The organism is Streptomyces sp. S186, assembly GCF_051603415.1.
Lineage (GTDB): Bacteria > Actinomycetota > Actinomycetes > Streptomycetales > Streptomycetaceae > Streptomyces.
In genome coordinates this window covers 7,249,902-7,363,312 of the sequence record NZ_CP193932.1, presented here as the reverse complement: position 1 = coordinate 7,363,312, position 113,411 = coordinate 7,249,902, and the positions used below count along the sequence as shown (strand labels likewise).

Annotated in this window: 101 protein-coding genes and 2 pseudogenes (2 of these 103 cut by a window edge); 54 read left to right on the top strand and 49 right to left on the bottom strand. The window is 72.3% G+C overall.

Going from position 1 to position 113,411, the window contains the following annotated elements:
* Positions 1–963: the 3' portion of an amidase gene (locus tag ACRAS8_RS31850; RefSeq protein ID WP_438489443.1), read on the top strand. 741 nt of this gene lie to the left of the window's left edge; only the last 963 of its 1,704 coding nucleotides appear in the window; its start codon lies off the left edge, out of view; its stop codon occupies positions 961–963.
* Positions 964–1,009: 46 nt separating this feature from the next.
* Here ACRAS8_RS31850 and ACRAS8_RS31845 read toward each other — a convergent pair whose 3' ends face one another.
* Positions 1,010–1,552: a GNAT family N-acetyltransferase gene (locus ACRAS8_RS31845; protein ID WP_438489442.1), complete on the bottom strand. Its 543-nt coding sequence runs from the start codon at positions 1,550–1,552 to the stop codon at positions 1,010–1,012.
* A gap of 116 nt (positions 1,553–1,668) precedes the next feature.
* Between ACRAS8_RS31845 and ACRAS8_RS31840 the strand changes: the two genes are divergently transcribed.
* Entirely contained in the window at positions 1,669–2,289 is a 621-nt protein-coding gene (locus tag ACRAS8_RS31840; RefSeq protein WP_438489441.1) for a TetR/AcrR family transcriptional regulator, read from the top strand.
* A 25-nt stretch (positions 2,290–2,314) separates the two neighbouring features.
* Positions 2,315–3,091, top strand: a complete 777-nt coding sequence (locus ACRAS8_RS31835; RefSeq protein ID WP_438489440.1) for a methyltransferase domain-containing protein — start codon at positions 2,315–2,317, stop codon at positions 3,089–3,091.
* 109 nt (positions 3,092–3,200) lie between these two features.
* On the opposite strand, the gene ACRAS8_RS31830 is transcribed toward ACRAS8_RS31835, so the two are convergent.
* The 3 genes from ACRAS8_RS31830 to ACRAS8_RS31820 form a co-directional block, all read right to left on the bottom strand.
* Positions 3,201–3,677 (bottom strand): (2Fe-2S)-binding protein, encoded by a 477-nt coding sequence (locus ACRAS8_RS31830; protein WP_438489439.1) that lies wholly within the window; start codon positions 3,675–3,677, stop codon positions 3,201–3,203.
* Positions 3,678–3,739: 62 nt separating this feature from the next.
* On the bottom strand, positions 3,740–6,127 hold the full coding sequence (locus ACRAS8_RS31825; protein ID WP_438490659.1) for a molybdopterin cofactor-binding domain-containing protein: 2,388 nt from the start codon (positions 6,125–6,127) through the stop codon (positions 3,740–3,742).
* 100 nt (positions 6,128–6,227) lie between these two features.
* The gene (locus tag ACRAS8_RS31820) at positions 6,228–6,719 is read right to left on the bottom strand and encodes a TetR/AcrR family transcriptional regulator (protein WP_438489438.1); all 492 of its coding nucleotides are present in this window, start codon (positions 6,717–6,719) and stop codon (positions 6,228–6,230) included.
* A gap of 84 nt (positions 6,720–6,803) precedes the next feature.
* Here ACRAS8_RS31820 and ACRAS8_RS31815 point away from each other — a divergent pair, with 84 nt between their 5' ends.
* The gene (locus ACRAS8_RS31815) at positions 6,804–7,877 is read left to right on the top strand and encodes an FAD-dependent monooxygenase (protein WP_438489437.1); all 1,074 of its coding nucleotides are present in this window, start codon (positions 6,804–6,806) and stop codon (positions 7,875–7,877) included.
* A gap of 76 nt (positions 7,878–7,953) precedes the next feature.
* The gene (locus ACRAS8_RS31810) at positions 7,954–9,441 is read left to right on the top strand and encodes a S53 family peptidase (RefSeq protein ID WP_438489436.1); all 1,488 of its coding nucleotides are present in this window, start codon (positions 7,954–7,956) and stop codon (positions 9,439–9,441) included.
* A 34-nt stretch (positions 9,442–9,475) separates the two neighbouring features.
* Here ACRAS8_RS31810 and ACRAS8_RS31805 read toward each other — a convergent pair whose 3' ends face one another.
* The gene (locus ACRAS8_RS31805) at positions 9,476–11,875 is read right to left on the bottom strand and encodes a helix-turn-helix domain-containing protein (RefSeq protein WP_438489435.1); all 2,400 of its coding nucleotides are present in this window, start codon (positions 11,873–11,875) and stop codon (positions 9,476–9,478) included.
* A gap of 159 nt (positions 11,876–12,034) precedes the next feature.
* Between ACRAS8_RS31805 and ACRAS8_RS31800 the strand changes: the two genes are divergently transcribed.
* From ACRAS8_RS31800 to ACRAS8_RS31780, 5 genes are all read left to right on the top strand, one after another.
* Positions 12,035–13,096 carry a BTAD domain-containing putative transcriptional regulator gene (locus ACRAS8_RS31800; RefSeq protein ID WP_438489434.1) on the top strand — a complete coding sequence of 354 codons (1,062 nt, stop codon included), beginning with the start codon at positions 12,035–12,037 and terminating at the stop codon, positions 13,094–13,096.
* A gap of 420 nt (positions 13,097–13,516) precedes the next feature.
* Positions 13,517–13,717: a hypothetical protein gene (locus tag ACRAS8_RS31795; protein ID WP_438489433.1), complete on the top strand. Its 201-nt coding sequence runs from the start codon at positions 13,517–13,519 to the stop codon at positions 13,715–13,717.
* A 151-nt stretch (positions 13,718–13,868) separates the two neighbouring features.
* On the top strand, positions 13,869–14,627 hold the full coding sequence (locus ACRAS8_RS31790; RefSeq protein ID WP_438489432.1) for a PE-PPE domain-containing protein: 759 nt from the start codon (positions 13,869–13,871) through the stop codon (positions 14,625–14,627).
* Positions 14,628–14,900: 273 nt separating this feature from the next.
* On the top strand, positions 14,901–15,296 hold the full coding sequence (locus ACRAS8_RS31785) for a hypothetical protein (protein ID WP_438489431.1): 396 nt from the start codon (positions 14,901–14,903) through the stop codon (positions 15,294–15,296).
* A 40-nt stretch (positions 15,297–15,336) separates the two neighbouring features.
* The gene (locus tag ACRAS8_RS31780; protein WP_438489430.1) at positions 15,337–15,981 is read left to right on the top strand and encodes a hypothetical protein; all 645 of its coding nucleotides are present in this window, start codon (positions 15,337–15,339) and stop codon (positions 15,979–15,981) included.
* A 26-nt stretch (positions 15,982–16,007) separates the two neighbouring features.
* Here the strand turns inward: ACRAS8_RS31780 and ACRAS8_RS31775 are convergent, their stop codons facing one another.
* The 4 genes from ACRAS8_RS31775 to ACRAS8_RS31760 form a co-directional block, all read right to left on the bottom strand.
* Positions 16,008–17,150 carry a caspase, EACC1-associated type gene (locus ACRAS8_RS31775; protein WP_438489429.1) on the bottom strand — a complete coding sequence of 381 codons (1,143 nt, stop codon included), beginning with the start codon at positions 17,148–17,150 and terminating at the stop codon, positions 16,008–16,010.
* Positions 17,140–17,520 (bottom strand): effector-associated constant component EACC1, encoded by a 381-nt coding sequence (locus tag ACRAS8_RS31770; protein ID WP_438489428.1) that lies wholly within the window; start codon positions 17,518–17,520, stop codon positions 17,140–17,142. Before ACRAS8_RS31770 ends, ACRAS8_RS31775 begins: the two co-directional genes overlap by 11 nt.
* A 61-nt stretch (positions 17,521–17,581) precedes the next feature.
* Positions 17,582–18,787, bottom strand: coding sequence for a hypothetical protein (locus ACRAS8_RS31765; protein ID WP_438489427.1), 1,206 nt, complete (start codon positions 18,785–18,787; stop codon positions 17,582–17,584).
* Positions 18,784–19,716, bottom strand: a complete 933-nt coding sequence (locus tag ACRAS8_RS31760) for a hypothetical protein (RefSeq protein WP_438489426.1) — start codon at positions 19,714–19,716, stop codon at positions 18,784–18,786. The genes ACRAS8_RS31765 and ACRAS8_RS31760 overlap by 4 nt, the downstream gene beginning before the upstream one ends.
* A gap of 265 nt (positions 19,717–19,981) precedes the next feature.
* On the opposite strand from ACRAS8_RS31760, the gene ACRAS8_RS31755 reads away from it, so the two are divergent.
* Positions 19,982–20,620 (top strand): PepSY domain-containing protein, encoded by a 639-nt coding sequence (locus ACRAS8_RS31755; RefSeq protein WP_438489425.1) that lies wholly within the window; start codon positions 19,982–19,984, stop codon positions 20,618–20,620.
* Between the two features lie 58 nt (positions 20,621–20,678).
* On the opposite strand, the gene ACRAS8_RS31750 is transcribed toward ACRAS8_RS31755, so the two are convergent.
* The 4 genes from ACRAS8_RS31750 to ACRAS8_RS31735 all read right to left on the bottom strand — a co-directional run bounded on the left by ACRAS8_RS31750 (position 20,679) and on the right by ACRAS8_RS31735 (position 24,183).
* Complete coding sequence (locus tag ACRAS8_RS31750; protein WP_438489424.1) at positions 20,679–21,584, bottom strand: SAM-dependent methyltransferase; 906 nt, start codon at positions 21,582–21,584, stop codon at positions 20,679–20,681.
* Between the two features lie 129 nt (positions 21,585–21,713).
* Positions 21,714–22,070, bottom strand: coding sequence for a darcynin family protein (locus ACRAS8_RS31745; RefSeq protein ID WP_438489423.1), 357 nt, complete (start codon positions 22,068–22,070; stop codon positions 21,714–21,716).
* A 34-nt stretch (positions 22,071–22,104) separates the two neighbouring features.
* Positions 22,105–23,157, bottom strand: a complete 1,053-nt coding sequence (locus tag ACRAS8_RS31740; RefSeq protein WP_438489422.1) for a bile acid:sodium symporter family protein — start codon at positions 23,155–23,157, stop codon at positions 22,105–22,107.
* A gap of 156 nt (positions 23,158–23,313) precedes the next feature.
* Positions 23,314–24,183, bottom strand: coding sequence for an isocitrate lyase/PEP mutase family protein (locus ACRAS8_RS31735; protein WP_438489421.1), 870 nt, complete (start codon positions 24,181–24,183; stop codon positions 23,314–23,316).
* Between the two features lie 365 nt (positions 24,184–24,548).
* On the opposite strand from ACRAS8_RS31735, the gene ACRAS8_RS31730 reads away from it, so the two are divergent.
* Entirely contained in the window at positions 24,549–25,772 is a 1,224-nt protein-coding gene (locus ACRAS8_RS31730) for a sensor histidine kinase (RefSeq protein ID WP_438489420.1), read from the top strand.
* Positions 25,773–25,851: 79 nt separating this feature from the next.
* Here ACRAS8_RS31730 and ACRAS8_RS31725 read toward each other — a convergent pair whose 3' ends face one another.
* Positions 25,852–26,517 carry a response regulator gene (locus ACRAS8_RS31725; RefSeq protein ID WP_438489419.1) on the bottom strand — a complete coding sequence of 222 codons (666 nt, stop codon included), beginning with the start codon at positions 26,515–26,517 and terminating at the stop codon, positions 25,852–25,854.
* 108 nt (positions 26,518–26,625) lie between these two features.
* Here ACRAS8_RS31725 and ACRAS8_RS31720 point away from each other — a divergent pair, with 108 nt between their 5' ends.
* Entirely contained in the window at positions 26,626–27,435 is an 810-nt protein-coding gene (locus ACRAS8_RS31720; RefSeq protein ID WP_438489418.1) for an aminotransferase class IV family protein, read from the top strand.
* Positions 27,436–27,495: 60 nt separating this feature from the next.
* Here the strand turns inward: ACRAS8_RS31720 and ACRAS8_RS31715 are convergent, their stop codons facing one another.
* Both ACRAS8_RS31715 and ACRAS8_RS31710 read right to left on the bottom strand, forming a co-directional pair.
* On the bottom strand, positions 27,496–28,251 hold the full coding sequence (locus tag ACRAS8_RS31715; RefSeq protein ID WP_438489417.1) for a Pr6Pr family membrane protein: 756 nt from the start codon (positions 28,249–28,251) through the stop codon (positions 27,496–27,498).
* Between the two features lie 131 nt (positions 28,252–28,382).
* Entirely contained in the window at positions 28,383–28,877 is a 495-nt protein-coding gene (locus ACRAS8_RS31710; protein ID WP_438489416.1) for a MarR family winged helix-turn-helix transcriptional regulator, read from the bottom strand.
* 112 nt (positions 28,878–28,989) lie between these two features.
* Between ACRAS8_RS31710 and ACRAS8_RS31705 the strand changes: the two genes are divergently transcribed.
* Positions 28,990–29,727 (top strand): dienelactone hydrolase family protein, encoded by a 738-nt coding sequence (locus ACRAS8_RS31705; protein WP_438490658.1) that lies wholly within the window; start codon positions 28,990–28,992, stop codon positions 29,725–29,727.
* A gap of 13 nt (positions 29,728–29,740) precedes the next feature.
* On the opposite strand, the gene ACRAS8_RS31700 is transcribed toward ACRAS8_RS31705, so the two are convergent.
* A complete protein-coding gene (locus ACRAS8_RS31700; RefSeq protein ID WP_438489415.1) occupies positions 29,741–35,566 on the bottom strand; it encodes a TIR domain-containing protein in 5,826 nt (1,941 codons plus the stop codon).
* A gap of 104 nt (positions 35,567–35,670) precedes the next feature.
* Between ACRAS8_RS31700 and ACRAS8_RS31695 the strand changes: the two genes are divergently transcribed.
* A complete protein-coding gene (locus tag ACRAS8_RS31695) occupies positions 35,671–36,858 on the top strand; it encodes an SLC13 family permease (RefSeq protein ID WP_438489414.1) in 1,188 nt (395 codons plus the stop codon).
* Positions 36,859–36,872: 14 nt separating this feature from the next.
* Here the strand turns inward: ACRAS8_RS31695 and ACRAS8_RS31690 are convergent, their stop codons facing one another.
* The 3 genes from ACRAS8_RS31690 to ACRAS8_RS31680 are packed head-to-tail and all read right to left on the bottom strand — an operon-like array spanning position 36,873 to position 39,325.
* Positions 36,873–37,715: an inositol monophosphatase family protein gene (locus tag ACRAS8_RS31690; RefSeq protein WP_438489413.1), complete on the bottom strand. Its 843-nt coding sequence runs from the start codon at positions 37,713–37,715 to the stop codon at positions 36,873–36,875.
* Positions 37,696–38,355: a hypothetical protein gene (locus ACRAS8_RS31685; protein WP_438489412.1), complete on the bottom strand. Its 660-nt coding sequence runs from the start codon at positions 38,353–38,355 to the stop codon at positions 37,696–37,698. Before ACRAS8_RS31685 ends, ACRAS8_RS31690 begins: the two co-directional genes overlap by 20 nt.
* A gap of 19 nt (positions 38,356–38,374) precedes the next feature.
* Positions 38,375–39,325, bottom strand: a complete 951-nt coding sequence (locus ACRAS8_RS31680) for a hypothetical protein (RefSeq protein WP_438489411.1) — start codon at positions 39,323–39,325, stop codon at positions 38,375–38,377.
* A gap of 413 nt (positions 39,326–39,738) precedes the next feature.
* Here ACRAS8_RS31680 and ACRAS8_RS31675 point away from each other — a divergent pair, with 413 nt between their 5' ends.
* Together ACRAS8_RS31675 and ACRAS8_RS31670 are read left to right on the top strand one after the other, a co-directional pair.
* On the top strand, positions 39,739–41,262 hold the full coding sequence (locus ACRAS8_RS31675) for a glycosyl hydrolase family 18 protein (RefSeq protein ID WP_438489410.1): 1,524 nt from the start codon (positions 39,739–39,741) through the stop codon (positions 41,260–41,262).
* A gap of 123 nt (positions 41,263–41,385) precedes the next feature.
* Positions 41,386–44,079, top strand: a complete 2,694-nt coding sequence (locus ACRAS8_RS31670) for a SpoIIE family protein phosphatase (RefSeq protein WP_438489409.1) — start codon at positions 41,386–41,388, stop codon at positions 44,077–44,079.
* A 22-nt stretch (positions 44,080–44,101) separates the two neighbouring features.
* Here the strand turns inward: ACRAS8_RS31670 and ACRAS8_RS31665 are convergent, their stop codons facing one another.
* Positions 44,102–45,232, bottom strand: a complete 1,131-nt coding sequence (locus tag ACRAS8_RS31665) for a baeRF2 domain-containing protein (protein ID WP_438489408.1) — start codon at positions 45,230–45,232, stop codon at positions 44,102–44,104.
* Positions 45,233–45,596: 364 nt separating this feature from the next.
* Between ACRAS8_RS31665 and ACRAS8_RS31660 the strand changes: the two genes are divergently transcribed.
* Both ACRAS8_RS31660 and ACRAS8_RS31655 read left to right on the top strand, forming a co-directional pair.
* Complete coding sequence (locus tag ACRAS8_RS31660) at positions 45,597–47,237, top strand: amidohydrolase (RefSeq protein WP_438489407.1); 1,641 nt, start codon at positions 45,597–45,599, stop codon at positions 47,235–47,237.
* A 354-nt stretch (positions 47,238–47,591) separates the two neighbouring features.
* Entirely contained in the window at positions 47,592–48,206 is a 615-nt protein-coding gene (locus ACRAS8_RS31655; RefSeq protein ID WP_438489406.1) for a GOLPH3/VPS74 family protein, read from the top strand.
* Positions 48,207–48,306: 100 nt separating this feature from the next.
* Here the strand turns inward: ACRAS8_RS31655 and ACRAS8_RS31650 are convergent, their stop codons facing one another.
* A complete protein-coding gene (locus tag ACRAS8_RS31650; protein ID WP_438489405.1) occupies positions 48,307–48,915 on the bottom strand; it encodes a hypothetical protein in 609 nt (202 codons plus the stop codon).
* A gap of 242 nt (positions 48,916–49,157) precedes the next feature.
* On the opposite strand from ACRAS8_RS31650, the gene ACRAS8_RS31645 reads away from it, so the two are divergent.
* Together ACRAS8_RS31645 and ACRAS8_RS31640 are read left to right on the top strand one after the other, a co-directional pair.
* Positions 49,158–49,421 (top strand): SDR family NAD(P)-dependent oxidoreductase, encoded by a 264-nt coding sequence (locus ACRAS8_RS31645; RefSeq protein WP_438489404.1) that lies wholly within the window; start codon positions 49,158–49,160, stop codon positions 49,419–49,421.
* Positions 49,376–49,774, top strand: coding sequence for an SDR family NAD(P)-dependent oxidoreductase (locus ACRAS8_RS31640; RefSeq protein ID WP_438489403.1), 399 nt, complete (start codon positions 49,376–49,378; stop codon positions 49,772–49,774). The genes ACRAS8_RS31645 and ACRAS8_RS31640 overlap by 46 nt, the downstream gene beginning before the upstream one ends.
* Before the next feature lie 54 nt (positions 49,775–49,828).
* Here the strand turns inward: ACRAS8_RS31640 and ACRAS8_RS31635 are convergent, their stop codons facing one another.
* Together ACRAS8_RS31635 and ACRAS8_RS31630 are read right to left on the bottom strand one after the other, a co-directional pair.
* On the bottom strand, positions 49,829–50,743 hold the full coding sequence (locus ACRAS8_RS31635) for an ATP-grasp domain-containing protein (RefSeq protein ID WP_438489402.1): 915 nt from the start codon (positions 50,741–50,743) through the stop codon (positions 49,829–49,831).
* A gap of 579 nt (positions 50,744–51,322) precedes the next feature.
* Positions 51,323–51,802, bottom strand: a complete 480-nt coding sequence (locus ACRAS8_RS31630) for a DUF3574 domain-containing protein (protein WP_438489401.1) — start codon at positions 51,800–51,802, stop codon at positions 51,323–51,325.
* Between the two features lie 221 nt (positions 51,803–52,023).
* On the opposite strand from ACRAS8_RS31630, the gene ACRAS8_RS31625 reads away from it, so the two are divergent.
* Together ACRAS8_RS31625 and ACRAS8_RS31620 are read left to right on the top strand one after the other, a co-directional pair.
* A complete protein-coding gene (locus ACRAS8_RS31625) occupies positions 52,024–52,272 on the top strand; it encodes a hypothetical protein (RefSeq protein ID WP_438489400.1) in 249 nt (82 codons plus the stop codon).
* A gap of 77 nt (positions 52,273–52,349) precedes the next feature.
* Positions 52,350–53,213, top strand: coding sequence for an LLM class flavin-dependent oxidoreductase (locus tag ACRAS8_RS31620; protein WP_438489399.1), 864 nt, complete (start codon positions 52,350–52,352; stop codon positions 53,211–53,213).
* Positions 53,214–53,339: 126 nt separating this feature from the next.
* Here ACRAS8_RS31620 and ACRAS8_RS31615 read toward each other — a convergent pair whose 3' ends face one another.
* On the bottom strand, positions 53,340–53,729 hold the full coding sequence (locus ACRAS8_RS31615; RefSeq protein WP_438489398.1) for a VOC family protein: 390 nt from the start codon (positions 53,727–53,729) through the stop codon (positions 53,340–53,342).
* A 303-nt stretch (positions 53,730–54,032) separates the two neighbouring features.
* Between ACRAS8_RS31615 and ACRAS8_RS31610 the strand changes: the two genes are divergently transcribed.
* A complete protein-coding gene (locus tag ACRAS8_RS31610; RefSeq protein ID WP_438489397.1) occupies positions 54,033–54,920 on the top strand; it encodes a LysR family transcriptional regulator in 888 nt (295 codons plus the stop codon).
* A gap of 52 nt (positions 54,921–54,972) precedes the next feature.
* Here the strand turns inward: ACRAS8_RS31610 and ACRAS8_RS31605 are convergent, their stop codons facing one another.
* Positions 54,973–55,371 (bottom strand): GNAT family N-acetyltransferase, encoded by a 399-nt coding sequence (locus tag ACRAS8_RS31605; RefSeq protein WP_438489396.1) that lies wholly within the window; start codon positions 55,369–55,371, stop codon positions 54,973–54,975.
* 746 nt (positions 55,372–56,117) lie between these two features.
* Positions 56,118–56,472 (bottom strand): annotated as a pseudogene (locus ACRAS8_RS31600) (hypothetical protein); the annotation flags it as partial.
* A 255-nt stretch (positions 56,473–56,727) separates the two neighbouring features.
* Here ACRAS8_RS31600 and ACRAS8_RS31595 point away from each other — a divergent pair.
* Complete coding sequence (locus ACRAS8_RS31595; RefSeq protein ID WP_438489395.1) at positions 56,728–56,877, top strand: hypothetical protein; 150 nt, start codon at positions 56,728–56,730, stop codon at positions 56,875–56,877.
* A gap of 106 nt (positions 56,878–56,983) precedes the next feature.
* Here the strand turns inward: ACRAS8_RS31595 and ACRAS8_RS31590 are convergent, their stop codons facing one another.
* Together ACRAS8_RS31590 and ACRAS8_RS31585 are read right to left on the bottom strand one after the other, a co-directional pair.
* Positions 56,984–57,805 (bottom strand): SGNH/GDSL hydrolase family protein, encoded by an 822-nt coding sequence (locus ACRAS8_RS31590; protein ID WP_438489394.1) that lies wholly within the window; start codon positions 57,803–57,805, stop codon positions 56,984–56,986.
* Entirely contained in the window at positions 57,792–58,361 is a 570-nt protein-coding gene (locus tag ACRAS8_RS31585; RefSeq protein ID WP_438489393.1) for a PadR family transcriptional regulator, read from the bottom strand. The genes ACRAS8_RS31590 and ACRAS8_RS31585 overlap by 14 nt, the downstream gene beginning before the upstream one ends.
* Before the next feature lie 162 nt (positions 58,362–58,523).
* Here ACRAS8_RS31585 and ACRAS8_RS31580 point away from each other — a divergent pair, with 162 nt between their 5' ends.
* Complete coding sequence (locus tag ACRAS8_RS31580) at positions 58,524–58,955, top strand: nuclear transport factor 2 family protein (RefSeq protein WP_438489392.1); 432 nt, start codon at positions 58,524–58,526, stop codon at positions 58,953–58,955.
* A 186-nt stretch (positions 58,956–59,141) separates the two neighbouring features.
* Here the strand turns inward: ACRAS8_RS31580 and ACRAS8_RS31575 are convergent, their stop codons facing one another.
* Positions 59,142–59,873, bottom strand: a complete 732-nt coding sequence (locus ACRAS8_RS31575) for a glycosyltransferase family 2 protein (protein ID WP_438489391.1) — start codon at positions 59,871–59,873, stop codon at positions 59,142–59,144.
* A 372-nt stretch (positions 59,874–60,245) separates the two neighbouring features.
* On the opposite strand from ACRAS8_RS31575, the gene ACRAS8_RS31570 reads away from it, so the two are divergent.
* Positions 60,246–61,085, top strand: coding sequence for a hypothetical protein (locus ACRAS8_RS31570; protein ID WP_438489390.1), 840 nt, complete (start codon positions 60,246–60,248; stop codon positions 61,083–61,085).
* A 32-nt stretch (positions 61,086–61,117) separates the two neighbouring features.
* On the opposite strand, the gene ACRAS8_RS31565 is transcribed toward ACRAS8_RS31570, so the two are convergent.
* Positions 61,118–62,578 carry a M64 family metallopeptidase gene (locus tag ACRAS8_RS31565; RefSeq protein WP_438489389.1) on the bottom strand — a complete coding sequence of 487 codons (1,461 nt, stop codon included), beginning with the start codon at positions 62,576–62,578 and terminating at the stop codon, positions 61,118–61,120.
* Positions 62,579–62,930: 352 nt separating this feature from the next.
* Here ACRAS8_RS31565 and ACRAS8_RS31560 point away from each other — a divergent pair, with 352 nt between their 5' ends.
* Positions 62,931–63,614 (top strand): amidohydrolase family protein, encoded by a 684-nt coding sequence (locus ACRAS8_RS31560; RefSeq protein WP_438489388.1) that lies wholly within the window; start codon positions 62,931–62,933, stop codon positions 63,612–63,614.
* Positions 63,615–63,666: 52 nt separating this feature from the next.
* Here ACRAS8_RS31560 and ACRAS8_RS31555 read toward each other — a convergent pair whose 3' ends face one another.
* Entirely contained in the window at positions 63,667–65,070 is a 1,404-nt protein-coding gene (locus ACRAS8_RS31555; protein ID WP_438489387.1) for a cytochrome P450, read from the bottom strand.
* 188 nt (positions 65,071–65,258) lie between these two features.
* Here ACRAS8_RS31555 and ACRAS8_RS31550 point away from each other — a divergent pair, with 188 nt between their 5' ends.
* Positions 65,259–65,726: a hypothetical protein gene (locus tag ACRAS8_RS31550; RefSeq protein WP_438489386.1), complete on the top strand. Its 468-nt coding sequence runs from the start codon at positions 65,259–65,261 to the stop codon at positions 65,724–65,726.
* A gap of 65 nt (positions 65,727–65,791) precedes the next feature.
* Here the strand turns inward: ACRAS8_RS31550 and ACRAS8_RS31545 are convergent, their stop codons facing one another.
* Entirely contained in the window at positions 65,792–65,962 is a 171-nt protein-coding gene (locus ACRAS8_RS31545; RefSeq protein WP_438489385.1) for a hypothetical protein, read from the bottom strand.
* A gap of 659 nt (positions 65,963–66,621) precedes the next feature.
* Between ACRAS8_RS31545 and ACRAS8_RS31540 the strand changes: the two genes are divergently transcribed.
* The 3 genes from ACRAS8_RS31540 (at position 66,622) to ACRAS8_RS31530 (ending at position 70,136) form a co-directional block, all read left to right on the top strand.
* Complete coding sequence (locus ACRAS8_RS31540) at positions 66,622–69,204, top strand: ATP-dependent Clp protease ATP-binding subunit (protein WP_438489384.1); 2,583 nt, start codon at positions 66,622–66,624, stop codon at positions 69,202–69,204.
* Between the two features lie 72 nt (positions 69,205–69,276).
* Positions 69,277–69,753: a DUF6328 family protein gene (locus tag ACRAS8_RS31535; protein WP_438490657.1), complete on the top strand. Its 477-nt coding sequence runs from the start codon at positions 69,277–69,279 to the stop codon at positions 69,751–69,753.
* Between the two features lie 143 nt (positions 69,754–69,896).
* Positions 69,897–70,136: a hypothetical protein gene (locus tag ACRAS8_RS31530; RefSeq protein WP_438489383.1), complete on the top strand. Its 240-nt coding sequence runs from the start codon at positions 69,897–69,899 to the stop codon at positions 70,134–70,136.
* A gap of 60 nt (positions 70,137–70,196) precedes the next feature.
* Here the strand turns inward: ACRAS8_RS31530 and ACRAS8_RS31525 are convergent, their stop codons facing one another.
* Positions 70,197–71,189: a hypothetical protein gene (locus ACRAS8_RS31525; RefSeq protein WP_438489382.1), complete on the bottom strand. Its 993-nt coding sequence runs from the start codon at positions 71,187–71,189 to the stop codon at positions 70,197–70,199.
* Between the two features lie 330 nt (positions 71,190–71,519).
* Positions 71,520–72,317, bottom strand: a complete 798-nt coding sequence (locus ACRAS8_RS31520) for a VOC family protein (RefSeq protein ID WP_438489381.1) — start codon at positions 72,315–72,317, stop codon at positions 71,520–71,522.
* 242 nt (positions 72,318–72,559) lie between these two features.
* Between ACRAS8_RS31520 and ACRAS8_RS31515 the strand changes: the two genes are divergently transcribed.
* From ACRAS8_RS31515 to ACRAS8_RS31485, 7 genes are all read left to right on the top strand, one after another.
* On the top strand, positions 72,560–72,748 hold the full coding sequence (locus tag ACRAS8_RS31515; RefSeq protein ID WP_438489380.1) for a DUF6381 family protein: 189 nt from the start codon (positions 72,560–72,562) through the stop codon (positions 72,746–72,748).
* A gap of 113 nt (positions 72,749–72,861) precedes the next feature.
* On the top strand, positions 72,862–73,833 hold the full coding sequence (locus tag ACRAS8_RS31510; protein ID WP_438489379.1) for a hypothetical protein: 972 nt from the start codon (positions 72,862–72,864) through the stop codon (positions 73,831–73,833).
* Positions 73,834–73,966: 133 nt separating this feature from the next.
* A complete protein-coding gene (locus ACRAS8_RS31505; RefSeq protein WP_438489378.1) occupies positions 73,967–75,079 on the top strand; it encodes an AAA family ATPase in 1,113 nt (370 codons plus the stop codon).
* Entirely contained in the window at positions 75,060–78,305 is a 3,246-nt protein-coding gene (locus ACRAS8_RS31500) for an ATP-binding protein (protein ID WP_438489377.1), read from the top strand. The genes ACRAS8_RS31505 and ACRAS8_RS31500 overlap by 20 nt, the downstream gene beginning before the upstream one ends.
* Positions 78,302–79,450: a trypsin-like peptidase domain-containing protein gene (locus ACRAS8_RS31495; protein WP_438489376.1), complete on the top strand. Its 1,149-nt coding sequence runs from the start codon at positions 78,302–78,304 to the stop codon at positions 79,448–79,450. Before ACRAS8_RS31500 ends, ACRAS8_RS31495 begins: the two co-directional genes overlap by 4 nt.
* Positions 79,451–79,500: 50 nt before the next feature.
* Entirely contained in the window at positions 79,501–80,571 is a 1,071-nt protein-coding gene (locus tag ACRAS8_RS31490; protein WP_438489375.1) for a trypsin-like serine peptidase, read from the top strand.
* Positions 80,568–81,578 carry a hypothetical protein gene (locus ACRAS8_RS31485; protein WP_438489374.1) on the top strand — a complete coding sequence of 337 codons (1,011 nt, stop codon included), beginning with the start codon at positions 80,568–80,570 and terminating at the stop codon, positions 81,576–81,578. The genes ACRAS8_RS31490 and ACRAS8_RS31485 overlap by 4 nt, the downstream gene beginning before the upstream one ends.
* Before the next feature lie 45 nt (positions 81,579–81,623).
* Here ACRAS8_RS31485 and ACRAS8_RS31480 read toward each other — a convergent pair whose 3' ends face one another.
* From ACRAS8_RS31480 to ACRAS8_RS31470, 3 genes are read right to left on the bottom strand one after another with little or no spacing between them, the layout of a single operon-like run.
* Entirely contained in the window at positions 81,624–82,655 is a 1,032-nt protein-coding gene (locus ACRAS8_RS31480; RefSeq protein WP_438489373.1) for an ABC transporter substrate-binding protein, read from the bottom strand.
* 58 nt (positions 82,656–82,713) lie between these two features.
* Positions 82,714–83,586 carry an ABC transporter permease gene (locus ACRAS8_RS31475; RefSeq protein WP_438489372.1) on the bottom strand — a complete coding sequence of 291 codons (873 nt, stop codon included), beginning with the start codon at positions 83,584–83,586 and terminating at the stop codon, positions 82,714–82,716.
* Positions 83,576–84,391 carry an ABC transporter ATP-binding protein gene (locus ACRAS8_RS31470; RefSeq protein ID WP_438489371.1) on the bottom strand — a complete coding sequence of 272 codons (816 nt, stop codon included), beginning with the start codon at positions 84,389–84,391 and terminating at the stop codon, positions 83,576–83,578. The genes ACRAS8_RS31475 and ACRAS8_RS31470 overlap by 11 nt, the downstream gene beginning before the upstream one ends.
* A gap of 228 nt (positions 84,392–84,619) precedes the next feature.
* On the opposite strand from ACRAS8_RS31470, the gene ACRAS8_RS31465 reads away from it, so the two are divergent.
* From ACRAS8_RS31465 to ACRAS8_RS31455, 3 genes are all read left to right on the top strand, one after another.
* Entirely contained in the window at positions 84,620–86,281 is a 1,662-nt protein-coding gene (locus tag ACRAS8_RS31465; protein ID WP_438489370.1) for an ATP-binding protein, read from the top strand.
* A gap of 55 nt (positions 86,282–86,336) precedes the next feature.
* Positions 86,337–87,029 (top strand): response regulator, encoded by a 693-nt coding sequence (locus tag ACRAS8_RS31460; RefSeq protein ID WP_438489369.1) that lies wholly within the window; start codon positions 86,337–86,339, stop codon positions 87,027–87,029.
* 114 nt (positions 87,030–87,143) lie between these two features.
* Positions 87,144–87,518, top strand: a complete 375-nt coding sequence (locus ACRAS8_RS31455) for a toxin Doc (RefSeq protein ID WP_438489368.1) — start codon at positions 87,144–87,146, stop codon at positions 87,516–87,518.
* Between the two features lie 7 nt (positions 87,519–87,525).
* Here ACRAS8_RS31455 and ACRAS8_RS31450 read toward each other — a convergent pair whose 3' ends face one another.
* Entirely contained in the window at positions 87,526–88,413 is an 888-nt protein-coding gene (locus ACRAS8_RS31450; RefSeq protein WP_438489367.1) for a LysR family transcriptional regulator, read from the bottom strand.
* A 174-nt stretch (positions 88,414–88,587) separates the two neighbouring features.
* Between ACRAS8_RS31450 and ACRAS8_RS31445 the strand changes: the two genes are divergently transcribed.
* The 4 genes from ACRAS8_RS31445 to ACRAS8_RS31430 all read left to right on the top strand — a co-directional run bounded on the left by ACRAS8_RS31445 (position 88,588) and on the right by ACRAS8_RS31430 (position 92,521).
* Positions 88,588–89,391 (top strand): alpha/beta fold hydrolase, encoded by an 804-nt coding sequence (locus tag ACRAS8_RS31445; RefSeq protein WP_438489366.1) that lies wholly within the window; start codon positions 88,588–88,590, stop codon positions 89,389–89,391.
* A gap of 33 nt (positions 89,392–89,424) precedes the next feature.
* Entirely contained in the window at positions 89,425–90,276 is an 852-nt protein-coding gene (locus tag ACRAS8_RS31440; protein WP_438489365.1) for an alpha/beta fold hydrolase, read from the top strand.
* 148 nt (positions 90,277–90,424) lie between these two features.
* Positions 90,425–91,816, top strand: coding sequence for a pyridoxal phosphate-dependent decarboxylase family protein (locus ACRAS8_RS31435; RefSeq protein ID WP_438489364.1), 1,392 nt, complete (start codon positions 90,425–90,427; stop codon positions 91,814–91,816).
* Between the two features lie 75 nt (positions 91,817–91,891).
* Positions 91,892–92,521: a GNAT family N-acetyltransferase gene (locus ACRAS8_RS31430; RefSeq protein WP_438490656.1), complete on the top strand. Its 630-nt coding sequence runs from the start codon at positions 91,892–91,894 to the stop codon at positions 92,519–92,521.
* Between the two features lie 70 nt (positions 92,522–92,591).
* Here ACRAS8_RS31430 and ACRAS8_RS31425 read toward each other — a convergent pair whose 3' ends face one another.
* Together ACRAS8_RS31425 and ACRAS8_RS31420 are read right to left on the bottom strand one after the other, a co-directional pair.
* On the bottom strand, positions 92,592–94,262 hold the full coding sequence (locus ACRAS8_RS31425) for an adenosine deaminase family protein (protein WP_438489363.1): 1,671 nt from the start codon (positions 94,260–94,262) through the stop codon (positions 92,592–92,594).
* Positions 94,263–94,372: 110 nt separating this feature from the next.
* Positions 94,373–95,827, bottom strand: a complete 1,455-nt coding sequence (locus ACRAS8_RS31420; protein WP_438489362.1) for a glyceraldehyde-3-phosphate dehydrogenase — start codon at positions 95,825–95,827, stop codon at positions 94,373–94,375.
* A 247-nt stretch (positions 95,828–96,074) separates the two neighbouring features.
* On the opposite strand from ACRAS8_RS31420, the gene ACRAS8_RS31415 reads away from it, so the two are divergent.
* The 4 genes from ACRAS8_RS31415 (at position 96,075) to ACRAS8_RS31400 (ending at position 100,323) form a co-directional block, all read left to right on the top strand.
* Positions 96,075–96,896 (top strand): FadR/GntR family transcriptional regulator, encoded by an 822-nt coding sequence (locus ACRAS8_RS31415; protein ID WP_438489361.1) that lies wholly within the window; start codon positions 96,075–96,077, stop codon positions 96,894–96,896.
* A complete protein-coding gene (locus ACRAS8_RS31410; RefSeq protein WP_438489360.1) occupies positions 96,893–97,924 on the top strand; it encodes an asparaginase in 1,032 nt (343 codons plus the stop codon). The genes ACRAS8_RS31415 and ACRAS8_RS31410 overlap by 4 nt, the downstream gene beginning before the upstream one ends.
* A 57-nt stretch (positions 97,925–97,981) precedes the next feature.
* The gene (gene aspA, locus ACRAS8_RS31405; RefSeq protein WP_438489359.1) at positions 97,982–99,406 is read left to right on the top strand and encodes an aspartate ammonia-lyase; all 1,425 of its coding nucleotides are present in this window, start codon (positions 97,982–97,984) and stop codon (positions 99,404–99,406) included.
* Positions 99,407–99,528: 122 nt separating this feature from the next.
* Entirely contained in the window at positions 99,529–100,323 is a 795-nt protein-coding gene (locus ACRAS8_RS31400) for a carbon-nitrogen hydrolase family protein (protein ID WP_438489358.1), read from the top strand.
* A 53-nt stretch (positions 100,324–100,376) separates the two neighbouring features.
* Here ACRAS8_RS31400 and ACRAS8_RS31395 read toward each other — a convergent pair whose 3' ends face one another.
* The 6 genes from ACRAS8_RS31395 to ACRAS8_RS31370 form a co-directional block, all read right to left on the bottom strand.
* On the bottom strand, positions 100,377–101,960 hold the full coding sequence (locus tag ACRAS8_RS31395) for an APC family permease (protein ID WP_438489357.1): 1,584 nt from the start codon (positions 101,958–101,960) through the stop codon (positions 100,377–100,379).
* Positions 101,961–102,027: 67 nt separating this feature from the next.
* A complete protein-coding gene (locus ACRAS8_RS31390; RefSeq protein ID WP_438489356.1) occupies positions 102,028–103,188 on the bottom strand; it encodes an aromatic ring-hydroxylating oxygenase subunit alpha in 1,161 nt (386 codons plus the stop codon).
* A gap of 11 nt (positions 103,189–103,199) precedes the next feature.
* Entirely contained in the window at positions 103,200–104,387 is a 1,188-nt protein-coding gene (gene solA, locus ACRAS8_RS31385; RefSeq protein ID WP_438489355.1) for an N-methyl-L-tryptophan oxidase, read from the bottom strand.
* Between the two features lie 42 nt (positions 104,388–104,429).
* Positions 104,430–106,904, bottom strand: a complete 2,475-nt coding sequence (locus ACRAS8_RS31380; protein ID WP_438489354.1) for a GcvT family protein — start codon at positions 106,902–106,904, stop codon at positions 104,430–104,432.
* The gene (locus ACRAS8_RS31375) at positions 106,901–107,986 is read right to left on the bottom strand and encodes an S-(hydroxymethyl)mycothiol dehydrogenase (RefSeq protein WP_438489353.1); all 1,086 of its coding nucleotides are present in this window, start codon (positions 107,984–107,986) and stop codon (positions 106,901–106,903) included. Before ACRAS8_RS31375 ends, ACRAS8_RS31380 begins: the two co-directional genes overlap by 4 nt.
* Before the next feature lie 254 nt (positions 107,987–108,240).
* A complete protein-coding gene (locus tag ACRAS8_RS31370) occupies positions 108,241–108,984 on the bottom strand; it encodes an IclR family transcriptional regulator (protein ID WP_438490655.1) in 744 nt (247 codons plus the stop codon).
* Positions 108,985–109,268: 284 nt separating this feature from the next.
* On the opposite strand from ACRAS8_RS31370, the gene ACRAS8_RS31365 reads away from it, so the two are divergent.
* Both ACRAS8_RS31365 and ACRAS8_RS31360 read left to right on the top strand, forming a co-directional pair.
* Positions 109,269–109,589, top strand: a complete 321-nt coding sequence (locus ACRAS8_RS31365) for a bifunctional 3-phenylpropionate/cinnamic acid dioxygenase ferredoxin subunit (RefSeq protein ID WP_221908039.1) — start codon at positions 109,269–109,271, stop codon at positions 109,587–109,589.
* Positions 109,586–110,767, top strand: coding sequence for an NAD(P)/FAD-dependent oxidoreductase (locus ACRAS8_RS31360; RefSeq protein ID WP_438489352.1), 1,182 nt, complete (start codon positions 109,586–109,588; stop codon positions 110,765–110,767). The genes ACRAS8_RS31365 and ACRAS8_RS31360 overlap by 4 nt, the downstream gene beginning before the upstream one ends.
* 14 nt (positions 110,768–110,781) lie before the next feature.
* Here ACRAS8_RS31360 and ACRAS8_RS31355 read toward each other — a convergent pair whose 3' ends face one another.
* Positions 110,782–111,135, bottom strand: a complete 354-nt coding sequence (locus ACRAS8_RS31355; RefSeq protein WP_438489351.1) for a hypothetical protein — start codon at positions 111,133–111,135, stop codon at positions 110,782–110,784.
* 190 nt (positions 111,136–111,325) lie between these two features.
* Between ACRAS8_RS31355 and ACRAS8_RS31350 the strand changes: the two genes are divergently transcribed.
* Positions 111,326–111,568, top strand: a complete 243-nt coding sequence (locus tag ACRAS8_RS31350) for an adenylyl-sulfate kinase (RefSeq protein ID WP_438489350.1) — start codon at positions 111,326–111,328, stop codon at positions 111,566–111,568.
* Between the two features lie 146 nt (positions 111,569–111,714).
* Positions 111,715–112,086 (top strand): annotated as a pseudogene (locus tag ACRAS8_RS31345) (phosphotransferase); the annotation flags it as partial.
* A 112-nt stretch (positions 112,087–112,198) separates the two neighbouring features.
* Here ACRAS8_RS31345 and ACRAS8_RS31340 read toward each other — a convergent pair.
* Positions 112,199–113,411 carry the 3' portion of an alpha/beta hydrolase family protein gene (locus tag ACRAS8_RS31340; RefSeq protein ID WP_438489349.1) on the bottom strand. It continues 107 nt past the right edge of the window, so only the last 1,213 of its 1,320 coding nucleotides appear in the window; the start codon falls outside the window, past its right edge; it ends in the stop codon at positions 112,199–112,201.

The following is a 113,411-nucleotide window of genomic DNA, read 5'->3' as shown; positions in this document are numbered from 1 at the left end:
TGTGCGGCCGGGATGAACGGGGTGGTGGGCCACAAACCCAGTCTGGGACTGGTCAGTCAGGCCGGGGTGGTCCCGATCTCGGCGCAACAGGACACCGCGGGCCCCATGGCCCGCAATGTGACCGATGCCGCGCTCACCCTGGCGACGCTCCGTGATGACGACGCCACGCGCCCGGGCACGCCCGCCAGCCATCCGGACACACCGACCCGCTCCAGCGGACTACGTGACACAAGCGAACCGCGTGACACAAGCGGACTGCGTGGCAAACGGATCGGCCTGTGGCGGCTGCCCGAACTGGGGCCGGAGGTGGACGCGTTGGTTGCCCGCACCGCGGAGCGGCTACGGAGCGCGGGAGCCACCGTCGTCGAGGTGACGCCCCCGTACCAGAAGCGCATCGCGGAACTGGAAATCCCCACGCTGCTCAGCGAGTTCCACCGGGACATCGATGGCTATCTCACCACCCGCGGCGGACCGCGGAACCTCGCCGGGCTGATCGCGTTCAACCGCACCCACCCGGCAGAACGGAGCTGCTTCGCCGGACAGGAGCTCTTCGAGCAGGCCCTCGCCGCGCCGCCCACCACCGATCCGAAGTACCGTGCGGCACGTGCGGAGTTGACGAACCTGGCCCGCCGTTCACTCGACGAGACCATGGCCACCCATCGACTGGACGCCATCGCCGCACCCACCAACCCCCCTGCCTGGACGACCGACTGCGCACGGGGCGACAACGACATCATCCCGTCCTCGACCCCCGCGGCCGTAGCCGGCTACCCGTCACTGTCGGTACCCGCCGGGTTCGTACACGAGCTGCCCGTGGGCCTGCTCCTGATGGCCGGCAACCGCCAGGACGCCGCACTCCTGTCCCTGGGCGCCGCGGTGGAGCACCGCCTGCACGCCTGGCAGGCACCGCGCTACCTCCCAACGGCGGGCCGCGACGCCTTCCGACGCGACGCCTTGCACTGAACCGGCCGCCACGGACACCGCCGGCGCGCCGCACGGCAGGCGCGCCTCAGTCCGCCCATTCCTCGGCGAGGACGGACCAGACCTCGGTGTCATGCCGGACTCCCCGGTACGGGAACTGCCTGCGCAACACTCCGTCGCGCCGCATGCCGAGCCGGCGGGCCGCCTCGATACTGCGCTTGTTGGCCGGGGTGGTCCGCCATTCCACGCGACTCATCCCGCGCTCGCGGAAGGCCCAGTCGATCAGTGCCCGGCTCGCCCGGTGCACCAGTCCGCGCCCCTCCCCCGCCGATTCCAGCCAGCATCCGATCTCACAGACACCCAGGGCCGCATCGAACTGCGTGAACATCACGCCGCCGACCAGCACGCCCTCCAGCCAGATGCCGTAGATCCGCGGCCCGTCCTTTGCCTGGCCGTCCGCATAACCCTGGAGGACCTGGATCGCGGACTCCAGGTCAGTGGTACGGGTCGCCCACGGAATCCAGGGGTCCACCGTGGGCCGGGCGCGGTCCATGTGGTCGAGGAACTCCTGTGCCTGCCAGGGCTCCAAGGGCCGCAGCTCGGCACGGTCATCAAGCGGCAAGGCGAACACGGGGCCTCCGTCGGTCACTGGGAAAGCGGTCCGCCGACCGTGAGTCCCACCTCGGCGAATGTACTATGCCAACCGTATGGGAAAGAGTTCCCGAGAGGCCCGCAGGAAAGCCGACCATGCCGAAACAGGTGGACCACCGCGAACGTCGCGAGACCATCGCCCGTGCGCTGTGGCGCGTAGTGGAGCAGCGCGGCGTCGGGCACCTCTCGCTGCGCGAGGTCGCACGCGAAGCAGGCATGTCCCACGGGCAGCTTCAGCACTACTTCACCACCCGCGAGGCGATGCTGACGTTCGCGATGGACTTCGCCGCCGAACAGGCCACCCGACGCGTCGAGCACGGCCTGGCGGAACTCGGCGACCCACCGCACCCGCGTGACGTACTCCGCATCATGCTCACGGAGATGCTTCCGCTGCACGCCGACGCCCGCGCGACCAGCCGGATGAGCGCCGCCTTCGTCCTGGAGGCACTGCACGACGAGCACATCCACGCACGGGCGCGCGACGGTCTCGCCCAAGGGCGCGCCGCCGTCGAGCAGTTGATCCGCCAGGCCATCGCCGACGGATACCTCCACCCCGACCGCGATCCGGTGATCGAGACCAATCTGCTGCTCGCCCTCACCGGTTTCACCCCCCTCCTCGAACTCCGGGTGATCGAGCCACAGGACACGCTCACCGCCATCGATCACTACCTGGACAGACTGTTCCCCGACAAGAAAGCCACTCCGGGCACGGCCTGAGGAATCTCCTGCTTGACTGGCCGTCATGACCTCATCCCCCTTCGAGACGACCAGGCCCGACCAGATCGCCTACCTCGACCGCCTCGCCGCGAGCGAGGTCGCCCGCGCCTACAAGCAGCGCATGCTCGACCTGCTCGATGTCCGCGCCGGCCAGACCGTGCTCGACCTCGGCTGCGGACCCGGGACCGACCTCGACACGCTGGCCGAAGCGGCCACCACCACGGGTTCGGTGATCGGTGTCGACCGCGATCCGGCCATGGTCGACGCGGCTCGGGCGCGCACCGCCGACAACCCCGTGGTGGACGTCCGCCTGGGCGACCTCCACGACCTGGCGCTGCCCGACCGGGCCGCCGACCGGGCGCGCACCGACCGGGTGTTGCAGCATGTCGACGATCCCCTTCAGGCGCTCGGCGAGGTCCGACGGGTTCTGCGGCCGGGCGGGCGACTGGTCATGGGCGAGCCGGACTGGGAGACGCTGACCATCGACCACCCGGACCGCGAGCTGACACGCGCCTACACCCGCCACCTCGCCGACGAGGTGGTACGCAATGCGGCCATCGGCAGGCAACTCGCCCGCCTGGCGACCCAGTGCGGTTTCGCGGTGCCAACAGTCGTTCCCGTCACCTCGGTCTTCCGGGACGCTCGCGCCGCCGACCGGATCCTCGGACTGGAACGCACCACCCGGCGCGCCGTCGCCGCCGGATACTTCGACGAGGAGCAGGCCGACCGCTGGTTGGCGCACCTCGCCCACGGCCCCTTCCTCGCCACGGTGACGTGCTACCTCGTCGTGGCCGAGGCATAGCATCCCGAGCCCGCATCCCGTCCGGATACGCGAGCGCTACGCACGCATGCTCTCCGGGCGCCAGGCAACAGTCTCGCCGACGGGGCTGCCGCGTCGCGGACTCACTCGTCTAGAAGTGCCTGGCGCCCTCCATGATGGCCTGGCGGATGCGGTGATAGGTGCCGCAGCGGCAGACGTTGCGGATCTCGTCGAGGTCGGCCTCGGTGATCTCCCTTCCGGCGGCGCGGGCCTGCTTCACCTTGGCGACCGCGGCCATGATCTGGCCGGGCTGGCAGTAGCCGCACTGGGCGACGTCGTACGCCAGCCACGCCTCCTGCATGGGGTGCAGGTCCTTGCCGACGGTGGCCGGCAGCCCCTCGATGGTGGTGACCTCGTCGTCCGGCCGGACGTCCTTGACCGGAACCGAACAGGGGTTGAACGCCCTGCCGTTGAGGTGACTGGTGCATGCCTGGCAGACACCGAGGCCGCAGCCGTACTTCGGCCCGGTGACGCCCAGGACGTCGCGCAGCACCCACAGCAGCCGTACGTCGTCCTCGATGTCCACCGTGACGGACTTGCCGTTGAGGATGAAGGTGTGTTCGGGCACGGTCGCTCCTTGCGCTGCTGATGGCCCTGGCGTTCCTGGTGTGCGCTGCCGGCGGACCGGCTTCAGTGGGCACGGTCCAGGCCGTCGGTCGGCGATTGCGGGATCGGGGGGACGGTCGGCAGTGGCTCGAAGCCGAGCGGGCCGGAGTGGTTGACGGGGAAGGTGGTGGGCATGGTGCCGGTGGCCGCGCCGTAGGCGCAGGCGACCGCTGCGGCGGCGGCGCCGACCGCCAACTCACCCGCGCCGCCCGGCTTCCCGGTGGTCGGCGGCATGACCACGATCGTCAGCTCGGGCGGGGTGTTCCACTGCCGGGTGTAGAAGTAGTTGTCCCAGCTGCCCTCCAGGAACGCGCCGTCCTTGAGGTGCAGGCCCGAGGTGAGCGTGAGGGCGATGCCGTCCATGATGCCGCCCATCATCTGCGCCTCCAGGCCCTTCGGGTTGACGGCCAGGCCGACGTCGACGGCACAGACGACCTTGGTGACGCGGGGTCCCGTACAGGCGTCGGGGATGTGCCGCCCGGTGGTCTCCGGGCGGCAGTCGATTTCGGCGAGGACCGCGACGACGCCGTGGTATTCGGGGTGGACGGCGATGCCCTGGGCCGTGCCGGCCGGCATCTTCCGTCCCCAGTCACCGAGTTCGGCGACCTTGTCCAGGACGGCCCTGGCCCGGTCGTCCTTGATCAGCTGCCGGCGGAAGGCCAGGCGGTCCTTGCCCATCTCGTCCGCCAGCCGGTCGATGACGAGTTCCTGGGCGCACCGGACGTTGGGCGAGTAGATATTGCGCATGCTGCCGGTGTTGAAGCCCTTGTCCACCTCGTTGAGGAGCTGGGTGGTGAGGCCGAGGTCGTAGGGCGTCCGCTGGGTGAGCGTGAAGATCGTCTCGGAGAAGGTGAGGTCTCCCACGGGCAGCTTGGCGGCCGTGGCGGTGATGATCTCCCCCAGGCCGTGCCCGAAGTCGGTGGAGACGGAGGTGTGCCGCTGTTCGTAGGTGAGCACCTTGCCCAGCGCGTACGTCGCCCGTATGCGCGAGGTGGCCATCGGGTGCGTGCGCCCCTGCCGGAACTCGTCGGTGCGGTGCCACATCAGCTTGACCGGCTTGCCCATCGCCTTGGAGACCTCGGCGGCTTCGAGTGCGGCGTCAAAGAACAGCTTGCGGCCGAACGACCCACCGCCCTCGGCGACATGCACCGTGACCGCGCTCTGCGGCAGTCCCAGCCTGGCCGCGATCGCCTGTTGGGCGACGATCGGTGACTTCAGGGCCGCCCAGATCTCGGCCCGGTCGGACCGTACGTCGGCGGCCGCGCAGTTGGGCTCCAGCGCGCTGTTGCTGGCGAAGTGAAAGGTGAAGGAGCCCTCGACGGTCTTGGCCAGGTGACTCAACTTCGGTACGGCGAGCGGGAGTTCGGCCGCCTTCAGCTCGCGCAGGACGGTGTCGTCGGACGCCCGTTCCGCGGTTCCCGGGCCCCAGGTCACTCGAAGGGCGCGCACCGCGTCGATGCACTGTCCGAAGGTCCGGGCGCGTACCGCGACGCCGGTGGAGATGGTCGCGACGTCGGTGACGCCGGGCATCGCCCGCACCGTCGCGATATTCCGCACGGAGCGCACCGTGCCGTTGATCGTGGGCGGCCGGCACACCATGGCCGGCGCGGCACCGGGCACCTGCAGGTCCATGGCGAACTGTTTGCGACCCGTCACGCTCTCCCGCGCGTCGACGCGGTTGCGTGCGGTGCCGATGACCGAGAACGCGGACCGCGGTTTGAGGTCGGTGGCCACGCGTACGGTCTCCAGGCTCGCGGCCTTCCCGGCGAGCGAACCGTAGGTCGCGCTCCGGCCGTTCGGAGCGCTGATCACCCCGGCCTTGGTGCTCAGTGCGGAGACCTCGGCGCCGAGCAGATCGGCGGCGGCCGCCAGGAGCCGCTGCCTGGCTATCGCCGCGGCGACCCGGATCGGCGTGTAGGTGGAGATGGTGGTGTTGGAACCGCCGGTGAGCTGGTTGAACAGCAGCTCCGGGCGCGCGTCCGCGAGGGTGACGTGGACCTTCTCCAGCGGCAGGTCGAGTTCCTCGGCGATCAGCATCGCCGAGGAGGTGGTGATGCCCTGGCCCACCTCGGCACGCGGCAGCGCGAACGAGGCGGTGCCGTCGGCGTGGACGTGGATCGTGATGAGGCCGGCCGTCGGCAGCGCGGCGTCGGTGAGCATGTCGTTGAGGTCGAACAGGTTCGTCAACTCGGGCAGCGAGCCGGCCGCGGCGTGTGCCGGCGTGGATCCTGCTGCCGCTTCGCCGAGTTGGGCCGCCACGGCCAGTGTCGGCGCCGCCAGGACATAGCCGAGGAACCTGCGGCGGTCGATCCCCGCTGCGCCGTTCCCGGTGTCCGAGGCGCCCTGACCCGGCTGGACCGGGTCGGCGGCCTCGCTGTGCTCCCGCGCCAGAGGATCCTGACCACCCATCATCTGTCCTCTCACGGAGCGCAGTTGACCGATCTATCGGATGGTAGCGAACGCCTGCGCACGACAGAACAACGGGGACGCCGGTCCGGCGGCGGCGAGCGGGTCAGGACTCGCCGGTGAGCGTGCGCAGCTCGTGGACCACGTCACGGCCGGACGGTGCGTGCTCCGGGTCGATCAGCCACTGCAGCATCAGTCCGCTCAACAATGCGAGCGGTACCGAGCCGCCCAGTCCCTCGCGGCCCTGGCGCTGCCCCTCGGCGAGATGGGCGCGGACCTCGGGTGACCGCTCGGCCTGCACCGCGGCCTCCAGTTGGGCCACCCACAGCGCCCGGTGGGTGGTGAAGCTGTCGATCAGCGCCTGCCAGCGGTCCGCCGGCTCGTCCCCCGGTGCCTGTGCGCGGAGTTCGTCGTCGAGTTCGTCGACCGCCTGCACCAGTGCCTGGGTGAGCAGCGCGTCCTTGGAGCCGAAGTGGTAGCCGATGGCGGCATGACTGACCCCGGCGGCCTGGGCGATGTCCCGGACGGTGGTGCGGGCCCAGCCGCGTTCGATCAGGCACTGTTTGGCCCCGGCCAGCAGATCCTCTCGGTTTCCCATGCCGCACAGCATAGCGAAGACTTGCCCAATCGGTTCATCCATATGGTTTGACCAAATGGTCAAGAGCGGTCTACGGTCGTTCCCATGACGACGACGAAGGTTCTGATTTCGGGTGCCGGCGTGGCCGGTCCGGCCCTGGCCTACTTCCTGCGGTGCGACGGCTACGAGGTGACCGTGGTCGAGCGCGCACCGGGCCTGCGCGACACCGGGTATGCGGTCGACTTCCGCGGCGCGGCGTTCGACGTGCTGGAGGAGATGGGCATCCTCGGCGAGGTCCGCGGGCACGACACACAGATGCGCGGCACGACCCTGGTCGACGCGACGGGCGCCGAGACCGGGCGGCTCCCGGCCGAGGTGTTCGCCGGCGAACTCGAAGTCCCGAAACGGGAACTGACCCGGATCCTGCACCGGGTGACCGCGGCCGACGTGGAGTATGTCTTCGACGACTCGATCAGTGCGCTCAGCCAGGACGACTCCGGCGTCGCGGTCGAGTTCGAGCGGTCCGAGGCCCGGCGCTTCGACCTCGTCATCGGCGCGGACGGGGTCTATTCGAAGGTCCGCCGGCTCGCCTTCGGCCCGCACGCGGACGCCCTGCGGCACCTGGGCATGTCCGGCGCCGGGTTCACCACGGCCAACCACCTCGGCCTCAACCGCAGCGGAGTGCTGTGCCAGACGGGGAGCACGGCGATCTACGCGTTCAGCGCCGCCGATCCGGACACCCTGACGGTCAGCCTGTCCTTCGCCGGCGCCTCGCCCGAACTGGACCGGCGGGGCCGCGCGGAGCAGGAGCGGGCCGTACGGGAGGCGTTCGCCGGGCGCGGCTGGGAAGCGCCGCGCCTGCTGGCGGCGATGACCGCGGCGGACGACTTCTCCTTCTCCTCCACCTGCCAGATCGAACTCGACGGGTGGTCGCGGGGCCGGGTCGCGCTGCTCGGCGACGCGGGGTACTGCGCCGCGCCCACCAGCGGCATGGGCACCTCCCAGGCACTGATCGGCGCCCGCACCCTGGCCCGGCAGCTGGCCCGGGCAGGCGGCGACCACTCGACCGCGTTCGCCGCCTATGAGGCGGAGCTGCGGCCCTATGTCGCCGAGAACCAGGCAAAGGGCCGGGAGGTCGCGGTGATGTTCGGTGGTGGAGGCATACCGGCGGGTTCGTAGGCGGTGAGTTGTGGCGGCAAGCCTGTACGGACCAGTGCAAGGAGCGCCGCGACCTCGCTGTGGTCATGATCGGAGTGTGATCACCCCGAGCCCGGCGTCCGCGCGCCGTCCCCGCCGTCTGCGCCGTGCCCTCGCCGCGGCATCGGTCGCAGCCCTGGTCGCCACCGTCCCGGGCTGCGCGGGCGGCGCCGCCCCCGGGACGGCCGGTCCGGTGTCCTCGGCAGCGGCGGATGCCGCCTCACCGGCGCCCCCGTCGGCGTCCGGCTCGCCGCGGGCCAGGCTCCGGCCGTTCCGGCATGTCCCGTCGCAGGCCACCTGCCGTCGCACGCTCGGTTTCGCCTGCTACACCCCCGACTTGGTACGCCGGGCGTACGGCGTCGACCGGCTCAACTCCGCCGGACTCACCGGCCGCGGGCGCACCGTGGTGGTCTACGAGGAGGTCGTGCCCGACACGCTCAAGAAGGACCTCGAAACCTTCAGCGCGACCATGCATCTGCCCCCACCGGATCTGACCGTCGACCGGTACGCCCCGGCCGGGGACATCGCGCCGTTCGACGCGCACAACCCGCAGATGGTGGGCGCCGCCATGGAGACCACCCTCGACACCCAGATGGTGCACATGCTGGCGCCGGGCGCGAAGGTGATCGTCACCCAGATCGGCCTGCCCAGGCGGGCCTTCGCCTCCCCGTCCCCCTCCCCCACGTCCAGCACGTCCCGGCCCGTCCCCAGGGCCGAGGCCGACCGGGAGGCCAGGCAGGCGGCGAAGGTCGGTGCGGCGCTGATCCTCGACGGCATCGCGCAGAGCGTCCGCAGACACCGCCCCGACGCGATCTCGATCAGCTTCGGCGTCGAGGAGTACACCGCCGCCGGGAACAGCCAGGCGCCCGTGCGCGACCTGGCCTCATTCAGCGATGCGCTCGCCGGAGTCGTGGCACGTGGCACCACCCTGACGGCCAGTACCGGCGACTCCGGTGCCGCTCCGCCCATCGGGCCGCACGGCGAGCGGGTCAGGTCCGTTTCCTGGCCGGCCTCCGACCCCAGCGTGCTCGCCGTGGGCGGCTCCCGTCTGCATCTGGACGAAAGCGGCCGGCGGACCGGTCCGGACACCGTCTGGCACGACCGGGCCGGTGCCACCGGCGGCGGCCCCTCCCAGACCTTCGCCCGCCCCGGCTACCAGGACGGGGTGGCGGCCGTGGTCGGTGGGCGGCGCGGTACTCCGGACCTCTCCATGGACGGCTCCGCATCCGGCGGGACCCTTGTCTACGAGGGGTTTCTCCCCGCGGGCGCGGGCTGGCTGCCGGTCGGCGGGACCAGCGAGGCGGCCCCCATGTTCGCGGCGCTGGTGGCGCTCGCCAACCAGCAGGCCGGGCGTCGGCTCGGCGGCATCCACCAGCAGTTGTACGGGCTCGCCGCCGATCCCCGTAACGGAATCATCGACATCACCAAGGGGGACAACGGCCCCGACGGGTTCGCGGCGGCGCCGGGCTACGACCTGGCATCCGGACTCGGCACGGTCGACGCCGCCACCTTCGTGCCGAAGCTGGCGGCGAGCGCCGGACGTTGAGGCCGGGGCCTGGCCTCGGGATTTCATCGGGATTTCAGCGCCTTGCGCCAGGGTCGGGGTGTTCGTCGGGCTTGTCGGGGGCATGGGGAGTCGCCGGTTCCCGGTCCGCGGGGCCGGGCCGCTGTGGGCGGTAGGCCGCGGCAAGGTGGTGTTGGAGGCGGGCGTGGCGGAACTGGTAGACGGCGCCGGCCTGGCGGAGGACGCCTCGCTGGTAGGCGTCCTCAAGGAACGCGACGACGGACCAGGGCAGGCGGCCGGTCAGTGGCAGCCAGATGCGGGAGAAGACCGCCCACTGGCCCCAGGACGTCAGGCTGAAGAGGTAGCCGAGGGCGCCGCCGAGCCCGCTGATGACGCCGAGTTTGAGTGCGGCGGTGAGGTTCCAGACAACCGGGCCCAGCAGCACCGACAGGGGGCGCACCAGGAGCATGGATCCGAAGCCGACGAGCAGGCCGAAGGTCGGGGCCCAGATGAGGAACTGGGTGGCGACGGTGCGGCCGTTGGTCCGCAGCAGGCTGACGGGATTGACGGCGGACCGGATGTCGAGGGGGGTTTCGAAGAGCGTCAGCAAACCGAAGGTGGGGCCGGCCGCCAGCGCGAACATCACGCCGTAGATGAGGCCGTCGCCGAGGCTGCCGACCACGACGACCGGGAGGCTGATATGGCGCAGGGCGCCGTTGATCGCCCCGCGGACGATGCCGTAACCGGCGCCGAACACCAGGCCGCAGAGCACCCCGATCATCAGGCGGCGGAGGGGGCGCCGGCCGGTTCTGGCCTCCCGGCCGAATATCTTCATGCGGACGCCGGACGGCTGCACGGCCGCGTCCCTGGCCGCGACCATGAACCAGTACGCGATCCCGAACAGCACCCCGGAGAGGAGCCCCGCCACCAGGCCGTCCACGAGTTGGAAGGCGAAGGAGTCGAAGAGCGTGCCGACGACGCCGTCGACGAGCGCGATGGCCAGGCTGATCACCAACGCCGTCACCAGGGTGCGGGTGGTGCGGCGCATGCCGTAGCCGAGGCGCCACCATTCCAGGTTGGGGGTGTCGAGCCGGTTCAGGTGGTGGGCGAGGTAGCCGAGCCAGTACCGGGCGCGTTCCGGTTCCCAGGTGCGGAGCGGCCCGCTGCGGTGGTCGGGCCGTGGGCGGTAGACGGTGGTGGTGAAGTTGTCGAGGAGGTGGTCCTCCAGTTCCTCGGGGGTGCCGAAGCGCCGGGTGTCCAGCAGCGCGGACGGGTCGTGGTCGGGGGTGTTGCTGTAGACGGCGCGGGCGAGGGTGACCATCAGCGGGGTGGTCAGCACCGCGGCGAGGTTGGCGCCGGCCCGGCTGTCCGGGCGCTCGCGCAGTTCGTTCAGCACGGGGTCCCAGGCGGACGCCGAGCGGTTGCGGCCGCGGGCCTTGCGGGTGGTGCGCGGCAGGTAGTCCGCCAGGTCGTCCAGGGTGAGGTCGGTCAGTTCCACCGCGGCGGCGGAGGTGAGCACATCGGTCTCGGCCACCGCGGCGGCGTACTCGGACGGACGGCTGGTCAGCAGCAGCGGCAGCGTGGTGGCGTTGAGGGCTTCCAGTGCGGGGCGGCGCAGGCCGGCGGCGATCTCGTCGAAGCCGTCCAGCACGGGGAGGATGCGGCCGGTCTCGACGAGTGCGGCGGCCAGGCTCGGCCCGCCGGGGCCCGGGGCGGCAAGACCCGGGTGGTCCCGTGTCAGCTGCGCGGCCAGCCAGTCCCGGAGGGTGATGGCGGTCGGGTCCCATGAGCCGATGCTGAAGATCACCGGTACGGCGTCGGCCCGGCCCCTGGACTTCAGGTGGTCCAGGACGAACCGCACGGTGAGGATCGTCTTCCCTGAGCCCGAGCGGCCCAGCACGACCAGCCGCCCGGACGGGATCTTCCGGTAGACGTCCACGATCGCGTCCAGTTGCCCGCTGAGGTCCAGCGGGTCGTGGGTGCTCCCGGGCGGCATCCGGCGGATGTTGGCCCAGTGGTCGGTCAGTTCCTCGGCGACCGGCCGCCAGCGCACCGGCAGTGGATAGGGGTCGTGGACCTGCCGCTGCTCCTCCTCGCGGCGCCAGCGGGCGGCCACCGTCTGGGCGACCTGTTCGGCGACATCGGCCAGGGTCTCGTGCAGCGGCGAACCCTGTGGGCCCGTGGCGGCCGGTTCGGCGGGGGCGGCCGGCTCGGCGAAGGCGCCCGGTTCTTCCGGAGGGTCGGCGTCCGCGGTCCGGCGGACGGCGGACGCCAGCAGCCGCTCGCGCTCCTCGGGGCGCAGCCCGAGCGCGTCGGCGAGCAGCCGCACCGTGGTCACGCGAGGGTCGGCGCGCTCGCCGGTCTCCAGCCCGCGGATGGTGCGCACGCCCACCCCGGCGCGCTCCGCCAGCGCCTCCTGCGTCATGTTCGCCTCACGCCGCAGTCTTTTCAACAGCGTGCTGAACTCACTGGTCACGGGTCACGGCCTTCCCCCGGCGATGTGTGTTTCCCCAGGTGAGGGACTCTAGCGCGGCTACCGGCCGGATACGGCCGGTCTGCTGGCCTGTCCGTTTCATCGCCCCGGGAGCAGCGTCGACGGCAACCGCCCGATCGACTCATGTCAGGAGAGCCCGCAATGCCGACGACCGCGACCCTCGGTCGACCGACCGTCACCACGCTCACCCTCAAGGAGCGCGAGGTACTCCAGGCGGTGGGCTACGGCCTGACGGACGGCGAGATCGCCTCCGCGCTCGCCCTCCCCGAGAACGCGGTCGACGCACACCTCGCCCGGATCCTCGCCAAACTCGAACTGCGCGACCGGGCCGCCGCCATCGTCCACGCGTTCGACTGCGGGCTGGTCGAGCCCGGCCGGGGCCCCCGCGTGGCGGCCATCCCGAGGCAGCGGACCGCCGCCCGCCGAGCCTGCGAACCGCGAGTGCGGATCTCCGTCCTCGGGCCGCTGCGGGCCTGGCGCGACGGACAGCCGGTGGATCTGGGGCATCTCCGCCAGCAGGCCGTGCTGGCGGCGCTGGCACTGTGCCCGGACCGGACGGTCAGCCAGGAGGAACTCCTCGACGGTGTGTGGGGGATGGAGCCACCGCTCACAAAAGTGGTGCCGGTGTACATCTACCGACTGCGGAAGGTCCTTCAGGTCGAGCCCGGCACGGAGTCGGTGATCCAGCGCGACCGGTGTGGCTACCGGCTGGCCCCCGGCGCGGTCGAGGTGGACGCGGCGCGCATGGAGGAACTGGTCACCGCCGCCGGTGCGGCCGAGCGGGCCGGTGAACTGACCGAGGCGGTCCGCGTCTGCACCCAGGCGCTGGAACTGTTCCGCGGGGAGCTGCTGGCCGGGCTGCCGGGACCGTTCGCGGAACTGGAGCGGCTACGGCTCGCCGAGCGCCGGATCGCCCTCGTACAGCGGAAGCTGGACTGGCAGTTGCGGCTGGGCCGGCATGCCGAGGCGGTCGGCGAGCTGTGGGCGCTGGCCGCGGCGCAGCCGTTGAACGAACCGATCGCCGCGATGCTGATGCGGGCGCTGTACCTCAGCGGACGGCAGGCGGACGCGCTGACCGTGTTCGGCCGCACCCGCCGCCGTCTGGCCGACGAGCTGGGGGTGCTGCCGAGCCGGCTGCTGAGGCGGACGCACGAGATGATCGTGCGCGGATCCGACGCCGGCCTCGCCGGGACCACGCCGTGACCCCACCGGCGCCGCGTACCCGCGGTGAGGAACTGCTGTTGGCCCGGATCTCCGCGGCGGCCGGCCGTGCGCACCTCGGCAGGCGGCTGGCCACTTATCCGGCAGGCGCGTACCGGTCTCGGTCCCTGTCCCGGCCCCGCTCCCAGTCCCGCAGACAGAACGGTCTGTTCCGGGCGACATCGACCGGAAGCGGATCGTGCTGGAGGGCAGACCGGGGCACGGGGACGCGGAGCCCTGGGAGCGCGAGATCCGACGGGCCGTCACACATGCCCAACTCCCGCCGGCCCTGGCCGCGCTCGACAGGGGCGAACGCCCGTCACACATGCCCAACTCCCGCCGGCCCTGGCCGCGCTCGACAGGGGCGAACGCCTCACCTTCGGGGACGTCTGGCTGACCTCGGAGCGGATCGGATCGGGAGAGATGTCCACGCCCTGGTCGCAAGTGCAGCGGATCGAGCGAGTCGAGCGGATGGAGCGGATCGAGCGGGGGGATCCGGAGGAGACTTTCGTGATCACCTTGGATGGAAAGCGGCACAGACTGGGGCCAACCACGTCCAATATGCCGAATCCGTTTGTTTTCCGGGCAATTGTCGAGCGCTTGCGTGCCGAAGGCGGGGGCTGATCGTCCGTGATTTCGCCCGGGGGCGCCCGGGGCTGCCCAGGGCGCCCGGGGGCATCCAGGCATGCGTTTCATCGTCATTCCAACGACCGTCGCTAACCTCATTTCCTCACCCAGCAGTTGTTCCGGAACCAGCTCAAGGAGAAACCGAGCGATGACCCTGCGCACCAGATGGAAGAAGGCGATCGGCGCGGCCGGGGCGGCAATGGCCACCGTGGCCCTCACCGCCGCCACACCCGCCGTCGCCCACGCCGCTCCGGTGCACCACTACTACCTGGAGGTCGGCGGCACGGGCTCGGCAGCGCCCGCGCCCGACTGCACCTCCACCTACGCCTTCGCCAACAAGCACCTCAACGGCGGCATTCCGGTACCGGTCTGCTATCCGGCGAGCGCCGGGCCCTGGCTCAACGGCCACAACGCTCCGGACGTCACCGCGCCGAGCTTCGACGCCAGCGTCCGCGAGGGATACCGCAACCTGCTGGCCGCCGCCGAGGACACCTACCACCGCGACCCCAACGGCCGGTTCACCCTCGTCGGCTACTCGCAGGGCGCGCAGGTGGCCGACCAGGTGCTCCAGACGATCGCCGCCGGCCGTACGGACATACCCCGCTCGAAGGTGAACGGCATGCTCTACGCCGACCCCATGCAGCCGGGCACGGGCGTCTGGGCGCGGGTTCCGAAGGGCTGGAGCGCCCTGGGGTTCACTTCCACGGGCGCCGGCCCGGCGAAGTTCGACGGCGTCCCGGTGCAGCGCTTCTGCATCCGCACCGACCTGGCGTGCGACGCGACCTCGATCCAGTCCGTCCCCGGCTTCCTGCAGCAGCACCCCAAGTACTGGCAGGAAGGCAACGTCATGACGCAGACCATCGGCCACGACGGCGGTGACGGCGTCACCTGGTACGACGCCCGATAAGGCGGCAAACCAACCATGCTGCGGGGCAGTCGGGCAAGGGGCCTCCCTTGGGCCGGCTGCCCCGCAGCCATGCGCTCCGTATCCCCTCTCGAAACCTCCGGACCGGCACGTCATCGGCCTCCGCCCCCGCGCGTCATCGAGGTTTCATCGTCATTTCAGTCCCTCCCACCACAGTGAGCCGTACAGGCGCCGAACCGCGGTCGTGCGCCTGCCAGTCCCCTACGCGTATCCGTGTCCGTGGGTACGCGTCCTCAGTGAGTGAACGGTGTCGCTGTGAACGATCTCTTGCACAAACTGGTCTCCGCCGTCATCACCGGAGCGCTGATCGCCCTGGTGGGATACGTCAGCGTGGCCGTACGCAGGCGGCGGGTCGCCCGTGAGGAGGCCGCGGCGCCGGCCCCGGTCGAGGATCGCACGCAGGCTCTGCTGCGCCAGGCCCAACAGGCGGACGCCGCCCGCGATGTGCTGGCCACCCAGGGCCGGCACGCGGACGCACTGGTACCGGCCAGGGAGGCCGCCGATGCCTGGCGCGCGCTCACCCGGGCCCGGCCGGGGCGGTTCCACGCGGAACGCAGGGCGGCGCTGGACTGCCTGAGCGAACTCCTGGACGCCGCGGGCGAGCAGCAGCAGGCGGCCCAGGTCCGCCAGGAAGCCGCCGGCCTGGCCTGACGAGCCGGCTTGTCCCGACGAAGCGAGGAGACCGCACAACATGCCCGCCGCGACCTGGACCGGCCGCAAAGCCACTCCCGAGGATGCCGCCGCCGACATCTCCGCAGCCCTGGGAGACGAACTCCGGCTGCCCGAACGGCCGTTGGCCGCGACCTTGCCGGCCGAGAGCACCGGCGTTCCGGCCGGCAGCCTGCTCCCACCGCGCGAACGGTTCAGCGGAATGCCGGCGCCGACGCACTGCTTCGTCTACGTCGACGCCCAGGCACCCAGGCCCTTCGAACTCCGTGCCGCGGTGCTGAGCGGACGCTCGGGAATCCGTCGCAGCCTCGGACTGGGGCACCTTCTCTACGCGGTGCCCCTGGCGATCCGACTGGTCCCCTCCCCCGTCGAACTGAGCACGACCAGCGGCTCCACCCCCGCCCTCTTCGAAGGCGACCCCGCGGCTGCGAACCGCCTGAACAGCGACACCCACCTGCTCGAAACGGCCCGTGCGCTGACGCCCGCCACGGCCGGGCCCGACCGGAACCACACCTGGCAGGTGGCCCGACGGCTGACCATCGAACCGCTCCCCCACGGTGCGGTCCTGCTGGTCCAGACCCTGCACCGCCCCACCACCCGTGCCTGGACCCTCGGCGCCACCGGGGTGCTGGACTTCGCCGCCGGGGTGGAGGCGGCGCTCGGGTAGCAGCGCCGGGGCGGCGCAGGCACGTCCTACACCCTGGTCTCGCCGGCCGCGTGGGCGGGGGTTGTGGCGCCGGCCCGCTCCCGCCAGACATCCAGGCTCGCGCGGGCCGCCGCCAGGCCCGGGTCGTCGGACGGGACCGTCGGCTCCCAGTCGGCGACCGTCTCGCGCAGCAGGGCGTATGCCCGCCGCGGCTCGCCGGCCGCGCCGGTCGCCGAGGCGTGGGCGTGGCGGTAGCGCAGGGTGTCGAGGTCCGTCGGACCGAGGTGGGCGACGGCATCGGAGGCGATCGCCGCGAAGAGAGCCGCCGCATGCCGCAGTCTGCGCAGACCGCCGGTGGCTGCCGTTGCCTTGAGCCGTTCGGCGAAGCGGGCACGGGCGAGCAGGCCCTGGCGGGTGACCGCCGTGCCATGGGCACGGTTCCGGAAGAGGGCGACGTCTCCGCTGTCGCCGAAGGCACGCTGCAGGGGCCTGGGAAGGCCGGCCGCGGGGAGGGCGACCTCAAGGTGACGGTAGAGGGTGGTCAGGTCGAGGTGTTCGGGACCGTCCGGCACTCCCTCGGCCAGCAGCCCCAACAGGGTGGCGGTGAAGCCGGTCTGGGGGTAGCCCTCCGGGGTTCGTGCACGCTTCGTACGGCCGGCGGCCGCCAGAATGTGGACATCGGCCGCCTTGGGCGCGTCCAGCGCACGGCCGGCGAAGCAGCAGTCCAGGACCACGACCTTGTGCCGGGCCTGGACGGAATCCAGTGCCTGGAAGACGGTCGCGACCGGCAGCGAGGTGTGTTCCGCGCTGCTCCCGTCGTCCACGGTGCCTGGCAGGGCCAGACACAGCCGGTCGCCCGGGCCCACCACGCCATGGCCGGAGAAGGAGAACAGGAGCAGGTCGAGCCGGTCCCCGCCGGGCGCGGGCAGCAGCCGCAGCACCTCGGCGGGGGTGGGCGGATCGACCCTGGAGTGCACGGTGCTGGGGTCGAAGAGGCCGTACGGACCGGTGAGTTCGGCGGTGAGCGCCATGACACCGGCCGCCGCCTGCGGGAGCTGGGGCAGGGTGCTGGGCACGACCTGGGTGGCGGTGCCGATCAGTACGGCGGCCGATCGCCCCGGGGCGGGGACGATCGGCGGCCAGGGCGGGGGCTGCGCCCGGGAGTGCTGCTCAGGCTGCTCAGTTGCCATCGCCGGGGCCCGGCTCCAGGAAGCGGCGCAGCTGTTCCTCGACCGCGGCGGCGTCCCGCGGGTCGGTCGCCGACAGCTCGATGTGGGTTCCGTCCGGCCGGGTCACCTTCAGGCTGACGCTGCGGTTGCGGAACCGCTGGCCCACCCATACGCCGACCGCGGCGACCAGTGCGTCCAGCACCGGCCCCGCGGCGTTCAGCACCTCGGCCGCGTCCGCGAGGCCGCCCTGCTCACCCGGGGCGGGCGGGACCATCCGCAACCGGGCCGCACCGCTGAGATCCTCGTCGTCGTTGAGCCATCGGGCGAGGGAGCGGGCCAGGTCGTCGGTCTCGTCGGCCGGAGCGTCGAAGGTGAACGTGAGGGGCTGCACAGCGTTTCTCCAAGGGGTGGGAATGCAAGTGGTGGGAATGTGGCGGGAATTCAGGGCGCGTTCAGAAGTTGGGGGCGTAGGGGTCGGGGCCCGGGGCGGCGGGGGCACTGCCCGCGTCCGGGGGTGCGGTGCTCCGCCGGGCGGTGGCGAACAGCGGCGGGCGGCCGGGGATCTCGTAAGGGAAGCGGAAGGCCGCCGCGGCCTGCGGGACGTCGACGAGATCGGCGAGGATCTTCTCCCATTCACCCAGCGGCTGGGGCACCTCCTGACGGTAGGTGGTGTCCAGCCAGGTGCGCTGCATGCCGGTGAGGTTGGTCCAGGCATCCGCCGACTCATGGGGCGCCACCGTCCGGGCCACCGCGGCGCCCGGACTCGCAGTGGGCGGCGCGAGGATGGCGGCGATCTGCTCCGCGAGCGGGAGAACCGCGTCACCGACACCGGCACTGCCACCGACGCCGGCACAGACACCAGCACCAGCACCAGCACCAGCACCAGCCAGTGAGACCCGCAGGCGGTACGCGGGGCCCGAGAGGGCGGCCAGCGCATCGTGGTACAGCGGCGCCGCGCGCAAGGCGAACGGGTCGGGCGGAATGTACTGCGTGAACACCGGGTTGGGCCGGCCGGGCCGGCAGAGCCGACCGTACTCACGGGCCAAGTACCCGAGATAGGCGAGGAGTTCCGGCGGTGGCGCGTAGGGTTCCAGGCAGATCGCGGCCACGGTGGGGGCACCGGCGCGGGCCAGTGCTTCCCACACCGGTTCCCAGCTCACGGCCTCCCCGATCAGCGGGGCGACGGCCACACCCAGCCGGAAATCGATGTCCGGCCGCTGCAGCCACGCCCAGGAGAGCCGTTTGCGGACCTCGGCAAGACGGGACGGTGCCTGGCCGAACGGGACCAGCGCGGTGTGCAGTTCCCCGACGTCCTCGATCGGCTCGGCCCGTACGTGCCGGGGGCAGTCGGCCAGCGCGTCCCGCAGGGCGAGCGCCGCGGCCGACGCCGTCCGGCCGTCGGGGCCGGGCATGCGGCACAGCAGGGTGCAGGCCACGGCGGATCCGGGTGCGGTGGTGTAGCGCAGTTCGAAGGCGCGGCCGTCGGGCTGCCAGTGCCGCGACAGCCAGACCTGTTCGAGGTCGGCCGCCTCGCGGCGGCGCTGGGCCTCGGGCAGCCCGACGTGCGCGCCGTTCTCGTAGATCGCCGGTTCCGGTGCGAGCCGGAGCCCGGCCCAGGCCCAGGCTCCGGCGGGCCCGGCATGGGCCAGGACACTCATACCGTGGGACCGGCCTCGCCACCGGGCCGGGGGTGCTGTCCCAGGGGCTGGGCCTGTTCCTGGTGCTGCTGCGGTGGCACGGCGGGAACGGGCGGGACGGCGGGCGGGGCCGCGGGCGGCGGCGGAGCGACGCCCGGGGACGGGGCGGCCGGGGCGGGCCCGCCGGCCGTCGGCGCCGTGTGTGCCTCGACCGCGACCATCAGCCCCTCACGGCAGGCGAGGTGGACGGCCTCACGCATGGCGCGGGCGCCCTCGCTGCGCAGCATCTGCCGTTCGATGCCGTTGTCGCCCTTGAGGGCCCGGAAGAAGTCGCCGAGGAACTGCGCCATCAGTTCCGTACCGCGGCGCGAACGCCACATCATCCAGCCGAGGTAGAGGCTGCTGCCGTAGTTGAACACCGAGACATAGGCGGTGTACGGGTGGCTCTTGAGCGTGATGCGGGGGCCGAACGGCTGGGGAGCGAGGGGGTAGCCGCGGCTGCCGAGTGTCCGGAGGATCGTCGCGTACACCGTCTCCGCGCGGTCGGGGCGATCGGGCAGCAACACCCGCCACTCGCCGACCGGTTCGGGCAGCCGGGACATGAGCAGGACGAGCAGGAACACCACGAACGAGGCAAGGAACGCGAAGCCGAACCAGCCGGCCCCGCTCGCGTCGCCGCTGCTGCTGGGCTCGTCGCCGTACAGCGAGTACGAGTGACTGGACGACCCCAGGCCGGACATCAGCGAGATGAACCCGATCCAGGTGGGGACCACACCCGCCAGGAACCCGGCGATGGCCGCCCGCAACCACAGGAAGAAGATGGTCTTGCCGGGAACGCTCTCGTTGAGGGCCAGTTCGACGGGCTGGTAGCGCAGGGTCTTGTCCAGATAGGCGGCATTGCCGTCGCCGCCGCGCCACCCCGGCAGCGGCGTCGCGTTTCCAGTGATCATGTCTCCCCTGATGAACAACGCGAATCGAAGCGGACCCGCGACATGCGCCGGGGCCCGCGCCCCTACTCTGGCACAACCTCCCGCGACGTTCCGTCACTTCGCCGACTACCAGGGTCGGTTGAGGCATGGCGGCTTCCCGTCGACGTGGCTTCAGCTCGGCTTCAGGTGCGTTCGGCCACTGTGGTGGCACGGCGTTCGACAGCACCGGCCCGAACGACCGGGTCCGAACAGCCAACAGGTCCGAACAACCAACGCAGGAGAGCACATGAAGCGCCACCTCGTCCTCGCCACCGCCGCCGCGGCCGCTCTGCTGGTGGGCGGTGCGGTCACCGCCGTCGCGGTCAACGGCAGCGGCTCCGGCACCAGCGCACCGGCTACGGCGCAGGGTCCGGGGTCGGGCAACGGCCGTCAGGACATCGAGGACCTCCGGGAGGCCCACGCCGCCCAGGTGACCGCGCCCCAGGCAGCGGCCGCCGCCCTCACGGCCGTCCCCGGCAAGGTGTCCGGCCTGGACCTGGACCAGGACCGCCCCGGCCTGGTCTGGGACGCGGACGTGCTGGGCAACGACGGCAAGTGGCACAAGATCACCCTCGACGCGCACACGGCACGGGTCCTGAACCAGCGCATCGACCGCGGCGGCGACGACGATCACGCCCGGAAGCACGCCGCCCTGGCCGGCGCCCAGACGGACGCCGCCGGTGCCGCCCGTAAGGCCGCCGCCGGGTACGGCACGGTGACCTCCGTCGACCTGGACGGCGACCACCGCATCAAGGCCGTCTGGGAGGTCGAGACCATCACCGAGGACGGCACGGAGCACAAGCTGCTCCTTGACCCGCACACCGGCGCCCTGAGCGTGGCCCCGGCGCGTGACGCACACGACGACCGCGACGGCGGGGACGACTGAGCGGCTGGGCGGCGGCCCGGCTGTTCAACTGCCGTCGCGCCGCCGGCCGCAGGCCGGTTCAGACCATCGTGCGGCGGGCGTGGAAGAGGCCCCAGCGCAGCAGGCCGCGGCGGGTGACGTCGGCCCACAGGGGGAGGTTGGCCAGCAGCTCCTCTACATAGGCCGGGCTGATGACGGTGCGCAGCTCGGCCGCGCGGCGGTGCACCTCCTCGTCGAGGCGCGCGTAGTGGGTGGCGAGGGCACCGGTGCGGTCCTCGAAGCGGGCCTTGAGGCCGAGTTGCGACAGGCTCTCCAGGTAGCCGGACGGTGTCGCCAGGTGCTGGGTGATGAGCCGGGACAGTGCGGGCCGCAGGGCTTCCGGGGGTGCCTGTTCGTCCGCCATGATGTCCGAGAAGACCAGTCCGCCGCCCGGTTTCAGTACCCGCACTGCCTCGGACAGCGCTCCCTTCTTGTCCTCGACGTGACTGAGTACCTCCAGGGACCAGACGACGTCGAAGCGCCCCGCCTCGTAGGGGAGGTCGGCAAGCGAACCGGTGACGACCTCGATCAGGCCGTCCAGGCCCCGCCGGACGTTCGCCGCGCGGTGCCGGTGGTTGTGCTGCTCGCTGAGGTCGAGGGCGACGACCCGGCAGCCGAACCGCTCGGCGAGCGCACGGGCCGAACCGCCGTATCCCGAGCCGAGGTCGAGCACGGTGGCGTCCGGGCCGAGCAGGTCCGCGACCTGGTCCGCGGCGTACCGCACGGTGCGTTGCGAGGCGTCCGCGACCGGCTCCTGCGCGTGGGCGTAGATGCCGATGTGGATGTCCTCGCCGCCCCAGATGGCGTCGTAGAAGCCGTCGACGTCGCCGGTCTCGTAGTAGCGACGGGTGCTCTCCTCGCGCTCCCGCGCGCCGGTGTCGGCCGTGGCGTCGTCGGCTCCGGTGTCATCGGCCCGGGTGTCGTCAGCCCTGGTGTTGTCTGCCATGGCGGGTGGATTCCCCGCGGATCGAAGGTCGATTCGCCCGGGCCCGTTGACATCGGTGACTATCCGCCAGATGGCCGCCACAGGGGGCGGCCATCGTTCCTTGACGCCGGCCTGCTGCCTACTGCCTACTCAGTCACGCTGACCTGTCCGGCGCTCGTAGTCCTCGAAACCGTTCTCGACCGTCGGCAGGACCAACTCCACCTGGAAGTACGGCACGCTCCACAGCGGGCTGTCGCGAAGGCCCTCGAACAGGTCGGACCACGCGGTCAGGTCGTTCGTCGTGGCGACCAGGACATCGGACGGGGACGCGGCCCACGCTTCGGCATCGAACCAGCGGACCCGGACGGCGTCGTGCTTGTCCAACAACGGCTGCACGTGTTCGGCGATGATCTGCCGGCGCTCGGCGCGGCCCAGCGCCAACCACGAGGGCAGCGCCGTGAGGTGGACGAATATCGTGAACTGCGGCTGCGAAGGTGCGTTGCTCATACGCGTCATTATCGACGCACAGCCCCAGTGCCAGTCACGCCACTACGCGTACGGGCACCAGCCGTCCTGGCTCATCGTCGCAGCGGCGGGCGAGGTAGGCGCAGAGCACCAGTTGGAGGGTGTGGTAGAGCATCAGCGGCAGGACCATGATGCCGATCCGGTCCGGGGGGAACAGGACGGTGGCCATGGGCAGCCCGCTGGCCAGGCTCTTGTTGGAACCGCAGAAGACGGCGGTGACCCGGTCGGCGCGGGGCAGGCGGATCAGGCGCGCGGTGCCGTTGGCCACGAACAGGGCCAGGCAGAGCAGTGCCAGGCAGACCGTGGTCAGCAGAAGCAGTCGCGGCGGTGGGACGCGGTGCCAGATGCCTGCGGTCATGCCGTGGCTGAAGGCCGAGTAGACCACGAGCAGGATCGAGCCGCGGTCGCAGAGGGTGGTCAGTGCCCGATGGCGGCTCAGCCAGTCGGCGATCCAGCGGCGCAGTGCCTGTCCGGCGAGGAAGGGCACGAGGAGTTGGACGGCGATGTCGGTGAGTTGAGCCGGGGTGATGGGAAGGCCGCCCGGGCCGGCGGCGGGACCGGTTCCGGTGTGCTGGATGAGGCTGACGGCGAGCAGCGGGGTGAGCACCACGCCGAGGACCGTGGAGAACGACGCCGAACAGATGGCGGCGGCCACGTTGCCGCGGGCCATCGAGGTGAAGGCGATGGCGGACTGGACGGTGGAGGGCAGCACCGTCAAGTAGAGGACACCTGCGGCGAGTTCGGCGCTGAGGACCGACTCGGGCAGCAGCCCGGCCGCCAGTCCGGCTGCCGGGAAGACCAGGAAGGTGAGGGCGAGAACGGGGAGGTGCAGCCGCCAGTGCCGCACGCCGTCCAGGGCCGCTTGGGGGGAGAGCCGGGCCCCGTAGAGGAAGAAGAGCAGGCCGACCGCCAGGCGGGCGGTGAGCGAGACGCCCTCGGCGGCGGCTCCGTCGGTCGGCGCGAGCGCGGCCAGGCCGATGACGCAGAAGAGCGCGACGATGTACCAGTCGACGCGGCGCAGCAGGCCGGGCAGGGCAGGGCGGGTGGTTCCGGGGGAAGGGCGCGGCACGGTTTCCTCCGGGAGGGCGGCGATGCGGGGAGGGGCATGGGGCGGGGGTGGTGTGCGGGGTGGAGCAAGGAACCGCGCCGGACGGCCGGTTGAGATGCCGGATGTGATGGCAGATGTGATGCCGGATGTGCCGGCGCGGTCCCTGTCGCCTGGGCCTCAGACCGTACGCGTAGCGGCTGCCGGAGTACGGTCGTGGTGGCGGCTGAGGTTCTGCTCCAGCAGCGCCAGGCACTCGCTGACGCCGACCGCGCCCGGAACGTGCTCGGGCAGGCGTCCGTCGGCCTGCTTCAGTTGGGCCAGTGCCTGGTCGATGGCGGTCTGGGCGGCGAAGAGGCACGGCGTGCTGTAGATCGCGACGTCGACGCCGAGCTGCTGCAGCTCGGTCAGCGACAGCCGGGGCGACTTGCCGCCCGCGATCTGGTTGAACAGCAGCGGTTTGTCACCGATGACGCGGCGCACCTTGTGGATCCAGTCGACGCTGCGGACGCCGTCGACGAGGACGACATCGGCGTCGGTGGCGGCGAGGGCCTTGGCACGGCGCAGGATCTCCTCTTCCTCGGTGGCGTCGGTGCGGGCGACGACGACCAGGTCACGCCGGGAGCTCAGGACCAGGTCGAGCTTGGCGAGGTACTCCTCCAACGGCAGCACCCGCTTGCCGTCGACGTGGCCGCAGCGCCGCGGCCGCTGCTGGTCCTCCAGGATCACCCCGGAGGCGCCGCCGGCCTCCAGTTGCTGGACGACGTGGCAGGCGGTCTCCGGATCGACGTAGCCGTCGTCGATGTCGACCAGCAGATGCTGCCGGGGGAAGGCCAGTCGGAGGCGCTGGACGAAGGCGACGATGTCGGGCCAGGCGATGAAGCCGATGTCGGGCAGACCGTAGTGGGACGCCGCGAAGCCGAAGCCCGAGATGAACATCCCGTCGTAGTGACGCGCCGCCAGGGACGCGGAGAACATGTCGAAGACGCCGATCAGCGGGGTGGTGCCGGCCGCCTGGATCGCGGCTCTTAATCGGTTGGGGTGGTTCACGGTACCCTCCGATGCGTGGTCGCGTGGACTGTGCGTCGCGGCCGGCCCGTTGCCTGCCAAAGCCGGGGGTCGGTGCGATGCGTCACGGGCCGGATCAGCCGGGGGCACGCCGGAGCAGCGTGCCCCCGGCTTTCTCGTTTCTCGTGCCTGAGCTGGTTTCTCGTGCCTGAACTGGCCCGTGCGGCGGGCGGCTTGTGCGCCCTCCGCGCCAGCAGGTTAGGAAAAGGATTGGTCAATGCACAACCATGAGTTGGCAATGAGCGCTGGTGAGCGTCGCTTTTGAGCCGTCGGCCCGAGCACGGCGGTGGGCATCCTGGTCACGGGCCTGCGGGCGGTTCGCGGCCCGGCGACGGAGGTGGTGGACGGTGGACGTGACGGAACGGAGCGACGGTGGGCCGGCCGGCGAATGGCTTTTCGCCGTCGTCGGACTGCCGCTCGCACTGCTCGGCGGCACCTACGCCCTCGCCGTCCTGTACGCGGGCACGCTGCTCTCGCTCACCGTGTTCGGCCTGCCGTTCGTGGTCGTCGCGCTGCTGGGCGCGCGTGGTGCCGGCGCGCTGCACCGGCGGCTGGTCGGCCGGCTGCTCGGCGAACGCATCGAGGCGCCGGCCAGGCTGCCCCGCCCGGCGGGCCTGGTCGCCCGTGGCCGTGTCGTGCTGGGAGACCCTGTCGCCTGGCGGACGCTGCTCTATCTGGTGCTGCGGTTGCCGCTCGGCGTACTCGGCTTCGTCGCCGCCGTGCTGCTTCCCCTGGGCGGCGGCTGGCTGCTCGGCTTTCCGCTCTGGATCCGCCTGCTGGAACCGGGCCCGCGGCCGGCCGGTTGGCTGGATGCCGCCTCCGTTGTGACGGGCCTGGTTGTCCTGTTCGCAGTGCCTGGCTCGATCCGCGTGCTGACCGCGGCGAACCGAGGGCTCGCCCGGCTGCTGCTCGGCCCGGCCCGTGCCCAACAGCGCGTCCGGCAGCTGGAGACCGCCCGCGCCACCCTGCTCGCGGAGAACACCGACCAGCTCCGCCGCCTGGAACGCGATCTGCACGACGGCACCCAGGCCCGGCTGGTCGCCCTGGCCATCACCCTCTCACTGGCCGACGACGCGCTCGCCCCCGACACCGAGCCGGACACCGGGCGGCTGCGCACCCTGGTGGAGCGCGCCCGCAGCCAGACCGACGACACCATCGCCGAACTGCGGCGACTCACCCGGGGCATTCACCCGGTGGCGCTGGACGGCGGCCTGGGCGAGGCGCTGCCGGGACTCACCGCCACCTCGCCGGTACCGGTCACCGTCCGCCTGGACGTGCCGGAGCGCCCGGACCCCGTGGTCGAACGGGCCCTCTACTTCTGCGCCGCCGAGCTGCTCACCAACGTCGCCAAGCACAGCGGCGCCCGCTCGGCCGAACTCATGGCGAGCGCGACCGAAGACCGCATCCGCCTGACCGTACGGGACGACGGCCACGGCGGCGCGGCCCTCGGCGCCGGCACCGGCCTGACCGGTCTGGCCGAGCGGCTGGCGGCGGTCGACGGCGTCCTGCGGGTGGACAGTCCCCCGGGAGGCCCCACCGTGATCACCGCCGAGCTGCCGACGCGTCTGTGATCGCCCGCGACTGTGATCGCCCGCGCCCGTCTGTGACAGAGCGTCAGCACCCCTGCTCTTCCCCGGCTCTCCCCCGGCCCTACCCGCCGCTCTCCGCCAGATATGCCAGGACGGCCTTCACCCGCCGGTTGTCGGTCTCCGTCGCTCGCAGGTCGAACTTGGTGAAGATGGCGGCGATGTGCTTCTCCACCGCCCGCTCCGACACCACCAGCAGCCCGGCGATGGAGCGGTTGGAGTGGCCCTGGGCCATCAGCTCCAGCACCTCGCGCTCGCGCGGGGTCAGGGTGTCCACCCGGCTGCGCCGTCCCCCACGCATCAGCCGGGTGACCACCTCCGGGTCGAGCGCCGTGCCCCCGTCGGCGACGCGGTGCAGCGCGTCCACGAACTCGGAGGTGCGGGCGACGCGTTCCTTCAGCAGGTACCCGACGCCCCCCGCGCCGTCCGCCAGCAGCCGGGACGCCCAGGCGGTCTCGACGTGCTGGGAGAAGACCAGGATGCCGACCTCGGGTGTCCTCGCCCGGATCTCGACGGCGGCGCGGATGCCTTCGTCGGTGTGGGTGGGCGGCATCCGGATGTCCACCACGGCGACGTCCGGCAGGTGCTCGGCCACCGCCGCGAGCAGCTCGGGCGCCGTACCGGCGGTGGCCACCACCGCACATCCGCGGGCGCCGAGCAGCTCGACCATCCCGTCACGCAGCACGACGGAGTCCTCGGCGAGTACGACGCGCAGGTTCCTGTTGGTCACGACGCCATTATCGGACCGAGGTCCGGGGCCAGGGGCCCGGGGCCAGAGGGGCGGCCCCGGTGGTGTCACCCGCTGACGGCGTCGTCCCTCGACTGGCAGGCTGGCCGTATGGCAGAACGCGAGGGAGAAGTCGGTGGAAGGTTCGACGGGGAAATCAATGGAGAGCCGGTCGGGGTGGCTGAGCTCCGGGCGCTGGCGCTGACCAACTACGGCCACTTCACGACCATGCGGGTCGACGACGGGCGGGTACGCGGTCTGTCCGGGCACCTGAACCGGCTGCGGCGGGACTGCCGGACGCTGTTCGACGCCGACCTCGACGTGGCGCGCGTGCGGGAGCTGGCCCGTCGCGCCGCTCCCGCCACCGGATCGACCGTGGTGCGCGTCACGGTCTTCGACCCGCACCTCGATCTCGGCCACCCGAGCACGGCCAACGACCCACAGGTACTGGTCACCTCACGGCCGGCCGGGGCGCTCCCGGTCCCGCCGCTCAGGGTGCGGTCCGTCCGATACGTCCGCGATGTTCCGAGCGTCAAGAGCGTCGGTCTCTTCGCCGGACTCCATCATCGGCGCCAGGCACAGTTGGGCGGGTTCGACGACGCCCTCTTCGTGGATCACGACGGAGTCGTCTCGGAGGGCGGCACCTGGAATGTCGGCTTCTTCGACGGAGCCCGGGTTGTCTGGCCCGACGCCGACTGTCTGGCCGGGGTGACGAGGGAGCTCCTCAAGGCGGCCGTCGATCACGACACCCGGCCGGTCCGGCTGACCGGCCTGTCACACATGCGGGCCGCCTTCGCCACCAACGCGGCGATCGGCGTCCGCGCCATCACGGCCGTTGACGACTTCGAGCTACCCGCCTCCCACCCGGCCATCGACGCGCTGGAGGAGGCGTACCGGGAGATCGAGGGTGAGGTGTTGTAGCCGGCTGCCAGTGCCGGTGGCGGCCTGACCCGTGTCTTCAGGCCGCCGCTGTCCCGGAGTTCAGGTCCGTCCGCGCAGGCGGGGGCGTATGCGATCGAGGAGGACGAGGGCGAGGGCCAGGCCGTAGAAGGCCAGGGCGAAGACGACGGCGTTGGTGGCGATGCCCGCGTAGCCGTGGAGGTCGACGTCGAGGAAGGGGTACGGGTAGCGGCCCTCGGTGCCGGGGGCGAGCAGGGCGCCGCGGATGAGGGCGAAGGGGAGGTAGAGGAGGGGGTAGCCGAGCCACTGCCAGGCATATCTGAGCGGGTAGGCGCCGGGGGCCGTGAGGACGAGCCAGTCGAGGACGGCGGCGAGGGGGGTCGCGGTGTGGAGGAGCTGACTGGCCGCCGTTTCGAGGGGGGTGCGGTGACTGGTCATGGCGAAGCCACTGGAGTCGTTCGACAGGACGAAGTGGAAGACGAGTCCGGTGATGCAGATGTAGAGCAGTGCCGCGCCGGTGATGCGCGGGGAGAGGGCGGGACGTCCCGTCCAGGCGCGGCCGGCGGACCAGGCGAAGACGACGACCAGCAGGATGTTGGACTGGATCGTGAAGTAGCTGAAGAGCCGGCCCAGGTCGTGGGAGGCGGTGATGTCCAGGGCGATGCCGGTGATCCCGGTCAGGGCCGCGAGTGCGCGGAAGGCCGCCGCGACGGGGCGGCGAGCCTCCGCGACGGAGAGTACGGGGACGGCCGCCGCCTCGGGCAGTCCGGCCCGGGCCGTGGACTCGGTGGCGGCAGCAGGGGCCGCGGAGGTGATGGGGGGTGTTGGATCTGGCATTGGCCCACCTTACGGCCCGGCCCCGCGAGAGCTCCCGGGGACTCCGGGACCGCTACGGCCGCGGGACCAGGAGTTTGGTGAACGTGCCCGGAACGTGGAACGCTGATCCGCCCTCGGGTGCCCCGCGCGGGTCAGGAGGGGCGGGAGTGATGGTCCAGCAGGCGGCCGAGCAGCCGCGCGAGCTGGTCGCGTTCGGCCGGGCTCAGCGGTTCGAGCAGCTCGTCGTGGAGGTCGTCCAGGATCTTGTCGAGGCGGCGCAGGTGACGGCGGCCCCGGGCGGAGATGGTGATGAGGTTGCGGCGCCGGTCGTCGGGGTCCGGCGCCCGCTCCACGAGGTCCCGCTCGGCCAGTTCGTTGAGCACGCCGACCATGTCGCTGCGGTAGATGCCGGTGCGCCGGCTCAGCACGGCCTGGCTGCCCGGTCCGAAGTCCTGCAGTGAGGCGAGTACGGCGTAGTGCCACTTCCGGGCGTCGACCCGGGCCAGTCCCTCGTTGATCAGCCGGTCCGAGCGGGCGGTCAGCTGCGACAGCAGCCGGCTCGTCCGCCGGCGAAGCCGGTCGGGCGTCCTCGGCGCGTCGTCGTCGGGCGCGCCGTCGGGCCGGTCCGCTGCTTCGGCTCTGGTCATGGCGCCCATCCTACCCATTGCGTTAGTCCCACTAACGATGTACGTTCGCTCGCGCCGACACCGTTAGTGCCACTAACGGAAGTCGGGCGAACTCCAGGAAGGAAGATCCGCCATTCCCACCAGGACACTGCAGATTCCCACCCCCGACGGTCAGGCCGACGCGTTCGCCGCCTTCCCCGACCACGGCGCGCGGCACCCCGGGGTGCTGATGTACGCGGACGGCTTCGGCCTCCGGCCCGTGCTGCGGGAGTTGGCCCGCGAACTGGCCGGGCACGGGTACTACGTGCTCGTCCCGCACCTCTTCTACCGGCACGGTCCGGCACCGCTGATCGACCTTCCCGCGCACATCGGGGAAGACGTCCGTCCCGCGGTCATGGCCCGGTTGATGCCCTTGATCGAGGCGCACTCCACCGACCGGGTCCTGCGCGATGCCGACGCCTACCTCAGGTTCCTCACCACCCGGCCCGAGGTCAGCCCCGGACCCGTGGCGGTGACCGGCTACTGCATAGGCGGCCTGTGGGCGGTGCGCACCGCCGCGGCCCACCCCGGCCAGGTGGCCGCCGTCGCCGCGTTCCACGGACCCGTGGCCGCCGACGGGCCCGGCCTCCTCGCCCAGCTCACCGCCCGGGTCCACCTCGCCCACGCCGAGACCGACGTGTCGCCCGAGGCCCTCGGCGAGCTCAACCAGGCCCTGGACGCCGCGGGTGTCGACCACACCTCCGAGATCTACCCCGGCACCGTCCACGGCTTCACCATGTCCGACACCGACGCCTTCAACTCCGCCGGGCTGCGGCGCCACTGGGACCGGCTGCTCGCCCTGCTCGACGGCGCCCTGGCGGCCGGCGGCTGAGGCTTCGGCGGTCTCACAACTCCGCGTCGAGTGGCAGGCGGTGGACGCCGGGGAGGTACTCGTCCAGTTCGCCGGGGGTGAAGCGGGCCATGCCGACGACGTGCCAGAACTCGCCGGCCACCTCGCCGTCGTACTTGTAGCCGCCCTCGGGGGTCAGCGCCGCCCAGCCGCCGGGGACGCCGATGAGGGTGGCGTGCGGGGTGGGCGGACCGTCCGGCGCGGGGACGTTCCACAGGCGGACCGTGCCGTCCTCGCCGCCGCTGGCCAGGAGGGTGCCGTCGGGGCTGAAGGCGAGGGAGAAGATCCGCCCGGTGTGGCCGGCGAGGCGGGCGGTGCGGGTGCCGGTGCGGGTGTCCCAGAGGCAGATGACGCGGTCGTCGCCGGCGGTGGCGAGCAGCGGCAGCCGGGGGTGGGCGACGGCCGCCCAGAGCCGCCCCTGGTGTCCGGCCAGGATGTGCTGGGGGGCGCCGTCGCGCCAGACGATGGCGGTGCCGTCCCAGGAGGCGCTGGCCAGCCAGTCGCCGTTGGCGTCGTCGGAGCCGAAGGCGACGGCGTAGACGCGGTCGCTGTGGCCGTCGAGTTCGGCCGTCAGCCGGCCGCTCTCCTGGTGCCAGAGGCGGACCCGGCCGTCGTCGCAGCCGGTGGCGAGGGCGGTGCCGTCGCAACGGAACGCGATGGACCGCACCCGGCCCCGGTGCTCGGAGAGGGTGGCGACATGGGCGCCGGTGGCGCGCCACCACAGGCGGACCGAGTCGTCGTCGTTGGCGGTGGCGAGCAGCGTGCCGTCGGTGCTGAACGCCTCGGCCCAGGTGTGGTCGGTCTCCACGTCCATCTCGCGGAGGTACTCGCCGGTCACGGCGTTCCAGAGGTAGACGTCGCCGTCGTTGCTGGCGGTGCCGAGGATCGGTCCTGCGGGGCTGAAGACCGCGGAGATCAACCGGTCGCCGCGGCCGGTGAGTTCGGCGGTGCGGCGGCCGGTGCGGGCGTCCCAGAGGCGGACGATTCCGTCGTTGCCGCTGGTGGCCAGGCGGGCGCCGTCGGCGCTGAAGGCGACGGTGTTGACCCGGCGGCCGTGGCCGCGCAGGATGCGCTGGCCCTGGCCGGTGTCGGCGTTCCAGATCTGGGCGCCGCCGTCGTTGCCGACCGTGACGAGCTGGCTGTCGTACGGGCGGAAGCGGCAGGCCCAGGCGGAGCCGCGGTGCTCGACGGGCTGCTGGCGCAGCAGGCTGATGGTGCGGTGGCCGCCGGAGAGGGCGACCCGCCACAGGCGGACGGTGCCGTCGCTGTCGCAGGCGGCGAGGAGCCGTCCGCCGTTGCCGAACATGACTTGGTAGACGGCGCCGGTGCAGCGCTCCAGCGCTCCGGCGGGGGCGCCGACGACCGGGTCCCACAGCCGGACCTGGCCGTCGGTGTCGCCGCTGACGAGGAGGTTGCCCTCGGGGTGGAAGTCGAGGGTGTAGACGCGGCCGGTGTGGCCGGTGAAGGTGTGCAGCAGGCGGCGCTCGGCGAGCTGCCAGACCCGGACCGTGCCGTGGTCGTCGGCGCCCTGGTCGCCGGTGGCCAGCAGGGTGCCGTCCGGGCTGAACCGGGCGCGGTACACGGCGCCTTCGTGGCCGTCGAGGCTGCCGGTGCACTTTCCCGTGCGGGTGTCCCAGATCCGGAGGTTGGCGGCGGCGTCGCCGGTGACGAGGGTGCGTCCGTCGGCGCTGAAGACCGCGGTGTAGACGGGGGCGGTGTGGCCGGGGAGCCGGTGCAGCGGTTCGCCGGTGGCGGCGTCCCAGAGGGTCACCAGGCCGTCGGCGTCACCGGTGGCGACGAGGGTCCCGGCGTCGTCGAGGGAGACCGGCCAGACACCGCCGGGGTGGATGTCCAGGCAGTGCAGCTGGCGTCCGGAGACCGGATCCCACAGGCGGACGGTGCCGTCGGAGCTGCCGGTGGCGAGGATCCGGGAGCGGAACTTCACGGCGTAGACGCGGCCTTCGTGGCCGTGCAGGGTGCGCAGCGCGCGGCCGGTGTCGGCGGCGCAGACCAGCACGCCGCCGTCCTCACTGCCCACGGCGAGGAGTTCGCCCTCGGGGCTGTACGAGAGGGGTTCGGGCAGCCGGCTGGTGCGCATGTCGAAGCCGTACGGGACGCCGACGGCGGCGGGGCGGAAGCCGACCTCGACCGGCATGCCGGGGGCGAGGGCGGCGGTGCGCAGCTCGGGGGCGGCACGGACCTGCGGGTCGGTGAGCGGGTCGATGAGCGCGGCGCGCTGCCAGCGGCTGCGGGTCAGGCGGGCGCCGCGCAGGTCGGTGCGGGTGAGGCGGGTGCCGCGCAGGTCGGCGCCGGTGACGTCGGCGCCGGAGAGGTCGGCGTGGTCGAGGCGGGCGCCGTTGAGGCGGGCGTCGCGCAGCACGGCGCCGGAGAGGTTGGCACCGATGAGGCGGGTGTCGGTGAGGTCGGCGCCGGTGAGGTCGACGCCGGAGAAGTCCCGCCCCGAGAGGTCCTCGCCGGAGAGCCGGGCGCCGCGCAGGTCGGCGCCGGCGGGGACCCGGAGCCGGTCGATGACGCGGACGGCGTTGGCGCGGGCGGCGTCGCTGACGCCGGGACCGGGGGCGTTGAGGACGGTGCGGACCCAGGCGGTGCTCAGGTCGTGGTCGGCGAGGTCGCAGAAGAACTCGACGGCGAGGGCGCTCAGCGGGCGGGCGGCGAGCAGGGTGCTGTCGCCGTCGGCGAGGCGCTCTGCGGCCTCACGGGCGACGAGCCATTCGACGACGGAGCCGTGGATGAACTGGAACAGGCCGTCGTCGGTGCGGACCAGCAGGCTTCCGGCGCCGACGGCCTGGGCGCTCTCCTGGGTGGTGAGGGTGGTGCCGGCGAGCCCCGCGAGGGCGGCGGCGACGGTGTCGGTCAGTTCGTCGAGGTGCAGCGCGGCGCGGCCGGTCTGCCACAGGCGGCGGGCGAGGGCGGTGACGGCGGCCCAGAGGTGGTCGAGGGTGAGGCCGGGGGCGGCTCCGGGGCCGCCCTGGCCGCGGCGTTCCTCGTGGACGAGCCAGGAGGTGAAGACGTCCTCGTAGAGCCGGGCGGGGCTCAGGGCGCGGCCGGCGCCGGCGACGGCGCGCAGCTGGTCGGGGTCGAGGTCGGCGACGAAGCTGAGCAGCCGGGGGTTGGCGCACAGGGCGAGCAGATCGGGGATGTTGCCGAGGAGTTCGAAGCGGCGGTCGGCGGTCTCCTCGTCGCCGTAGCGGTTGACGAGGTAGGCGCGGATCTGCTCGGGGACGAAGCCCTCGACGGCGAGGATGCGGCGCTGCGGGAGCAGGCCGACGCGTTCGCCGAGGGCGGTGAGGATCTGGTCCTGCGACTTGAAGTGCTGGGTGCGGCTGCTGACCACGATCTTGGCGTTGTCGACGGCGGCGTTGAGCAGGACCTGGAGGTGGTCGGCGGCGCGGTCGTAGCTGACGCGGTTGACCAGTTCGTCGAAGCCGTCGAAGAGGAGGACGACGCGGCCCTGGCCGAGCATGTAGCGCAGGGCGCGCAGGTCGATGGTGTCGACGTCGTGGCCGGCGAGGTGGGCGGCGACCAGCCCTTCGAGGCTGTGGGCGCGGTCGAGGGTGTGCAGCGGGATCAGCAGCGGCGTGAGGTGCGGGAGGCGCTCGGGGAGGCGGCGGGCCAGCTCGCGCAGGGCGAAGGTCTTGCCGTGCCCGAAGTCGCCGAGGAGCAGCATGAAGCGGCCGTGGTCGGACTCCAGGAGCTGGAGCATGGCCTCGACGAGGTGGCCGCGCTCGTCGGCGTCGGGGCGTTCGGCGTCGCGGTAGCGCTGCGGGAGGTAGAGGTCGGGGGCGTAGCGGTCGTCGTTGCTCAGCCGGGCGGTCTGGGCGGTGACGTAGCCGCGCAGGTCGAGGAGGCCCTGGAATTCCAGGAAGCTGCGCACGCGGATGCCGCGGCGCCCGGCGCGTTCGCGCAGGGACTGCTCGGGGGGCGGGCCGTCGTGGACCAGTTCGGCCTCGGATCCGGTGTCGGTGGCGTGGGCCTGGGCGAGGAAGCGGTCGAGTTCGGCGTCGGTGGGGGTGCCGGGGTGGACGGCGATGCGCTGCTGGCGGACGACGCCCTCGTCGCTCCAGGTGACCATGATCTGGGCGAGGTCGGCGGGGGCCGCGCGGGGGACGTCGCGCAGGCGGACGCCTTCCTGGCGGGCGCGGCAGACCTCCTTGACGCGTTCGACGAGGGAGTCGGCGGGCTCGTCGACGGCGCGGTTGTCGGCGGGCTGGACGGCGGCAGGCGGGGCTGCGGGCTCGCCGGGCCGTGCGAAGAGCCGTCCGGCGCCCTGCCAGGCGACGGGGATGACGGCGGGTTCGGTGCCGCCGGCGCCGGTCCAGCGGGTGACGCCGTCGGCGGTGACGCGGAGCAGCTCGAACCCGGCGGGGGCGGCCGAACCGTACAGCGGCAGGGTGCCGTTCTGGAGCGGGAGGTGGTCGTGGGACGGCTCGCCGCCGGTGGTGCGGGGGCCGCCGCTGGGGCCGTGCAGGACGAAGTGGAGGCGGGGCGCGGCGAGTCGGGCGAAGGTGTCGACGTCGCGGAGCGTGCCGGGGCCGCCGGCGGCGTCCTGGGGGCGGCGGCGGCCGGTGAGCGGGTGGCGCAGCGCGCCGATGCGCAGCCAGCCCTCCTCCTCGTAGCCGCGCAGTGCCTCGGCGAACCAGGCGGCCTGGTCGCGGCCGAGGAAGCCGTACTGGTCGTCGGGGCGGTGGCTGGCGGCGATGGAGGAGTTGAACCCGGCGACGACGGTGTGGAGTTCGGGAACCGGGAAGAGGGTCCAGGGCTGGTCGCTGTCGAAGACGGTGTCCAGGCCCTCGTAGAGACCGCGGAACAGGCGGGTGTAGTGGCGCCACTTGGGCCAGTACGGCGGCTGGGGCGGGATCTCGTCGGCCTCGCAGGTGTGGAAGTATCCGCGGCAGGCGGCCTGGCTGACGTCTTGGTTTCCGGGGACGACGATGACGCGCTGCGGCGGCAGGTCGAGCTGGGAGCGCAGTCCGGTGAGGAAGCTGAGCGCCTGGTCGCACTCGCGGGGGCTGCCGGAGGCGGTGAGGTCGCCGGTGACGACGAGGAGGTCGGGTGCGGGGGCGCCGGCGTCCTTCAGCTCGACGAGGTCGCCGCGGATCTCCCGGCGCAGCGCTTCCGGCTCGCGGCCGCGACCGAAGTCCGGTCCGGCGAGGTGCAGTACGGTCAGGGCGCCCTGGTCGCGGGCCGCGTCGGGGACCTGCGGGTAGCGGGGCGCGCGGGCGGGGCGGCGGCGGCCGGACCAGCCGGTGCGGCCGAGCGGACGCTGCCGGCCGTCGGCGGTGGCGGGCCCGGGCAGCTCGAAGGAGCCACTGGACGTCAGGGAGCCGGGGTAGCCGGGGCGGCGGCCGGGGCGGGCGTGGCCCTCGACGGCCTGGCCGACGCGGGTGAGCAGCAGGCTGCGGGCGACCTCGGCATCGGCGACGCCGACGAGGTCGACGTAGGTGATGGTGGCGAGGAGGCCCTCGATGGGGATGTCCTCGACGCGGACGGTGAGCAGCTTGCGCTCGGGCTCCTCCGGTTCGGCGCGGAGCGCGGCCTGCCACTCCATCCGGCCGTAGGTGGAGCGGCCGTAGTGGCCGGAGAGGACGGCGATGACGGCGACGGACTCGCTGACGCCGCGGTCCATGAAGTCGATGAAGTTGGTGCCGGCGACGAAGTCCCACGCCTGGATGACGGTACGGTATCCGGCCTCCTCCAGGGTCCAGGCTATCCAGGACGCCCATTGCTCGTCGGCGGGCGAGTAGCTGATGAAGAAGTCCAAGTCACGCGTCCGGCCGAGCAGTTCCCCGTCAGTCACCATGGTCCCATCGTAGGAGTCCGGGGGCCGCGGGTCAGGCGGTTTCCCGCCCTTGGTCCGCCCGCTCTCCCCCGCTCCGTCCGGCCCCGTGTGCGACCCTGTCGGGCGTGCGATTTCTCAAGCGTCTGCATCTCCTGGACTGGCTCGCCGCCGGGCTGTTCGCCTGCGGCCTGGTGTGTGTGGCCACGGGACTGTTGCCGGCCGCGCCCGCCGGGGACGCGATGGCGCGGATCGGCCCGCTGCTGGTCTTCCTGGCGACGGTCATCGTGATGGCCGAACTGACCGGCCGGGCCGAGGTGTTCGACGCGGTGGCGTCCTGGGTGGCGCGGACCGGGCGGGGCAGCTATCCGCGGCTGTTCGGGCTGTGTGTGCTCTTCGCGTCGGTCACCACCATCGCGCTGAACCTGGACACCACGGCGGTGCTGCTGACGCCGGTGATGCTGGCGCTGGCCGGGCGGGTGGGCATCGCGCCGGTGCCGCTGGCGATGACGACGGTCTGGCTCGCCAACACCGCGAGCCTGCTGCTGCCGGTGTCGAACCTGACGAACCTGCTGGCGGCCAACCGCGTGGGGCTCTCCCCCGTCGCGATGGCCGCCACGATGGGCCTGTCCCAACTGGCCGCGATCATCGCGACGATGGCGTGCCTGTGGGGCTTCTACTGGCGGCGCGGACGGCGGGGTTCCGACCGGTACGTCCCGCCGGAGCGGCGGGCGCCGGCCGATCCGGTGCTGTTCCGGGTGTGCGCGCTGGCCTGTGCCGGTTTCCTGCTGGCGATCCTGCTGGCGGACCTGCCGCTGTGGTCGGCGTCGCTGACCACGATGCTGATCGTGGTGGTCGCGTTCGCGGTGCGGCGCCCCGCCGAGCTGCGGCTGTCGCTGGTGCCGTGGCGGCTGCTGGTGCTGGTGCCGGGGATGTTCCTGGTGGTCGAGACGGTGGACGCGCACGGGCTGCACACGCTGCTGACGGCGGCGATCGGGCCGGACGGCGGCCTCGGCGGCATGCTCCGCTCGGCGGGCGTGGGCGCGGGCCTGTCCAACGTCCTCAACAACCTCCCGGTCTACATGGCGGGCGAGGCGGCCGTGCCGGTCGGCAACCACCACCAGTTGCTGGCGCTGCTCATCGGCACCAACGTCGGCCCGCTGGTCACTCCGTGGGCCTCGCTGGCGACGCTTTTGTGGTTCGAGCGCTGCCGGGGCCAGGGCACGGTCATCCCGCTGCGGCGCTTCATGGGGACGGGGTTCGTCCTGGCGGTGACGGCGACGCTGGCGGCGACGGTGGCACTGGCCGTGGGGTGAGCGGCCGGTGCCGCTCAGGCCGCCCGCGTGCGGGCGACCACGTCGAGCAGGTACGTCAGGGTGTCGCCGCGGGCGGCGACGAAGCTGCGGTCGGTGTCCGGGCCGACGGAGCCCACCGTGAAAGGGCCGCCGGCCAGGGTGCGGAACTCCACGCCCGTCTCGGTGGCCAGCAGGGCGCCGGCGGGGAAGTCGATGCCCTCCGCGCGGTAGCCCACGAACCCGTCGATCGCGCCGCGCGCCAGCATGCTCCAGCCCAGCAGCGGCGCCCACAGCTGGAGCACCCGCCGGGTGCAGCGCTCCAGTTGGCCCCGCAGTCCCGCGGCCACCCGGTCGGCCCGGCCCACCGCGTGGCCCTGGGTCCAGGCCACCACCGGACCGCTGCGCGGGACCGCGCCGGACGGGCCCGGCAGGCGGTCGGGCCCGCAGGCGGCGCCCTGGCCGCTGACGGCCCGCCAGGTGGAGCCGGTGACCGGTTCGTGCACCACGCCGACGACCGGCGCGCCGTCCACGCACAGTCCGATGCCGACGGCGTACGCGGTCAGGCCGATCGCGACGTTGTTGCTGCCGTCGAGCGGATCCACCAGCCAGGTGCGCCGGCCGACGGCGTCCAGGAGCCCGGCCTCCTCGGACAGGATCCGGTCGTGCGGGAAGTGCGTCTGGAGGCGGGCCAGGATGAGCTTCTCCGCGGCCAGGTCGAGGTCCGTGACGAGATCGCCCTCGGCGTCCTTGACGCCCACCGTCCGCGCCGCGCCGAAGCGGCCGCGCAGCAGGACCCCCGCTTCCTCCGCCGCGGCGACGGCCACCCGCGTCTCGCTCGCGTACGGTGCGGTGTCCCGGTCACTCGCGCTGCTCGGCATGGATCCTCCTGAGTGCTGTGCGGACGGTCCGCTCGGTGTGTTCCGCGCTGCACAGCCGGCGCACCGTACGATGGCCGCGGCCGTGCAGGGGGCCCAGGGAGAGGTCGGTGTGGCCGGGCAGCGACCGGCCGAGCACCAGGGTGGCGGCGGGCCGGCCGCGGGGGACGACGGTGGCGTGGAACTCCCCGGCCGGCAGGCTGTAGGTCTCGCCGCTGCCGCTGGAGGCGGCGGGGCCCGGTGCGCAGTGCACCAGGCGGGAGGTGGGCCTCAGTTCGTCGACGCCCGACGGGGAGCTGAAGACCTCGAAGATCCGGTGGGTGGGGTTGCGCGCCTCGTCCGTCACCGTCACCGGGAGGTTGCCCACCCGGCCGAAGAGGACATAGCTGCGCAGCTCCCAACTGTGGGCGTGCATGGGGTCGGCGGTGGGGTCGGCGGGGACGCCGGTGCCGAAGAGGTGGACGCAGACGCCGCGGGCGCCGTCGCGGACGAGCGGCAGGCACAGGAAGCCGAGCGGATGGTGGACCGCGCGTAACTCCCTTTTGCCGCAGGCGATGTCCTCCAGGGCGCCGGTGACGCCGGCGCGGGGTGCTCCCCGCGGGGTGCCGGGCCGGAGCAGTCGGTCGAGCGTGTCGTAGTCCATGAGCCGCGCCCGAGGCGTCTCACCTCCGGTAGGGGTCCTCAGCGTGCAGGGCTTTCTCGACGATCTCCGCGACGTCGGCGTCGCTGAACACCGAGGGCAGCGGGAGGGCGACGTCGTCGAAGACCGCGCGGACCTCGTCGACGGTCGGCGCGTCGCCCAGCGGGCCGATACCGCGCAGATCGAGGGGGGTGGCCTGTTCGCGGCTCTGGTGCAGCTCGGTGACGTAGTAGTCGTAGAGCGGCTGGTCGCGGGCGACCAGGAGGTTGACGCGGTTCGGGTCGTCCTGGGTGATGATCAGGCAGGACTCGGAGAGGTCGAAGCGGAGGGTGGGGACGCCCGAGGAGAGGTGGACGCTGATCTCCAGGGTGTCGAGCCGCTGGTGGAACCAGCAGGCGGCCAGGACCGTGGCGTAAGCCTCCTTGCGGGTGCGGTCGGTGGTCCAGGCGTCCGCCGCGTCGTCGTTGCGGCGGCGGGCGAAGGTCTGACGGAAGCGGGCGTAGGCGGCGCAGGTCTGCTCGTCCGCCGGGTTGATGATGTCGATCTTGACGCTGAGCTGGGCGCGTTGGCGGGTGGCGGCCTCGACGCACCGGGGCAGCGTGACGGCGCGCAGGTAGGTGCCGGTGCCGCCCTTGAAGTACCAGAGGTTGGTCTGGGCGCGGGCCCGTTCCAGTGCGTCGCCGACCTGGTCGCCCGTGAGGGAGCGGACCATGGCGAGGTCTTCCAGGGCACGGCGGGTGTCCGCGGACGCCTCCTCGATGTCGGCCTTGCGACGCAGCCGTTCCGTCATCGTGCCGACCGCGAGCGCGCCCAGCACCAGCAGCGTCGCGCCGGACGACACCTTGTCGCTGATGACGTCGCCGAGGACGTCCATCAGGCCGATGGTCAGGCCGAGCCCCACGGCGACGAGCCCGTCCAGGTTTCTGATCGCCCAGGCGACGACGAACTCCACCCGCCCCACGCGCTGTGCCACGTCGAGTCCCCCTCCTCGCTCCCTGGCATCGTAGGAGCAACGGGCGGGCTCTGGCCAGGGTTTCCTGAGGTCACCACACCCCCGGTTCGACGGCCACCGCACCCGCTTCAGCGGACGTGTCCGGCCCTCCCCAGCACACGACCTGAGCAACCGTCAAGGCAGACCACCACCACGTCCGGGTACGTCCGGGGCGGCCCGTCGGGCGGGAAGGCGTGCGGGGGCTGGTCCAGGGTGTCGCGGTGGGGCTGGTCAGGGCGGGGGCCGACACCGGCACGGATTGGTCCAGTCCAAACTTGGTTCAGTCCATTGACGCGTTCCCGCCCCCGGGGCTATCCCATATCCCACACCGCTGCGCACAACGGGCTGCGCACACAAGGGATTTGGCGGTCTACCTCCTCACAATCGGGACAGACATGAGACGCAGGCGCTCCCTCCGTGCAGCACTCACCGCTGCCGTCACCGCCGTGGCCACGGCCGGTCTGACCGCGTTGGGCGGGAGTGCCGCCCACGCGGCGACCCCGCTCCCGGCCCATGTGTTCGCTCCCTACTTCGAGTCGTGGACGGGCCAGAGCCCCGCCGCACTCTCGGCCCAGTCCGGTGTCAAACACCTGACGATGGCGTTCGTCCAGACCGCGTCCAAGGGCTCCTGCACCCCCCTGTGGAACGGCAGCACCGACACCCCCGTCTCCCCGGCCTCGTTCGGCGACGACATCAAGACCATCCAGGCGAAGGGGGGTGACGTCATCCCGTCGTTCGGCGGCTACACCGCGGACACCACCGGCACCGAGATCGCCGACAGCTGTACCGACGTCAACCAGATCGCCGCCGCCTACGAGAAGGTGATCACGACCTACGACGTCTCGCGCCTCGACATGGACATCGAGGCCGACTCGCTGAACGACTCCGCCGCCGTCGACCGCCGGAACAAGGCCGTCAAGCGCGTCCAGGACTGGGCGGCCGCGAACGGCCGTACGGTCGAGATCTCGTACACCCTGCCCACCACCACCCACGGTCTCGCCGACAGCGGCGTGGCCCTGCTGCGCAACGCGGTGGACAACGGCGCCCGGGTGGACGTCGCCAACATCATGACGTTCGACTACTACGACAACGCCACGCACGACATGGCCCAGGACACCCAAACCGCCGCCCAGGGACTGTACGACCAGCTCAAGCCGCTCTACCCGGGCAGGTCCGCAGCGCAGCTGTGGGGCATGATCGGCATCATCGAGATGCCCGGCGTCGACGACTTCGGCCCGGCCGAGACCTTCACCCTGGCCAACGCCCACCAGGTCTATGACTGGGCGGTGGCCAAGGGCATCGACACGCTGTCGTTCTGGGCACTTCAGCGGGACAACGGCAGCTGCCCCGGCGCCCCGTCCGGCGACAGCTGCTCCAGCATCCCGCAGAACACCTGGGACTTCAGCCATGTCTTCGCACCGTTCACCGGCGGCGGGACGGCACCGGTGAACGACTTCTCGGTGACGGCCAGTCCGGCCGCCGCCTCGGTGACGGCGGGCGGCCGGACCAGCGCCACGGTGCGCACGGCGGTCACGGCGGGCGCGGCGCAGCGGGTGGACCTCACCGTCGGCGGGGCGCCCGCCGGGGTGACCGCGGCGCTGAGCCCCACGTCCGTGACGGCCGGCGGCTCGGCCACGCTCACCGTGTCCACGACCCCGGCGGTGGCCAACGGCACCTACCACCTCGATGTGACCGGCACCGGCCCGTCCGGCACGCACACCGCGTCCTACGCCCTGACCGTCACCGGCGGCAGCGGCAACCAGTGCACGGCCGGCCCATGGAACAGCGGCGCCGTCTACACCGGCGGCCAGCAGGTCTCCTACAAGGGGCACACCTGGAAGGCCAAGTGGTGGACGACCGGCGAGGAGCCCGGAACCACCGGCGAGTGGGGTGTCTGGCAGGATCTCGGCGCCTGCTGACCGGCACGGCGGCCGGGAATTCCCGGGCGAAGGGGGCCCGACCGGGTCCCGGCGACACCGACCCGGGCGGACACGGCCGACGGCAGGGCAGCGCTCCCGGCCGGGGAGTGTTAGAAATAGCGCATGGCCGCAGGGTCCGGCCGATATCGGCGCGCAACGGTAAGGGCACTGACCGAACGACGCCCGCGGAGCCTCGCGGGGCAGGTCTTCCTGCTGCAACTCACGGTCGGGCTGCTGCTCGTCCTGGGTGCGCTGGCGGCGCTCCTGGTGACCTCGCGCAACGACACCGAGCAGGCGGCACGCAGCCGCTCGGTCGCCGTCGCGCAGACCTTCGCCTACTCCCCCGGCGTCCGGGCCGCGCTGCGGGCCCCGGACCCGTCGAAGATCCTGCAGCCGCTCACCGAGGAGGCCCGCAAGCACGCCGGCGTCGACTTCATCGTGGTGATGAACACCCACGGCATCCGGTACACCCACCCGAAGCCGGAGGACATCGGCAAGCACTTCGTCGGCAACATCGGCCCCTCGCTGGCCGGCAAGGTCCGCGTCGAGAGCGTGAACGGGCCGCTCGGCCACGAGGTGCAGGCCATCGTCCCGATCACCGACCGGGGCTCGGTGGTGGGCCTGGTGTCCGCGGGGATGAAGGTGGCGAGCGTGAGCCGCGCCATCGCCGGGCACCTCCCGGTGATCTTCGGCATCAGCGGCGTGGCACTGGCCCTGGCCACGGCCGCCACCGCGGTGATCACCACCCGGCTGCGGCGGCAGACCCGCGGGCTGGGGTCCGCCGAGATGAGCCGCATGTACGAGCACCACGAGGCGGTGCTGCACGCGGTGCGCGAGGGCGTGGTCATCGTCAGCGACGACGGCCGGCTGCTGCTGGCCAACGACGAGGCCCGGCGGCTGCTGGCCCTGCCCGAGGACGCCGAGGGGCAGGCGGTCGCCCAGCTGCCCGGCCTCGCCCCGGAACTCGCCGGCCTGCTGGCCTCGGGCCGGCCCGCCGCCGACGAGATCCACCAGACGGGCGGCCGGCTGCTGGCGGTGAACCAGCGGCGCACCGACCGGCACGCCGCCGGCATGGGGACGGTCGCCACCATCCGCGACTCCACGGAGCTGCGGCTGCTCTCCGGCCGCGCCGAGGTCGCCCACGAGCGCCTGCGGCTGCTCTACGAGGCCGGGGTGAGCGTCGGCACCACCCTCGACGTCGCCCGGACGGCGGAGGAGCTGGCCGAGGTCGCGGTCCCGCGGCTCGCCGACTACGTCACCGTCGACCTGGCGGCGCCCGTCCTGCGCGGCGACGAGCCGGCCGGCAGCGGCGCCCAGCAGATGCTGCGCACCGCGGCGCACGGCATCCGCGGCGACCTGCCGTTCCACCCGCCCGGCACGCTGATCACGTTCGTGGACGGCACGCCCCAGGCACGCGGCATGGACACCGGCCGCTCCCAGGTGGTGTCCGACCTCTCCACCACCCACACCTGGCAGCTGCCGGACCCGGAGCGAGCCCGCCGCGTCCTGGCGTGCGGCATCCACTCACTGATCGCCACGCCGCTCAACGCCCGCGGCAACATCCTCGGCGTCGCCAACTTCTGGCGGTCGCAGAAGCCCGAGCCCTTCGACGAGGAGGACCGGTCACTGGCCGAGGAGCTGGTGGCCCGCGCCGCGCTGAGCATCGACAACGCGCGGCGGTACACCCGCGAGCACGCGCTTGCCGTGACCCTGCAGCGCAGTCTGCTGCCGCGCACGCTGCCCGAGCAGAGCGCCATGGAGGTGGCCCACCGCTATCTGCCCGCCCAGTCGGGGGTGAGCGGTGACTGGTTCGACGTCATCCCGCTGTCCGGCAGCCGGGTCGCGCTGGTCGTCGGCGATGTCGTCGGCCACGGACTGCACGCCGCGGCCACGATGGGGCGGCTGCGCACGGCGGTGCACACCTTCTCCACCCTCGACCTGACGCCGGACGAGCTGCTGGGCCATCTCAACGACCTCGTCGACCAGATCGACCAGGAGGAGGCGGACACCGCCGACGGCACCGGCATCACCGGCGCCACCTGCCTGTACGCGATCTACGACCCGGTCTCGCGGCGCTGCGACGTGGCCCGGGCCGGGCATCCGCCGCCGGCGCTGGTTCACCCCGACGGCACCGTGGAGTTCCCCGAGCTGCCGGCCTGCCCGCCCCTGGGGCTGGGCGGCGTGCCCTTCGAGACCACGGAGCTGACCCTGCCCGAGGGCACCCAGATCGTCCTCTACACCGACGGGCTGGTCGAGGAGCGCACCCGGGACCTCGACGTGGGCATGGAGCTGCTGCGCGGCGCGCTGTCCCGTCCGGGCCGCTCCCCGGAGGAGAACTGCCGGGCGGTCCTGGACCAGCTGCTGCCGGACCGCCCGCGGGACGACGTGGCGCTGCTGATCGCCCGCACCCGGGTGCTCGGGCCGGACCGGGTCGCGGCCTGGGACGTGCCGTTCGACCCGGCCGCGGTCGCGCGGATGCGCTCCAGCATCTCCGACAAGCTCGGCGAGTGGGGCCTCGACGAGCTCGCGTTCGCGACGGAGGTGGTGGTCAGCGAGCTGGTCACCAACGCGATTCGCTACGGCTCGCCGCCGGTGAAGGCCCGGCTGCTGCGGGACCGCAGCCTGGTGTGCGAGGTGGCCGACGGCAGCAACACCTCGCCCCATCTGCGGTACGCCGCGACGATGGACGAGGGCGGCCGTGGCCTGTTCCTGGTGGCCCAGCTCACCGAACGCTGGGGCACCCGCTACACCCCACAGGGCAAGGTCATCTGGGCCGAACAGCAGCTGCCCACGGGAACCAACCTCCCTCCCACGTAGGCGAGTTGGCCCTGCGGGCCGGTCAGCGGCGGAGCAGACGGGCGAAGAACGGGGTGCGCTCCGGGCCGGCGTACCGCAGCAGGGCGCCCAGTCCGTCGTCCAACGGCAGCCGGTCCCGCTCCACCACGACCAGTGCGGCGCCCGTGCGCACCGCGGCCCGGATCACCGCGGCGGGTGCGGGGTTGCCGCGGAAGACCAGCGCGCCGTACGGCCCCAGGGCCGCGTCGGGCAGGTCGTTCGGCGCCGCCCCCGCGGCCGCGTAGAGCTGCCTGACGAAAGCCAGCGGGACGTTGAGCAGCAACGTGCCGACCTGGGACCGGCGCAACGCGGCCATGACGTGCGGCACTCCCTCGACGGCGCCGTGCCGGCTGGTCCGCCGTGCCTGGAACAGGTCCAGGCGGACCCGGTCGGTCCCGCACAGCTGCCCCCGGAACACCGAGGTGAGTTCGCCCTCCATCAACGCCCGGCCGGGCGGCGCCGGCCGTCCGCTGCCGCTGCCGCTGCTGGTGACGAGGCGTTTGCGCCAGCGGGCGGCGAGTTGGTCGGCCAGCATGTCACGGGCCCAGGCGGTCCCGCCCAGCACGATGGTCTCGGCGTCGGTGTCATGGGCCAGTCCGGCGATGCTGTCGGCGACCACGCAGGCGCCGCCGAGCCAGTCGTCTGCGGGGCCGCCCATCCGGTGGCAGGCGCTCGGCGCGACGGCGCTGCTGGGCCACGTCCCTGCCTGGAACACGACCTCCAGTTCGTCCGAGGGGGCCGTCGACGGGCGGGGCGGGCCGTGCACGGTCGCGGCGACGTAGGGGATGTCCGGCGCGCGCTGGACCGCCAGCGGCATCAGGTCCGGCAGCGCGGCGAACATGGCCTCGTCGTGCGCCGGCGGCTCGGGGAGCTCCTCGGTCAGGACCACCTGCCCGTGACTGGCGACGATCGCCTGACCGTGGCGGCCGGCGATCTCCCGGTCACCGCCCGCGACGGCCGCCAACGCGTCCACCGTCGCGGCGTCGGCACCCTGTGCCACGAGCTCCTCGCAGACCTGCCGCCGGCGGAGCGCCAGCGTCCGGTCCGGCTCCTCGGTGTCCCGTGAGGTGTCGAGATACGCCCAGGCATACGGGCCCCCGCTCGCGTACACCGCGTTCAGGAAGGCCAGTTCCACGATGCCTCCACGCACTGCGATGGTCGGCCGGTCACCGTTCTTCTTCCAGTCCTGTCACCGTTCTACGTTCTTCTTCCAGTACAGCCCCAAGGCACCGGGCCCGCGCGCCGAGGCCGGACGGAGCCCGGTGGACAGGAACGTCCACGGTCCACGGCCGCCCGGCGTCAGGCCCGCCCGCCCCGCCGGCCAGCCGGCCGGGACAGCCTGGACAGTCGGGCCGCGGCGGCCTCCCCGTACTTCCTGCCACTGCCACCGACCGGCGAGGATCTTCCCGTACACCCGAGCGACCGAGCGCTCACCCGACCCGCTCCGCCGACCGCACCCGCACGCCACACCCACCCCGCCAACCCGACCGGAGAACCCCATGACCAAGGCCGACCTGGTCTTCACCCACGGTCCCGTGCACACCGGAGACCCCGCCCGCACCCGGGCGAGCAGCCTGGCCGTCACCGGCGAGCGGATCACCGCCGTGGGCCACGACGAGGTCCGGGAACTGATCGGTCCCGGAACCGAAGTCGTCGACCTCAGGGGCAAGTTGCTGCTGCCCGGCTTTCAGGACGCCCATATCCACGCGGTCTTCGGCGGACTGGAGCTCGCCGAGTGCGACCTCAGCGGAACGACCGGCGTCGAGGCGTACCTGCGGCGGATCCGCGAGTTCGCCGACGCCCACCCCGAACGGAGCTGGATCACCGGCGGCGGCTGGTCCCTGGAGAGCTTCGCCGGCGGCCTGCCGACCCGCCGGCTCCTCGACTCCGTGGTGCCCGACCGCCCCGTCTACCTCCCCAACCGCGACCACCACGGCGCCTGGGTCAACACCCGCGCGCTCGAACTGGCCGGCCTCACCAGGGACACCCCCGACCCGTCGGACGGCCGGATCGAGCGCGAGAGCGACGGCACACCCAGCGGCGTTCTCCAGGAAGGCGCCACCGCCCTGATCACCGGGCTGATTCCGCAGCGCACCGCCGCCGACCGCCTGGCCGGCCTGCTGCGCGCCCAGGAACTGCTGCACTCCCTGGGCATCACCGGCTGGCAGGACGCCCTGCTCGGCGCCTTCCACGGGCAGTCCGACCCGTCGGACGCCTATCTGACCGCCGCCCGCGCGGGCACGCTGACCGCCCGCGTCACCGGCGCGCTCTGGTGGGACCGCGCCCGCGGCGCCGAGCAGATCCCCGAACTCACCGCTCGGCGTGCGGAGTTGACCCACGGCCGGTTCCGCGCGAGCTCGGTCAAGATCATGCAGGACGGCATCGCCGAGAACTTCACCGCCGCCATGACCAGCCCCTATCTCGACGCCTGCGGCTGCCCGACCACCAACACCGGCCTGAGCTTCGTCGACCCGACGGCACTGCGCGAGCACGTCACCGCACTCGACGCACTGGACTTCCAGGTCCACTTCCACGCCCTCGGCGACCGCGCGGTCCGCGAGGCCCTGGACGCGATCGAGGCGGCCCGCACGGCCAACGGCCGCCGCACCACCCGGCACCACCTCGCCCACCTCCAGGTCGTCCACCCCGACGACCTGCCCCGCTTCGCCCGGCTCGGCGCCCTCGCCAACTTCCAGCCGCTCTGGGCCGCCCACGAACCGCAGATGGACGAGCTGACCATCCCCTTCCTCGGCCCCGAACGAGCCGCCTGGCAGTACCCCTTCGGCTCCCTGCTGCGGGCCGGCGCCACCCTCGCGGCCGGCAGCGACTGGCCCGTCAGCAGCCCCGATCCGCTCGCCGGCCTGCACGTCGCCGTCAACCGGAGGGAGCCCGACGCGACCGACGACCGGATCTTCCTCCCCGAGCAGCGCCTCGACCTGACCACCGCCGTCGCCGCCTACACGGCCGGCTCCGCCCACGTCAACGGCCACGACGACGCCGGCACGCTCCGGGCCGGCCACCTCGCCGACCTGGTGGTCCTCGACCGCGACATCTTCACCGCCCCACCCGGGGAAGTCGCCCGCGCCAGGGTCCTCCAGACGTACGTCGGCGGAACCCGCGTGTTCGCGGCAACCGGCTGACTCCGAACGGCACCGGCTGCCGGAACCGCCCCTGCCGCCCGGCAGCCACGCCCCTCCCCCTCAACGTCATCCCCCACCCCCATCCCCCACCATCCCCTCTTCGCCGCGCACGATCGGCCCGGAACTGGTCTGCTGGATTGCGGGAACCGTTCTGCCGGATTGCGGGGGCCGTCGCGCCCCCGCGGGAGTGACCGACATGCCGACACACCGGAATTCGCAGGTCAGCGCCACTGTTCGGGTCACCGGCGAGAAACCCGTCACCGTCGCAGGCAGACCGCCGGAACCACTTGCCGTGACCGCCCCCGCCCCGCCACCCGCCCCCTTCGCCCCTCTCGATCGCCCCGGACCTGACCCATGACCACAGCACGCGACCTGATGCTCACCGCCTTGGACGCGGCGCCCGGACGCCCTCCGGAACAGGGCAACCTGTCCCTCGCGCTCGCCGGCGCCGAGGTCATCGACCTCCTCGAAGCCCAGGCCCTCACCCTGGACGACGAGCGCATCCTGCCGGGCTACCGCCCCACCACGGACGACCCCCTGCTGGACCAGGCCGCGGCGGCACTGCTCCGCGAGCCGCCGTACGAGTCGGTCGACGACTGGCTGTGGCGCCGGGGCCGCGGCCTGTTCGGGGCCTATCTGGCGACGCTGGAGGCCGAGGGCCTGCTCAGCCGGGAGCGCAGGCTCGGGATCCCCCTCCGGCGCGGCCACATCGTGCTGACGGACTCCGAGGCCCGGCGCACCGCGGCACGGCGCCGGGCCTCGGAGGAGCCCGTCCTGACCGCCCTCACCACCGCCCTCAGGCTCGGCGGAGCGGACACGGGCGCCACCGGCGACTCGCCCAGCGTGGACGACGACGGCGTGGACACCGTACTCGCCGCCGTGAACAACGCCCTGCTGCAACTGGCGGGCCTCCGCCAGCGACGCGCCATCGAGCAGGCCGCCTTCGACAACATCTGGCGGGGCCACTGAACTGAGGCTGCGGTCCGGGTCCGTCCGCCCGCAGGGGAGGGACCCGGACCGCAATTGCCGCGGCGAAGCGTGCGCTGCGTCTGCTCCCCGGTCCTTCCCATCAGCCCTCCCCCTCCCTCCTCAGCTCCCTCTCCCACCACGCATCGAACCCCTCCACCGTGCCGACCCCGTGGTCGAGCACGGCCCGGTACACGTCGTATCCGGCCACCCCACGGCCGTCCGGCCGCCCGGCGAGCGCCTCCTTGATCCGCAGAATGGCGCCCCGGAACTCGTCGTTCAACCGAGGCGTCAACGTGCGGACATGAGCCAGATCCGGCTGCCGCTCCGGCTCGTCCACGAACCAGATGTCCAGCGTCCACACGGCTCCGTCCACACGGCGGTATTCGACACCCAGGTAAAGCCCGTCCGAATACCTGGGATCGGTGTTCCAGTGCCCGGTGTCATCCCGGAAACAGACCTGCCGAACCCTCTCGTGCACCGCCAGACCGCCGCCGACACCCGCGACGGCTTCCTTCATGGCCTCGTCCAACGCACCGCAGACCACGGTGATATCGATATCCCGGCGCACCATCAGCCCCAGCGCGGAACTCCCCACCCGCACCTCCGTGCCGAGCCCCGCCAACCGTCTCTCAAGCCCCAGATCGTCGACGACCTCGTCCGCCTCCGCCTGAAGTAACGCCTGCCGCTGAAAAAGCCTCTCGCTGGTCACCAACCCATCATGTACGAGAGCCCACCCTCCAACCACAGCCGAGAGGTCGGTCGCCCGCCTCGGCGAACGCCGTTCGGACCGCGGCTGCGTAAAGCGAACACGGTTGCCGAAGGGGGCATTGCGGCAGATACCGCCGCCCCCGCGAGGTGCCCGCCGACCGCCCCCCGTGATCCCATGCGCCCTGTCATCCCGGGCTGGATGGGGTGTACGTTCTTTGCCCGACCCAGCAGGGGAGATCACCTATGGTTGACCGACCCCGACCCTATCCCTACCGATCCGCGCTGATCACCGGCGCTTCCAGTGGCATCGGCACGGCCATGGCGCGGCAGTTGGCCGCCCGCGGCGTCACCCTGACGCTCGTCGCCCGCCGAGAAGCCCCCCTACGGAGCCTCGCCGAGGAACTACGGCAGGCCCACGGCGTCAAGGTGGACCTACTGCCGGCCGACCTCACCGACGCCGCATGCGCGGCGAAGGACGCGGCGGCATCCTCAACGTCTCACCCCTGACCGGTGAGTTGCCCTCGCCGTCGCTCGCCACCTACGCCGCGTCCAAGGCGTTCCTGACCCACTTCTCGGAGACCCTCGCCATCGAGAACCGTGGCTCGGACATCCACATCACCGCGCTCCTGCCGGGCCTGACCAGGACCGACTACTTCGCGTCGAACGGCTTCGCCGCCGCCCCGGTGCCCGGCTGCTTCTGGTTGGCGCCGGACAAGGCAGCCGCCGCCGGCCTCAAGGCCGTCGCGGCAGGCACCAGGCGCTGCGTGCCCGGCGTCCCGTACAAGACCGCGACCGCCCTCCTCCACCTCACTCCCCCACCCCTCAAACGCGCCCTCGGCCGCTACCTGTGGCACCGGTGAGACCAACACCAGCCTGTTCCCTGCCTGTTCCCTGTTCGACCGAATGACTGGGACTCAGGCGGCCAGGACCCTCTCGATGGCCGCGACGATCGCAGGGGCAACCGTGGTCATCCGGGGACGCCAACCAGGCACCGCATTGACTTCGCAGACAGTATGGCCACCGTCGGCGGTGAAGAGCAGGTCGACCCCGGCAAGGGTCAGCCCGAGCGTCCTGGCGGCCCGGACTGCCACGGCCTCCCCCTCCGGATAGCGGCCCAGGCACAGTTCGGCAGCGGCGCCCCGTGCGAGGTTGGACGTCAGGGACCCGTCGCGGGAGGAGCGGACCTGCGCCGCAACCGGCTCCCCGTCCACGACGATCACCCGCAGGTCCCGGCCGTGGGACGCGGCTACGTACTCCTGCAGGATGAGCGGCACGTCCTGGGCGAGACTGCCCGACAGCGACTTCAACATCCCTGCGTCGGGGACAAGGAACACATGCGCACCGTTCCGCCCGTTGACGGTCTTCAGTACGCACGGCGTCTCCACCTGAGGGCTGCGCACCACACCCCCGAACGGCGCGGTGGCGTACGACAGGGAATCGGGCACCGGCAGTCCCGCCGCGGCCAGCTCCTGGAACTGCCAGATCTTGTTGCCGCACAGCTGGTGGGCGGCCGCCGAGTTGATCAGGACGGCGCCCATGTGCTCCAGGTGCCGAAGCAGGGTCAGCTCACGGTGCTGCTCCATGGAGCCAGGCGTCTGCCGCACCACCACCACCTTGGGCGGCGGAACGTCCTGCCCTCCCAATGTCTGGAGCACCAACCGACCGCCCCGCACCCCGAAGACGAACTCATCGGAATGCCACACGGCGAACCGCGGCCCGTACGCCCGCTCCAGAGCTTCGCTCAGGGCCCGCGTCGCCCGCATCAACGGCGCAGGGTGTTCCCGTGCCAGCACCCAGACCTCTGCTGGTGCGTCGATCACCGACGGCATCCCTGCTCCTCTTCCTCCGAACGGTGAAGACCCGCACCGGCGCCCGCGCCACAGGCACCCGACCCCGACGACCCCTACGGTCTCCGGCGACTCCGAGAGTATCGGTGGACACCGCCCAGCGTGACGTAACGTGCCCTACCTGCCCAAGAACCCACACCCCCACACCCCCAGACACCCAGACTCACACGCGGCACGGCCGACGCCGTCAGGCATCCCGCGAGGCGGCACCCCGTTCAGTGACGGCAACCTGTTCAGTCGCGGCACCCTGTTCAGCGGCGGCAATGGCCCGTCTCAAAGTCACCCGACTCAGCATCAATTCCTCAGCACGATGGTCGAGTTGCGCGAGTAGGGTGCGGAGCGTGTCCAGCACCCCCAGGCACGGCCGCAGCGATCCGTCCGCACACCCGGACCTGCGACCATATTCCCCAACCACGCACCTAGCCGTCGTACCCTTCGGGTGCACCCCAGCACACAGCGCGGGCCCGGCGAACGGCCAGTCGACCGGTCAACCTGGCCGACCAAGACCGCGAACGGTATGTCGAGAGCGACGGTGCCGCTGCCCGGAGCACGAGGACCTGATCAGAAGTCGACGCGCTCGCTGTCGTCGATGCGGGCCACGGACTCCTGCTGGAACCGCTTGTCGTATGCGGCGCGGACTTCCTGGATCTTGCTGTTGTTGCGGCGCGCCTCACCCGTCGGGTAGAGGAGTGTGACCTTGTACGAGCGCTCACGCTCGATTTTCCCATGAGAGTCGCGGTACTGACCGTAGCCGTTCTCGACGGTGAGCCCGGCGGGAAAGCGCGGGGTGATGAAGGAGTCCACGAAGGCACGGAACTCCTTGTCGGTCACCGGCGCGCCGCCGTTCGGCTTGGCGGTGCCGAAGAGGAGCTCGGTCTTGATATACGGCTTGCCCACGGCGGCCACCGATGCCGATGCCTGGGACGGGCTTGTGCTCTGCTCATCCAGGGCGGCATACGCAACGGAGCCGCTCGCGCCGAGGAGGGTGGCAACGAGGGCGACAACCACAATGCGGGTGCGGGAGGCGAACTTGAGAGACACGGACACGATTCCTTCCGATCCTACTGGCAAGGCTTCAGGACCGTAGCGAACGGACATGCCCAACGCACCTCATTCGACGGCCATTTCACCCTGCGGTGTGGCGCCATGGGCGGACCGTGCTTAACCACGCATGGGGAGGGCGACAAGCGGGCTGAGTTCCGTGTCGGTAGCCGGCCGGAGCGTGTGTGCGCGCCGGCTCCGCTGATGCGCAGGGTGTAACCGTGGGGCGGTTCGCCGACGCGCAGGAGTGCCCGGAACGGGGCCGCGGCGACGGCGAAGCCCGCCAGGAGGCTGATCGCGAGCGCCGCCACGACGGCGCAGACGGTGGCGGCGATGAGCATCCTGTTGTTGTTCAGCGCGAGCAGGACGATTTCATTCTGCGCGGCGGTCAAGGCACAGCCCACAAGTCCCACTACGGCGAGGTGGACAGCAATACGCCACGATTCGGGGTTTCTGGCCAAGTTTCATGATCACGCAGTGGGAACGGCCGCGGTTCCAGTTCGGGGGCGCCATTGCCCCCTCACCGTCACCCACGCATCCTGCTGAAATGCGCTTCTCCCTCAACATCCCGAACTTCGGTGACTTCGCCGACCCCCGTAACGTGGCGACCGTGGCCACCGCCGCCGAAGAGGCCGGCTGGGACGGACTCTTCGTCTGGGACCACGTCCTGCACCGACAGCACCAGGGACGTCCCTTCGGAGACCCCTGGATGCTGCTGACCGCGGCCGCACTGGCAACCTCCCGGATCCGAATCGGCCCTCTCCTGACACCGGTCCCCCGCTACCGTCCGCAACAGCTCGCCCGCCAAGTCGCCACCCTGGACAACCTCAGCGGCGGCCGGGTGATCTTCGCCGCCGGCCTGGGCGGCCCGATCGAGGACGAATACCGCAGCTTCGGCGACACCGCCGAACCCCGCCTCCTCGCCGAACGATTGGACGAGGGACTGGAACTGCTGCGGCGCTTCTGGTCCGGCGAGCCGGTGAACCACCACGGTCCCCACTACGACGTCCGGGACGTGACGCTGCTCCCTGCGACCGTGCAGCGGCCCGGCCCGCCGGTGTGGATCGGAGGGTTCTGGCCGCGTCGTTCGCCCATGCGGCGGGCAGCGCGGTGGGACGGCGCAGTGCCGCTGTTCGAGACGGCCAGGCATGGACATGTGCCTGACGTGGCAGAGGTACGGGAACTGGTCGACTACGTACGCAAGCACCGTACGGCCGAGCCCAACCACCCCTTCGAATTCGTTCTCGGCGGCCGCACGTCCCCGAACCCGGCCAAGGCCAGAGACGTGATCGGCCCGCTGCACGACGCCGGCGCCACCTGGTGGGACGAACGCCAGCTCCAGACCGGCCCCGACCTGGACCGCCTGGCCCCGGTACTGCGCCGCATCGAAGCAGGCCCGCCGGTGCTCTGACCGTTGGAAGACGCCCCGAGCGCGGCCGGCCCGAACGCGCAGTTCCCATGGGAACCGATGGGAACCCGTCGGACCCCATGAGCTCCCACCGGTGGGCCGGCCGCCGCTGCGGGAAGCCTGGGAAGCTCAGGCATCCTGCGGGTACCAACGCAGTTCCACGGTGTTGCCGTCCGGGTCCTGTACGTAGAGGGAGATGGCGGTGCCGCGGGCGCCGAAGCGTTCACCGGGGCCGTCCACCACGGTGAAGACGCCGGAATCGACGACCTGCTGCCAGTCGAGGGGTTCGACGACCAGGCAGATGTGGTCGACGTTGGAGCCCGGCGACCGCTCGTCGGATGCCTTGATGAGATCGATGATGGTGGTGGGACTCACCCGCACGGACGGGAACGGCGCCTTGCCGGCCCGCCACTCCTTCACCCGCACCGGTTCCAGACCCAGCGGGCCGGTATAGAACGCCAGCGAGCGCTCGATGTCGGCGACGTTCAGAACGAGGTGGTCGAACGCGATCACACGCATAGGTCTCTCCACAAGGTCGCGGCGCCGGAGCGCCGGTGATGGTCGTACGACGGGTCGCGGACGCCAACCTCCCGAGCCAGCGCCCGAGCCGGCCGCCGATGGCTGGCCACTGGCTACGAGCTGGTGGCCGCAAACCACTGGCCGCTGGCTGCTGGCCTACTGATCGCCGACCGCTGACCGCTGACCGCTGACCGCTGACCGCTGACCGCCACGATCCGCCGTTGACTTCAGCATCGCCCGGCAGGCATCCATCGGTCCAACACATGCTCGTCATCGATATCCATCGTGTTTCATCATGGATTCATGGACCTGCAGCAGATGCGCTACGTCATCGCGGTGGCGGAAACCGCGAGCTTCACCCGCGCCGCCCAGCGGTGCCACGTCGTCCAGTCCGCGCTCAGCCACCAAGTGGCCCGGCTGGAGAAGGAACTGGGCGCCAGACTGTTCGAGCGGACCAGCCGCCGGGTGCGGCTGACCACCGCCGGAGAGGCGTTCCTGCCCGCCGCCCGCCAGTCCCTGGAAGCCGCCGAACGGGCCCGCGCGGAAGTAGCGGCATCCACCGGCGAGATACGAGGGACACTGACCGTCGGCTCGATCCCCACCGTGGCGGCCGTCGACCTCCCCGCAGTACTGCGGGACTACCGCCTGCGCTATCCCCAGGTCCGAATAAGCCTGCGGGCCGGTTCCAGCGAACAGCTCATCGAACGGGTTCGCGACGGCCACCTGGACGCGGCCTTCCTCGGCGTACAGCCCGGATTCCAGCCCCAGGGCGTCCACGACCGGGAACTCGCCCACGGACCACACGTCGCCGTGGTCGCCCCCGACCACCCCCTGGCCACCCGACACAAGATCGACCTGCACCACCTCGCCGACGAGACCTTCGTGGACTTCGCCGACGGCAGCGCCGCCCGCGCCCAGTCGGACCAGGCATTCACCGCCGCCGGCCTGCAACGCGAAGTCGCCTTCGAGGTCTCCGGCGTCGAACTCATGGCCCGCATGGTCCGCAACGGACTGGGCATCGCCCTCCTGCCCGCAGCCTTCGCCGCCGAACTCCACGGCCTACGAACCGTGCCAGTCACCAACGGACCGCAACGCGTCGAACGCCTCATCTGGAGCCGCTTCCCCACCCCACCCGCCGCCTCCGCCTTCCTCACACTCCTCGGCGTCGACGCACACCCCTCGACCGCATGACCGCACGTCGTAAACGCCACACCAACCGTCGCACGGCCTCCGCGGTAGGTGGTCAACGCAACGCGATGAGCCCTGCATCGGTGGGCCGAAATCCGCAGGCGTCGAAGTAGAAGGGACGCAGGCGCTCCTCGAAGTCGACGTGAAGCCATTCGCATTCCGCTGCACGGGCGTTTCGCACCGCGGTCGCCACGAGTTCGGTACCGATACCCGCATCACGCACGTCCTGAGCAACCATCGCATCGAGAACGAAGGCATGGACGCCTCCGTCCCAGGCAACGTTCACAAACCCCACGAGCCTGTCACCTTCTCGCGCGCAAACCCAGCCGAGGCTATGACGGTGCAATCGTGTCCGCCAATCGACCGGCGTCTGGACATGACCGAACGCCTCAGCGTGGAGCGCGTTGACAGCCGCGTTGTCGAAATCACCGCGCCACTCGTACGTTATCGCCATGCATGGCATCGTAGGTCGCGCGATGCCGGTCCGGCCTCGTCGGGCCGTGGCATGGGTCAAATACGGAGACCGACGAGGGCGCCAAGGTTTGTCTCGTAGCCCCCTCCTTGGTCGGTGTTGCTGCCGGTGTCCGCAGCCATGGCGGAAGCCGCTCCCAACGAGAACAGGACAGCCATCAGCGGAACTGCGACGAGTCGAAGGAAGCGGCGACCAGGCATGAAGCCTCCTGAAGTGCACGAATAAGCAGAAAAGGAATGCCCATGCTTACACCACACATTTGATGCGCCGTGGCTCTTCAGTAGATCGAGTGAAGCAATCGTGTCCCTGCGTAGGTCATTTCCCTCGACTGCCCCTCTTCCTTCACGTCACCGCACCGATGCTTCCGCAGTTCAGAGGCCGTTGGGGGACGTGAAGGCGGCCTTCGCCCCATCCTTTGCTTCGTCACAAGGCACACCGGAAGAGGACGAAGGCCGTAGCCCCGAGTATCGAGGCTCAGTCCGTCCTACGGGATATGTTCGCGGAAGCGCCACGCTTCCGAGTGGAGTTGCATGGCTGCCTGACCACCCGAGGCGACGCGTTGTTCGAATTGTGCGAGGTCTTGCCGTGTACCCACGGGCCAGCGAGGCTGCCGCTGCCGAACAAGCATCGACCTTCTCGACGAACCCGGCCAGCCCGCCCACCCTGACCTGACCGCCAAGAACGACGGCCGCTCAGCCATCGCCCATAACACCACCACCAGCCTGTGCCCGGCTTCCTGGCAGCAGCGTGATCGTCTGTTCCGCGACCCATCGTTTGGTTCCCAGCCCGGAGCCGTGGTCGGCGCCTCGTCGGGCGATGGCCGACGTGATGCCTGGAGCCCGGCCGTCCCCAGTCGACCGGGCTCCGTCCGGTTTTGGGCAGCCCTTGAGCGCCGTACGTGAAAGCTGTCGATCACTGCCCGCGACAGGTCCGACGATCGGCCGCCACCCGTGTAGAGGACGAACAGCTGCCGCACAGCACCTTGCGGTCCCCGAACGCCCTCTTCCGCCTCGGCCGCCGCTGAACATCGTGGGACGAGGGCAACAACGGCTCGATCCTCGACCACAACACATCACCAACCACCCAGGGTTGAGCGTTCCACTTGCCCACACCACACCCAAGCAACCGACACATCCATCCTCAGGACACAGCTACCAGCGTTGCGTTAATGGCCTGAGTCAGAGATTCGGTGGCAGTAGGCGGCGACTTTGTCGAGGATCTCGGCCAGCTCGTAGGCGTGAAGTGCAGGTGGAAGCGCGGGTGCGCCAGCAGCCACTTCCCCAGAGCTGCGGAGGTGCTTGAGGCGCCGCCGCGATCTGTTCCGTCGACGGCGGCCGCGTGACGATTGGCAAGGACGGCTACGGCACCTCCAAGTGCACCGTGGAGCAGTTGGAGAAGGCCGCCAAGACCAGCAGCATGACTGTCTGGGGCACCACGAGCCCGAAGTCCGGCGCTGTCGAAACCGTCGAGGAGAAGTACCAGCCGTAGGCCCGGCACACGGCTGGGCCTCCGCGCCACACCCACCCAGGCCCCCACCAGCCGTGTGCGCCACGTCAGTTCAATGCCCTCATGCCTCCGCTCAGCATGCCTCCGCTCAGCTTGGCCCCTCAGTAGATACAGGTGACTGTACGGGGGTGAGGTGTGGGCGTTTGGCGGTGCGGGCGTCGCCGGTTGAGCGGCCGCGTAGGCGTCTGACCAGCCAGGGGCCGAGGAAGGCCGCGGCCCAGCGCAGTTCGTGCGTGGCCGCGCGCCGTCCGGCAGGCAAGACTGTCTGCGGCGGAGGCAGGGGGTGGGTCCAGGTGTCGTCGCTGTCGGGCAGGGCGAGGGCATGGGCGACGGCGGCGGCGATCCGCTGGTGGCCGAGAGGGCTGGCGTGCAGCCGGTCCGGGCTCCACAGACGGGGATCGGTGACCACGGGGTGGTGACTGGTCTCGGCGACGGTGACTCCGTGGCGACGAGCTGCCTGGCGGATGCGGGCGTTGAGGGCCGTGACGCGGGAGCTGAGCGGCCGGGCGAGTGGGGTGATGCGGGCGACGTCGGGGAAAGTGAGGGTGGCGACGCGGGCGCCCTGGGCGGTGAGCGCGCCGAACATCGCCTCCAGGTGGCCGGCGACCTCGTCGGCGTCGAACCGCGGCCGCAGGAGGTCGTTGACACCGGCGACCACGGTGGCCAGGTCGGGGCGCAGGGCGAGGGCCGGGGCGAGCTGTTCGGCGCGTACCTGTCCGGCGAGCCGGCCGCGTACGGCCAGGTTGGCGTACCGCAGACCGGAGTTGTGCTGTGCGAGGTGTTCGGCGAGCCGGTCGGCCCAGCCACGCAGGCCGACCGAGTCGTCACCGTCGCCGAGGCCCTCGGTCTGACTGTCGCCCAAGGCGACGTAGCGCGTATAGCCCGTATAGCCCGGGTCAGTGCCTGGCACGGGCCACCTGCCTGTCCCGCAGGATCGCGATGGTGCGTTCGCACCAGTCGCGGTTGCCCTGCTCGAAAGCCAGGCCGCGCAGGCACGTCAGATACGGGCCGATGCGCTCGCCGTGGCGCAGGAACTCCTCCTCGGTCCGCTCTCCGCGCATCGTGTGCAGCAGCCGGCCGAACAGGTCGGTCTTGGCCTGGGCGAAGGCGGCGCGCTCGGTGAGCTGCGCGATCAGCGCCTCGGTGTCGACGTGGTCGGCCGCCTGCACCTTGACGGCCAGGTCGTCGCGGATGAACGAGGGTTTGGTGGCGGTGGCCGTGAAGTGCTCCAGTTCCGCCAGGCCGGCGTCGGTGACCTGGAACAGGCGTTTGTTGGGCCGGGTGTCCTGCACCACTTCGCGGCCCCTGATCAGCCCGTCCTTCTCCAGCCTGGCCAACTCGGTGTACAGCTGCTGTGGTTGGGCGTACCAGAAGTTCGCCACGCCCAGGTCGAAAGCCTTGGCCAGCTGATAGCCACTCAGCTCCTCATCGAGCAGTGCCGCCAGCACGGCATGACGCAAGGCCATCGAATCGCCTCCCGATCGTCGCCCTCATTGCCCCTTGTTACCTCTTGCTGCCTGTCGTCGCCCCTCGGTCGGCGCTTTCCACTCTTCCCGCGGAGCGCCGTTTCATGGTACTCAAGAAAATGACTAATCGCATCCATGACTATGAGGGAGAAGCCAGAAGCCATGACCACAGCAGACCGCTTCCGCGCTGCCGTCGACGACCGTGACCTCGCCGCCCTCGGCGAGCTGTTCACGGAGGACATCCGCCTCTACAGCCCCGTGAAGTTCACGCCCTTCGAGGGCAAACCCATGGTGATGGGCCTCTTCGGTGTCCTCCTACGCACCTTCGAGGACTTCCGCTACATCGGGCAGTACGACGGCGCCTCACAGACGACCGCCGACGGCACCGAGTCCCCCTCGGTGGTCCTGCCGTTCCGGGCGACCGTGAACGGCCGGCAGATCCACGGCATCGACCTGTTGCACTTCGACGACGACGGTCGAGTCAAGGAGTTCACGGTGATGGTCCGGCCACAGTCCGCCGTCCAGGCCCTGGGCGAGGCCGTCCTTGCGGGGCTGGTCGCGGACGGCCTGCTCCCTGCCCGTTCCGATCACTGAGGGAGGGAAAGGGAAAAGCGGAAAGGGGAAGAGGGGAAGGCGAAAGGGGTGGGCCGGGGCCAGCGATCGACGGGAGGCAGGAGAGCGTACGGCGGGAGACAGGAGACGGGAGACGAGCACTCGCCCGCTCACCTCACCTCCCCATCTCCACCTCCACCCGGGAGTGAGCCGGGGCGCCGGCGGTGCCTACTTCCACTTCCAGCCTGTCTCCCGCAGGGCGGTGACGCGTTGCACCAGCGCGTCGATCCGGGTGGCCGCTTCGGTCGGTTCCCAGTAGTGGTGGGATGCGGTCGTCTGGTGGGGATGTTTGCGATAGAGGACGCTCGGCTCGGCTATGAACTCTCCGGGTGCCACCGCCTCCGCGGCAAGAAGCAGCGCAACGGTCTCGGCTCCGGAGAGTGCCTGCCAGCCGCCGAGCGCCAGCACCAGGCGACGGTGTGCGGCGAATGTGGTGGCCTGGACGGACAGACGCTGCTCCAGGACCTCGCGATAGAAGCGGGCGGGCTCCAAGGGGCCACCGGAAGGGTCGCACGGGCCTGGTGCCGTACTCCCGTCCTCGTGAAGGTCGACGCAGGCGGATACGCACCAAGGAACGCGTTCCAGGGTCTCGATGTCCCGCTCCAGCGCGCCCGGCAGCAGTACGTCATCCGCGTCCAACGTCCGAACCAGGTCTCCCGTCGCACGTGCGAGGGCGTGGGTGCGGGTGACCGCTATGCGCGCTCGCAGCCCTGTCCCCAGGGTGATCCTGGGGTCATTGGGAAGGCTTTGGGCTGGAATGCCCGAAGTGCCGTCTTCTTGCACGCACCACTCCCATTGCCAGTCATCCGGGAGCTTTTGTTCGCGCAGGGATTCGTAGGTGTCACCGATGAAGTGGTGACCGCCTTCGTGTACGGCGGTGATGACGCTGATGGTTCGCATGCCTGGGTCCTGTCGGAGAGGGATTGGCCCATCCGGGATGATGACATGAACCCATGGCCAAGGTTCACTCTCGGTACCCTGCGCTCACGTCCGGCTGCGAGCCTGGACGGAGCCCGGTCGCGTTTGCCGACGGCACTGTGAACGGTCTCGGGAGCCCAGCATCCAGCAGGGCCGCGCGCAGGCGAAGGGCAGAGCAGGCAGCACAGGGAAACGGCGCAGGCACCAGTCAGGGCGCATCAGGCAGGACCCTCGCGCAACGCCCCGTGCGCCAACACGCCTCGGCGATCAGCACGACCAAAAGTCGCCGCATCACCCCGGCAATCAGCGGGGAGCCTCCCCCTGCAACACCGGCCACCAACACCAGGGGGGCACGTGGCATTCGGCATCGGACGAAGCGGTCGAAATGGGCGAAGCATCGGAGAGCTCGTCGCGACCATCACCCAGGCACAGCAAGCGATCATCGCAGCGCTGGACCGAAGCCTCGACGGTATGCGGAGCACCATCGAAGCGACGATGACCGCAGCCCAGAGCGCACGCGACGCGGCCGTCCTCGCGCACGCAAGAGCGGACGTCATCCACAGCGAACTTCAAGGCATCCGCAACGACACCCAACGCCTACAGCCCGCCGTACCCCCACACCACGACCAACAGATCCTCAGCCAGCTCGCCGCACTCCGCACCACCGTCGAGGGGCTACGCGCGGACCTCACAGCCGCCAAGGCCCCCGAACCGCTGACCAATCCGGCCGTCGAGGAGCAACGACAACTACCAGCGCAACAACAACCACCAGGCGAGCCAGAGGACTTCGAGGCTCTTCTCACCCTTGCCGCCGGTATCGCGTACGCCCAGATCATCTGTCATCGAGACCACTGGGACTTCCTCGTCGGCCAGTCCAGTCGCGGCCAACACTTCCGGCTGCCCGCCGGTGTCAAGGAATCCAACGGTCTCATCCAAGCGGAGATCTCCGGCCGCGCCCTCATCGCCGCACTCGATGCCCTACGCACCACCCTGCAAGACCCCGCCGCCGCCCCCGGAACCCGAAAACTCGCCGGCGGGATCTACGCACGCATCGGCACCGCCCTGCGCAGAGTCGACACCGACGAAGCCTCCGCCCACTACCTACCCGGAAGCGACTGCCCGCCCGTCACCCGCATCATCATCGACGACCGGCCAGCGGCGGCAGATGCGGCACGGCGCACGGCGTCAGCGTAGGCAGCAGTCTTGGATGGTTCGGTAGCCGGTGGTCAGGGGCGGTCACCGGGGCGGTGGTCCGGTCGTGCCACGAGGGGGGCGGTGGGGTCCGGGGCGGAGCCGCGGCCGTGTTGCACGGTCCAGGTGGTGGAGCGGGTCAGGGTGGCGCGGACGGCGGGGTCGCGTACCGCGGAGGTGGCGTCGGTGACGGTTGCCATCAGGCGGTGGGTGCCGCGGCCCAGGGTGAGTTGACGCAGCGTCACGTGGTCGCGGTCCCGGTAGTGGCGCAGCTCGTGCCCGTCGAGGTACCAGCGGGTCGCCACCTTGCCGTGCGCGGCGTCGTTCGGGCGGGGCAGGGCGAGGCGCGCCGTGGTGCTCCAGGTCCGGGCGCGGTCGACCGGGGCGGCGGGGGTGGCGTGTCGGTAGAACCCGGCGATCATGGCCTCGGTGCCGGGGAGGTTGAACGGCTTGCCGAGGGTGCGCATCAGGGAGTCCTCGGTGGGGCGGTACAGCCCCTTGACGTAGTAGTTGCCGCCCTCGTAGGCGCCGACCGGCCCGCCGTCCGGTGAGGCCTCGCCCAGCCAGCGGTACCACTTGGTGCGGGCGCCGGCCATGGCGTCGGCGGTCAGAACGGACGAGTTGGGTTCCGGCTTCTCGGGCCCGGTGTACTGCTCGTATTCCGGGACGCCGGGGTAGGAGTACTCGTCGGCGAGCTTGCCGAGGGAGTGGCCGGTCTCGTGGACGGCGACCTGACTGGCGTCCTCGTTGTGGGCGGAGACGGTGGCGATGCCTTCGTAACCGAGGGTCTGGCTGGGCTCGTTGTAGCCGGCGCCGCCGTACTTGGCACTGTTGGCGAGCACGATCACCAGGTCGGCCTGCGGGGCCTTGGCTACGTAGGCGTCGACCTTCTGCTGGTCGATGCAGAGCAGCCGTTCGGTGCCGTCGCACCAGAAGTGTGCGCCGAGGGCGGTGTTGCGGACGACGTCCTTGCCGGGGTCGCCGCTGACTCCGCTCTCCGTGGAGACGGCGTCGACGCTCCAGACATTGAAGAGTTTCTGGTACGTGCGGTAGGGCTCGACGCCGAGGAAGTCGTTCCACTTGTTCTTGACGTCCTGGTGGAACTGGTCGAGCTGGTCCGCGGTGTAGCCGTCGCCGATGACGACGACGTCGAGGCGGTCCTTGGTGTCGCCGTTGTCGATCACCTTGGTGACCTGGCCGTCGGCGGCCCGGCCGGCGGCCGTCAGGGCGGGCTTCGGTGCGTGGGGGAATGTGCGGGGGACGGATCGGTAGCCGGATCCAGCCGCACCGCCGGCGGGGCCTGGGACTTCCACGCGGGCTTGAGGGGTGGGAGTGGAGGCGGCAGCGGGGGTGGGGCCGGGGGCGGCCGCGGCTGAACCGAAGGGGCTGGCGAGCGCGAGAGGGAGGGTCAGGGCACAGGCACCGATGAGGGTGCGTATGGCTCTCCGGCGGCGGCGCGTGGTGGTGGCGGGTGGGGGGAGGTCGGGCAGACGCACGTAACTTCTCCTGGATGTGGGGTAGTTGGGGGAAGTGGGTTGACTTGCCGGCAGGGCGCGGCATGGCATGGTCATGGCCGGTTGTGATGCCAGGCAACGATGGCATGGATCGCCCGGTGCAGCGACGGGTGTACGCCTGAGACGTCGTGGATGTGAATCCGGTGGCCGGGTGTGAATGGGGGCGGCGGGAAAAGGAGCAGCCTGTTGCCGTCAGTGGAATGTATGGCCGGTCTGGACGGGAAATTTCACAGGCCGCGCGCCCGAGTGCCCTGCCGGGCTCGCCGGGCCCGCCCGACGGTCGGCCCGTGCTCCCCCACACTGCTTGACCTTGTCACGGTGTCAACCTTTGAGATTGGGGCCGGCGGCCGCGTTCCACGCGGTTGCCTTCACTCACCGCCCCGACCAGGAGAATCCGTTGATCAGTGGGCGGTCCGACGCTGCGGAGGAATACCGGGCCGCCTGGCGGGAACTCGACGCTGCCTGTGCGGCCCACCCCGATCGCTTCGTCGGCTTCGGCAAGGTTCGCCTGGATGTGACGGCGCAGCGGATTGCGGAGGATGTCGAGCGGGAGGTGGTGGGTCGGGGCTTCCGGGGCATTGGGGAGTTGACGCCGCCGCCCGACGAGGCCGGTCGGGTCGGGCCGGTGCTGCGGGCTGCGGCCGACCACGGCGGCCTGCCGGTGGTCGTGCATGGATTCGCCCCGACCACGGCCGGTGACCTGGCCACACTGGCCGCCCTCGCCCGCAGGCATCCGACCGTTCCCCTGGTGGTCAGCCAACTCGGCGGGCTGAACTGGTTGACGGCCATCGAGCTGGCCCGGGAAACCCCCAACATGTACCTGGAACTGTCCACGGCCCACCTCGTCTTCGCGGTGCGACTCGCCATCAACGAGGTGCCCGAGCGTACGCTGTTCGGATCGGACGCCCCGTATGGCGACCCGGTTCTCGCCCGCGCCACGGTCGAACGCGTCACCCCGTCAGGAGAGTTGCGCGACCGCGTTCTGGGTGGCAACCTCGCGGAGCTGCTCGGTTTGTGACGGGACCCCTGCGGCCACCGCATGGCCACGCCCGTCGCAGGCGGTCGGTGGACTACCCGAGGGTCCTGCGGCTCACGTTCATGCGGATGTCGTCGGCCGCCCAGAGCACGAACCGTTCGATGGGGGTCACCTGGTGACCCGGGGCGGGCCGGAAGCGGAAGCGCTTGAGCAGGACGGCCAGGACCAACTCGGCCTCGACCATGGCCAGTCCGGCGCCCTCGCAGCCGCGCGGCCCGAAGCCGAAGGGGATATGGGCCAGTCGCGGCCGCTTGGCCACCTCGTCCGGGGTGAACCGCTCGGGCAGGAACTTCTCGGGCTGGGGCCAGTAGTCGGGGTTCATGTGGACGGCCCAGATCGGATAGAAGACCGTGGCGCCGGCCGGGATCAGGTGGTCGCCCAGCAGGAGGGGTTCGACGGTCTCCCGCGCGCCGTACGGGCCGGGCGGGTAGAGCCGCATCGCTTCCTTCAGGGTCATCTCCAGGTAGGTGAGGCGTCGCAGGTCGGTGAATTCGGGCGCCGCACGGTCACCCAGTACGCGGTCCAGCTCGTCGGCGACGCGTGCCGCCACCTCGGGGTGGCGCCCGAGCAGATACAGGGTCCAGGAGACGGCCACGCCGGTCGTGTGGTGGGCGGCCAGCATCGCCATCATGACGGTGTCGCGGATCCGCGCGGGCCGTTCACCGGCCGCCACCAGCGCCCCGATGAGATCGCTCTTGTCGGTGCGGTAGGTGCGATCGGCGCCAGGGCAATGCGCCGTCACGACCCGGTCGACCGTCCCACGCAGGTGGGTAAGGGCTTTCGCAGCTGTAGCAGATTTGGCGGCCTTCGCTGCCTGCTCGGCGTGGCCCTCCTGGGCGTCGCTGCCCGGTGTCTCGTAGAGGCGGCCCAGGTGTTCGGTGAGCACCTCCTCGAACGCGGCGATCACGCCGTCCGGGTCCGCGGCCTCGCTTCCCAGTGCGTAGGCGCAGATCATCCGCAGGGACAGCGCGGTCAGGTCCTTCTGAAGCTCGACGGGCTCGCGGTCGGCCCGCTCCGCCCAGCGGTCCGCGAGCTCCGTCGTCAGCGCGACGAACCGTGCGAAGTGCCGTTCGTGGGACGGCCGTCCGGCCAGCACCGACAGCAGCAGGCGCCGCCAGGGAGCGTGTTCGGCGGCCGGCATCACCTGGACGTTGCCGGCCTCGAACAACGGATCCAGGAACGCGAACAGCGGATCCGGACGCTCGTCGAGATGCGCCGTGGCCTCCAGCAGCACGGGGTCGGCGACCGACACGGCCCACTCCACACCGGGCAGTTGGAACCGTACGACGGGCCCGTATGCGGCATGCAGTCGTAACTGGTAGGTGTGCAGCCCGCCGGCCGCCGCGATGGCTCCGGCCCCACCGTCCGGCCGGGGCTCGGGGCCGGGAATGCTCGCGGCCGCTTCTTCCGACTGCTGACCCGCTTCACGGGATTCCACCGGCACCTCCGGACGTCGATACCCGACGGCGACCGCACGGTTCGTTCGCCGGCCGCGTCATCCGTTGCGTTCTCCAGTGCAACACCCATGGGCGGGACTTGCCCAGCCCCACCCAGGCATCGCGGCAGGGCCACCATTCGCCGGGCATCGACCGGCTCCTCGCGCCTGAGCTGACGTACGTTGGCCTGATGAGAGATGAGCTGCGGGGTGGGCCGCGGGAGCGGTGGCGGGGGTTGGCGCGGTGGGCGCGCTGGGTGCTCGTGGTGTATGTGGTCGGCTTCGTGGAGGGGACGTGCGCGCATGTGCTGGATCTCGCGCGCGGCGGAATCCATGTGTACGCGGCCTTCGCCCCGGTGCTGCTGCAGGTGCTCTTCGTGAGCCTGGTCGTGCTCGATCCGCTGGTGGTCGTGCTGGTGGGGCTGGTGCGGCCGACGGGGATTCGGCTGGGCGCCGGCGTGATGGCGCTGGACGTGTTCGCCAACTGGTTCGTCAACTGGCCGCGATTGCAGGCGGATCCGGCCTGGCTGCTGCGCCCGGTCGGGTTGCTTCCCATCACCCTCTTCGGGTTGTTCGTCCTCGGAACCGCGATTCCCGTGCTACGGGCCGTGCGCGGGGCGGCGGCGGGGCGTGGGGTGGCGCCACGCGCCCTGGCGTGACCTGGCCAACTCCACCCAACTCGGCAAGAGCGCCTTGGTTTTGGGGAGACCGCCCGCTGAGGCTCTCAGTGATCGCCGACCGCCCGTAGGCCGCCCGCGATCCGCTGCCACTTGGCGAAGATCTCCGGACGTTCGTCGGGCTGTGCCCGGTCCATCTCGTCGTCGAAGCGCCGGGCGAGGGACGGGCTGGCGAGCGCCTCACGAATACGCTCGACGGTCCATGGCAGGGTGCTCATACCTTCCTCCCTTTCCAGCGTTGTGAAACCGCCAAAGATAGCGGGCCGACCGGGCCGTGGAGTGCGTTTTCACCCGCTGCAACCCGAAGGGGCGAATTGCGGAGAGAAGGCGGAGAGAAGGTGGTGGTGCCGGGGAGGCGGCGCGTACGGCTTGTCTGTGCGTGCCGGTCGGGCAGGGTCGGCGGAGCCGTGCCACGAAGGATGGGGGTAGCCGATGGGCCGGCGCCGCTGTGCCGCGGTGGCGGGCCTCGCGCGCGCCCCTGCGACGCGCGGCCGTGCCACGCGCGGTCGGCGCTGCCAGCGAGCCAAGTCGTTCGGGGGCAGGATCGCCATTCGGGCGAGTCCTTCGGGAGTCCCTCGGGAGCCATCCGGGAGTCCGTCGGGCCTCGCCCGTGCGGCACGGCAGCCGTGGGTCGCCGGGGTCGCGGGCGGTGGCGGGTGACCTGGTGGGGCGGCCAGGCCCCGGGTGGGAGGCGCCGGAGGTGCGAACGGTCCCGGTGGCGCCGATGCTGAACAGAGGAGTCGCACGTCGCGGCGACGACGCACCGGGCGACAGCACCGGGAGAGCGCAGTACGTACGAATGGCAGTGCGTACTGATGCAGTACATACCTGATAGGCAGCGTGTCGCGGCACCGTCGTGACAGCGGAACGGACGCACATGACCGATGGATTCATGGGTCCGGAGGGTTATGGCCCGGACTCGTTTGGTGATTTTCTCGCGCGCTTCTTCGGGCGTTCCGCGCAGTCGCCGGGTGAGGAGGGGGGCACCGCCATGCCGCGGCAGGCCGACATCGCCCGGCTGATGAGCGGGCCGGCCCGGGATCTGGTGACCTCCGCCGCCGCGTACGCCGCCGAACACGGCAGTCCCGAGCTGGGCACCGAGCACCTGCTGCGGGCGGCGCTGAGCACCGAGCCGACCCGGAGCCTGATGCGGCAGTCGGGGGCGGATCCGGATGTGCTGGCGGCCGAGATCGACCGGAACGCCGGGTCCGGGCCGTTGCAGAAGAGCGTCGCGGTGACCCCGGCGGTCAAGCGGGCCCTGTTGGGCGCGCACGAGCTGGCGCGGGGCACGGGGGCGTCGTACATCGGGCCGGAGCACGTACTGGAGGCGCTGGCCTCGAACCCGGACTCGGCGGCGGGGCGCATCCTGCACCTGGCGCACTTCGATCCGCAGGCGACGACGGGCGGGCACGGCGGTGCCGGGGCGCACCAGCCGTCGGGGTCGGGCGCCGAGCACGGCCCCGTACCGCATCACGACACGCCGACGCTGGACAAGTACAGCCGGGATCTGACGGACCTGGCCCGGGCCGGCAGGATCGATCCGGTCATCGGGCGGGAGGAGCAGATCGAGCAGACCATCGAGGTGCTGTCGCGGCGCGGGAAGAACAATCCGGTGCTGGTCGGCGACGCGGGCGTGGGGAAGACCGCGATCGTGGAGGGGCTGGCGCAGCGGTTGGCCGACGGGGAGGTGCCGGAGACGCTGTCGGGGCGGCGGATCGTGGCGCTGGACCTGACCGCGGTGGTGGCCGGCACCCGCTACCGCGGCGACTTCGAGGAACGGATGAACAACATCATCGAGGAGGTCCGGGCGCACTCCGACGCGTTGATCGTCTTCATCGACGAGCTGCACACCGTGGTGGGGGCGGGCGGCGGCACCGGGGAGGGCGGGGCGCTGGAGGCCAGCAACATGATCAAGCCGGCGCTGGCGCGCGGGGAGCTGCATGTGATCGGGGCGAGCACGCTGGAGGAGTACCGGCGGTACATCGAGAAGGACGCCGCGCTGGCCCGCCGCTTCCAGCCGATCCTGGTGCCCGAGCCGACGGTGCCCGACACGGTGCAGATCCTGCGCGGGCTCCAGGACCGCTACGAGGCCCACCACCAGGTGCGGTACACCAAGGAGGCGGTGCTGGCGGCGGTGGAGCTGTCGGACCGGTACATCACCGACCGGTTCCTGCCGGACAAGGCGATCGATCTGCTGGACCAGGCGGGGGCCCGGGTCCGGCTGCGGTCGGCCACCAAGACGCCCAACGTGCGTGATCTGGAGCGCGAGGTGGAGCAGTTGGGGCGGGACAAGGACCAGGCGGTCGCCTCGGAGCAGTACGAGCGGGCGACCGAGCTGCGGGACCGGATCACGGCGCTCACCGAGCAGATCAGGGCCGTCCAGGAGACGCCGGGCGAGCGGCCGATGGGGGGCGACGGGCGGATCGTGGAGGTGACCGCCGAGGACGTCGCGGAGATCGTGTCGCGGCAGACCGGGGTGCCGGTGAGCAGTCTGACGGAGGAGGAGAAGGATCGGCTGCTGGGGCTGGAGGGGCGGCTGCAGAACCGCGTGATCGGGCAGAACGACGCGGTGGCGGCGGTGTCGGAGGCGGTGCTGCGGTCCCGGGCCGGGCTGGCCGATCCGAACCGGCCGATCGGCAGCTTCCTCTTCCTCGGCCCGACGGGCGTGGGCAAGACCGAGCTGGCGCGGGCGCTGGCCGAGGCGCTGTTCGGCAGCGAGGACCGCATGGTGCGGCTGGACATGAGCGAGTACCAGGAGCGGCACACGGTCAGCCGGCTGATCGGCGCCCCGCCCGGGTACGTCGGCCATGAGGACGCCGGCCAGCTCACCGAGGCGATCCGCCACCACCCGTATTCGCTGCTGCTGCTCGACGAGGTGGAGAAGGCGCACCCGGACGTCTTCAACATGCTGTTGCAGGTGCTCGACGACGGGCATCTGACGGACTCTCAGGGGCGCAGGATCGACTTCAAGAACACCGTGATCGTGATGACCAGCAACCTCGGTTCGGAGGCGCTCAGCGGCGGCCGCGGGGTGCTCGGCTTCGGGCCGGCCGAGGGGGGTGCGGACGACGGCGCGCGGGAGCGGGCGCTCAGTGCCCTGCGGGGGCACTTCCGGCCGGAGTTCCTCAACCGGCTCGACGAGATCATCGTCTTCCGCCAGCTGACCGACGCGCAGTTGCACCAGATCACCGGGCTGCTGCTGGACGGCACCCGCCGCCGGCTGCACGCCCAGGACATCGCCGTCGACTTCTCCGCCGCCGCCGTGGACTGGCTCACCCGCCGCGGCCACCAGCCCGAGTACGGGGCCCGGCCGCTGCGCCGGACCATCCAGCGCGAGGTCGACAACCGGCTGTCGCGGATGCTGCTCGACGGGGCGCTGTCGGCCGGGGACCGGGTGCGGGTGGACGTCGCCGACGACGCGCTGGCCTTCCAGGTCGACCAGGCTGAGCACACCACGTGAGCGGCACGGCCGCGGGGACCGGAAGGAGCCGAACTGAACGGTCAGCCGGATGACGGGAACGAGTCGGAGCCGATCCGGCCGCGGGGCCGCCAGGAGACCGAGGAGGAGCGCGCCGACCGGCGCTGGACCGAACTCCTGCAGGAAGTGCGGGTCATCCAGACCGGGGTGCAGATCCTGTTCGGCTTTCTGCTCACCGTCGTCTTCACCCCGCGGTTCGCCTCGCTCGGCACGGCGGACCGGAACATCTACGTGATCACCCTGCTGCTGGGGGCGTCCACCACCGGTGCGCTGGTGGGGACGGTGACCTTCCACCGGCTGGTGGCCGGGCACCGGCTCAAACCGCAGACCGTGCTGTGGGCGGCGCGGCTGGCGCTGGTCGGGGTGGTGCTGCTGCTGGGCACGGTCGCCTCCGCGCTGCTGCTCATCCTGCGGCTGGCGCTGAACGCCACGGCGGCGCCGTGGGTGGTGGCGATCCTGGTGGTGTGGTTCGTGGGGTGCTGGTTCCTCCTGCCGGCGTGGGTGCTGCGCCGCTACTCGTCGTCGGACTGAGCGGACCGAGCGACCCGGGCGGACTGCGGGGCGGCCGGGCCGGTGCGACGATGGAGGAAAGGTGCGGGGCGCGCCGGGCAGCCGGCGGGGCGGCTCCGCACGCCCGGTGCCGTCGACGGATCCGCGGGGATGGAGGGATCACCATGACGGTCTGCGAGGTCTGCGGGAACGACTACGCGCGGGGTTTCGAGGTGCACATCGACGGCGCGGTGCACTCCTTCGACTGTGTGGAGTGCGCGGCCCATCTGCTCGCCCCGACCTGCGAGAACTGCCAGTGCCGGATCCTCGGGCACGGGCTGGAGGCGGGGGGCGACCGCTTCTTCTGCTGCGCGCACTGCGCGCGGATCCGCGGCGTCAAGGAGCTGGCCGACAGCGTGGCGTGACGCCGGGACACATGCTGCGGCGGCCGCCCCGCGGGGACGGCCGCCGCATCCGCGCACCGCTCACGCGCCGGCCGCGGCCGGCGCGGGGCTCACCCGGCGCGGACGCAGCAGCAGCGCGGCACCGGCGAGTCCGGCGCTGAGGATCGCCAGTGCGACGGCCAGCAGCTCCGGCCACATCGAGGCATCGCCCAGGCTGCTGCGCAGCGGGACCAGGACCCCGGCCCGGGACAGCGCGTGCAGCACGATCACGGTGACCGCGGCCGCGGCACTGGCCGTCCAGATGGTGGCCGTGTCGCGCATCGCCAGGCAGCCGGCCAGCAGCAGGTACACCACGGCGATGATCAGCGAGATGGCGTCCGAGGAGGGGTTCTGGGTAGCCGCCGTTCCCACCGGAAGGTGGCCCAGCCCGCACAGGGCCAGGGCGACCGCGGCGGGCCAGCGCAGGACCGACCGCAGGACGCCGCCGACCGCCTGGCCGGGCGTGGGCGCTCCGGGCCCCTGCCAGTCATGGCCGCCGTGCGCGCCGGCCGCCGGCCACGGGGCGCGCGGCGGCCGCGGCGGGGCGTCCCGCATCGCCGGGTCGCCGTGGCCGGGGGCGCCGCCCGGCCCCTGCCCCGGGTAGGCGAGGTCGGGCCCCTGTTGACCGTAGGGGTCGGGATAGGGCTCGGCGAACGGGTCGCTGAGGGCGGGCAGGGCCGTGGTGGCCAGGCCCGCGGTGTCGGGACGGCCGTCGACGTAGCCGTCGGAGTAGCCGTCCGGATAGCCGTCGCCGGCGGGCGGCGCCCCGGTGGGGATGGGGATCTGCCCCGCCTTGGCGCGGTCGAACAGCTTGATCAGCTGGACGACCTCGTCGACGGATCTCTCCACTGCCGCCGCACGCAGCGCCTCATAACTCGCCTCCGCGGTGTGCGGGGCCTCGCCGAGCAGGGCGAGCAGCGGCCCGACCTCGCTCACCGGGCGGGTCGTCGCCGCCACCCGCAGCGCTTCGTCGCCCGGGTTGGGGTCTTCGCCGGTGCGCTTGAGCAGATCCACGAGGGCGGCGACTTCCTCCACCGGTCTCGTGGTGGCCGCCGTCCACACAAGGGTGCGGAACGAGACATTCTCTTGGCTGCTGGGCGGAACGTGTTCGCCATGGTCTGTCGGGGACGGATCGGCTTGGCCCCCACGAGGAGCTGGTTCAGATGACATGTAGGGACTCCACTGAACGAGGTGAGAGCGTCCGCACCGGGGGTGCCGGCGCCCATCGGGCGTTGTGCGTACTGGTTTGTGCCTGTTTCCGTTCAGCCAACGTCCCTTTTGGCCGCGGGCGCCAGTGCTGGCGGGCCATCCGGGGAAGACACGCCGCGGGGCGGGAGAACGACCGGGCGTGTCGGCCGGTCCGCGTCAGCTCTGCGCGGTGGCGACGGTGAAGAGCCCGCCCTGCGGATCCCCGATCACGGCCTCGCAGCCGTCGCCGTCCACCATCGACGTCACCGGCAGCGCGAAGCCGCCGGCGGCCACGGCGGCGGCGGTGACCTGTTCGATGTCGTGCACGGGGAAGTAGACGTGCCAGCGGGGGCGGACATGCGGGTCCGGGGCGGACTCGACGGCGCCGCCGCGCAGCGCCGCCACGGTGTGCCCGCCTTCGTCCCGCACCACGACCTCGTCGTGCTCGTAGGTGATGTCGCAGCCGCCGGGGCGGTCGGGGGACCAGCCGAAGACCTCGCCGTAGAAGATCGCCGCCTCGAAGGCGTCGCGGGTGCGCAGTTCCAGGCACATCGGCGCCTCGCCCTGCCCGACCGCCCAGGAGAGCGTCTGGCCCTCCCAGAGGCCGAACACCGCGCCGTCCCGGTCGGCGGCGAGCGCCGCGCGTCCCTTGCCCACTTCGAGGGGCCCGACGGCGACCGTGGCGCCGCGTTCGCGGATCCGGGCGGCGACCTCGTTGGCGCTCTCCACGGCGAAGTAGGGGGTCCAGGCGACGGCGACGTGCCACTCGGGCGCCAGGCTGCCGATGCCTGCGACGGGCTGTCCCCCGGACAGGGCGACGGCGAACGCGCTCCCCACGCCGCCGGGCCGGAACTGCCAGCCGAGGACCTTCCCGTAGAAGTCCTGCGCGCCCCGCAGGTCATGGGTCATCAGGCTCACCCAGCACGGCGCGCCGCCGAGGGCCGCGGTGGCGCTGCGGATCTTGGTGGCGGGCATCGGGATCCACCTCCGGAGGTTCCCTACTGGCCCCCATTATGCGCTTCCCAAGGCGGGTGCTCTCGGGGGCCGCCGGCCGTCCGTCTTCGCTTCCGTGCCTGGTCGGCGCCGGGGCGTGATGCTTCGAGGTGCCGTCGGCCGCGGGCCCTGATTCGCTGGTAGCAACGGCTCCCCGGGCGGACACCGGCCATGGCGCGCGCCCGGCGGCGCCGGGTACCGACACCGGACGAGAAGGAACGGTCATGGGAGCGGACGAGACACGCGAACGCCTTCAGCAGATGCGGGAGAAGGCCAGGGAGCTGGCCGACGCCGCGGAGCACACCAGCGATCCCCAGGAACGGCAGCGGCTCCAGGAGAAGGCGCGCCGGCTGCAGAGCCGGAGCGAGCAGGAGAGCGCCATGCGGGCCGGGGACATCTACCCCTCGGAGTGAACCCCCGGCACGGCCCGGCGCCCGGCCGTTGGAGTGGCTTACGGCCGGGCGCCGGTGGGCCGTGCGCGCCGCCGGGAAGGAGCTGCGGCGGAGGAACGGCGGCAGGAGGCGGAATGCACCGCATGCGGCCCACCGTGGTCTATGTGCACGGCAACGGGAACAAGGTCCGTCCGGACCTGCTCAAGTCGCAGTGGGACCAGGCGCTTTTCGGCCGGGACATGGCGGAGGTGTCCCGCATGGCCTACTGGGCGCCGCTCCAGTACGCGCGTCCGCTGCCGGACTTCCAGGTGGACGCGCTGGACGGCGGCCCGGCGGCCGAGGCGGAGCCGGCCGCGGCGGCGGAGTCCGGGGTGTTCGACGCGCCGGAGGAGTTCGTGGCGCGGACCGTCGCGGACGCCTGGCGGGAGTCGGGGGTGGCGGGGCTGGAGGACCGGACGTCCGGGGGCCCGGACGCGGTGGCGGTGGAGGGTGCGCTGGTCGGCTGGCTGCGCGAGATGACGTATCTGGCGGAGACCCTGGGAGCGGCGGAGGCCGGCGGCGACGAGGAGCCCGGCAACGGTGCGGCGCTGCCGCTGGAGGTACTGCCGCTGCCCCGGCCGCTGCGGACGGCGCACTTCCGGGAGCTGGTGCGGCGCACGTTCAGGGATGTCCACGCGTACTTCTTCGGGGGCCGGGGGCCGGCGATCCGGCAGGTGGTCGCGGAGGCGCTGCCGCCGGCGGACGGGCCGGTGGTGGTCATCGGCCACAGCCTGGGGTCGGTGGCCGCCTACGAGGTGCTGCGGGAGCGCGACCGGGAGGTGGAGCTGCTGGTGACGCTGGGGTCGCCACTGGCGATCGCCGAGGTGCGGGAGCAGTTGGCGCGGCCGCCCGCGGTGCCGTCGGGCGTACGGGCCTGGCGCAACGTCTCCGACCTGCGGGACCTCGTCGCGCTGGGGCACACCCTGCGCCCGGAGTACGCCCCGTCGGAGCTGATCACCGATGCGCTGGTCACCAACGACAGCGGGAACCATCACGGAATCGGCCAGTACCTGGCCCAGGCCGCGGTCCGGGAGCCGGTGCAGCGGCTCTTCGGTCAGCTGGCCTGACCAGGGATTTCCGGTGCCCGGTCGGCGTCTTGCAGAGGCCCGGACCGGGTGCAAGCATGACAAACAGGAGGACGGACAGGGGTCGGCCGGGCGGTCCCCCGCGGGCCGGCCGGGTAGGTGCGGCAGGTGCGGGATGCCGTTGCGCGAACAGGACTGGGAACTCGTCACGACGTGGCTGGAGAAATACCTCCTCAACGTCGCCGACCCGTACTCCCGGCTCGCCCAGTACTTCCCCCACGAGTTCCTCGCGGCGCTCCCGCTCACCAACGTCATCGCGCAGAACGCCCGCACGCTGGTGCACGCCTCGCGCCGGAGCATCGAGTTGGAGGTGCAGCTCGTCGACGCGGTCACCCGGCTCGACGACATCCGCGTCCGCCCGGACATCGAGGACGCGCGGGCGTTTCTGGCCCGCCTGCGCGAGGACCTGCGGATCCACAACGAACAGGACGTCTTCCGCACCTGCGTCCTCCAGCAGGACACCGGGGCCTTCATCGGCCGCGAGGACCTGCGGGAGACGCTGCGCGGCCTCGTCGCGGCCGGGGGGAAGTCGGTGCTGCTGGTGGACGGCGTACCGGGCAGCGGGCGGTCGTACACCTACCAGTTCCTGCGTCACCTCGGGTCGCACAAGGGATTCCGCCCGGCCCGGGTCACCCTGTCGGACACGTACACCGGGGCGCAGGTGCTCCGGCGGCTGGCCGAGTACGTCGTCGATCCGCGGGCCGGAACGCAGTGGCTCGGTCCGACCCTGCCGGGCGACGGTCCGCCGACCCTGGCCGAGGTCGCCCGCCGGGTGATCAGCCTGGCCGCCACCGCCGAGACCCGCTACTGGCTGGTCCTCGACGACTGCGACCGGCTCGATCCGCTCTCCGACGTCTGGGAGGTCATCAACGAGCTGGCCAAGGCGATCTACGAGTACGCCGACCCCGACCGGGTGCCCCGGCTGGTGCTGCTCGGCTACGGCCGCACGATGCACCAACTCCCCGATGAGCTGCAGGGAATCCTGTGCTGGGACACCGCCCGGATCATCGACCCGCCCGAGCTGCGCCGCTTCTTCGACCAGTGCTTCCGCGAGTCGCCGCCGGCCCGTCTCGACGACGCCGACCCCGCGGAGATCGACGGCCTCGTCGACGAGGCGGTGGCCCAGGTGCTGTACGCCGCCCGGTCCCCGGACGACGACGGCGAGAACTACATGCGCAGGGTTCGCAGGGCGACGGAGAAGGCGATCCATGTCTATCGCTCCCTCTGACCCCGCCCGTCCCGTCCGCTCCCGGCTGCGCGAGGAGTTCGCCGCCCGGCTGCGGGAGGAACTGCGGGCCGGGGAGCCGGAGCCGGATCCCGGCGCCGTCCCCGATGTCCGGCGCGCCTACCGCGAAGCGGCCTGCCTGCTCTCCGGCTTCGACCCGCGGACCCTGAAGCTGCCCGGCGAGGACCGGCCGACCGGCGGCGCGGTCCTCGCGCTGCTCGACGACTGCACCACCCTGGGGCACGACGGTGCGGCCCGCTGGGTGCTCAGGCCCGAGGCCCGGGAGGCCGCGCTGCGCGGTCTGGCCGGGCCCGAGGCCGCCCGGGTGGCCCTGGAGGCCAACCGGGCGCAGTTCCCCGCCGAACCCGGCGGACCGGAGGCCCTCTGCCTGGCCCTTCTCCAGGGCAGTCTGCCCGGGGCGGCGGACCGCCGGGCCCGCTGGTCGGCCGAGGAACTGGGCGACACGCTCCAGGCGGTGCTGTGGCTCTCCGAGATCCCCGGCGTCGGCGGTCTGCCGGACCCGGCCGAACTCCGGACCGCGCTGGCCCGCGCCAGATTGCTGGAGCCGCTCCGGCACCTGGCCGCGACGCAGTTCCAGGGCCGCGCCGAGGAGTTGGACCGGCTGCGCGCCTATGTCTGCGGTTCCGGTGCCGGCCGGGACTCCGCGCCGGCCGGCTCCGGCGCCCCTCCGGCCTTCGTGGCGCCGCTGGTCATCCACGGGCCGGGCGGCATGGGCAAGAGCACGCTGATGGCCAAGTTCCTGCTGGACGGCCTGGCCGAGTCGGCCGACCGCAGCGTGGCCGCGTTCCCGTTCGCGTACATCGACTTCGGGCGGCCCACCCTCTCCATCCGGGAGCCGGTCACTCTGATCGCCGAGATGGCACGCCAACTGAGCGTGCAGTACCCGGAGTTCGGCACCGAGCTGGCGGCGCTGGCGGACGAGTGCCAGCGGGCCGCCGCCACCCAACGCGAGGAGCAGGAACGGGTCACCCAGCTGCACCAGCTGGCCACCACCCGGGTGCTGGGCAGCGAATCGTCGGAGGAGTTCCAACGGGTGGCCACCGCGCGGGAGACCGGGCTCGTCCGGCAGGTCGCGGAGGTCCTGGGGCGCGCGGTGGCCGCGGCCGGCCGGCCGGGTGCGCCGTTCGTGCTGGCCGTCGACACCTTCGAGGAGGCGCAGTACCACGGCTCCCCCGTGCTGGGCCGCATGTGGGCGATCGTCACCGCGTTGCAGAGCGTCTACCCGCACTTCCGGATGCTGGTCGCCGGACGGGCGCCGGTCGGCCATCCGTCCTACACGGCGACGCTGAACGAGATCGAGCTGCGGGAGCTGGACCGGCCGGCCGCCGTGGCGATGCTGCGCTCACTGGGTGTCGACGACCCCGAGGTGGCCGGGGCGCTGGCCGAGCGGGTCGGCGGGCATCCGCTCAGCCTGCGGCTGGCCGCCCGGGCCGCGGCGCTCGCCGGCGGCGAGGCCGAGCGGACCGGCGAGCTGATCCGCGAGCTGCCCGAGCGCCGCCGGGAGGTCTTCCGCCGGGTCGACGAGATGCTGGTGCAGGGCATCCTCTACGACCGGATCCTCAGCCACATCGCCGACGAGGACGTGCGGCGGCTGGCCCATCCCGGGCTGGCGCTGCGGGTGATCACACCCGGGATCGTCCGGGAGGTGCTGGCCGGGCCGTGCGGTGTGGAGGTGGCCGACGAGCGGGCGGCACACCGGCTGTTCGACGAGCTGAGCCGGCTGGACATGATGGAGCCGATCGGGCCGGAGACGGTGCGCTACCGGCCCGACGTCCGCACGATCATGCTGCGGCTGCCCGGCGGGGACCATACCGAGGTGATGCGCCGGATCGAGCGGCGGGCGGTGGCCTACTACGCGGCGCGCGAGGGGGTCGCGGCACGTGCCGAGGAGATCTACCACCGGCTGCGGCTGGACGAGGACCCGCGGGCGGTGGAGGAGCGCTGGCTGCCCGGCGTCGAGCGCTTCCTGACCGACGCCCAGCAGGACGTGCCGCCGCGGGCCGCCGGACTGCTGACGGCGCGGCTCGGCGGCAACGCGCCGCACCGGGTGACGGCCGGCGCCGACCAGGAGGACTGGGAGCGGATCGCGGCCCGCGAGGCGGAGGGCCTGCTGGCCCAGGGGTTCGCCGAGGCGGCCCTGTCCCGGCTGGGGAAGCGGCGGCCGTGGACGCCGTGCAGCCCGCTGCACGCCCTGTGCGCGCAGGCCCTGAACCGGCTCGGGCGGCGCGACGAGGCCCGGAAGGCCGCGGCGGAGGCCATCGGGCAGACGGAGCGGGCCGGTTGCCCGGAGCGGCGGCTGGAGCTGCTGCTGCTGGGCGCCCGGCTGGCCGAGGAGGCCGGCGATCTGCCGGACGCCGACCGGCAGTTGCGGGTGGCGGAGGACGTCGCGGTCGGCCTCGGGCAGGACCTGGAGGCGATGGGCGCACGACTGGCCCGGGCGCGGCTGCCCGCCACCGGCGGCACCGCGTTCTCCGGCGCCCAGGCGAGCCGCCAACTCTCCACCCAGCTGCGGGAGTTGCCGGACGAGGTGCTGGCCGACCAGCCGGTGCTGGTGCGCGCGGTCGCCGCGCAGATCTACGGTCAGGACCCCGGGGCACTGGCGCACGCCCTCGACGTGGTCGGGCTGCCGACGGACGACGCGACGCTGGACACCCTGGGGGCGGCGATGCGCCGGGCGACCCGCCGGCAACCGGCGCTGCTCAGTGCGGTGCTGGGGATCCTGGACGAGGCCGCGCGGCCGACCGGGCGGCCGGCGTGGGCCGCGGCGGTGATGCCGGGCCCGCCGGAGCCGGAGCCCGCCCCGGCCCCGCCGCCGGCCCGCGCCGCCATGCCTCCGGGCCCGCCGTCGGCGCCGTTGACCGCCGTGCCCTCGGGCCCGCCGGCACCGGCACGCCTCGAAGAAACCGGGGGCGGGGCCGGCGACGGGACCGGAGCCGGTGCCGTGAGCCGTGCCCGCCGGGTCCCGGCGCCCGCCGCGAGCCCCGCCGCCCACCCCACCGGCATCGCCGGCATCCTGCGCCAGGCGCGCGACCGCGGCACCCTCGACACGCTCGCCCACCGCCTGCTGGCCGTCCCCGACCACAGCGGTGAGATCACGGCAGGAGTGGCCGCGGCGATGGGCGTCGGGACCCATGCCCGTACGACACCGCGGGGCGGGCACCGGGGGCCGGACGAAGGGAGCGGCCCGCCCGGGCCGGAGCGCCGATGACCGCCTACCTCTCCCAGGACGAGATCGGCCGGCTGCTGGACGCCGCGCTGGAGTGCGGGCTGGCCGACCCCACCGTCCGCCCGCTGCTGTTCGACGGCATCATGCCCAAGTACCACGGCACCCTGCCGATGCTGGCCGCCCCGATCCACCAACTCCGCTCCGACCTGACCCGGATGAACACCGTGGAACGGCTGGTGGACGGCTCGGTCCCGCTGGAGATCTGGCTGCGCAACGCGGTGGCGCAGACCACCGAGGCCGGGCCGCTGAAGGTCCTCCAGCACGCCCTGGACGAGGTGGCCCGGCGCGCCGGCGGCGAACCCGACGTCCTGGCCGACCGCCCGGCGCCCGAGCTCAAGGAGCAGATCGTCCACCGCGACGACACCGTCCCGATCGGCTTTCTGCGCGGCGGCGACCTGGCCGGCACCGCGGTCGCCCGGCTGAAGGTGCCGCCGTACCAGGACGGCGCGCCGCTGCAGCCCAACGGCTTCCCGCACGCCGGCACCGGCTGGCTGATCGGCCCCGCCCTGCTGATGACCAACCACCATGTGGTCAACGCCCGTACCGGAACCGGCGCCGAACGCCCCCTGGCCGCCCCCGAGGACCTGCAGCTCCAGGCCCGGCACACCCGCGCCCGCTTCGGCTACGACAGCGACGCCGGCGACCTCGACGACTCCGCCGCCGAGGAGGCCGAGGTGGCCGAACTCGCCGCCGCCGACCCGGAACTGGACTACGCGGTGCTGCGGCTGTCCGCCCCGCCCGGCCGCCCGGTGCTGAAGCTGGCCCGGCATCCGCTGGTGGTCGCCGGCGGCGACTACGTGGCGGTCAACATCATCCAGCACCCCGGCGGCCGGTCGAAGCGGGTGGCGCTGCGCAACAACCTCGTCTACGAGGCGGACGAGCAGGACGTCCGCTACTTCACCGACACCCGCGGCGGCTCCTCCGGCTCCCCCGTCCTGACCGACGACTGGCGGGTGGTGGCGCTGCACCGGGGGGCCCGGCGGGTGGAGAACGTGCTGTTCCAGGGGCGGACGACCGCGTTCGTCAACGTCGGCACCCAGATGACCAGCGTGCTGCGCCACCTGGAGACCCATGCCCCGGACGTCCACGCCGAGATCGTCGCGGCGCAGGGCGACGGACGGGGCTGAGCCCGGCCGACCGGCGCCGCGGCCCGGCCGACCCGACCGAGGAGGACGAGATGGAAAAGCGGAGCCGATCCCCGGTGGCGACCGGGCCCGAGCGGGTCTTCTCCGATCTGCGCGCGGTGGCGGCGCGGGTGCGGGGCCAACTGTCCTGGGAGGAGCCCGAATCCGCCGTCGAGCTGCCCGCCGAGGAACAGCCGGCCGGGCAGATCTCGCAGTACGCCCGGCAGGAGCGCACCCGGGTGCTGTCGGCCGGCGCCAGCGGTCTGGAGAAGCTCGCCGAGGGCCGGGCGGACGAGATCAGCGACGACGAGTCCTTCGGGATGGAGGCGATCGTCCTGCTGGAGGGGCGCCCGGCCATCCTCGTCCGGCATCACGACTTCCCCGCGCAGCAGGGCGACTGGGCGGTGCTGGACGCCCACCGGGCGGCGATCCGGGAGTCGCTGGCCCGGGTCGGCCGGGTGGAGGTCTCCGGCCACCTCAGCCTGGACTGGCTGGGGACGGGCTTCCTGGTCGGTCCGGAGACGGTGATGACCAACCGGCATGTGGCGGTGGAGTTCGCCCGCAGCGCCGGCGAGGGCTGGGTGTTCCAGCAGGGGCTGGGCGCCGCGCTGGACATGGGCGAGGAGTACGACACCGGCCCGGAGCCCGCCGACGGCGGCCCTTCCTACGAGGTCACCGGGGTCCTGGGCATCCACGAGGACGCCGATCTGGCCCTGCTGCGGATCGCCCCGTACCTCGGCGGCAGCACGCTGCCCACTCCCCTGGCGGTCGCCGCGGACGCGCCCGCGGACCTGCCGGGCCGCCCCGTCTACTGCGTCGGCTATCCGACCTGGGACGGCCGCCGCAACGAACCCGAGTCCATGCGCCGGATCTTCATGGACGTCTACAACGTCAAGCGCCTCCAGCCGGGCACGACCACGGGCCTGGAGGCGGAAGGGAATGTGATGCGCCACGACTGCTCGACCCTGGGGGGCAACAGCGGCTCCCCGGTCATCGACCTCATCGACCACCGCGTGCTCGGCCTGCACTTCGGCGGCCGGTACGGCCTGGGCAACTACGCCGTGCCGCTGTGGCAGCTGGTGGAGGATCCGCTGCTGGTGCGGGGGGAGGTCAACTTCGTATGAGTCTGCTTCGTGAGGGCGCGGATGGGACACAGCGGGTGCGGACCGACGGACGGCCCCGGCGGCGGGCGCTCCTCAAGGCGGCGCCCGCGGCCCTGTTGGGCGTCGCCGGGTGTGCCGGCGGGGAGCCGGCGAAGGCACCGTCGTCGGCCCGGCCGAGCGCGTCGGAGACGGCCCGGCAACTGCCCACGGTCGGGCCCTGGCGGCCGAGTCCGGGCGAGGTGCGGCCCGAGGTGAAGACGCGGGCCGTGGAGCTGGTCCGGGCGATCGGGGCGTGGCCCACCGGCGAGCGGGACGCGGCGATGGCGCGGGTCGGGGCGCTGGGGCTGCCGCCGACGCTCGTCGACCAGGCGGGCGCGCTCCGGCCCGGCGGCACCGAGGCGGTGCTGGAGGTGGTGGACGCGCAGTACGGGGGCATCCTGGCGGATGCGGCGAGCGTGCTGGTGGTGTGCCGGCAGTGGGTGCGGCGGGCCGACGGCACGGTGCTGGCGGGCGGGACGACGGTGGACGTCCGGCTGCGCCGGGCGAGCCCGCGGTGGACGGTGACGGCGCTGCACCCGGCGGCGCCCGGGGCCCCGGCGGCGGCGCCGGGCGAGGCGGCGCGGCGGGTGCTGGCCGCGGGCCCGGCGATCGAGCTGCCGCCGGCGGCGGCCGCGGACGTACGCAGCGGTGCGGTGCACACCAGTGTGCTGGAGGCGCTGTTGGAACTGGCGCGGAAGCACCGGCTGGCGGTGAGCGTGGTGCGGTCCGGGCATCCGCTGAAGGTGTTCGGGACCGACCGGCCCAGTGATCATCCGCTCGGGCGGGCGGTCGACGTCTGGCGGATCGACGGGCATCCGGTGGTCGATCCGGCGACGCCGCGGCAGCTGGTGGAGTCGGTGATGCGCGCGGCGGCCGCCGCCGGTTCCTACAACGTCGGCGGGCCGTTCCTGCTCTCGGGCGGAACGGCCGACCAGTTCTTCTCGGACGCCACCCACCACGACCATGTGCACATGGGCTTCCGCACCTGATCCCGGCGGGCCGGCCTCACACCTTCAACACTCCCTGACGCCCCGTCACTTCTTCACGAACTCCGTGGTGTAGGTCTTCTTCAGATCGATCGTGGCGTTCTTGAGGTTGGGATTGAACGCCTTGAGGACCCGCTCCACGGTGGCGGGGCCGTCGGCCGGCATCACCCCGTCCTTGGTGAACATCGGCAGGGTGTCCTTGATGGCCTTGACGTACAGCTCCTTGCCGCCCTGCGCGTAGTCCGAGGGCATCTTCGCGGCGATCTCCTCGGCGGTGTGGGTGGACATCCACTTGAGGGTCCGGACGAAGGCGTGGGCGAGCTTGTGGACGGTGTCCTTGTGGCTGTTGACCCAGTCGGTGCTCATGTAGAGGCTGGACGACGGGTAGGGGCCGCCGAGCGCCTGCTTGGAGCCCTCGGGGGTGCGCATGTCGACGAGCACCTTGCCGATGTTCTTGTCGACGACCTGGGCGACGGTCGGGTCGGTCGTCATTCCGGCCTGGATCGAGCCCTGCTGCATGGCGGAGAGGAAGGTCTGGCCGGCGCCGACCGCGACCGGGGTGATCTCCTCGGGCTGCACGCCGTTCTTGACCGCCAGGTACTTGGTGAGGAAGTCGGTGGACGAGCCCAGGCCCGTGACGCCCAGCTTCTTGCCCTTGAAGTCCTTGGCGGAGGTGATCTCCGAGGCGGCCTTGTTGGCGACCACCTCCACCTCGCCGGGCGCGTGGGCGAGTTGCACCACCGACTCGACCTGCTTGTTCTTGGCCTGGAGGTCGAGGGTGTGGTCGTAGAAGCCGACGACGCCCTGGACGTCGCCGGAGAGCAGGGAGGTGGTGGCCTGGACGCCGGCGGGCTCGGTGAGCAGGGTGACGTGGAGGCCCTCGGCCTTGAAGTAGCCGAGCTGCTCGGTGAGTCGGGCCGGCAGGTAGATGAGCTTGTCCAGGCCGCCCACCATGATCTGGAGCCGGCCGTCGTCGGCGTCCGCGGACGGGCCGGCGGAGGGGCCGCCGCAGGCGGTGAGGCCGGTGAGGGCGAGCGCGGTGGCGGCGACCGCGGCCGAGATCTTGAGCGGGGTGCGCATGGTCACGTCCTTGTGAGGTGGGCGGTGTGGAAGCGGGTGGGGCGAGCCGGGCAGCGGGTCAGCGGCCGTCGCCGGCGTCGGCCGGCTTCCAGCGGAAGAGCCGCTTCTCCAGGAAGGCCAACAGCCCCTCGGCGAGCAGGGCGATGGCGGCGAGGATGACCATGGCCGCGTAGACGCCGGGAGCGTTGAAGGTGCCCTGGGAGGCCGAGACCAGCAGGCCCAGGCCCTTGGTCGCGCCGATGTACTCGCCGACGATGGCGCCGATCAGCGCGAAGCCGAAGCTGACGTGCAGGCTGGTGAAGATCCACGAGGTGGCGGCGGGGATGACGACCTGGAAGGTGACCTGGCGGTTACTGGCGCCCAGGATGCGGGAGTTGGCCACCAGGTTGCGGTCGACCTCGCGGGCGCCCTGGAAGGCGTTGAAGAAGACCGGGAAGAAGACCAGGACGACGGCGGAGGCCACCTTGGAGGCCGGTCCGAGGCCGAACCAGATGAGGAAGATGGGGGCCAGCACGATCCGCGGCAGCGCGTTGAGGACCTTGATGAACGGGCCCAGCACATCGGCCAGGAAGCGGATCCGGCCGAGCGCGATGCCCAGCACGACACCCCCGATGACGCCCAGGACCCAGCCGAGCAGCGCCTCGTAGAGCGTGTACCAGACCTGCTGCCACAGGGGGCCCTGCGGGGTGCCGTTGACCGCCCACTGGGTGATCTGGTCCCAGACCTTCGAGGGCATGGAGAAGTAGAACGGGTCGATGACAGCGGCGCGGGCCAGCCACTCCCACAGGCCGAGCAGTCCGACCAGGAGGGCGACCCGGGTGCCGTGGACCAGGAGCCGGTGGTTGCGGGCGGCGCGGGCGCGGGCCTGGCTGCGCCCGCCTGCGAGGCCAGCCCTGGCGGCGGCCGGTGCGGTGACGGTCTCAGGCGACATGGGCGGCACCCCTTTCGCGGGTGATGCGGACCTCTTCGCCGAGCGAGGACCAGATCTCCCGGTAGATCTCGACGAAGCGCGGCTCCAGCCGCACCGCCTCGACCCGGCGGGGCCGCGGCAGGTCGATGGTGAAGACTTCCTTGACGGTGGCGGGGCCGGCGGTCATCACCACGACCTTGTCGGCCAGGGCGATCGACTCCTCCAGGTCGTGGGTGACGAAGACGACGGAGGCGCCGGTGCCGGACCACAGGTCGAGCAGCTCGTCCGACATCAGGGCCCGGGTCTGCACGTCGAGCGCGGAGAACGGCTCGTCCATCAGCAGGATCTCGGGGTCGTTGACGAAGGTCGCGGCGAGCGCGACGCGCTTGCGCTGGCCACCGGAGAGCTGGTGCGGGTAGCGGTCCTCGAAGGCGCCGAGGCCGACCCGGGCGAGCCACTCGCGGGCCCGTTCTCTGGCCTCGGTCTTGGCGACGCCGCGGAAGCGGGGGCCGGCCATGACGTTGGAGAGCACGGTGCGCCACGGGAAGACGGCGTCCTGCTGGAAGACGAAGCCGACCTTGTCGCCGATGCCGCGGACCGGCTCGCCGGCCACCAGCACCTCGCCCTCGGTGGGCTCCTCCAGGCCGCTGACCAGCGTCAGGGTCGTGGACTTACCGCATCCGGTGGGCCCGACCACGGCGACGAACTCGCCGCGGCCGACGGTCAGGTCCAGGTCCCGGACGGCGGTGTGCAGACCTCCCGAGGGGGTGCGGAAGGTCTTGCTCGCTCCCCGTAGCTCGATGGCGGGGCTCGTGTGGCTGTTCATGGACCGGGAGGCTAGGAGTGGGCCGGGCCACGACGGCAGCCTTGTGGGCGCAAGCCGTCTTTCTGCGCGCAAACCCTGTTGTGCCCGTTTTGCTCACGCTAGAACAAGCCACTGTCAGGCGGGGGCTGGGCAACAGGCCCACGGCGGCATACGTTGCGTTGACACCTGATCAACAGAGAGATTCGATTCCGCGGCGTGCCGAGGGCGGCCGAGACAAGGGGGGACCGCATGCGGATCCACTGGCCCCGTCGCGTCTTCGCGCAGGTCCTGACCGCTCAACTGGCCATCACCACCGGCGTGATGGTGCTGGCCACCGGCCTGTTCCTGGCCCCGCTCGGCCACGCCCTGGACGACCAGGCGATGCGCCGGGCGCTGGCCATCGCCCAGACCGCGGCCGCCGACCCGGAACTGGCCCGCGACGTGCGGGCAACCACCCCGGGTCCGCACGGCCCGGTCCAGTCCGCCGCGGAACGGATCCGGCGGGCCACCGGCGCGCTGTACGTCGTCGTGATGGACACCCGCGGGGTCCGCTGGTCGCACACCCGCACCGCCGAGATCGGCCACCACGTCTCCACCGACCCCAGCCGGACGCTGGCCGGCCAGGAGGTCCGCCAGATCGCCACCGGCACGCTGGGCCGCTCGGCCCGCGCGAAGGTGCCGCTGCGCGACGCCGGCGGCACGATCGTCGGCGCGGTTTCGGTCGGTATCGCCTACGACAGCGTGCACGGGCTGCTGCTCGGCACCATCCCGGGACTGCTGCGGTACGCGGGCGCGGCGCTGGCGGCCGGGGTGCTGGCCGCGGTGGTGGTCGCCCGGAGCCTGCGCCGCCGTACGCACGGCGTGGCCACCGCCGACATCTCGGCGCTGCTGGCCGAGCGGGAGGCGATGCTGCACGGCATCCGGGAGGGCGTGGTGGCCTTCGACCGGCGGGGCCGGATCCGGCTGGTGAACGACGAGGCGCAGCGGCTGCTGGGCCTCGGCGCGGACGCCGCCGGCCGGGACCTGGACGAGGTCCTGCCGCCGGGCCGCACCACCGACGTACTGGCCGGCCGGGTCGCCGGCGGCGACCTGCTGGCGGTCAGCGGCGGCCGGGTGCTGGTGGCCAACCGCGTCCCGACCCGGGACGGGGGCGCGGTGGTGACCCTGCGGGACCGCACCGAACTGGAGCTGCTGGGCCGGGAACTGGACAGCACCCAGGGCCTGTTGGACGCGCTGCGCGCCCAGGACCACGAGCACGCCAACCAGCTGCACACCGTGCGCGGACTGCTCGAACTGGGCCGCTACGACACGGCGGTGGAGTTCGTCGCCGAGGTCGCCAGCGCCCACCGCGCCTCCGCGGAGCAGATCGCCGAGCGGGTGCACGACCCGCTGCTCTCCGCGCTGCTGGTCGGCAAGGCGGCGATCGCCGCTGAGCGCGGCGTCTCCCTGCGCGTCTCGGACGCCACGCTGCTGCCGGACGCGGTGGTGGACCCGCGCGACCTGGTCACCGTCCTGGGCAACCTCCTCGACAACGCGCTGGACGCCACCGCCGAACGCCGCGCCGCCGAACCGTTCGTCGAGGTGGAGCTGCGCGCCGAGGGCACCACCGCGGTCGTCCGGGTCGGCGACACCGGGCCCGGCGTGCCGCCCGGGCTGCGCGACCGGATCTTCGCCGAGGGCTGGTCCACCAAGAGCGCCACCGTCGCCTCCCGCGGCCGGGGCATCGGCCTGGCGCTGGTGCGCCGGCTGGCCGAGCGCTACGGCGGAATGGCCCGGGTCACCGCCCGCGCGGGCGGCGGCGCGCTCTTCACCGTCGTCCTGCCCGAAGCCCTGGCGTCCGGCCTCCACCCCCAGAAGACGGCGCCGGGCGCCGGACCGCCCTCCCGTCACCCGACCTCCACCCCCGGATGACGGCGCTGCGCGCCGGCCCCACGTAATGCCACCTCACGGCCACTGGAGACTCCCCGTGATCGATGTCCTCGTCGTGGACGACGACTTCCACGTCGCCGAGATCAACTCCGCGTATGTGTCCCAGGTGCCCGGCTTCCGGGTCGCCGGCCGCGCCCACACCGCGGCCCAGGCACTGGCCACGCTGGAGCGCCTGCACATCGACCTGGTGCTGCTCGACCACTACTTGCCGGACGAGACGGGCCTGACCCTGGTACGGCGGATGCGCCAGACGGGCCACCACTCCGACGTGATCATGGTGACCGCGGCCCGCGACGTCACCACCGTGCAGGCGGCGATGCGCTACGGAGCACTCCAATACCTGGTCAAACCCTTCGGCTTCGCCGGGCTCCGGGCCAAACTGGACGCCTACGCGACCCTCCGCCGCACCGTCGAGGGCGTCGGCGGCCGCGGCGAGGCCGGTCAGGAACAGGTCGACCGGATCTTCGCCGCCCTCCGCACCCCGGACTCCCCCCACACCGAACTCCCCAAGGGCCACTCGGCGGCGACCGTCGACCTGATCCGCCGCATCCTCGACGAGGCCGGACGCCCCCTCTCCGCCCACCAGGTGGCCGAACGCGCCGGTGTCAGCCGCTCCACCGCCCAGCGTTACCTCAAACACCTGGAACGCACCGGCCACATCAACCTCACCCTCAAATACGGCGACACCGGCCGCCCGGAACACCGCTATGCCTGGACCCGGGTGAGCTAGGACGGCGGAGAGGGCCGCGATGCACCGCAAGGTACCGATCAGGTACCTTGCCGTTATGCCTTCGGTGAATGTGGCGTTGACGGACGACGGCATGAACGAGGTCCGCGCAGCCCGATGATTCTGCACATCGATGTCGCCTGGCTTCTCGACGTCCAGGAGCGGGCCGTGCCCGAGGATGTGTCGGTGGCCGACTACTCCGCGCTGACGGCGGCCGTCGCCCGGCACCGGACCCGTATCCCGCGCGCCGGTGTCGCCGAGCCCGACGCCGCCTGGCGCGCCGCGGCGCTGCTGGACACGCTGGCGCGACTGCAACCCCTGCCGCACCGCAATGCGCTCTACGCCTGTCAGGTTGCCGTCGCCTACATGCACGCCTCCGGCGAGGGCATCGATCCACCGCACGGCGCCCTGGTCGACCTCGTCCGCGAGGTCCGGGCGGGGAGAACCACCGTGTTCCAGGCGGCCGAGCGCCTTCGCGACTGGCGGTTGTGACCTCGGCTCAGTCGGCGCCCGCCGCATGGCACGCCTCGATGAGGGCGCGGAGGGCCGGGCGTGGCGGGCCGGGGCGTACCGCGAGGTAGGTGCGCATGAGGGGCGTGGGGTGGGTCAGCGGGCGGAACACCACGCCCGGGACGGGGAGTTGGTCGGCATGCGGGGCATAGAAGACCGTCCACGACGGCTTGCCGTAGCCGATGGCGGCGAGGGTGTCCTGGGCGTTGGTGAACTCCGGCCCCCACACGGGCTCGTAGCCGGCCTCCCGGCACGAGTGCATGACCAGATCGTGGAGGGCGGGGTTGCGGGAGTGCGGGGAGAGGCGCAGCGGGAGCCCGGCGAGCCCGGACAGTTCGACGGTCTCCCGCGCGGCGAGTTCGTGGCGCGCGGGCAGCGCCGCCATCAGCGCGTCCTGCCACAGCGGCAGGAACTCCAGCCCGGGGTCGGTGCGTTCGCCGCGCAGCAGGGTGGCGTCCAGGTCGCCGGCGCGCACCTTCGCCAGGCGCTCCTCGGTGGTGCCGGTGACGAGTTCCAGCTGGGCCTGGTCGGTGAGCCGGGCGAACGCGGCGAGCAGGGTGTCCAGCCGCTCGCCCAGTCCGGAGCTGGTGCCCAGTCGCACCGCCGCCGCCTGCTCGGCGCGCAGTTCGTCGATGGCCTCCCGGGCGCGCGCCTGGAGGGCGAGCATCTCCCTGGCGTACGGCAGGAGCCGGTCGCCGGCCTCGGTGAGGCGGACGACGCGGGTGGAGCGGGCGAAGAGCTCCGCGCCCAGCTCGCGTTCGAGCCGGCGGAGCTGCTGGCTGACCGCCGACTGCACGATGTGCAGCCGCTCGGCGGCGCGGCCGAAGTGCAGCTCCTCGGCCACCGTGAGGAAGTAGCGCAGCTGTCGGATCTCCATGGCCCCCCGTTCGTCGTGATCACACCGTGATCACACACTGCTCACCGTTCACTGATCACCGTTCGCGATCAGTGTAGGCGCGGATCGCCCCTTGGTCGGCGGGCGTGCTCGCGGTTGGCTGAGGTCATCACGCACCGCGGCCCGCAGGGGGCCCCGAGGCCGGAGGAGACCGCCATGCCCTACCTGGACGTCAACGACACCACCCTCTACTACGAGGACGAGGGGACCGGCCCCGCGCTGCTGTTCCTGCACGGCTGGGGCACCAGCGGCCGCACCTGGGGCGCGCAACTGTCCGACTTCACCCGGGACCACCGGGTGGTCACGCCGGACTGGCGGGGCTGCGGGCGGTCGGCGCGTCCCGTCCGGGGCAACACCACCGCCGGAGTCGTCAACGACCTGGTGGCACTGATCGGGGCGCTGCGGCTGGACCGGCCGGTGGTCGTCGGCTTGTCGGTGGGCGCGACCTTCGCCACCGAACTGGGCGTACGGCGGCCCGAGTTGATCGGCGGGGTGGTCTCGGTGGACGGGCCGGCGTACTGGCCTTCGGTCAAGCGGGCGGAGCAGGCGGACCTCGCGGACGCGCTGCGCCGCGACCGGGCCGGTACGGTCGCGGGCTGGGTGCCGGAATGGTACGCGCCGGGCACCGCGCCCGCGCTGATCGACTGGACGGTCCGTCAGATCCTGGACTCCGGCGTCTACATCGACGGACACCAGACGGACGCCTGTGCCTACGACCCGCGCCCGACACTGCCCGGACTGCGGGTGCCGATCCACTACCTCCACGGCGAGCTGGACACCCCGATCCCCCTGGACGTCGCACGAACCTGCGCCGCCCTCACCCCCGGTGCCGAACTCACCGTCATCCCCGGCGCCGGCCATATGCCGCACCAGGAACGCCCCGACGCGTTCAACGCCGCACTGCGCGCTGCGCTCACCCGCATCACGGCGGCCACCGCCCACGTCCACACCCACGCCTGAACAGCCCTGCCCTCCCCCCTCGAAGGAGTCCCCATGCCCGTCACCCAGGTATCGCTCAGCGCTGGTACGGCCGACGTCGAGTACGACCGCACCGGGACCGGCCCGGGACTGGTGCTGGTGCACGGCACCGGCGCCACCCGCGAACAGTGGCTGCCGCTGACCGAAGCGGTCGCCGACCGCTTCACGGTCGTCGCACCCGACTACTCCGGCTCCGGCGGCACCACCGACCACGGCGGCCCGCTCACCCTCGCGGACCTCGCCGACGAGGTGCTGGCCGCCGCCGACCACGCCGGGCTGGACCGCTTCCACCTCGTCGGCCACTCCCTCGGCGCCGCGATCGCCACCCACCTCGCCGCCCACCGCCCCGAACGGGTCCGCTCGCTGGTCCTGCACGCCGGATGGGCCCACACCGACACCCGGCTGCGGGCCGAATTCACCTACTGGCTCGACCTGCTGCGCGCCGACGCCGAGCACGGCACCGCGAACTTCGCCCGGATGCTGCCGCTGATGGCGTTCGGCCCCCGGTACTGGGAACGCACCGACACCGCGGCCAACGAGGAACTGGTGCGGGCGCTGGCCACGACGCCGGCGCCCGGCATCGCCCGCCAGACCGAGGTGGACCTCTCGGTGGACCTGCGGCCGCTGCTCGGCCGGGTCGCGGCGCCGACGCTGGTACTGGCCAGCGCCCACGACCGGATCATGAGCGCCGAACAGCAGCAGGCGCTGCTGGCCGGCATCCCGCACACCCGTTACGCCGAAATCGACGCCGGACACGGGGCCCCCGCCGAGGACCCGGCCGGATTCGCGGCCCTGGTCAGCCGGTTCCTGGACGAGCGGCGAGCCGCGGAGGCCGAGACGGAGGCAGCGGCAGCGGCGCGGGCGTAGCCCCCGGCTCCCGATCCCCGATTCCGGTCCACTTTCCCCGAATTGGACCAGGAAGCGGGGGCCGGCCCCCCGTTAGCGTCGTCTCGATCAAGGTCCCGAACCACGGTCCCGAACCGAGGCCCCACCGAACCGACGAACGGAGCGCACCGTGCACCCCCAGCTCGCCGCCGATCTCGCCGCACTGCCCGACCTGTTGGAGGCGACCCGGCAGCGGGCCACGGCCTTCCTCGACGGCCTCGCGGAGGCGCCCGTCGTCCCGGCCCGGCCGGCCCCGGAGCCGCAGCCGCTGCCCGAGCACGGCACCGGCCTCCAGGGCGCGCTACGGGACTTCGCCACGCGCTGGCAGCCCGGCCTCTCGGCCAGCGCGGGCCCGCGCTACCTCGGCTTCGTCACCGGCGGCGTCACCCCGGCGGCCCTCGCGGGTGACTGGCTGACCGCCGCCGCGGACCAGAACTCCATGTCGTCCCTGGACGCCACCGGACAGCACCTGGAGCGGGAGACGGTCGGCTGGCTGCGCACGCTCTTCGGACTGTCCGACGCCCACGAAGGCGCGCTGGTCAGCGGTGCCACCCTGTCCAACACGGTCGGACTGGCGATCGCCCGCGAATGGCTGGGCGAACGGCGCGGCGTCTCACCGGCCGAGGACGGAGTGGCCGCCCTCGGCCCGGTGCGGGTGCTGTCCGGCACCCCGCACTCCAGCGTGGCCAAGGGCCTGTCGATGCTCGGCCTCGGCCGGTCCGCGCTGGTCACCGTCCCCACCCTCCCCGGCCGTGAGGCGGTGGACCCGGCGGCGCTGGAACACGCCCTCCAGGAGGCCGACGGTCCCTGTGTCATCGTGGCCAACGCCGGCACCGTCAACACCGTCGACTTCGACGACCTCCGCGCGCTCGCCGCGCTCCGCGACCGCTACGACTGCTGGCTGCACATCGACGCCGCGTTCGGCGCCTTCGCCGCGCTCTCCCCGCACCACGCGCACCTGACCGACGGCCTCGACCTCGCCGACTCGCTCTGCGTCGATCTGCACAAGTGGCTGAACGTCCCCTACGACAGCGCCGTCCAGTTCACCCGCCGCCGCGATCTCCAGGCCCGGGTGTTCCAGAACGCCGCCGCCTACCTGGGCCCGCTGGGCGACAGCCCCGACCTGGTCCATCTCACCCCGGAGAACTCCCGCCGACTGCGCGCCCTGCCCGCGTGGTTCACCCTGCGCGCCTACGGGCGCGAGGGCCACCGCGACATCGTGGACCGCTGCGTCGAGTGCGCCCGCACCCTGGGCGAGGCGGTCGCCGCCCTCGACGGCCTGGAACTGCTCGCCCCCGTCCGTCTGAACGTCGTCTGCTTCACCCTCGCCCACTCCCCCACCACCGAACGCCTCGCCGCCCTCGCCGACGCCGTCGCCGCCGAGGTCTTCCTGACGCCCACCTTCCACGCCGGCCGCCCGGCCCTCCGCGCCGCCTTCAGCAACTGGCGCACCACCCCCGACGACGTCCGACGCATCGTCAGCTCCCTGAAAACCGCCGTCCGAACGCTACCTGCGCGATGACCGTCCGGCACCGCCACCCGCCGGCCCTGTTCGCCGCGCCGGTCACGATCTAGGCTGCCGCCCATGCGACACCTCATGATCAATGAGCCCGACGGCGTCCAGGAGACCGTCCTCCTGGACGCCCACGGGGTGCTGGCCGACCCCGGACTGGCCGCGGAGTTCGCCGAGTCGGTGCACCGGATACTCGCCGACCTGGTCGGCCGGGGCGCGCCGCTCGGCTGGGTCGATCCGCCGGGGCGGGACGAGGTGGCCGGGCTGGTCGAGCGGGTGCTGACCGCCGCCGCGGCCGGCGACGGCGCGCTGCGGGCCGCGTACACCGGGCGCACCCTGATCGGCCTGGGCTACTGGCTGCGCTACGCCCGGCCGACCAGCCGCCCGCACGCCGACCTGGAGAAGCTCGCGGTGGCCGGCACCGCCCACCGCCGGGGCACCGGCCGGGCGCTGGCCGCCGCGCTGATCGCCGACGCCCGCGCGGCCGGCATCGAGGTCCTCACCCTCGACGCCCGCGCCGACAACGCGCACGCCCTGCGGCTGTACCGGTCGCTGGGCTTCCGGGAGTACGGCCGCCTCCCCGGCTTCGTCGCCATCGGTGAACGCCGTTGGGACAAGGTCTTCTACATGCTGGACTTCCGCGTGGAGGCGTCGGGCGCGCGGGCGTCGGGTGCGGGCGCTTCCGGTGAGGGTTCGGGGGCCGGTGCGGAGTGAACGCGAGAGGTCCCTCTCGCCGGTGGGAGAGGGACCTTTCGGAGTTCCGGCGCGCCGGGCCGGTCGGCGGTCAGCGGCCGTGGCCGGAGTCCCGCTCGAAGGAGGCGAAGGCGGCCTCCTGCTTCCACTCGACGGCCGCCTTGGGGCTGGACGCGAGCAGGCGCCGGCAGGCGGCGCCAGGCGATCCGCTGCCGGGGAGCCGGCCGCGGCAGTCGGCGACCGGGTGGTAGCCGTACCGGGTCGGGTTGCCCTGCCACAGGCTGCGGCCCGGGAGGAAGGAGTACTGCAGGGAGGCGCGGGCCAGGTCCTTCAGGTCGCCGTAGCCGAGGTGGTACGTGGTGGACGCGTACTGGTACTCGTGGGCGATGTCGACGCGGGAGATGCCGGGGTCGTCGGTGGCCAGCACGATCGGCACCCCGTAGGCCCGGTACGTCGTGAAGGGATGGTCGGCGCCCTTCACGCCGAGGATCTGGGCGTTGCTGCTGAACGGCACCTCGACGGCCACCTGGCGGGCGGCCATGGTCCGGGCCAGTCGCCGCCAGTCGTCCTCGTGGACGAGGTCCACGCCATGGCCGATGCGCTCGGCCCCGGCGACGTCGACCGCCTCCTTGATGTGGAACTTCAGATCCTCCGGCTTCACCAGGCCCGGCCACAACTCACCCGCGTGCAGGGTGATGTGGGCCCGCGGATACACGCGGTGCAGATAGCCGAGCATCCGCATCTGGAGGGAGTAGTCGCGCAGGGCGCGCTCGCCGTCCTCGGGCTGGACGAGGTTGACCGCGGTGAACCGCGGGTCGCGCTCGGCCAGGCGCAGGGCGAGTTCCATCTGTGTGAAGACCCGCTCGGGGGTGCTGCCCCGGGACACCTGGGAGTTCATCCGCACCGTCAGCCGGCATCCGGGGGCGGGGTGGGAGGTGCCGCAGTGGGAGACCTGGCGGAACTCGGCGTCCGTGTCGTCGGCTTCCTTGCGGGCGGCGGCGACCAGGCGGTCGAGCTTGCCGTCGGCGACCAGTGCCTGGTGCATACGGCCGAAGTCACCGTTCCAACCGATCTCGTCGGCGACCTTCTTGGCCTGCTCCGAGGCAGGGGTGACCAGCGTCTCCAGGTAGAACTGGTTCTGTTCGACGATGCCGTCGGCGACCTTGGCAAGCAGCTTGCCGCGGTGCCGCCAGGTCACCGCGCCGAACTTGCCGAACGCGTCGAAGAAGTGGTCGTGGCCGGACTGGCCGGCCGGGAAGTCCGCCATGGACCAGGCCCGCACCAGCGCGTCGTGGAACGCCCGGTCGGTGCGGGCGTCCGCGGCGGGCCGCTTGCCCGGCCCGCACGGCGGCGCGACCGCCGTCATCGTCTTCTCGTCGATGCACAGTCCGTCCTCGGCGGCGAGGGTGACCAGATACTCGGTCGGGACCGCGCCGGAGAGGTGGTTGTGCAGATCGCCGCCCTTGGGCAGCTGTCGGAAGAAGTCGCGCAGTCTGGCCGGATCCTGGCGGATGGTCTCCAGGTACGCGGCGGTGCGCGCCTCGGCCGCGGTCAGCGGCGGACGGGCCGAACGGGACTGTGGGGCAGGCGAGTTGGGCGTCTGGGCGGCTGCCGGAAGTGCGGGAAGTATGGACAACAGGCTGAGGGTGGCCACACCGGTCCGGAGAGCCCGGCGACGGTTGGTGGCACGACGGCGATCATGATTCACCGTGGCATCCTCACACGTTCGGACACCTGTCCGGCCAGGCACTTTTCGGCACATTCCACGAGCATGCGCAAGGACAGCCCGTCACGGCACAGGCGGCCCGCCCGGAACGCAGTCCGCGCAGGCCGCCTGGATCGGCCCGGAATCGGGCCGATATCAGCCCGGTATCAGGCCACGGGAGCCGGGTACGTCGGGTACTCCACGCCGGAGACGTACTGGACGACGCGGATGACCTGGCACGAGTAGCCGAACTCGTTGTCGTACCAGAGGTAGAGGATCGCGTTGTCGCCGTCGACCTTGGTGGCGCCGGCGTCGACGATCGAGGCGTGACGCGAGCCGATGAAGTCGTTGGAGACCGCGTCGGGGGCGCTGGTGAAGTCGATCTGGCGCTTGAGCGGCGAGGTCAGCGAGACCTCCCGGAGGTGGTCGAGAACCTCCTCGCGGGTGGTCTCGCGCGCCAGCTGGAGGTTGAGGATCGCGATCGAGACGTCCGGGACCGGGACGCGGATCGAGCTGCCGGTGATCTTCGCCTTAAGGTCGGGCAGCGCCTTGGCGACGGCGGAAGCGGCGCCGGTCTCGGTGATAACCATGTTGAGCGGCGCGGAGCGGCCGCGGCGGTCGGACTTGTGGTAATTGTCCAGCAGGTTCTGGTCGTTGGTGAACGAGTGGACGGTCTCCACGTGACCGCGCAGCACGCCGTACTCGTCGTCCATCGCCTTCAGCGGCGGGACGATGGCGTTGGTGGTGCAGGAGGCACAGGACAGGATCCGCTCGTCCGGCTTGATCATGTCGTGGTTGACGCCGTGGACGATGTTGGGGACGTCGCCCTTGCCCGGGGCGGTCAGCACCACCTTGTCGACACCGGGGCGGAGGTGCTGCGAGAGGCCCTCGCGGTCGCGCCACTTGCCGGTGTTGTCGATGAGGATGGCGTCCTTGATGCCGTACGCCGTGTAGTCGACCTCCGACGGGTCGTTGGCGTAGATCACCTTGATGGCGTTGCCGTTGGCGATGATCGTGCTGTTCGCCTCGTCCACGGTGATGGTGCCCTGGAACTGGCCGTGGATGGAGTCCCGGCGCAGCAGCGAGGCGCGCTTGACGAGGTCCTCGCCGGCCCGGCCGCCACCGCCGCGGACGACGATGGCGCGCAGCCGCAGGCCGTTGCCGGAGCCGGCCTTCTCTATGAGGAGGCGGGCGACGAGGCGGCCGATGCGGCCGAAGCCGTAGAGGACTACATCGCGGCCCTCGCGGCACTCGATCTTGTTGGCGCCGGTGGCGCCGGCGACGGCCTCGGCGGTGAAGTCGGCCACCGACAGTCCGCGGTCGTCGGCGCGGTACGTCGCGGCGAGCATGCCGAGGTCGATCTGGGAGGGGCCGAGGTCGAGGGCGGTGAGCGCCTGGAGGAACGGCAGCGTCTCGGTGACCGACAGTTCCGCGCCGGCGATCTGCCGGGCGAAGCGGTGGGTCTTGAGGATGCTGACCACCGACTTGTTCACCAGGGAGCGGCTGTGGACCAGGACGGTGACATCCCGCTCCCGGTGCAGCTTCCCGATGAGCGGGATCATCGACTCCGCGATCTCCTCGCGGTTCTTCCAGTTGGTGAACGAGTCGTCGTTGACAGTCACAGGCTTATCTCTCGATCGAGCTAGGCGGTGCTCATATGCTAACCCCCACGCCCGTTCGAGCTTTCGGGGGGTGCCGGCGGCGGGCGCGGAAGTCCGCGGCTTCCGGTCAACTCCCTTATGAGGTTGGCTGGTTGCCTGTCCGTCGGCCTCCTGGTCGGCGACCCGGGCGGACGCTTCGTGCGCTCACCCCGGGCCTGACGCACGTCCTCCCTTGACAGCTCCCCCGTCTCCGTCCGACCATCCCCGGGTGAACCTGTCAGACAGCCAGACACCTGGCGGCATATCCGCCGCCCCCGTTCCCCGTCGGGTGAGTGCGATGGAGGCCGTGCTGAGTCATCTGCGCGGGGCCATCGAGCGGGGCGACTTCGCCGTCGGGGACAAGCTCCCCTCCGAGGCCGAGCTCTGCCGCCGGCTGGAGGTCAGCCGGCCCGTGCTCCGCGAGGCGCTGCGCGCGCTCCAGACCATGGGGCTCACGGTCTCCCGTACCGGCAAGGGCACCTTCGTCGTCTCGGCCGGCGCGGTGGCGGACCCCACCTTCGGCGACTACGCGGCCAGTGACCTGCTGGAGGTCCGCCGCCATGTCGAGATCCCGGTCGCCGGATACGCGGCGGCGCGCCGTACGCCGGAGGACCTCGACCGCCTGACACACCTCCTGGAGCGGATGGAGCGGGAGACGGACACCACCGCCTGGGTCGCCATGGACACGCTCTTTCATCTGGCGGTCGCGGAGGCCGCCCGTAACCCGGTCTTCCGGCGGGTGATCGAGGAGATCCGGGACGCCCTGGCCCGCCAGTCGGCGTTCCTGACCGACGTCGGCGGCCGGCGGGAACAGGCGAACCGGGAGCACCGGGCGATCGTGGAGGCTCTGGTGGAGCGGTCGGAGCACGACGCCGCCGAGGCGATGCGGCACCATCTCGCCCGGGTCGAGACGACGCTGTCGACGATCGTGCGGTCGCCGGAGCAGCCCGTCCCCGCCGCGGACAAGGCCGGCGAAGAGACCGGCGACGGGAGCGGCGACGAGACCAGCGGCGAGACCGGCCACGAGACCGGCGAGGGGGAACGCGGATGAGCGCGCCGTTCGAGGAGCGGGTGGCTGTCGCGCGCCGGGGCGCCGCGGGCGATCCGCCGGTCGTCCGTACTCCGGGCCATGTGCCGGTCGCCGAGCTCGTCCGCGGCGGCATGGTCGAGGGCGTGCACCACGGCTCGGTCGTGGTGCTGGCGGCGGACGGCTCCGTGGCGTGCCGGCTCGGCGATCCCGAGGCGGCGTTCTACCCCCGTTCGGCGCTCAAGCCGCTCCAGGCCGTCGGCCTGCTGCGGGCCGGGCTGCCGCCGCTGGACGACGCGGCGCTGGCGCTGGTCGCGGCCAGCCACTCCGGCGACGAGCGGCATCTGGCGACCGCCCGGCGCATCCTGCACGGCGGCGGGCTGACCGAGGACGACCTGGGCAACGTCCCGGACCTGCCCTACGGGATCACCGAGCGGCATGCCTGGCTGGGCCGCGGTCTGGGACCCAGCCGGCTCGCCCAGAACTGCTCGGGCAAGCACGCCGCCATGCTGGTGACGGCGCGCGCCCGGGGCTGGCGGCTGGACACCTACCTCGACCCCGGCCACCCCCTCCAGCGGGAGCTGGCCGCCACCGTGGCGGAACTGACCGGCCAGGGCATCGCCCGGGCCACCGTCGACGGCTGCGGCGCCCCGCTGTTCGCGGTCTCGCTGCTCGGTCTGACCCGGGCCGCGGCCCGGCTGGCGACCGCCGCCCCGGACACCGACGAGGGCCGGGTCGCGCACGCCATGCGCAACCACCCGGAGATGGTCTCCGGCCGCGATCGCGATGTCGCCCGGCTGGTGCGCGCGCTGCCCGGACTGCTGGCCAAGGACGGCTTCGAGGGCGTGCAGATCGCGGCCCTGCCGGACGGCCGGGCGGTCGGCGTGAAGATCGCCGACGGCGCGGACCGGGCCCGGATGCCGGTGACGGCCGCGGCGCTGGCCCGCTGCGGCGTCGACCCCGAGGTGCTCGCCCCGTTCGCCACCGCGCCCGTCCTGGGCGGCGGCGCGGAAGTCGGCCGGCTGCGGGCGATCGCCCCGCCGGCCACCTGACGCCCCGCTCCCCCACCCCCGATTCGCCTCATCGCTCCACACGAAGGAACCCCCGTCATGACGTCCGGCCACCGCCGCGAACACGACCTGCTCGGCGACCGTGAGATACCCGCCGACGCCTACTGGGGCGTGCACACCCTGCGCGCCGCGGAGAACTTCCCCATCACCGGCACCGCGATCTCCGGCTACCCGCACCTGATCGACGCGCTCGCCGCCGTCAAGGAGGCCGCCGCCCGCGCCAACGCCGACCTCGGGCTGCTCGCCCCGGACCAGGCCGACGCGATCGCCGCCGCCTGCCGGGAGATCCGGGACGGGCACCTGCACGACCAGTTCATCGTCGACGTCATCCAGGGCGGCGCCGGGACGTCGACCAACATGAACGCCAACGAGGTGATCGCCAACCGGGCGCTGGAACTGCTGGGCCACACCAAGGGCGACTACGCCCGGCTGCACCCCAACGAGCACGTCAACCTCAGCCAGTCCACCAACGACGTCTACCCCACCGCCGTCAAGGTCGCCACCGTGATCGCGGTGCGGGAGCTGCTGGCCTCGATGACGGTGCTGCGCGAGGCGTTCGCCGCCAAGGCCGAGGAGTTCCGGGACGTCCTGAAGATGGGCCGCACCCAGCTCCAGGACGCGGTGCCGATGACGCTGGGCCAGGAGTTCTCGGCGTATGCGGTGATGCTGGAGGAGGACCAGAGCCGGCTGGCCGAGGCGGTGACCCTGGTCCACGAGATCAACCTCGGCGCCACCGCAATCGGGACCGGCCTCAACGCTCCCCGGGGCTACGCCGAGGCGGCCCGCCGCCATCTCGCGGAGATCACCGGGCTGCCGCTGGTGACCGCGGCCAACCTCGTGGAGGCCACCCAGGACTGCGGGGCGTTCGTCCACCTCTCCGGTGTCCTCAAGCGGATCGCGGTCAAGCTCTCCAAGAGCTGCAACGACCTGCGGCTGCTGTCGTCCGGGCCGCGGGCCGGACTCGCGGAGATCAACCTGCCGCCGGTACAGGCCGGTTCGAGCATCATGCCGGGGAAGGTCAACCCGGTGATCCCGGAGGTGGTCAACCAGGTCGCCTTCGAGGTGATCGGCAACGACGTCACCATCACCATGGCCGCGGAGGCCGGGCAGCTCCAGCTGAACGCCTTCGAGCCGATCATCCTGCACGCGCTGTCGGAGAGCATCACCCACCTGGGAGCGGCCTGCCGCACCCTCGCCGAGCGCTGTGTCTCCGGCATCACCGCCAACACCGAGGCGCTGCGGGCGAGCGTGCAGAACTCCATCGGCCTGGTCACCGCCCTCAATCCGCACATCGGCTACGCCGCGGCGACCGCGATCGCCAAGGAGGCCCTGGCCAGCGGGCGCGGGGTGGCCGAACTCGTCCTGGAACGGGGGCTGTTGCCCGCCGACCGGCTCGCCGCGCTGCTCCGCCCGGAGGAGATCGCCGGCGCGGACCGGGAGGCGGCCGGGGCCGCCGGGGCCTGAGGCACCGCCTGTGTCCGCAGGGGGAGCTGTGGGACGGGGCCGGTACGGCGTACCGTCCAGGCAGGGCGGGCCGCGCGATCTCCCGTGCGGCCCGCGGGACCGGACACGACAGGAGAGCTCCGATGCGGATCGCGCTGTGCCAGATGACCTCGTCGACCGAGCCGAAGGAGAATCTCGCGCTGGTCGCGGACCTGGTGCGCCGGGCCGCCGCCGACGGCGCGCGGCTCGCGGTGCTGCCGGAGGCGGCGATGGTGCGGTTCGGGGCGCCGCTCGGGCCGGTGGCCGAGCCGCTGGACGGACCGTGGGCCGAGGGGGTGCGGGCGGTGGCCCGGGAGACCGGAGTGACCGTGGTGGCGGGGATGTTCACCCCGGCGCCGGACGGCCGGGTGGCCAACACGCTGCTGGCCACCGGGCCCGGGGTGGAGGAGTCCTACGACAAGATCCACCTCTATGACGCCTTCGGGTTCCGCGAGTCGGACACCGTCGCGCCGGGCGAGCGGGTGGTGACGATCGACGTCGACGGCGTCCGGGTGGGCCTGGCGACCTGCTACGACCTGCGGTTCCCGGAGCTGTTCCGGGCGCATGCTGACGCCGGTGCGGCGGTGTCGGTGCTGCCCGCGTCGTGGGGCGCGGGGCCGGGCAAGCGGGACCAGTGGGACCTGCTGGTGCGGGCCCGGGCGCTGGACGCCACGGTGTGGGTGGCGGCGGTGGGCCAGGCGGCCCCGGACCAGGACGCCGATCCGGAGGCGCCCACCAAGGCGCCGACCGGGGTGGGGCACAGCGCGCTGATCGGCCCGGACGGCACAGTGCGCGGGCAGTTGGGCGGTGCCCCGGGTCTGCTGGTCGGTGACGTGGACCCGGCGGAGAGCGAGCGGGTGCGGCGGGCGGTGGCGGTGCTGGACAACCGACGGTTGTAGGCGCGGACGCACGGGCCCGGCGGGGCGATCCGGCCCGCCGGGCACCGGGCGGATCAACCGTCCGCCGGGACGCTGACCTCGGTGCCGGTGCCCTCACCGATGCCGGGGTACGGAGCCGGTGCCGGCCGTGCCGCGTGGTCGGCGAGGATGCCGGTGCGGTGGCGCTGGACGCACCAGTAGTAGGCGAAGCCGCCGGCCCCGACGGCGCCGACGAAGAGCACCGCGCCCCAGCGCAGATACCAGTGCTGCGGGCCGGTGGCGTTGTAGACGGCGGCGCGCGGCCAGGCGAGATTGACGATCATGGCGGCGCCCCAGAGGACGGCGGCGATGTTGACCGGCAGGCCCCAGCGGCCCAGGCTGAACCGGCCGCCGCCGGCCGGCCGCCATCTGCCGCGCAGTCTGGCGACCAGCATGGGCGCGGTGACCAGCAGATACGCCGCGTAGATCAGGATGATGCCGAGGCTGGTGACGACCGAGAAGATCTGCGGCTGGCGGATGTTGAGGAGCAGCACGGCCAGCGACAGCACGCCGATGAGCACCGCGGGCAGGACCGGGGTGCGAAAGCGCGGGCTGACCCGGGCGAGCCGGGCGGCGAAGGGGAGGTTGGTGTCGCGGGCCATCGCGAAGGTGAGCCGGATCGCGGCGGTGTGCACGGCCAGCGCGCAGACCGTGACGGCGATCAGGACGCACCAGAGCATCGCCTTGCCGCCGGTGTCGCCGAGCACGTCCAGGACGACGTACTGGAGCCCGTCGGTGGTCAGCCCCTTGCCGTCGAGGCTGCCGACGCTCATCAGGGCGAGCAGCAGGACCAGTCCGCCGAGCACGAACGAGGCGATCAGGGCGCGGAGGATGGCGCGCGGGGCGTTGCGCGAGGGGTCCAGGGACTCCTCGCCGAGCGAGGCCGCGGTGTCGAAGCCGTACATGACGTAGGCGGAGGCGAGCGAGGCGGTGAGGAACGCGCCGAGGTAGCCGAGGGGTTGGCCGGCTCCGGTGTGGTGGGTCTGGAGGAGCACGCCGGGGCCGCGGACGATGTGCAGCGCGAACAGCACGATGAGGACGGCGGTGGCGATCAGTTCGACGAAGACGCCGGCGGTGTTGATCCGGGCCATCAGCTTTACACCGAAGGCGTTGACCAGGGTCGTGAAGAGGATCAGGGCGGTGGCCAGCAGGACGGCGTTGGTCGCGGTGTCGTAAGTCCCGGTGCCGTCGCCGACGAACTGGAAGACCCGGGAGATCTGAGGGAGCGTCAGCTGGTAGGCGAGGGCCACCGCGGCCAGCGAGACGACGGAGGCGACCAGCATCATCCAGCCGGCCAGCCAGCCGAGGTGCGGATTGCCGAGCTTCTTCGCCCAGTTGTAGACGGAGCCGGCGACCGGGTGGCGGGCGGCGAGTTCGGCGAAGGAGAGGGCGACCATCAGCTGGCCGGCGAAGACCATCGGCCAGGACCACCAGTAGGCCGGGCCGCCCTGCCCATAGCCGAAGTAGAAGAGCTGGAAGGTGCCGGTGAGGATGGAGATGTAGCTGATGCCGGCGGCGAAGGTGTGGAAGGTGCCGAGGGTGCGCTTGAGTTCGGGGCGGTAGCCGAACTCGGCCAAGCCGGTGTCGTCCTCCGGTGGGATGTCGGCGGGTGCGGTCAAGGGCCGTCCTCCTCAGTCGAACCGGTCGTGGCCGTGCGTACGGCGCGGGCGCCCGCCGGGAAACGGGTCAGCCGCGCGGGTCCGTCAGCTGTGCGGTGACCCAGGCGTGGAAGGCGCCGATGTGGTGCTCGCTGGGCACCAGGACGCCGCCGTCGCGGTAGGCGCGGGAGTCCATGGCCGGCTGGGTGCGCTCGCAGGCGTCGAAGTCCTGGACGTTGACCCGGTGGAACAGTTCGACGGACTTGCCGACGTCTGCGCCGGAGTCGATGACCTCGGGCAGATACAGCCAGTCGCATTCGACCAGGGTGCGGTCGGCGGCGAGCGGGAACATCCGGTGCAGGATGACGTGGTCGGGGACGAGGTTGACGAACACCTGGGGGCGGACGGTCACGGCATAGTAGCGCCGGTCCTGGCTGTCGTCGATGCCCGGGAGCCGGCCGAATCCCGCGCTGCCGTCCACCGTGAAGCCCTGCGCCTCCGGGGCGAACACGGCGCCGTGGCCGACGTAGTACTGGGCGGCGAGCCCGTCCGCGAACTCCGGTAGGACGTCGGTGAGTTCGGGGTGGATGGTGGCGCAGTGGTAGCACTCCATGAAGTTCTCGACGATCAGCTTCCAGTTGGCCCGGACGTCGTAGCCGATGCGCCGGCCCAGAGCCAGGGTCTCGGTGCGGTAGCGGTCCAGGGCCGCGGCGTCGCCCAGCCGCTCCGTCGCCGCGCCGATCACGGTGTCCTCGAAGGACGGCGGGTCATCGGCCAGGCACACCCAGGCGTAGCCGAGCCATTCCCGCAACGGGACGGGGACCAGGCCGCGTTCGGTGCGGTCGACGTCCGGCATCTTCTGGAGGTTGGGGGCGGCCACCAGCCGGCCGTCGAGGTCGTAGGTCCAGGCGTGGTACGGGCATTGGAGGTTGCGGCGGACCTCGCCGGACTCCTCGGTGCACAGCTGCGCGCCGCGGTGCCGGCAGATGTTGAGGAAGGCACGGAGTCCGCCGGCGCGGTTGCGGGTGATCAGGACGCTCTCCCGGCCGACGCGGACGGTGCGGAAGGCGCCCGGCCGGGCGAGGTCGGCGCCGCGGACGGCGCAGAACCACAACCGTTCGAAGATCAGCTCCTGTTCGCGCCGGAAGCCGTCCGGGTCGGTGTAGGCGCGGCCGGGGAGGGTGGCGATCAGGCTGGGCCCGGCCGGAGCCGCGGCGGTCGGTTGCCCGGCGGTGGGTGTGGTCGTCATGGCTGCTCTCCTCAGGCGACCGGTGCGGCGGGCCGGCCGGGGCTGCCCCCGGTGCGGCGGCGGGACGGGGCGAACAGGTCGATGGGGTGCGCGGTGCCGCCGGTGAGCGCGAGGTCGGCGACGATCTCACCGACGACGGGGACGAACTTGAAGCCGTGGCCGGAGAAGCCGCAGGCGACGGTGACGGTCTCCGGGTGCGCCGGATGGCGGGTGATCACGAAGTGTTCGTCGGGGGTGTTGGAGTACATGCAGGTGGCGGCCTTCAGGAAGCGGCCGGGCAGGGTCGGGATGCGCGGGCCGAGCTGGTCGGCCATGGCGCGGACCTCGTGGTCGTGGACGGTGCGGTCGATGGTTTCCGGGGTGCAGGGGGTGCCCTTGCGGAAGAAGGCGACCTTGGCGCCGCCGTCGGGGCCGTCGATGGCGGGGAAGCCGTAGATCTGGACGCCCCGGGCGTCCTCCCAGATGTAGATGGGGTGGCGTTCGGGGACGAAGGGGGCGGTGCCGCCGTCGGGGGCGAACCAGTACATGATGTGCCGCTCGATGGTGACCGGGACGCCGAGGTCGGTGAGCAGCCGGGGCGCCCAGGCGCCGGGGCAGATCACCAACTGGCCGGCGGTGTAGGCGTTCTCGTGGGTGTGGACGCGGACCCCGGCGCCGCCGGGCAGCTCCTCCCAGCGGGTGACCGGCTCCTCGAAGTGCAGGTCGGCGCCGTCCCGGGTGGCGAGCTGGACGTGGGCGGCGACGGTGCTCTCGGGGCGGACGAGTCCGGCGCGCGCCTCGTAGAGGGCGACCTCGTCGGGCGCGGGGGTGAGGGTCGGGAAGCGGCGGCGGATCTCCGCGGCGTCCAGCATCTCGTGCGGGAGGTCCCACTGCCGGGCGGAGGCCAGGCTGCCGCGGACGGTGCGGCTGTCGGGGCGGCCGACCATCACACCGCCGCAGAGGGTGGCGATCTGCCGGCCGGTGTCGCGCTCCAGCTTCGCGTAGAGCTCGTAGGAGCGCAGCAGCAGCGGGACGTAGGCGGGGTCCTCGAAGTAGGACTGGCGGGTGATCCGGGAACCGCCGTGGCTGGAGCCGCGGTGGTGGACCGGGCCGTACTTCTCCAGGCCCAGGACCCGGGCGCCGCGGGCGGCGAGGTGGTGGGCGGCCGCGCTGCCCATCCCGCCCAGGCCGAGGACGATGACGTCGTAAGTGGGGGCCATGCGGTCGCTCCTTCGGGGGCGGACTGGGGTTCGCCACCAGGTCTAGCAGCGGATGCGGGTCATCTGCGGGTCGTAGAGCGGTTCCCGGGCGACGGTCGCGGCGATCTTCCGCCCGAAGTACTCGATGTGGACGGCGGTGCCGGGGACCGCGGCGGCGGCCGGCAGCCAGGCGTAGGCGATGCCCCGGCCGAGGGTGTAGCCGTAGGCGGCGGAGGTGACATGGCCGGCCGGGGCGCCGTCGAGAAGGACGGGTTCCCTGCCGAGGACGTTGGCGGCGGGGTCGTCGAGGGTGAGGCAGGTGAGCCTGCGGGCGGCGGTCTCCTCGCCGAGGCCCTCCAGGGCGGTCCGGCCGAGGAAGTCGCCCTTGGCGGGGCGGACGGCGAAGCCGAGGCCGGCCTCGTAGGGGTTGTGCTCGGTGGTCATGTCCTGGCCCCAGGCGCGGTAGCCCTTCTCCAGGCGGAGGCTGTTGAAGGCGCTGCGGCCGGCGGCGATCGCGCCGTGCTCCCGGCCTGCTTCCCAGAGCGTGTCCCACAGGCGCAGTCCGAGGTCGGCGGTGGTGTAGAGCTCCCAGCCGAGTTCGCCGACGTAGCTCAGCCGCAGGGCGGTGACGGGGACGTGGCCGAGGTAGGTCTGCCTGGCCCTGAAGTAGCCGAACGCCTGGTGGGAGAAGTCGTCGCGGGTCAGCGGCTGGACGAGGTCCCGGGCGCGCGGTCCCCAGACGCCGATGCAGCAGGTGCCGGCGGTGATGTCCCGGACGGCGACGTCCTGCGGGGCGTGCCGCAGCAGCCAGTCGAGGTCGGCCGGGCTGTTGGCGCCGATCTGGAAGCGGTCGGGGGCGAGCCGGGCGACGGTGAGGTCGGAGCGGATGCCGCCGGCCTCGTCGAGGAGGAGGGTGTAGGTCACCGCGCCGGGCTTCTTGTCGAGCTGATTGGTCGTCATGCGCTGGAGGAAGTCCAGGGCGCCGGGTCCGGTGACCTCCAGGCGGCGCAGCGGGGTCATGTCGTAGAGGGCGACCCGCTCACGGGTGGCGGCGGCCTCGGCGGCGGCGATCGGCGACCAGTAGCGGGCGGACCAGGCGTCACGTTCCGGGAGTTGGAGCCCTTCGGCGAGCGGGGCGTTGGCCTCGTACCAGTGGGGGCGCTCCCAGCCGCCGGCCTCCAGGAAGTACGCGCCGAGTTCCTGCTGGCGCGGGTAGAAGGGGCTGGTGCGCAGCGGTCGGGGCCGCTCCATGGGCTGGAGGGGGTGGATGACGTCGTAGACCTCGATGAAGTTCTGGGCGCCGCGCTCCTCGGTGTAGGCGGGTGAGCGCTGGGCGTCCTCGAAGCGGGTGAGGTCGCATTCATGGACGTCGGTGGCGGGCCGGCCGTCGGTCATCCACTCGGCGACGGCCCTGGCGACGCCGGCGGAGTGGGTGACCCAGACCGCCTCGGCGAGCCAGAAGCCGCGCAGGGTGCGGGATTCGCCGAGGAGCGGCATGCCGTCGGGGGTGAAGGAGAAGACCCCGTTGAAGCCGTCGGCGATCCGGGACCGGCCGAGGGCGGGCAGCAGTCCGACGCTGTCGCGCCAGCTGGGTGCGAAGTCCTCCTCGGTGAACGGCAGGGAGGAGGGCATCACGGGGGCGTCGTCGTAGGCGGGGACGGTGAACGGGTCGACAGGCAGGGGGCGGTGGGCGTAGGAACCGATGCCCAGTCGGCCCCCGGCGGTGTCGAGGTGCTCGCGGAAGTAGAGGTCGCGGTCCTGGAAGCGGAGGATCGGCCGACTCACCTCTGTACGGGGGTCGTTGACGTCGGCTAGTTCGGGCAGCGGTGCAGTGGTGGCGTACTGGTGGGCCAGGGGGAGCAGCGGCACGTCGACGCCGGCCATCTTGCCGATCACCGGTCCCCAGAAGCCGGCGGCGGAGACGACGTGGTCGGCGGGGAAGACGCCCCGGTCGGTGACGACGCCGGTGACGCGGCCGGCCGCCCGCTCGATGCCGGTGACGGTGTGCCGCCCCAGAAAGCGGGCACCGCGGCCTTCGGCGCGGGCCATCTGGGCGCGGCACGCGGGCACGGCGCGGGCCAGGCCGTCGTCGGGGGTGTGGAACCCGCCGTACAGCCTGGTCTCGTCGAGCAGCGGCCAGAGCTTCTTGCACTGCTGGGCGTCGAGGAGTTCGCCGCGGACGCCCCAGGAGGCGGCGAGGCCGGCCTTGCGGTGGAGGTCGGCCCAGCGGGCCTCGGTGGTGGCGATCTCCAGGCCGCCGACGGGATGGAAGCAGGGCACGCCGTCGACGTCGAGTGAGCCGAACTTCCGGACCGTGTAGGCGGCGAACTCGGTCATGGTCTTGGAGGGGTTGGTCTGGAAGACCAGGCCGGGGGCGTGCGAGGTGGAGCCGCCGGGGGCGGGCAGCGGGCCTTGGTCGAGGACGGTGACTTGGCGCCAGCCACGCGCGGTGAGTTCGTCGGCGAGTGAGCAGCCTACGATGCCGGCTCCGATGACGACGACCCGGGCGTCGGCGGGGCCGGGCAGCGGGCCGGTCACAGGACCACCACCGAGCGCAGTACCCGGCCGTCCCGCATCTTGTCGAAGGCGGCCTCCACGTCGTCCAGGCCGATGGTCTCGGTGACGAATCCGTCGAGGTCGAGCCGGCCGCTGAGGTAGCGGTCGATGAGGACGGGGAAGTCGCGGCTGGGGAGGCAGTCGCCGTACCAGGAGGACTTCAGAGCGCCGCCGCGGGAGAAGAGGTCGATCAGCGGCAGCTCGATCCGCATGCCGGGTTCGGGCACCCCGACCTGGACGAGGGTGCCGGCGAGGTCCCGCATGGAGAAGCCCTGGCGGTAGGTCTCGGGGCGGCCGACGGCGTCGATGACCACGTCCGCGCCATGGCCGCCGGTCAGTTCCCGGACCGCCTCGACGGGGTCGGTGCGGCGGGAGTTGACGGTGTGGGTGGCGCCGAAGCGGGTGGCGCCGTCCAGTTTGCGTTCGTCGATGTCGACGGCGATGACTCGGCGGGCCCCGGCGATCGAGGCGCCGGCGACGGCGGCGCAGCCGACCCCGCCGCAGCCGATGACGGCGACGGTGTCGCCGCTGCCGACCGCCCCGGTGTGGACGGCGGCGCCGTAGCCGGCCATCACCCCGCAGCCGATCAGCCCGGCCGCCTCGGGCCGGGCCGAGGGATCGACCCTGATGGCCTGTCCGGCCGCGACCAGGGTCTTCTCGGCGAACGCGCCGATGCCGAGGGCGGGGGTGAGCGGGGTGCCGTCGAGCAGGGTCATCGGCTGGGCGGCGTTGCGGGAGTCGAAGCAGTACCAGGGGCGGCCGCGCCGACAGGACCGGCACCCTCCGCAGGGCGCCCGCCAGGCGAGCACCACGAAGTCGCCGGGCGCGAGGTCGGTGACGCCGGCTCCGACGGCCTCGACGATCCCGGCCGCCTCATGGCCGAGCAGAAAGGGAAAGTCGTCGGTGACGGCGCCCTCGCGGTAGTGCAGATCGGTGTGGCAGACCCCGCTGGCCTGGACGTCGACGAGCACTTCTCCGGGGCCGGGATCCGGCACCACAATCATCTGGGGACCGACGGGAGCGCCCTTCTTCGCCGCGACGACGGCATGGACTTCGTGTGGCATGCCCACCCCTCAGTGTTGCGCAGAGCACGACTGGTTGCGCGATGAGAGACATAGTGGGAACGGCATATCGGCAGCGTCAAGAGGTTCGCGCCGGCGGTTTGCAAACGGCCGGTTACGCACGCGGAGGCGCCGCCCACGGCCGGCGCACGCCCCCGCACACACGGCAGCGGGGCCGGGTCGCGCGACCCGGCCCCGCTCCGGAGTACCGTCATCCGGCGGTCAGCGGGCACCGCGCCCGGACCGCCCGGAACGCGTCAACAGGCGTACCCCATCCGCCGGGAGAGTTCCTCACCGGCGGCGACGGTGCGCTTGACGACCTCCGGCAGCCGCTCCTCGTCCAGCCGGTAGGCGGGCACGGAGACGCTGATCGCGCCGATGACCGAGCCGTCGTGCGCCCGCACCGGCGCGGCGACCGCGCGCAGCCCGAGCTCCAGCTCCTCGACCGCGACCGCGAAGCCCCGCTCGACCACCTCGGCGAGCTGGCCGCGCAGTTCGACCGGGGAGGTCACGGTCCGCTCGGTCAGCCGCGGCAACTTCCGTGCCAGCACGGCCTCCTGGACCGGCCCCGGCTGGTAGGCGAGCAGCGCCTTTCCGCTGGAGGTGGCGTGCAGCGGCGTGCGCCGGCCGAGCCAGTTCTGGGCGGTGACCGACGCCGGCCCGCGGGCCTGCATGATGTTGACCGCGGCGTCGCTCTCCAGCACCGCGATGTTGACCGTCTCGCCCAGTTCCTCGGCGAGCGTCCGGCAGACCACCGCGCCCTCCTGCGAGATGTCCAGCCGCACCGCCGCGGCGCCGGCCAGCCGCAACACCCCGGCGCCGAGGTAGTACTTGCCGCGCTCCTGCTCCTGGGCGACCAGTCCGCGGTTCTCCAGCACGCCCAGCAGCCGGAACGCGGTCGACTTGTGCACCCCCAGCTCGTCGGCGATTTCGGTCACCCCGGCCTCGCCGAGTCTGGCGAGGATCTCCAGGACGGTCACCGCGCGGTCCACCGACTGCACCGCGCTCACCGCGCCTCCGGGCGGTTTTCCCGCCACCGTGCGACGCGGCTTCACGTCCGGCCTGCCTGCCGGCTGCTTCTTCGCGTGCGCCTCCGCCTTGGCCGTTTTCGTCATAGGTCCGTGTCACCACCCAGCTCGCTGCCACCATCCAGCGGCCCGATCGGGCCGGCATTCCCGGAGACCGCTTGACGCGCCAGGCCCCCAACTGGATTCTGTTGCGCATAACGCTCTGTCGTGCGGATTGCGAAACTCGATAGTACCGAAGAGTAATTGTTGGGGGCCCAGTGATTCCCGTCTGCCACCTCGCTGACCTGCCCGCCGGCGAGTCCGTTCGCCTCGACACCGCTCCTCCGATCGCCGTCTTCAACGCCGACGGTGAGCTGTACGCCATCGACGACACCTGCACCCACCAGGACGCCTCACTCGCGGACGGCTGGCTGGAGGGGTGTCTGGTCGAATGCCCGCTGCACGCCGCTTCATTCGATCTCCGCACCGGAGCGCCGGTCTGCCTGCCCGCCCGCCGTCCCGTGCGCACCCACCCCGTCACGGTCGAGGACGGCATGGTCTACGTCCATCTCACGGCCGAGGAAGGGACCGCGGCATGAAGTCGGTCACCGTCATCGGAGCCTCGCTGGCCGGGCTGTACGCCGCGCGCGCCCTGCGTGCCCAGGGCTACGACGGCCGCCTCACGCTCGTCGGCGCGGAGCCGCACCTCCCCTACGACCGCCCGCCGCTCTCCAAGGAGTTCCTCACCGCCCCGGCCACCGCGGACAGCGCCGCCGAAGCCCCACTGGCTCTCACCGACGCCGAAGAGATCGCCGGGCTCGACGCCGAATGGCTGCTGGGCACCCGCGCCACCCGTCTCGACCTCCGCCACCGCGCCGTCCACCTCGACACCGGACGCGTCCTGACCACCGACGGCATCGTGCTCGCCACCGGCGCCGCCCCGCGCCGGCTCCCCGGCCCGGCGCCGGCCGGCTCGTACACCCTGCGCACCCTCGACGACGCCGGCGCCCTCCGTGCCGAGCTGGCCCGCGGTCCGGCCCGGGTCGTGGTCATCGGCGGCGGCTTCATCGGCGCCGAGGTCGCCGCGTCCTGCGCTTCCCTCGGCCACCAGGTCACCGTCGTCGAGGCGGCGCCCCTGCCCCTCGTGCCCCAACTCGGCGAAACCATGGCCGAGTTGTGTGCCCGGCTGCACGGGGACCACGGCGTCGCCCTGCTCACCGGCACCGGCGTCCGGGGACTGCGCGCGGACGGCGACGGCCGGGTCACGGCGGTGGAACTCGCCGACGGCCGCCTGCTCACCGCCGACCTCGTCGTCACCGGCATCGGCGTGCGCCCGGCCACCGACTGGCTGGCAGGCTCCGGACTGCCGCTCGCCGACGGGGTCCGCTGCGACGCCGGCTGCGTCACCCCGATCCCCGCCATCGTGGCCGCCGGCGATGTCGCCCAGGTGGCCGGCGCCCGCGCCGAGCACTGGACCAGCGCCACCGAACAGGCCGCCACCGCCGTCCACAACCTCCTCGCCGGCCGCACCGTCCGCACCCACCGGGCACTCCCCTACTTCTGGTCCGACCAGTACGGCGTCCGCATCCAGTTCGCCGGCCACCGCGCGCCCGGCGACGTCCCGCGCATCGTCGAGGGCTCCCCGGACGACCGCAGCTTCCTCGCCCGCTACGAACGCGACGGCCGCACCACCGCCGTCCTCGCCCTCAACCGCCCCCGCCCCTTCCTGCGCCTGCGCCGCGAACTCACCCGCCCGTCACCCGCCCCCACCGGCTGACCGCCCGCTCCTCGCTACCGCCGGCCGCCGCTCTCCACCACCGCGCCCGGCGGCATCCGCGCACGGAGCACCGCCGCCACCGCCTCCGGGTCGTCGGGGGTGAGGAACGGCCGGACCCGGCGCCCGAGATCGAGGACGAGCGCGGTGGTCTTGGACATCCGCCGAGGATCCAGACTCGCCCAGTACCGCGGATGCCCGGTGCCCCAGATACGGCCCTGCCCCGTCAGGACGCCCATCTCCACCCGGCGCACCGAGCGGATCGCGGCATACGGGATGGCCTTGGTGCCCCACGGGAAGTAGTAGCCGCGGATCCGCAGCGCGTCCCGGTCGCAGGTGATCCAACGGTCCTGGTAGTAGGGGGCCGTCATGGGCCGCCCTCCCTCCGGTGGTGGTCGGCTGCCTTCCGGTTCCTTCCGGATCTGCTCACGGCGAGCATACGGAGCCCGGCGGCGGCCCGACGGCCCGGGTGCCGCGGCGCCCGGCCTCCCGCCGCCGACGCCACCGCACCGGCGGAAAATTCGGAGGACCGGCGGGACGCCGAAGGACATAATCGGCGCCATGCCCACCCACGCCCCCGAGACCACCCCCGCCCGGACCACCCCTCAAGGCCCCTGGTCGGAGCCGGGAGTTGTGGTGATCACCGGCATCCAGGCCGCCGGCAAGTCCACGGTGGCGCAGGCCCTGGCCGAGCGCCTGCCCCGGTCGGTGCATCTGCGCGGCGACGGCTTCCGGCGCAACATCATCCGCGGCCAGGTCGGCATGACCCCGGACGCGGGGGCCGAAGCCCTAGGGCGCTTCTGACGGATCTCCGCGGCGTCGCGGCGCCTGGCACGCACGCTCGCCGCGTTGCCGAAATGTCCCCATAGCTCCGCTATGAAGACATCCCGGCGCCTTGCGATCGCACGCACCAGGCGCCGCTCCTTCCTCCACGGAGATCCGTCAGAAGCGCCCTAGCCCAGCTGCGGTTGCGGCACCGGCTGACGGCCCACTGTGCGGACGAGTACGCCGCGGCCGGGTTCACCGTCGTGGTCCAGGACATCCTCCTCGGCGAGCACCTCGCCCAGATGGCCGCCGACATCGCGACCCGCCCGCTCGCCGTGGTCGCCCTGCTGCCCGACCCGGAGACGGTCGCGGCGCGCGAGGCGGGCCGGCCCAAGACCGCGTACGGCCCGGACTGGAGCGTGCGGGATCTGGACGCACTGCTGCGCTCGGAGACGCCCAGGGATCTGGGGCTGTGGCTGGACACCTCGCGGCAGACCGTCGAGGAGACCGTGGACGCGATCCTCGACCGGGCGTGGACCGAGGGCGCGGTGGCCTGACGGCACTTGTGGCCGGACGGCACAGGCGCAGCGAACTGACAGCACGGTGGCCCGTCAGCACGGCCGCGTCGGCGGGCGGCACCCCCGTGACCGCCCGCCGACGCCCCCGCCGTCATCCCCTCGGCAGATGCCGGGCGAAGAACGACCGCACCCAACTCCGCACCAGCGGCAGGGATTCGGCCGGGGCAATCGGCCCGACCAACGCCCGCCGGTCGGCGGCGCCCATCAGCCCGGCGGCCTCCAGTTGCGGGGCCATGGCCGCGTAGTCGGTGAACACCCAGTGCGCGCCCCGGGCGACCTCCCGTTGGCGGACCCGGCCGCCCGAGCGCGCCCGCACCACCGACCAGGAGCGCTCCCGTTCGCCCTTGCCCGCGAAGCCCGCGCTGCCGAGCAGCAGCAACGGCCGGTCCACTCCGTCACGGGCGACGGGGAACAGCTCCCCCGGCCGGCCCGGCTCCGGCCCCGGATGGTCGAGATAGCCCTCCATATTGACCGCCACGCGGATCCGCCGGTCCTCGTGGCACGCCTGGGCCGCGGCGGTCCCGCCCGCGGAGTGGCCGTAGACACCCACCCGCCGCAGATCCAGCGCCCGGCCGAGCCCCGGTGGCAGCGCACGGCCGACCGCGTCCGGACTGCCGCCGGCCGCCAGCACCTCCAACTGCCCGAGGACGAACCGGAGGTCGGCGACCCGGGTCTCGATCATGGTGCGGAAGACACCCGCGTCGCGCCGCGGATCGCCACGGAACACGGTCGTCCGGACCTTCTCCGGCCGCCCCGGCCGCGTCACCGGGAACGCCACCTCGCTGGTGTCGCCGGGATGATCGAGGGCGACCACCACCGCGCCGTGCCCGGCCAGGTCCTCCGCCAGGCTCGTGCCCAGGGTGCGCGGGTCGCCGCCGCCCGGGGAGTAGAGGAGCACCGGCGCGGGGACGTCCCGCGCGGGCGCGTCGGTGTGTGCATGCGTCCTGGTGGCTGCCCAGTTCACGCCACTCGCCGGCAGGCGGTGCACGGCGGCGTCGAGCTGCCCGAAGACCGCCGCCGCGGCCCCGGTCATCTGCCGGGCGACCGGGTGGCCGCGCACCACACGGGCGGGGTAGAAGACGGTGAGCATCAACTCCCGTACTCGGATGCGGGGTTCCCAGGGGTCGGGCCGGTCCGGATCGACAAGATAGAGCGTGGTGACGCCGACCGGGTACCGGCCGCCGGGTGCCGGCAGAAGCGGCGTCACCAGGGCTCGTCCCCGCGTCGGCGCGCCACCCCGCCCCCGTGCCTCGGCCCGCTCCCGTGCCTGGGCGGTGCCCGGGCCGCCGGCCGCGAGCAGTGTC

Coding starts and splice junctions, on each gene's coding strand:
- ACRAS8_RS31720 (WP_438489418.1), top strand. CDS start 26,626: ATGGCAGAACGCGAGGGAGAAGTCGGTGGAAGGTTCGACGGGGAAATC.
- ACRAS8_RS31655 (WP_438489406.1), top strand. CDS start 47,592: ATGACCACAGCACGCGACCTGATGCTCACCGCCTTGGACGCGGCGCCC.
- ACRAS8_RS31515 (WP_438489380.1), top strand. CDS start 72,560: ATGGGAGCGGACGAGACACGCGAACGCCTTCAGCAGATGCGGGAGAAG.
- ACRAS8_RS31375 (WP_438489353.1), bottom strand. CDS start 107,986: ATGCCACACGAAGTCCATGCCGTCGTCGCGGCGAAGAAGGGCGCTCCC.
- ACRAS8_RS31575 (WP_438489391.1), bottom strand. CDS start 59,873: ATGCGAACCATCAGCGTCATCACCGCCGTACACGAAGGCGGTCACCAC.
- ACRAS8_RS31715 (WP_438489417.1), bottom strand. CDS start 28,251: ATGCCAGATCCAACACCCCCCATCACCTCCGCGGCCCCTGCTGCCGCC.
- ACRAS8_RS31840 (WP_438489441.1), top strand. CDS start 1,669: ATGCCGAAACAGGTGGACCACCGCGAACGTCGCGAGACCATCGCCCGT.
- ACRAS8_RS31795 (WP_438489433.1), top strand. CDS start 13,517: ATGTCCACGCCCTGGTCGCAAGTGCAGCGGATCGAGCGAGTCGAGCGG.
- ACRAS8_RS31490 (WP_438489375.1), top strand. CDS start 79,501: ATGGAAAAGCGGAGCCGATCCCCGGTGGCGACCGGGCCCGAGCGGGTC.
- ACRAS8_RS31660 (WP_438489407.1), top strand. CDS start 45,597: ATGACCAAGGCCGACCTGGTCTTCACCCACGGTCCCGTGCACACCGGA.
- ACRAS8_RS31355 (WP_438489351.1), bottom strand. CDS start 111,135: ATGACGGCCCCCTACTACCAGGACCGTTGGATCACCTGCGACCGGGAC.
- ACRAS8_RS31495 (WP_438489376.1), top strand. CDS start 78,302: ATGACCGCCTACCTCTCCCAGGACGAGATCGGCCGGCTGCTGGACGCC.
- ACRAS8_RS31835 (WP_438489440.1), top strand. CDS start 2,315: ATGACCTCATCCCCCTTCGAGACGACCAGGCCCGACCAGATCGCCTAC.
- ACRAS8_RS31745 (WP_438489423.1), bottom strand. CDS start 22,070: ATGAGCAACGCACCTTCGCAGCCGCAGTTCACGATATTCGTCCACCTC.
- ACRAS8_RS31480 (WP_438489373.1), bottom strand. CDS start 82,655: ATGCGCACCCCGCTCAAGATCTCGGCCGCGGTCGCCGCCACCGCGCTC.
- ACRAS8_RS31750 (WP_438489424.1), bottom strand. CDS start 21,584: ATGGCAGACAACACCAGGGCTGACGACACCCGGGCCGATGACACCGGA.
- ACRAS8_RS31445 (WP_438489366.1), top strand. CDS start 88,588: ATGCCCTACCTGGACGTCAACGACACCACCCTCTACTACGAGGACGAG.
- ACRAS8_RS31700 (WP_438489415.1), bottom strand. CDS start 35,566: ATGGTGACTGACGGGGAACTGCTCGGCCGGACGCGTGACTTGGACTTC.
- ACRAS8_RS31670 (WP_438489409.1), top strand. CDS start 41,386: ATGGCCGCAGGGTCCGGCCGATATCGGCGCGCAACGGTAAGGGCACTG.
- solA (WP_438489355.1), bottom strand. CDS start 104,387: ATGGCCCCCACTTACGACGTCATCGTCCTCGGCCTGGGCGGGATGGGC.
- ACRAS8_RS31765 (WP_438489427.1), bottom strand. CDS start 18,787: ATGAGTGTCCTGGCCCATGCCGGGCCCGCCGGAGCCTGGGCCTGGGCC.
- ACRAS8_RS31790 (WP_438489432.1), top strand. CDS start 13,869: ATGACCCTGCGCACCAGATGGAAGAAGGCGATCGGCGCGGCCGGGGCG.
- ACRAS8_RS31465 (WP_438489370.1), top strand. CDS start 84,620: ATGCGGATCCACTGGCCCCGTCGCGTCTTCGCGCAGGTCCTGACCGCT.
- ACRAS8_RS31780 (WP_438489430.1), top strand. CDS start 15,337: ATGCCCGCCGCGACCTGGACCGGCCGCAAAGCCACTCCCGAGGATGCC.
- ACRAS8_RS31760 (WP_438489426.1), bottom strand. CDS start 19,716: ATGATCACTGGAAACGCGACGCCGCTGCCGGGGTGGCGCGGCGGCGAC.
- ACRAS8_RS31550 (WP_438489386.1), top strand. CDS start 65,259: ATGAGAGATGAGCTGCGGGGTGGGCCGCGGGAGCGGTGGCGGGGGTTG.
- ACRAS8_RS31825 (WP_438490659.1), bottom strand. CDS start 6,127: ATGATGGGTGGTCAGGATCCTCTGGCGCGGGAGCACAGCGAGGCCGCC.
- ACRAS8_RS31585 (WP_438489393.1), bottom strand. CDS start 58,361: ATGGCCTTGCGTCATGCCGTGCTGGCGGCACTGCTCGATGAGGAGCTG.
- ACRAS8_RS31475 (WP_438489372.1), bottom strand. CDS start 83,586: ATGTCGCCTGAGACCGTCACCGCACCGGCCGCCGCCAGGGCTGGCCTC.
- ACRAS8_RS31615 (WP_438489398.1), bottom strand. CDS start 53,729: ATGCGTGTGATCGCGTTCGACCACCTCGTTCTGAACGTCGCCGACATC.
- ACRAS8_RS31685 (WP_438489412.1), bottom strand. CDS start 38,355: ATGGACTACGACACGCTCGACCGACTGCTCCGGCCCGGCACCCCGCGG.
- ACRAS8_RS31440 (WP_438489365.1), top strand. CDS start 89,425: ATGCCCGTCACCCAGGTATCGCTCAGCGCTGGTACGGCCGACGTCGAG.
- ACRAS8_RS31390 (WP_438489356.1), bottom strand. CDS start 103,188: ATGACGACCACACCCACCGCCGGGCAACCGACCGCCGCGGCTCCGGCC.
- ACRAS8_RS31640 (WP_438489403.1), top strand. CDS start 49,376: ATGCGCGGCGAAGGACGCGGCGGCATCCTCAACGTCTCACCCCTGACC.
- ACRAS8_RS31675 (WP_438489410.1), top strand. CDS start 39,739: ATGAGACGCAGGCGCTCCCTCCGTGCAGCACTCACCGCTGCCGTCACC.
- ACRAS8_RS31470 (WP_438489371.1), bottom strand. CDS start 84,391: ATGAACAGCCACACGAGCCCCGCCATCGAGCTACGGGGAGCGAGCAAG.
- ACRAS8_RS31610 (WP_438489397.1), top strand. CDS start 54,033: ATGGACCTGCAGCAGATGCGCTACGTCATCGCGGTGGCGGAAACCGCG.
- ACRAS8_RS31820 (WP_438489438.1), bottom strand. CDS start 6,719: ATGGGAAACCGAGAGGATCTGCTGGCCGGGGCCAAACAGTGCCTGATC.
- ACRAS8_RS31710 (WP_438489416.1), bottom strand. CDS start 28,877: ATGACCAGAGCCGAAGCAGCGGACCGGCCCGACGGCGCGCCCGACGAC.
- ACRAS8_RS31755 (WP_438489425.1), top strand. CDS start 19,982: ATGAAGCGCCACCTCGTCCTCGCCACCGCCGCCGCGGCCGCTCTGCTG.
- ACRAS8_RS31485 (WP_438489374.1), top strand. CDS start 80,568: ATGAGTCTGCTTCGTGAGGGCGCGGATGGGACACAGCGGGTGCGGACC.
- ACRAS8_RS31425 (WP_438489363.1), bottom strand. CDS start 94,262: ATGTGCCGAAAAGTGCCTGGCCGGACAGGTGTCCGAACGTGTGAGGAT.
- ACRAS8_RS31645 (WP_438489404.1), top strand. CDS start 49,158: ATGGTTGACCGACCCCGACCCTATCCCTACCGATCCGCGCTGATCACC.
- ACRAS8_RS31430 (WP_438490656.1), top strand. CDS start 91,892: ATGATCAATGAGCCCGACGGCGTCCAGGAGACCGTCCTCCTGGACGCC.
- ACRAS8_RS31580 (WP_438489392.1), top strand. CDS start 58,524: ATGACCACAGCAGACCGCTTCCGCGCTGCCGTCGACGACCGTGACCTC.
- ACRAS8_RS31530 (WP_438489383.1), top strand. CDS start 69,897: ATGACGGTCTGCGAGGTCTGCGGGAACGACTACGCGCGGGGTTTCGAG.
- ACRAS8_RS31500 (WP_438489377.1), top strand. CDS start 75,060: ATGTCTATCGCTCCCTCTGACCCCGCCCGTCCCGTCCGCTCCCGGCTG.
- ACRAS8_RS31635 (WP_438489402.1), bottom strand. CDS start 50,743: ATGCCGTCGGTGATCGACGCACCAGCAGAGGTCTGGGTGCTGGCACGG.
- ACRAS8_RS31775 (WP_438489429.1), bottom strand. CDS start 17,150: ATGGCAACTGAGCAGCCTGAGCAGCACTCCCGGGCGCAGCCCCCGCCC.
- ACRAS8_RS31690 (WP_438489413.1), bottom strand. CDS start 37,715: ATGCCGAGCAGCGCGAGTGACCGGGACACCGCACCGTACGCGAGCGAG.
- ACRAS8_RS31605 (WP_438489396.1), bottom strand. CDS start 55,371: ATGGCGATAACGTACGAGTGGCGCGGTGATTTCGACAACGCGGCTGTC.
- aspA (WP_438489359.1), top strand. CDS start 97,982: ATGACGTCCGGCCACCGCCGCGAACACGACCTGCTCGGCGACCGTGAG.
- ACRAS8_RS31410 (WP_438489360.1), top strand. CDS start 96,893: ATGAGCGCGCCGTTCGAGGAGCGGGTGGCTGTCGCGCGCCGGGGCGCC.
- ACRAS8_RS31815 (WP_438489437.1), top strand. CDS start 6,804: ATGACGACGACGAAGGTTCTGATTTCGGGTGCCGGCGTGGCCGGTCCG.
- ACRAS8_RS31520 (WP_438489381.1), bottom strand. CDS start 72,317: ATGCCCGCCACCAAGATCCGCAGCGCCACCGCGGCCCTCGGCGGCGCG.
- ACRAS8_RS31450 (WP_438489367.1), bottom strand. CDS start 88,413: ATGGAGATCCGACAGCTGCGCTACTTCCTCACGGTGGCCGAGGAGCTG.
- ACRAS8_RS31360 (WP_438489352.1), top strand. CDS start 109,586: ATGAAGTCGGTCACCGTCATCGGAGCCTCGCTGGCCGGGCTGTACGCC.
- ACRAS8_RS31540 (WP_438489384.1), top strand. CDS start 66,622: ATGACCGATGGATTCATGGGTCCGGAGGGTTATGGCCCGGACTCGTTT.
- ACRAS8_RS31545 (WP_438489385.1), bottom strand. CDS start 65,962: ATGAGCACCCTGCCATGGACCGTCGAGCGTATTCGTGAGGCGCTCGCC.
- ACRAS8_RS31400 (WP_438489358.1), top strand. CDS start 99,529: ATGCGGATCGCGCTGTGCCAGATGACCTCGTCGACCGAGCCGAAGGAG.
- ACRAS8_RS31620 (WP_438489399.1), top strand. CDS start 52,350: ATGCGCTTCTCCCTCAACATCCCGAACTTCGGTGACTTCGCCGACCCC.
- ACRAS8_RS31505 (WP_438489378.1), top strand. CDS start 73,967: ATGCCGTTGCGCGAACAGGACTGGGAACTCGTCACGACGTGGCTGGAG.
- ACRAS8_RS31455 (WP_438489368.1), top strand. CDS start 87,144: ATGATTCTGCACATCGATGTCGCCTGGCTTCTCGACGTCCAGGAGCGG.
- ACRAS8_RS31800 (WP_438489434.1), top strand. CDS start 12,035: ATGCCGACGACCGCGACCCTCGGTCGACCGACCGTCACCACGCTCACC.
- ACRAS8_RS31350 (WP_438489350.1), top strand. CDS start 111,326: ATGCCCACCCACGCCCCCGAGACCACCCCCGCCCGGACCACCCCTCAA.
- ACRAS8_RS31510 (WP_438489379.1), top strand. CDS start 72,862: ATGCACCGCATGCGGCCCACCGTGGTCTATGTGCACGGCAACGGGAAC.